Raw genomic sequence first — 111628 nt, forward strand, 5'->3', positions numbered from 1 at the left:
GTCGGCCAGCGCGAACACTTCGTCGAACAGCTTTTCTTTCGACAGCGCGCGGCCCGGACGTGCAATCAGTGCTTCGAGCACGGCGTGCTCGCGCGGCGTGAGTGCGAGCGCTTCGCCGCAAATGGTAAACATGCGCGACACGGTGTCGAAGCGCAGCCCCCCGCATTCGTGTACCAGTGCTTCGTTGCCGCTGCGGCGGCGCAGCAGCGCCTTGACACGGGCTTCGAGTTCGGCCAGCTCGAACGGCTTGGGCAGGTAATCGTCGGCGCCCAGGTTCAGGCCCTGCACGCGGTCTTCGAGGCCACCGCGCGCGGTCAGGATCAGCACCGGCGTGCCGCCCCGCGCGCCGCCGCGCGCACGCAGCCGGCGCAGCACGTCCAGGCCGTCCATCTTGGGCAGCGTCAGGTCCAGGATCACCAGGGCGTAGTCCTGGGTGTGGAGCAGGGCGTCGGCATCGGCGCCGGTGGCGGCGCATTCGACGGTGAGCTTGGCGTCGCGCAGGGCCTTGGATACCCAGTGGGACAGTTCGACATGGTCTTCAACGAGCAGGATTCTCATCGCGCCAGTGTAAACGCAAAGCGGCTTTTGGGAAAAGCGCCGCTGAAAGCGAACTGAAAGGCTGGCGCACATATAGTCGGCCCACAAGCAGCGACCCAGCTGCAGCAGATACCCATAACAACGTTCGGAGACACATGAAACAATCGGCCCTCGCGCTTGCCGTCCTGGCAGCGCTGTCCCTTTCCGCACCCGTCCTCGCCCAGAGCAACGTCCAGGTCTATGGCCTGATCGACGCTGGCGCGGAATTCGTCAACCATGCCGGCGAGGACGGCGGCAACGCAGTGCGCGTCATTTCGGGCGGCAAGAACACGTCGCGCTGGGGCTTTCGCGGCAGCGAAGACCTGGGCGGCGGCCTGAAAGCCGTCTTCAACCTCGAAGGCGGCATCCTGCTCGATACGGGCGCCAGCGACGGCGCGATCTTCAAGCGCCAGGCCTACGTGGGACTGGAGAATGACCTGGGCCGGATCGTCATCGGCCGCTCGTTTACCACCGTGTACGAACTGGTGATCAAGTTCGATCCGCTGGGCTTTGCGCCGAACTATTCGTGGGCGACGGGCGGCAGCGCCACCCGGCCATCGCGCTACGGCATGACGACCCAGTTCGATAACCTGATCAAGTACACGGGGCGCACCGGCGGCTTCACCTACGGCGCCACGGTCGGCCTGGGCGAACGGTCGGGCAGCTCGCGCGAAGGCCGCAAGCTGGCGCTGGGCGGCTCGTGGTTCGGCGATGGCCTGGGCGTGATGGCGTCGTGGGAGCGGATCGACGGCACGCCCATCGAAGGCGTGGCCACGAATGCGCTCGACGAGACGACGGCGTATCACGTGGCGGTCGACTACCGCAGCGGCCCGTGGCGCTACACGGCCGGCAAGCGTGGCTACAAGATGGCGCAGGGGCGTACCAACCTGGCCGACCTGCGCGGCGACACCTACTGGGGCGGCATCACGCGCACGATCGACGCGGTCACGCTGACGGGCGCGGTGTATCACATCAACACGAAGAACCTGCCTGCCAACCTGGACGCCGACCCGACGATGTTTGTCGCGCGCGCCATGCTGGCGCTGTCCAAGCGCACGGACCTGTACCTGTCGCTGGCGCACGCAAAGGCGGACAACGGCCAGCTGATCGGCCTGTCGCGCGACGATCCGGGCTTCGGGTCGACCCAGAGCGGCATCACCGTGGGCATGCAGCACCGCTTCTGATTCCACGCCTTACCGTGCGGCGGTATCATGGGCGCCATGAAAACCTCGCACGTTCTCCTGTTGACCATGCTGGCATTCGGCGGCCTGCCGCACGCCGGCGCCGCCGAATGCCTGATCCCGTCGAAACCCGGCGGCGGCATGGACCTCACCTGCAAGCTGGCGCAAAAAGCGCTGCACGATCAACCGGGCGCGCCTGAACTCACGCTCAGCTACCTGCCCGGGGGCGTCGGCGCCGTGGCCTGGCACTCGGTCGTTTCGCAGCGCCGCAGCGAAGCCAATACGCTCGTCACGTTTTCGGGCGGCTCGGTGCTGAATCTCGCGCTGGGCAAATTCGGCAAGGCCGACGTCGACGACGTGCGCTGGGTCGCGGCCTTCGGCGCCGACTACGGCATGGTCGCCGTGCGCGCCGATTCTCCCTACAAGACACTGTCCGACCTGCTGGGCGCGATCAAGCGCAATCCGAAGCAGGTCCTGATCGGCATGTCCGGCACGGTCGGCAGCCAGGACTGGATCAAGATGGCGCTGCTCGCGCGCATGGCGGGCGTGGACCCGCGCAAGCTGCGCTTTGTCGCCCTCGAAGGGGGCGGCGAGCAATTCATTGCGATGGGGGCAGGGCATGTGCAGGCGGTGTCGGGTGACACGTCCGAAGCACTGCTGGCAGCCAGAGCCGGCAATGTGCGCGTGCTGGCGGTGCTGTCTGAACAGCGTTTGCCGGGCGCGCTGGCCGGTGTGCGCACGGCGCGCGAGCAGGGCTATGACGTGGTCTGGCCAGTGATCCGCGGCGTCTGGATGGGGCCGGACGTGCGCGAGGCGGATTACCGGCGCTGGGTCAAGGCCTTCGATGGGGTCGAGAGCTCGCCTGCGTTCGCGGAGATGCGCACGCAGGCCGGGTTGTATCCTTTTGCGCTGACGGGCGATGCGCTCACGCGCTATGTCAAGCAGTCGGTGGATACGTATCACCGGCAGGCGAGGCAGTTCAAGTTGTTAAGGGAACCGTAGGATGGCGCTTGGCCCGCCTTGACCTGTTCACATATGCTGAATCATCTACTTGCAGCCTACCTGCTTATCATTTTCCCGGCTTGGAATTTCTGGCGCAGCTTGCGTCCCGAGCGTAGCAAGCCGCCGGGTTCACTACTGCGCCAGTACTGGACAATGAGCTTGCATTCGCTGGCCTTGCTGGGCGTCTTGTGGGCCGGTTCATCGCAGGCAGGGTACACGTTGGGCCAGCTCGGTTTTGACATGCCGCTGTCGAGCGCCGGCGCGTGGGGCCTTGCGTGTGCAGTCCTGCTGCTGTGCGGCTTGTGGGCAATTGGCAGCGTGATCGAACGCCGTAAAACACCGCAGGCGCGTGCGGAGGACGAGCGCAAGATGCTGGCGTCTTCGTCAATATGGCCGCGTAACCTGGCTGAAGCGTTCACATTCGCCGCGAGCATGCTGATCGTGACGGGCGGGTGGGAAGTGCTTTATCGCGGGTTCTTGCTGCTGGTGCTGACGCCTGTCATTGGCCTGCCATTGGCGATTGCCGCATCCGCGCTTGCCTACGGCATCGGGCATGGCTTTGAAAATCCGAAGCAACTTATTGGCTCGATCATCTCGGCGTTCTTTTTCACCATTGCGTACGCCTCGACACAGAGTCTGTGGTGGCTGATCCTCGTTCACGTATTCATACCCCTGAGTACGATTCCGGCAGTGATGCGTGCGCAGCGCCGTCCGCCCGCTCCACAGCCAGCGCCACAGCCCGTCATCACGTCTGTCACTGGCAGTTGAAGGGTCGCATCTGTCCCGCAGCCGGCGGTATTGACAGTACGTGACTTTTTCACAACGGCAACCTATCATACTGGCATGGGGGCCTCGTGCGGGCCAGCAGCGGACCGACCTTCAAGGATATCAATGCGTGCGGAACTGCCACCGGCAATTGTTGTAACTCCTGACGGCGAAGAGGTAAGTTCGCTCGATGTTCAGAAAGGAAACCACCACTGTTTGCGTGTGGAGACTGACTCTGGCAGCGGCGACATCGCGCTCAATTTCTCAACCCGTCGTGCAATGTACGATTTCGCTGTATCTCTCCTTCAGGAGGCCGTATACGGAACAAGTGGGCAGCAAGAGTTTTACCCACTCGGTATCGACGGGGACGGGATGGTCGTGAATGGTGTGAGGATGAGCGAAGACAGTGCCCGGCTATTTGTCTTCTACGGCAGTTCATCTGACGTCAGCGCGTCCTAGGCCTGCGATGGGTTGTCAGTCGTCCTCAAGACCAATTCGAGGGCACGTACTCCATATCGCATCAATCAATCGGATTGCTATCAGATCAACGTTATTTTGATCGTTTTTCTTTGACGGACGACGGCATGCGCAACACCCAGTACAGACCATGTGAGCCCACTTGTTTATGACTTTGCCACCTGTAATTCCGCCGTCGGTTGTTTGCGAAGACCCCGGCGTGTACCGGACGCTATTGGAATCCACCAAGGCAATTCCATGGCGAATAGACTGGGCGACGATGCGGTTTACCTACATTGGTCCGCAGATCGAAGAACTGCTGGGATGGAGCCAGGCAAGCTGGCTGACCGTGAACGATTGGGCCGAGCGCATCCATGAGGAAGATCGTCAGAAGACGGTCGAATTCTGTGTGGCGCAGTCACAAAAAGGCGTTGACCACGAGGCTGACTACCGCGCCATCACGCGCCAGGGTCACCATGTCCGGATTCGGGATGTGGTTCACGTCGTGCGTCGCCCTGACGGCAGTGTGGAGTCACTGGTCGGCTTCATGTTCGACATCTCGGCGCGAAAAGAGGCCGAAGACAAGATCGTTCAGTTGCAGCGCGAACTCGAGCTTCTGTCGTACCGCGACAGCCTCACGGGTGTTGCCAACAGACGCATGTTCGACACTGTCTACCCCGTGCAATGGGTCAAAGCGCGTGAAAGCGGTCACCCGCTGTCTCTCGTGATCATCGATATTGATCATTTCAAGCAGTACAACGATCACTATGGTCACGTCCAGGGTGACGAGTGCCTGCGACGCGTGGCCCAAGTGCTCAACGGAGCAGCATCCGATCCGGACGAGCTGTGTGCCCGGCTCGGTGGCGAGGAATTCGTCTTGCTGCTGCCTGGCACAGACCGGGGGGCGGCATGGAGCAAGGCTGAGCGCTGCCGTGAGCTGCTGGCGGCGCAAGAGATTTTGCACGCCTGCTCTGGCGTCGGCCGGCTCGTAACCGTGAGCATGGGCATCGGCACGATCGTTCCAGGTGCCCAGGATGACGCCAAGGTGTTCCTCGACCGGATTGATCGCCGTCTTTATCAGGCGAAGTCAGCAGGACGTGACCGGTTCTGCGACAACGAAGCATAGTGTCGACGCGATTGTTCGCCGGCTTCACGAAAGGCGCCGGTATTTAATGAAGCAGCCAGCAAATCGATTGTCCAAAAGCGCTTGGTGTGAGATTGCGTGATATTGCGCGTCCTCAGTCCAGATAAACTCTACATCTTATAACCCTGGGAATGGCGGCCTATGTCCGAAATGCAGTTTGCTAACAATTATCATGATCTGAGCAACTCGACAGGCGTCGATGCAGGGTTCCAGTTTGAATTCTCCTGCGAGCGCTGCAGTGACCGCTGGCGCACGCACTTCAAACCGTACCGCAGCGCCCAGGCTTCGGGCTGGCTACAAAAGGGGGCAAGCATGTTCGGTGGCCTGCTCGGCAATGCCGGCAGCGTGATCGATAGCATGGCCCAGGCGGGCTGGCATTCGGCACGCGACGAAGCCTTTACTGAGGCACTAGCCGCTGGCAAGACGCACTTCAACCGGTGCGGAAACTGTCACGACTATGTCTGCAATCAGTGCTTCGACAACGCGAACGGCCTTTGCTTCAACTGCGCACCCAATGTGAAGGTGAAGATCACGCAGGCACGCGCCCAGGGCGAGGTGTCGGCCGCGTCCGAAAAGGCAAACGCCGAGGGCCAGACGCGCGGTGGGCGCCTGGACGTCACGCAGAACATGCAGCTGGTGTGTACGCAATGCCGGGCCGAAACCCATGGCGCGAAGTTTTGCCCGGAGTGCGGCCACCGAACTGCCCAGCAGGTTGCTTGTCGCGCCTGCTCAACGACGCTGCAGCCAGGCACAAAGTTTTGTACCGAGTGCGGCGAGCGTCAAGCGTAAGTCTGTACCGGACCTGTCGACGCGGCCATGCTTCAGCGCCGCGCCGATCATCGCCATGAAGTCCTGGGTTTATCTCGCATTTACACCAGGCAACCACCTCCCCATGCCGTAGACTGCATCACACACATGCAACCAGGCAAAGCCGATGACCGCCATCACCACGTTCTTCAGCCATCAGCCGATGTTTGCGCTGTTCTTCACCATCGCTGCGGGCTACTTGCTGGGGGCGGTCAGCGTGAAAGGGTTGTCACTCGGTTCCGGCGCGGTACTGTTCGTCGGCCTGGCCGTCGGCGCGGCCGTGCCTGACCTGGTTTTGCCCGGCATGCTCGGCAATCTGGGTCTGCTGCTGTTCCTGTACGGCGTTGGCATTGCCTATGGCGCCCAGTTCTTTCGCGGCTTGACGACGCCTGATGGCATCAAGGCCAATCTGGCGGCGCTGCTGGCCGTCATCACGGCATTGGCGCTGGCGGTCGGCGTGGCGTGGCTGTTCCCCGTCTTTGCCTTGCCCGAAGCGCTCGGCGCCTTTGCCGGCGCCGGCACCAGCACGGCGGCGCTGCAGGCGGCGCTCGCCGTGTTCGGCACGTCGGCCGCGACCGGGTATTCGGTTGCGTACCCGGTCGGCGTGGCCGTGCCCATCCTGCTGCTCGGGCTGTACAACGCCGTATTCAAGCCTAAAACCGCCGCGCCAGCATCGTCCGCGCTGCATCTGGAAGAAATCGACGTGGCCGAATTTTCCGTGCTGGGCATGACCCTGCTTGAAGCCGCAGCGCGCTTGCCCGACGGTGTTGCCATCGTCGCGCTGCGGCGCGGTGAGCATAATCTGGTCGCCGACAGCGCCATGCGTATTGAACCGGGCGACCGCTTGCTCGTCGCGGGCAATGACCAGGGCGTGCTGCACGAAGTCGCCACGCGCTTTGGCCCGGCGCATCCGGGCGGCATGCTGCACGACAGGAGCGACCTCGACTATGACCGCTTCTTCATCTCCGCTGCCAGCATGGCCGGCTTGCCGCTGAGCGCGCTGGCGCTGCCGGCCGGACTCAATGCCCGCGTTTTGCACCTGCGGCGTGGCGATGCCGATCTGGTCTTGAACCCGGGGCGGCTGCTCGAAATGGGTGACCGCGTCGGCGTGCTCGCGCCGCGCAGCAGCTTTCCCGCGCTACGCAAGCTGTTCGGCGACTCGGTGCGCAGCACGGGGGAGGTGAGCTATATCGGGATTGGCGTCGGCGTGACGCTCGGGCTGGCGTTCGGCGCGATCGTCTGGCCGTTGCCGCTGATCGGGCAGTTCTCGTTCGGGTTTGCGGGGCTGCTGCTGGTGGCGCTGGTGCTTGGCTGGCGTCGTCGCAGCGGGATGTTCCAGTGGGCGATGCCGATCCCGGCCAACCTGGTCTTGCGCAATTTCGGCCTGACGCTGTTCCTGGCGGTCGTGGGCATTTCGTCGGGCGCGACGTTTGCCGCCGCGATTGCCAACGATGGTTTGCTGTACCTGCTGCTGGGCAGTGCGATTGCGGCCACGCTCGTCATCGTCACGATGGTCATTGCCTTGTTCGTGTTTCGCCTGCCATTCGACAGCGTCGTCGGCATCGTGGCCGGCACCACGGGTAATCCGGCCATCCTTGCATTCGCCAACCGGATCGCGCCGACGGACCGCCCCGATATCGGTTATGCGATGATTTTCCCGTCGATGACGGTGCTCAAGATCGTGCTCGTGCAAGTGATCGGGGTCGTGGGGCGGTGAACTTTTCATGTGTCCGCAATGCGCGCACCGTAAAATAGCGGTTTGATCGATCAAGCACGGATTATTTTTATGGAACCAGCAGAGCAGCGTTATCTCGTCCGCCAGGACAAACGGTCGGACGACGGCAAAAAGCCACCCGTCTTCGCGAAGGTCATGCGCAGCAAGGAAGGCAAGTTCGAGGGCGTCTCCTTCATCAAGAACAAGGAGAAAGCGACGATCATGACGATCGCGCAGGCGGACGAAGTCATCGCCTGGGCCACGACCAAGAAAGACAAAGCGGCCGAGTACGAGACCCGAATCATTTGCGTTGGCCAGTAAGCCACCCTGTTTGGCTATCCGGACGCACTACACGACCACATCATGCACAGTGAACCACCCGTTTCCCAGCGCCTGCGCGCGCTGGTCCGCTCAATGCCGCGCACTGGCATCACCCTCAGTGAACTGATCCGCAGCGTCGGCAACGACGGCCTGCTGATCCTGGTAGCGCTGCTCACGCTGGTGTTTCTGATCCCGATTTCGATTCCGGGCGTGAGCACCGTGTTCGGCGCCGCGATCCTGCTCATCAGCGTCAGCCGCCTGATCGGGCGCGACCTGTGGATTCCGTCGAAGCTCGAACACCGCGTCATTGGCACGCGCAAGCTGCGCCCGCTGCTGCGCAAGGCGCTCTCGTGGCTCAAGAAACTCGAGCGCGTCAGCAAGCCGAATCGTATCCAGTGGCTGGTCGCTGCCGGTGCGGTGGCCTTCTTCAACAACGCGGCCCTGATTCTGGGCGCCGTGCTGCTGATGATGCCGTTCGGCCTGATCCCATTCAGCAACACGTTCCCGGCCGTGGCGATCCTGTTTCTGGCCATCGGCCTGCTGCAGCGCGACGGTGTCTGCATCCTGCTGGGCCACATCAGCAATGTCGTGACGATCATCTATTTCGGCGTGCTGATTGGGGGTGGTGGCCTGGCCGTGCGTGAACTGGTCAACCGCTTCGTTGGCTGACGGTACTGTTGGCTTGTTGCAAGGTAGTTCTTTCTGATAAGCTGGCCCTCAGCCGCCCGTGCGCCGTCTGCCGGCTCCCAGGCGCGAATCAATCCCCCCGCACCCAGGCCCGCCAGCCTGGTGCCGGCACCCCGGAACGCCGAACATGAGTAATGACATGCCTATGCTGGATGCGTCGACGATGGTGCTGGTGCTCGCGCTGGGCAACCTGACCCTGTGCGCGCTGCTGACCTTTTTCAATCACGGGCCCGTGCGCGCTCCTGCGATGACGTTCTGGAGCCTGTCGAAACAGATCCAGGGCGGCGCCTGGCTGCTGCTGGCATTGGGTGACTCTGGCGTGGTGCCGGCCCCCATCTCGATTCCCGGTGGCTATGCGCTGCTGTTTGCCGGCGTGGCGATCGAGTCGGGTGCTTCGTGGGAAGCGGCGCGCCGGCCGGCCTGGCGCACCCCGACCCTGATCCTGGGCGGCGTGGCCGTCCTCTTGTTCTTCCTGTGCTACCTGATCGACGAAGAAGGCTTGCGCAGCGTGGCCGCATCGCTGTTGCTGGGCGCGTTCTACCTGTCGGGCGCGGTGGCGCTTGGCTGGCGCTGGCGTGATGCCAGCCTGCTGCAACGCTTCCTGTCGCTGGCCACGGGTGCGCTGGCGCTGGTGGTCGCGGCGCGCGGATTGTCGGTGCTGCTGCTGCCACGTGGCTGGGGCTGGCTTTCGAACGACCTGCTGAGCCAATTCTCCAGCGGCGCCCTGTACCTGCTCCTGCTTGGCAATGCCTTCGGCGTCTTGCTCTTGACCCGGGAACGCCTGCAGGACACGCTCGAGCGGCTCGAAACCATCGATCCGCTGACCGACGCGCCGAACCGGCGTGGTTTCTTCCAGCTGCTCGCGCCCTGGCTGGCGCTGGCGCGTCGGCCCGGCCTGCCGACGGCGCTGATCGTGTTCGACCTGGATGGCTTCAAGCGCATCAACGACAGCTACGGCCATCCGGCTGGCGACGTCGTGCTGCACCAGATGGTCGCGCTGTGCCGGCGCCAGCTGCGCGACAGCGACCAGCTTGGGCGTGTGGTGGGCGTCGAATTTGCCGTTCTACTGCCGCGCACCAGCCTCGATGAAGCCGTGATGGTGGCCGAGCGCATCCGCGCCGCGATCGACACGACGCCGGTCAAGAGCGAGCGGGCGATGATCAAGCTCACGGCCAGTTTTGGCGTGACGACGATCCGGCCCGAAGACAGCACGACGTCGCTGTTCCAGCGCGCTGACGAAGCCATGCAGCGCGCCAAGCAAGCGGGCCGCAACCGCGTGGCGCCGGCCAGCGAAGCGGTCGCCGATATTTAGCTAGCCGGCTCATGTAATGAGCCCGTCACGGTGGCCGCTTATGCTCATAAGCCATGCCGACCATCGATCAGGAATCACCCATCTATGCCGCTGTCGAGCTTGGCTCGGACAGTTTTCGCCTGCACATCGGCCGTTTCAACGATGGCGTGCTCGAGCTCGTCGCGACCATGTGCGAGAAGGTCGAGCTGTCGGCGTCCCTCGACGAAGACGGCATGCTCGACAGTGCGGCGCTGCGGCGTGCCCTGGCCTGCCTGGCGCAGTTCCGGGGCGCGCTGGACGCATGGAAGCCACACGCCGTGCGCGTCGTTGCCACCGCGGCCCTGCGCATGGCGCGCAATGCTTCCTTGTTCCTGCCGGCGGCCGGGCGCGCGCTCGGTCACCCGGTCGATATCATCGCGGGCGACGAAGCCGGGCGCCTGGTCTACCTGGGCGTGGCCAACACGCTGGGCGCAGCCGACCCTGCGCCGCGTCTCGTGCTCGACATTGGCAGCATCTCGACGGAGCTGGTGATCGGGGAGGGCGCCACGATCCGGCGCATCGAATCGTTCGCGCTCGGCGCGGTGCGCCAGAGCCTGACGTTCTTCGCGAATGGGCAGATTGACGCGGCGGGCTTTGACGCCGCTGTGCGCTCAAGCCGCAGCCGCTTCGCTGAAGCAGGCTTCGGCGCGCGCGGTTGGCATATGGCGTATGGCGCGTGTGGCACGGTGCGTGCGCTGGCTGGCCACGCGCACCGGGGCAGGAACGCGGGCGCACCGCTGACACGGGCCGATCTCGCAGGGTTGCGCGATGCCTTCATCGCCACCCGCCAGGACATGCATCTTGCCGGCGGGCTGGCGCTGCTGTGTGGCTTGATGGAGGAACTCGAGATTGCGGCAGTCACGCCGGTGGCCGCCGGCCTGCGCGTCGGCGCGCTGTGGGACCTGCGCCAGCGCGCCGGGGCCGCTGTGGGGCCGCTAGCGGATCCCCTGGGGATCGTTTAAAGGTTCCAGCGCCACCGGTGTCAGCACCAGCGGCGCGGCCGGCGTGCTGTCACGCAGCCAGCCGAACAGGATCGCCATCATCAATGGGCCGACGAACAGGCCGATGACGCCCAGCGTCGACACGCCGCCCAGCAGGCCGAACAGCACCGCCAGGAATGGCAGGTTCACGCGCTTGCCGATCAGTTTAGGGCGGATGAATTTATCGACCAGGAACAGCTCGACCGCACCCCAGGTGAACAGGCCCAGCGCCTCGGCCGAATTGCCCTGGCCGAACAGCAGCAGGGAGACCATCGTGAACGACAGCGGCGCGCCGCCCGGGATCAGCGCCAGGTAGCCGGTGATCACGCCCAGCAGCACCGGCGCTGGCGCGCCGGCGATCCAGTAGGCCACGCCCAGCACGATGCCTTCCAGGATCGCGATCGAGCCCAGGCCGAGCGCCGTGCCGCGCACCGACAGCGGCAGCACGCGGCGCAGTTTTGCGTACTGGACGGGCGCCAGGCGCTGGCCGGCGCCGTCGATGTAATGCATCACGGCCGCGCCGTGCAGGTACAGCACGAACAGCGTCAGGAGCGTCAGGAACAGGTACAGCGCATTGGCCAGGATGGTCGAGCCCCAGACCCGCGCCGTATCGGTCAGATGCGGCATGAAGTCGCCCAGGGTGGTGCGCACGAGGGCGTTCAGGCCGCCCGGCACGGCCAGGTGCTCGAGCCACCAGGTGACGGCCGGTTCGGCCACCAGCGGCAGGCCGGTCAGCCAGGCCGGTACCGGCACGCCGGTCTGGTTGAAGCTGATGAGCAGGCGCTGCAGGCTGGCCAGTTCGCTGCTGAGCGTGTGGAACAGCAGGACCGACGGGCCCACGAAGCTGACGATCAGCAGAATCAGCATGAAGGCGGCGCTGGCCAGCGGTGGCCAGCCGCGGCGCAGCATGCGCTGGTGCAGCGGCCACGTGATCACGGCCAGGAGGCCAGCCCACGCGATCGAGCCGAGGAAGTGCTGGAGCAGCAGGGCCAGCGCGGTGGCAAACAGCACCGGCAGGATCCATTGAGTCTTGGTGCGCATACTGGCCTGGGTCGGGTTCATAAATTACTGGGGTGCGCAGGGGCCAGCGAGACAAAGCTCGCGGCGCCGACAAGTTTACAGCAGAGTCGTCGCCTTGGCAGGATAATTCAGGTGTACCTCCTGCAAAAGAGGAGTTTGCCGAAGCTTTACTTCGGAAAAACAGAAACCTCGCTCTATGAAGCCCCTATTGTCACCCGGATTGGCGTCGGTTGCCGGCGGGGCGTCTTTACCCAGCGTGCATTCCTGTCCGACAGCATACTGCCAAATCGTTTATATTGTTTGCCTTCTCAACGACGGAGCGGCCCATGCCCCGCACACCTGCCGCCAAATCAGCATCCCGCGCCGCGCCTGCGGCCGCGAAACCCACCAGGGTCGCCAAGCCCGTGAAGGCTGTCGCCAAGCCCGCCAAGCCCGCCGCAAAAACCAGCGTGAAGGCGGTGGTCAAGTCGGCCGCCAAGGCGCTGGCCAGCAGCCCGGCCCGCAAACCTGCCGCACCACGCGCCGCCGCCAAGCCGCCGGTGGTGCCGATCGTCGAACGTGCGCCCGCGGTAGAAGCGCGCCCGGCACTGGTGCGCGACAGCTTCACGATGCCGGAAAACGAGTATGCAGTGCTGCTGGAAGTAAAACAGGCTTGCCTGCGCGCCGGTGTCGACGTCAAGAAGAGCGAACTGTTGCGCATTGGCGTGGCCCTGCTGGGCCAGCTCGACGTGGCAACCTTGCAAGGCGTGCTGGCGGCGCTGCCGCAGCTCAAGACCGGACGGCCACCGGCGCAGGCGTAACGGCCAGGGCATCGCGCGCCGTCAGTGCAGCGCCGCGGCGCTGCTGAGTTCCTTGAGCTCGCGGATCGGGATGTTCGATTTTTCGTGCATACGCAGCAGGATCGTCGCGCCGACATTGAGTTTGCGATGGCGGATCTTGCTGATGATCGGTGGTTGCACTTCCAGCACGCGGCACAGCTCCGCGTCATTCTTCAACTGCATGCGCTCGATCAGTGTGTCGAGCAGCATATTGGGCACAAAGCTCGACGGCTCCAGCTCGCGTGCGCGTTGCATCGCCTCGAGCAGTTCCTGTTTTTTCTGTCGTACGGTCATGTCGATTCTCCCTGATGAAAACATGATTCAAGACAGACCGCTGGTTCTGGATTCCTTGCCTGTTCTGATAACTGTTGGTGGCAGGTCGTTGCGATATTACTACGATTGCGTCGCGCACGCTTCGGCTCATTTAACTAAATTCGCCGTATTCGAGCGTTTCTTCTCGGAACTTACGCTAATTTCAGGCCTGAGTGGGTCAGCAGCAGGACCTTGTCGGCCATGGCGGCCGCGGCGTGGGAGTGGGTGACCATGATGGCGCCGGCGCCATGCGCGCGCGTTTCGTCACGCAACAGCTGCAGGATACTGCCGGCGGTTTCGGGATCGAGGTTGCCGGTTGGTTCATCGGCCAGCAGCAGGGCCGGGCGGTGCACCAGCGCGCGGGCAATCGCCACGCGCTGCATCTCGCCGCCCGACAGCTGGCGCGGGAAGTCGCCGCCGCGTCCGTGCAGCCCCACTGCGTCGAGCATCGCATCCGCGCGGTCGAGTGGCGCCTTGTTCAGCAGCAGGGGCAGGGCAACGTTCTGGCGCAGCGTCAGGTGCGGCAGCACGTGGAAAGCCTGGAAGATGAAACCCATGCGGGTACGGCGCAGGCGCGTGGCGGCGTCGTCGTCCAGGTTCGAGATCGGCGTACCATCGATGATCACGCGCCCGCCGTCGGGCGTGTCCAGGCCCGCAATCAGGTTCAGCAGCGTTGACTTGCCGACGCCCGATTCACCCATGATCGCGACGAATTCGCCGGCCTTGAACACGTGCGAGAGTTCGGCCAGCACGGTGCGGCCGCCATACGATTTGGTGAGCTGGTCGAGTTCGAGCATCGGGTAAGGTGTCCGCAAGTAGGGTTAGCGCGTCAGTATCAACGCATCAGGGCGCGGCGCAGCGCATAACTGGCTGCATCGACCAGCGCCACCAGCACCAGCATCGCGATCACGACCGTGGCGGCGCTGGGCATCTGGAACAGCGACAGGTGGTACTTGAGCATCTGGCCCAGGCCCCCGGCCCCGACCACGCCCAGTACTGCCGCCGCGCGGATATTGTTTTCCCAGCGGTACAGCGTGTACGACAGCATCTGTGGCAGCGCCTGGGGCAGCGTCGCGTACAAAAACGCTGCCAGCGGCCGCACGCCGTTCGTGCGCAGGCTTTGCTCGGCGTGCGGCTCGATGTTTTCCAGCGCATCGGCAAACAGGCGCCCCAGCACACCGGCCGTGTGCGCGGCCAGCGCCAGCGTGCCGGCCAGCGGTCCCAGCCCCGCCAGCACCAGCAGCACTGCCGCCCACACGAGTTCGGGAATCGAGCGCAGCACATTGAGCACCAGCCGCGTCACGGCGCGCGCCGCGCGGCCCATGCGCCCGGCGCCGGCCAGCGCCAGCGGCATGGCGACGAGCGCCGCCAGGATGGTGCCGATGGCCGACATGGCCAGGGTTTCCCAGAACGCGACGAGTGTCTTGGCCAGGAACGCCGGTGCGGTGTCGGGCGGCGCGAAGCCGGCAAGGAATTCGGATGCCGAATCGATCGCTTCGCGCGTGAAGAAGGCGCTCCATTGCAGCGGCAGCGAGGCAAAGCTGGCGACGATCAGCGCCAGCAGGCCGCCGAGGATGAGCCAGGTGCCAGCCTGGCGTGGCGGCGGGGCAGGGATCGCGGTGCGCGAGGAGTTATTCACCTTCATCCGATCCTCCGGCGCAGCAGTTTTGACACCAGGTCGGCGCCGGCCACCAGCAGCACGAACATGATGAGCATGGTCGCCACTTCGCCGCCGGCCATCATCTTGGTCGATTCATCGAGCCGCTGGCCCAGGCCGCCGGCGCCGACGAAGCCCATCACGGCCGAGCCGCGAATCGCGCATTCCCAGCGGTACACGGTGTACGACACGAGTTCGGCGCTGGCATCTGGCAGGGCGCCATACAGCAGGGCCGGCAGGCGAGCGCTGCCATTGGCCAGCAGGACATCGGTCGCATGCGCGTCGGACGATTCGAGAATTTCGGCATACACCTTGGCCAGCATGCCCGAATACGACAGCGCGATCGCCAGCACCCCGGCGGTGGGGCCCAGGCCGACGATGCGCACGAACAGCAGCGCCCATACCAGCTCGGGCACGGAGCGCAGCACCATCAGGATCCAGCGCAGGACCTGGCGCACGACGCCGGCGAGCGGACGGATGCGCCCCGTGCCCAGGCGCGAAATCGACAGGCGCTCGCTGATGACGAAGGTGGCGGGAATGGCGACGATCAGCGCCAGCGTCAGGCCGGCAGTGGCAATCGCCACGGTCTGCCAGGTTTCGCGCAGCACCATCGCCAGGAAAGCAGGATCGGTTTCGGGCGTCAGAAAATCGCGCAGGAAGCCGCCGGCCGCGCGCAGGCTTTGCGCGTCGAACAGCAGCCATGGTTTGAATTCGGCCGCGACCAGCAGCGGATACAGCAGCAGGATGAAGACGACGGCGCCCATCAGGCGCGCGCGCCAGGCCGGGTCGGGATGCAGCACGGTCTTGCTCGTCATGCCTAGAAACAGGCGCCGACGGCGATTTGGGCGGGCGTGTCGTGTGGCGGCGCCACGTGCGGCTCGACGTGTTCGTTGGCGTACAGGTCGGCGATCATGGTGTCGGTGACCTGCTCGCGCGGCGCGTCGAACACGATGCGCCCGTCGCGCAGGCCCACCAGGCGGCCGAACTGTTCACGCGCCAGATCCACCTGGTGCAGGCTGCACACCAGCGTGGCGTTGCGCTGGGCGGCTTCCTGGCGCAGCGTGGCCAGCGTGTGGCGGGCAAGGGCCGGGTCGAGCGCCGAGATCGGCTCGTCCACCAGCAGGGCTTCGGCATCGGACAGCAGCAGGCGCGCCAGGCCGCAGCGCTGGCGTTCGCCACCCGAGAGGCGGTCGACGCGCGCATACAGCTTGTCGCCCAGCGAGAAGCGCGACAGCGCGGCGTGCGCTGCATCGGGGTCTTGCGGGCGCATGAGCGACTTCAATGCCTGCCACAGCGTCCAGTGCGGCAAGCGCGCCGCCAGCACGGCCGTGACGACGCGCTGGCGCGCCGGCAGTGGCGGTGTCTGCGGCGCCAGGAACAGGCGCGCGCGCAGCCGGTGGCGCGCGGCATGCGGCAGGTGCCATGGTTCCTGGCCCAGGATTTCCAGCGTACCTTCGCTCGGTTGGTGCGCGCTGGCCAGCGTGGCGAGTAGCGTGGTCTTGCCGGCCCCGGACGGGCCGATCAGGGCAACCTGTTCACCGGCGCCGATCGTGAGGTCGAGCGCGTGCAGGGCAGCCGCGCGGCTGCCCGTCAGGTGGCGCACGGTCACGCCGCGCAGGCGAAAGGTCGCCATCGTGCGATTACTTCAGCAGACCGGCGTTTTTCGCCGCCGCTTCGATCGCGCCGTAGTTGGCGGTCTTGGTCGGCACGAAGCGGGTCGCGCGCTGCAGTTCGAGGATTTCCTTGCCCTGCGGGGTCGAATCGTCCAGCGCCAGGAAGGCGTCGGTGATTTTCTTTTTGAGGGCCGGGTCCATGTCGGTGCGCACGGTCCAGTTGTAGTCGAAGTAGCCAGGGGTCGTGTAGAACACGCGCACTTGTTTCGGATCGACCTTTTTCGCCTCGACCAGTTTTTCCCAGACCGAGATGTTCAGCGCGCCCGCATCGACCTTGCCGCCGGCAACAGCAGCCACGGTCGCGTCATGTGCGCCCGAGAAGGCGATGCGCTTGAGGTCAGTGTCCGGATTGATCTTGGCGCCCAGCAGGAACGAGCGCGGCATCAGGTGACCCGAGGTCGACGATTCCGAACCGAAGGCCAGCGTCTTGCCCTTCAGGTCTTCCAGCTTGTTGATGGTCGGCACGGTGGTGATGAAGACCGAGCGGAATTTTTCGTCTTCCACGCGCTGCACCAGCGGGGTGACCTGGCCCTTGCTGCGCACATTCGCCTGGACAAACGTAAAGCCGCCGAACCAGACCATGTCGATCTTGCGGTTGACCAGGCCTTCCACCGACGCGGCGTAGTCGGTCACCGGGGTGAATTCCACCTTCAGACCCGTGGCCTTGGCCAGGTAATCGCCCAGCGGCTTGAACTTGCGCTGCAGTTCGGTCGGCGATTCGTCGGGAATGGCCGAAACACGCAGCACGCCGTTGCTCTGCGCGTGGGCGGCGCCCGCGATCAGCATCGTGCCGGCAGCGGCGGCGCACAGGGTTTTGAGAACGTTGCGGCGGAAGGACAGGGTCATGGGGGCTCTTGTCTAAAAAGTAATGAAACGAGGCTGACCCGAGGGGCAGCACGCTTGGCGTGAGGCAGACTAGGCGAATCCGGGGAATCCGCTATGATAGCTAAAACAGCAATACACAGAGAAATAAACAAAGAACTACCAGAACTACGCGAAGCAAAACTCACAGGCCATCTCGCATGGTGCGTCGTGGCGGCACGAATGATAAACCCTATGCTGACATCCTGTACACCCGAAGACGTCGCGGCGCCCCGTCACAGCGCGCACGAAGCCGACGAACTGCACACCGGTCTGCAGGCGCCAGCCGCCTGGATCTCCCCCAAATACCTGTATGACGCACTTGGCTCGAAATTATTCGAAGCGATCTGCGAACTGCCAGAGTATTACCCAACGCGCACCGAAGCGTCGATCTTTGAGCGCTATGGCGCCGAAATCGCCCGTTCCGCAGGCACCGGCGCGACCCTGATCGATCTCGGCGCCGGTAACTGCGCCAAGGCAGCGGCGCTGTTCCCGCTGTTGCAGCCAGCGCAGTATGTGGCGATCGACATTTCCACCGACTTCGTGCACGACGCCCTGGCGCGCCTGCGCCAGCGGTTCCCGCAAATTGCGATGGAAGCGCTGGGGATGGATTTCTCGTCAAGCTTCGAATTGCCGCCGCAGGTCAATGCCGGCCGGCGCCTGTTCTTTTATCCGGGCTCGTCGATCGGCAACTTCACGCCGGACGAAGCGCAGGGTTTTCTGACGCGTCTGCGCGCGCAGTGCGGCAACGATGGCGGCGTGCTGATCGGCATCGACCTGGCCAAGGATGCCGCCACGCTCGACGCCGCCTACGATGACGCGCTGGGCGTTACCTCGGCCTTTAACCTGAACCTGCTGCGCCACGTGAACCGCCTGATTGACGCCGACTTCGACATCAAGGGCTGGCAGCACCGGGGCGCCTACAACGCGGCCATGGGCCGCATCGAGATGCATCTGGAGGCGCGCAGTGCGCAGACTGTGCACTGGCGCGGTGGCGAGCGCCGCTTCGCGGCCGGCGAGCGCATCCACACCGAGAACAGCTATAAATACCAGCAGGCCGACGCGATCGGACTGCTGGAGCGCTCCGGTTTCGAGGCCACGCACGTCTGGACCGATCCGCACAGCTGGTTTGCCGTCATTCACGCACAGGCGATCGCATCATGAACATGATGCGCGACGACAGCTTGCCACGCGCGTTTGCGCAGGTACGTACCCGTTCCCTGGAACTGGCCGAGGGTTTGTCCGACGAAGACTGCGTCGCGCAGTCGATGCCGGACGCGAGCCCGATGAAATGGCATCTGGCGCACACGACGTGGTTTTTTGAAACCTTTATCCTCGAACCGCGCGAAGCCAACTTTGCGCCGTTTCATCCGGCATTCAGGGTGTTCTTCAACTCGTATTACAACGGCGTGGGCAACAAGCATCCGCGCGCGCAGCGCGGGCTCTTGACGCGACCTGGCATGCGTGTCGTCAGGGACTACCGCGCGAATGTCGACCGCCGTATCGCCGATTTGCTGGCTGGCGGCATCGACGAGACGCTGGCCACGCTGATCGAACTGGGCCTGCAGCACGAACAGCAGCACCAGGAACTGATGCTCACCGACGTCAAGCATTTGCTGGCGCAGAATCCGCTGTACCCGGCGTATGCGACGGACGCCATGGCGCCGTCCTCACCGGCCGAGCCATTGGCCTGGCTCGATTTCGAAGGTGGCCTGGCCGAAGCTGGCTATGGCGGCAAGGGCTTTTGCTTCGACAACGAATTGCCGCGCCACCGCACCTATGTCGCGCCGTTTGCGCTGGCCTCGCGCCTGGTGACCAACGGCGAATTCCGCGCGTTCATCGAGGCCGGCGGTTACCGCGATCCGGCGTTGTGGCTGGCCGAAGGCTGGGACCGCGTCAACAGTGGCGAGATCACCCAGCCGCTGTACTGGGTGGAGCAAGCGGATGGCTGGTACGAATTCACGCTGCACGGCCTGCAACCGCTCGACCCCGAGCGGCCCGTCACGCACATCTCGATGTACGAGGCGGATGCCTTTGCCCGCTGGTCGGGAGCGCGCCTGCCGACCGAATTTGAATGGGAATTTGCGGCGCGCCAGGCCTGCCTGGGCAGCGGCCCGGCGCATCATCCGGATGCTGCCAGCGGCGCCGGCTTGCAACAGATGTTCGGCGCCTGCTGGCAATGGACCAGCAGCAGCTACGCCCCGTATCCCGGCTTCGCACCGGCCCCGGGCGCGATCGGTGAATACAACGGCAAGTTCATGATCAACCAGTATGTCTTGCGCGGCTCGTCCTGCGCCACGCCGGGCGGTCACGCACGGCCCAGCTACCGCAACTTCTTCCCGACAGGCGCGCGCTGGCAATTTTCCGGCATTCGCCTCGCCCGATGAGTCGTCGGCGTGACTGGACGGCGCGCCTGAAAGATCAGCGCGCCAATGTCTACATCCTGAATCATCCGCTCAAGTTCACGCTGCAAGTCCTGAAGGGGTTCCGCGCCAACCAGGGCTTGCTCCTGGCGGGCGCCGTGGCCTATTACGCGCTGCTGTCGATCGTGCCGTTTTTGATGCTGGTGATGGTGGTGCTGTCGCACTTCATCAACCCGGCCGAGTTGCTGGAAACGCTCAGCCGCTACCTGCAATTGCTGGTGCCGGGGCAGTCGGCGCCCATCGTGGCCGAGGTGGCGCACTTCCTGGACGACCGGCAACTCATCACCTGGGTACTGGCGGTGACGATGCTGTTCTTCAGTTCGCTTGCCTTCACGGTGCTGGAAAACGCGATGAGCGTGATCTTCGTGCACCGCGTGGCGATCCGGCGCCGGCATTACCTGGTGTCAGCCGTGCTGCCGTACTGCTACATCCTCGCGCTGGGCGTGGGCATCATGGTCGTCACGCTCGTGGCGGGCGCGCTGCAGGTCATGGGGCGCGAAAGCGTGTGGCTGTTCAACTATGAATGGTCGCTGAACGGCGTGTCCGGTGCGCTGCTGTATCTGCTGGGGCTGATCGGCGAGATTCTCGTGCTCACGTCGATCTACCTGGTGATGCCGGTGGGCCGGCTGTCGATCTGGCATGCCGCCATCGGTGGCGTGACGGCAGCGCTGCTGTGGGAAGCGGCGCGTCACATTCTGGTCTGGTATTTTTCGACGCTGTCGCAGGTGAACCTGGTGTATGGCTCGATGACGACTGCCATCGTCGTCATGTTTTCGCTCGAGATCGCAGCCACGCTGCTGCTCCTGGGCGCGCAGGTAATCGCGGAGTACGAGCGGGTCGGCCTGGTGCCCGACGATACGGCGCAAGACCCAATGACAACGGCGCCAGACGCAGCCCGGTAAGTTCCGGGTGCTCCTGGCGCCATTGGGGGCGCTACTGGCCAGCGACTAGCTTACTTGTCGTCCTTCTTGGTGATGAACACGCTGGCGATACAGCTACCGGCGATCAGCACAGCCACGACGGTCAGCGAAGCCTGCACTGGCACGTGGTACCACGGCATGATCAGCATCTTGACACCGATGAAGGTCAGGACCATTGCCAGGCCATACTTGAGCAGGTGGAAGCGGTCAGCCACGTCCACCAGCAGGAAGTACAGCGCACGCAAACCCAGGATTGCAAACATGTTCGACGTGAACACGATGAACGGATCGGTCGTGATCGCGAAGATGGCCGGGATCGAGTCGACCGCGAACACCAGGTCGGTCACTTCGATCAGGATCAGCACCAGGAACAGCGGGGTGACATAGCGCACGCCGTTGATCCGCACAAAGAACTTCTCGCCATGGTCGCCTTCGGACACTTTCAGGTGTTTGCGGGCAAACTTCAGGATCGGGTTGTTGACCACGTCTGGTTCTGCATCGACGGCTACCAGCATGCGGATACCCGTGAACAGCAGGAACGCGCCGAACAGGTACAGCACCCAGCTGAATTCACTCACGACCCACGCACCGGCGCTGATCATGATGGCGCGCATGATGATCGCACCGAGCACACCGTAGATCAGGACACGGCGCTGGTACTGCTGCGGCACCTGGAACGCGGTAAAGATCAGCAGGAACACGAACACGTTATCGACCGACAGCGCTTTCTCGATCAGGTAACCGGAGAAGAACTCCAGCGCTTTCTGGTCCGCGATTTCCGAGCCGACGCTGCCTTTCAGATACCACCAGAGGCCGGCATTGAACAGCAGGGCCATGCTGACCCAGACCAGCGACCAGATACCCGCTTCCTTGACGCTGACCTTGTGCGCCTTGTTACCGCCAAAGACGAACAGGTCGAGCGCCAGCATCACCAGCACGAAGCCGACGAAGCCAGCCCACATCATGGGGCTTGCAATGGTTTCCAGACCGTTCATGGGTTGCTCCCTTCATGGCGCAGCGAGTGCAGCCGGTTGTCCTGCGCCCGTGCGCAGGAATGGTGGACAGGATGTGTCATTGGTATGGCACCTATAGTTTGTGGTGAGGACTCGACTATAGGGGACCGTGAAGCATCGTACAAATCGAATATAATTTCATATAACATCGAATTTAACGATGTATTGAACAGTCCATGTTATTGGAGAGACCATGTCCGCGCTGAACTACAAGCACCTGCGTTACTTCTGGATGGTGGCCAAGACCGGCAGCATCGCCAAGGCCGCCTCGCAACTGAACCTGACGCCCCATTCGATCTCCGGGCAATTGTCCGAATTTGCCGATGTGTTGGGTGTGGCGCTGTTTCGCAAGTCCGGTCGCAGCCTCGAGCTGACCGACACGGGCCGCCGCATCGTCAGCTATGCCGAGACGATCTTCAGCACCGGCGATGAACTCCTCGAACTGGTGCGCGACAAAAGCTTTGCGACGATGTCGTTTCGGATTGGCTGCGCCGATTCGGTGTCGAAACTCATTGCCTGCCAGCTGGTGGAGCCGGCGTTGAAGCTGAAGGAGCCGGTGCGGCTGATCTGCCGCGAAGGGCGCCTTGACAGCCTGATCGGCGACCTCGCCGTGCACCGGCTCGACCTGGTCATTGCCGACCGGCCGATCCCCGGGCATTTCAGCGTGCGCGCCTATAACCACCTGCTGGGCCAGAGTCCGATGACGGCACTGTGCACGCAGGCGCTGGCGGCCACGTTCGACCAGCCGTTCCCGGCCTGCCTGCACAATGCGCCGATGTTATTGCCGGGCGAGGATTTCGCGATCCACCAGCGCCTGTTGCGCTGGCTGGAGCAGGCCGAGGTGCATCCGCACATCGTCGGCGAATTCGACGACAGCGCGATGATGAATGCCTTCGGCCAGTCAGGGGCAGGGGTGTTCTTCGTGCCGACGGTGATTGCGGCGCAGGTCAGCCAGCAATACCAGGTGGTGGCGCTGGGCCAGATCGATGGGGTGGTGGAGCAGGTGTATGCGATCACCACCGAGCGCCGGATGAGTCATCCGGCCACGGTGGCGATCAGTACGCTGGCGCGCGACAAGCTGTTCGTTTGATGCGCGCCATGGCTGTCGTTACGGCTTGACGCTGATGCCCGGCACGCCGGCAGCCATGTGGCCAATGATCGCCGCGTCGGCAAAGCCTTCACGCGCGAACAGCGCCAGCACCTCGTCGGCAGCTGCCGGGTCGCACGCCACCAGCAGGCCGCCCGAGGTCTGTGGATCGGTCAGCAGCGCGCGCTGCTCGGGCAGGATCGCCACGTCGAGCTGCACGTCCTTGCCATACGCTTCCCAGTTGCGCCCGGATGCACCCGTGAAATAGCCGTCCTGCGCCAGTTGCAGCACGCCCGGCAGCAGCGGAATGTTCGGCATGTCCAGCGTGGCATGCAGCTTTGCGCCCCGCGACAGTTCGAGCAGGTGACCCAGGAGGCCAAAGCCGGTGACGTCGGTCAGCGCGTGCACGCCCGGCATGTCGGCCAGCAGGCGCCCGGGCTTGTTCAGTTTGGTCGTGTTGGCGATCATCGCTGCATAGCCGTCAGCGCCCAGCTTGTCTTTCTTGAGCGCGGCCGACAGCACGCCCACGCCCAGCGGCTTGCCGAGGATGAGCACGTCGCCATCGCGGGCATCGGCATTGCGTTTGACTTTCGATGGATGCACGAGGCCCAGTACCACCAGGCCATAGATCGGCTCGACCGAATCGATCGTGTGGCCGCCCGCAATCGGAATGCCCGCTTCGGCGCAAATCGACTCGCCGCCGCGCAGGATCTGGCCGATCGTGTCGAGCGGCAGCTTGTTGATCGGCATGCCGACCAGCGCCAGCGCCATGATCGGCGTGCCGCCCATCGCATACACGTCCGAGATCGCATTGGTGGCGGCGATACGGCCGAAGTCGAACGGGTCGTCGACGATCGGCATGAAGAAATCGGTGGTGGCGATCAGGGCCTGTTCATCGTTGAGCTTGTAGACCGCGGCGTCGTCGGCCGTCTCGATGCCAACCATCAATTCCTTGGGCACGGGGAAGCCATGCGACGACTTCAGGATCTCGGCCAGCACGCCGGGCGCGATCTTGCAGCCGCAGCCGCCGCCGTGCGAGAACGAAGTGAGTTTGATGGGTTGGTCGCTGGTGCTCATGGGATGTCCGGTAATCGTTGATCGTCTTGGATTATCCACCATGTGGCGTGGACGTGCATGGCATACGGGCCAATACACCTGTGAGGCCCACGAAAAATACCTGTCGGCGTAGGGTGGGCGGGTTTCCCGCCCACGCGTTCAACACGTCTTGGCATACCGCCGAGCGACCATTCGCTTGAACGCGTGGACGGCATAGCCGTCCACCCTACGTCATGCCAAGTTGGTTCGAACGCGCGGACGGCGGGCATAAAAAAACGGCTGCCGAAGCAGCCGTTTCTTGATTCACGCAGGGTGATTACTCGCCGAACGAACGACGCACGCCGTCGGCCGAACGTGGGTGGGCACCCTTGTAGCCGCCTTCGCGACGGGCCGGCTGGCCTTCACGCGGGGCGCTGAAACGGTTGCCGTCACGTGGCGCGCTTGGTGCACGTGGTGCGGCGCCTGGTGCGCGGGCCGGGCCGGCTTCACGCGGGCCACGGTCAGCGTAACGGCTTTCCGACGGGGCGCCACGGGCGCCGCTCGGTGCGCGGTCGGCATAGCCTTCACGCGCGCCGGATGGCTTCGAGAAACCGCGCGATGCCGGCTTGGCCGACGGGCTGCGGCCGTCGCCTGGCTTCCAGCCGGCGCGGGCTGGTGCTGCAGCGCGCTTTGGCTCGAAACCTTCGACGACAGCGACCGGGATCGGCTGGCGCGTGAAGCGCTCGATGCGGCGCACGTTCATGCTTTCGGCGTGGTTCACCAGCGAGACGGCGACACCGTTACGGCCAGCGCGACCGGTACGGCCGATGCGGTGGACGTAGTCTTCCGGGAACTTCGGCAGGTCGTAGTTGACGACGTGGGTGATGCTTGGCACGTCGATGCCGCGCGCGGCGACGTCGGTTGCGACCAGCACCTTGATGCTGCCACGACGCATGCTGTCCAGCGTGCGGTTACGCGCGCCTTGGTGCATGTCGCCATGCAGTGCGGCAGCAGCGAAACCGGCGATGTTCAGGCGGTCGGCGATCGTATCGGCGTCACGCTTGGTGGCGGTGAAGACCACGGCCTGGTCCATCGATTCGTCGCGCAGCAGGTGGTCCAGCAGGCGATTCTTGTGCGACAGGTCGTCGACGAAGTGAACGCGCTGCGAGATGTTCTCGTGGCGGTTGGTCGCGCTGGCGATCTGGATCGTCATCGGATCGGTCGTGATGCGACGCGCCATGTTGCCGACGACGCCATCCAGCGTGGCCGAGAACAGCATGGTTTGACGGGCCGATGGGGTCGCGGCAACGATTTTCTCGATGTCGTCGATGAAACCCATGTCCAGCATGCGGTCAGCTTCGTCAAGCACGAGGATTTCGAGCTGCGAGAAGTCGATCTTGCCCGATTCCATGTGGTCGATCAGGCGGCCTGGGGTGGCAACCAGAATTTCAGGATTTTTGGCCAGCAGTTGCATCTGTTTCGGGTACGGCATGCCGCCCAGGATCGAGACGCAGCGCAGGCGGCGCATGTGCGCCGTGTACTGTTCGGTGGCAGCCGAGACTTGCAGGGCCAGTTCGCGGGTCGGGGTCAGCACCAGCATTTTTGGCTGGGCAGCCTTGAAACGGACGCGCTCGCCTTTGGCGCGGGCAGCCTGGGCTTCTTGCGCAGCGGTCTTGCTGGCTGGCGTTTCTTCAGCGTTGGCCAGCTTGTTCAGTGCTGGCAGCATGAAGGCGGCAGTCTTGCCCGAACCGGTTTGCGACGAGACCAGCAGGTCGCGGCCGGCGATGGCGGCAGGAATGGCTTGCGCCTGGACTGGCGTAGGGGTGGTGTAACCGGTATCGGCAACAGCCTGGACGAGGGACGCGTGGAGGCCTAGGGCTTCAAAACTCATGTGATCTGTACTTTCGGAATAAATCAAATACGCTCGCACGGATGGCGCGAACGAAAAAATGCAACGCGAACCAACAAACGAAATGACTCAGAATGAAAGAAATTTCGGCACAAAAGCTTTGCGCCGGGACGGTGTCTGAAAGCGACACACAGGGCGGGAGGGCTTTAGAAAGGCGCTCTAATGAGCTGCCTGGGGTTTGCGGTGCTGCTTGGATGACTGCCTTGCTGCTGCCGCATCTGGATGTTTTCAGAAACGGGCGCGATGTCGCAGTGCACAAACCGAACTATACAGGTTTTTCGGCCTTCGTGCACGGACCCTTTGAAAATCGTATAACTGGCTGCGTGCGAAACAGCGGCCAGCACCCCCGTGGCGGGGATGCTGGCCAAGGATCAGCGCTGCTTGCGCTTGGACGACGTATTGCGGGAAATGCGCTTGCTGTCCTTGCTCACGCCAGCCTTGGTCTTGAACCGGCTGGTGGTGCGCTTGACGATGCCACGGTCGGCTTCGAACGCGACGACGGCGTTGTCGATGATGTTCTCGGCAATGTCGCCATGGCTCGAGGTCGAGATTTTCGGCACCAGGATCGTCGAGCCCACTTTCAGGAGCGACTGCGCCGGGATGTTGTTGGCCTGGCGGATGACTTCTGGTGTGGTGCCGAACTTCGAGGCCAGCGAAGCGATGCTCACGCGCGCACCGGTGATCTTGTGCGTGGTCCAGGTGGACAGCGCCTGGCCCCATTGCGCGAGGTTCAGGTGGAATTTCTCGGCGTTTTCTTTCGGCAGCAGGATCTGGGTCTGGGCGCCGCCGATGATGACCGGTTTCTTGAACTGCGGATTGAGCGCCTTGAATTCGTCGAGCGACATCTCGGCCAGCTGGGCGGCAACTGCCAGATCGATGTCACTGGTCTTGTCGACCGTGGTGAAATACGGCTGGTTGTCGATGGCTGGCAGCACGACGCCATAGTTGCCCGGATTGGCGATCACGTTCTTGACCGCCTGCAGCTTTGGCACGTAGTTGCGCGTTTCTGCTGGCATCAGGTCGGCCAGACTTTCGAAATCGGTCGGCTTGCCTTCGGCCTGGTTTTTCTTGATGGCGCGCTGCACATTGCCTTCGCCCCAGTTATACGCAGCCAGGGCCAGCGGCCAGTCGCCGAACATCGTGTACAGGCGCTGCAGGTAGTTCAGCGCTGCATCGGTGGACGCCACAACGCCGCGCCGCTCATCCTTGAACATGTTCTGCTTGAGGTCGAAATCCTTGCCCGTGCCCGGCACGAACTGCCACAGGCCGGCAGCGTTCGCGCTCGACATGGCTTGCGGGTTGAAAGCCGATTCGATCACCGGCAGCAGTGCCAGCTCGGTCGGCATGCCGCGCTTTTCGAGCTCGGACACCACGTGGTAGAGGTAAGGGGAGGCGCGGCCGGAGATGCGTGACAGCGTGGCGGGGTGATTGGCGTAGGCCTGGGTATGACGGGTGACGAGCGCGTTGTTCAGATCGGGAATCGCGTAGCCGCTGCGGATGCGGCCCCAGACGTCGGTTTCGCGGTATTCATCGAGTTTGGTCTGGACTTGCGAGGGTGCTGCGGTGGTGCGGCTGCCGATTGCGGCAGACTGGACTGTGGGCAGCGAGGCTGCGTCCATGGCGAAACTGAGGGGTGACGCGGCCAGGAAGGCCAATGCAGCCAGTGCGAAGGTAGGACGTTTCGTGTTGTGCATAGCTTTCCAGTGTTGCGTTCAGGAACGAACGGACCGAGGACAAGGAGGCATAGTACGTAGGGATTGTCGAGCGCGTCAAGATGTATGACGCCTTCGTTACAATAAAAATGCCCTCTAGAATCGCGTACGTTGACATCATGAACACAGAAGATGCCATCAGGATCATCGAAATTAATGAACCGCTGGTATTTTTGGTCAGCAGCACCAAGATTTGGCGGCGTTATCCACTGCGCATACGACCGCATCGGGCCAACCTTACCCCCGGGGCGGGGTCGATCTATGAGCACACGCAAAGAGTGCGTACAATCCGGCTTTTGCAGTCTGCATTGCTATTGAAAGTCTTCTATGAGCACTCCCAACCTCAACGCCGACGATGACGCCATCATCGGCGCGACCCGCAACTGGCTCGAACGCGCGGTAATCGGCCTGAATCTGTGCCCGTTTGCCAAGGCCGTGTACGTCAAGGAGCAGGTGCGCTATGTCGTTGCCACCGCGACCACGCCCGAGCAATTGCTTGAAACGTTAATGGACGAGCTGCAGCACCTGTCCGACACCGATGCCGCCAGGATCGACACCACGCTGATCATTCACCCGTTCGTGCTGGGCGATTTCGAGGATTACAACGAGTTTTTGGACGTGGCCGATGCCGCGCTCGAGGACATGCAGCTGGATGGCGAGCTGCAGGTCGCCAGCTTCCATCCCTTATATCAGTTTGCCGACACCGACATCAACGATATCTCGAATTACACGAACCGCGCGCCATACCCGATCCTGCACTTGCTGCGCGAAGAGAGCATCGAGCGCGCGGTGGCAGCCTTCCCGCAGGCGGAAGACATCTTCGAAAAGAATATCGAGACGATGGAACAGCTTGGACACGACGGTTGGGACAAGCTCCATGTCGGACCAGCGTGAAGCGGGCGGGGCCAGCCCTGCATCAGTAACACCGGTAACACCCGGAACCCCGGCCGGCCGGCCGGACACGCCGTGCGTGGCGGTATGCTCGACCACCTTCGACGAAGTCTGCCGCGGCTGCGGCCGCACTGTGGCCGAGGTCGCCCACTGGGTGTCGATGAGCGCCGACGCCAAGGAGCTCGTCTGGCAGCGCATCCTGGCGCAGGGTTACCCGCGCCGGAACAAGTAACCGCGGCCTGCCGCTTATTTAATAGCTGCCGATAAAGTCGCGCTTGCCGATCGGCACGCCGTTGTGGCGCAGGATCGCGTACGCGGTCGTCACGTGGAAGCAGAACTGCGGCATCGCGAAGTGGGTCAGGTAGACCGCGCCGGTGTCGAAGTGGCGTGCGCGTTCGCCGCTGCCATGGGTGATCGGGCGGGTTGCGCCGGCGTCGATGTCCGCTTGCTCCAGGCTGTCCAGGAAACCGACGGTACGCGTGATGCGCTGCTGCAGTTCGGTGAAGGTGCGCTCGCCGTCTTCATAGCGCGGCGATTCGATGCCGGCCAGGCGCGCCCCGGCGCCTTTGGCGAAATCCGTGGCGAGCTGGATCTGGCGCGCCAGCGGGAACATGTCGGGAAACAGCCGGGCCTGTAGCAGGGCATCCGGTTCGATGCGCCGCTCCAGCGCATGGGCCTCGGCTTTTTCGAGCACGCCGGCCAGGGCGTCGAGCAATTGGCGAAACACCGGCACCGAAGCGGCGTACAGGGAATGACTCATCAGATTCTCCTCGATTGGAAACGCGTTCATGACAATCCATCATAGCAAGTCTGGTCGCGCGTTGCCGACGGTTGGTTATGCGCCGTTAGCTAGTGACGCTTAGCAAGCGACGGCGCATAATCGCGTTTTTTACACCAAATCAGTAAAACCAGCGCCAGCGGCGCCAACGCCATGTCCACATCGTCATCCGCCACTCCCACCATCCTGTCGCGCCTGGGCAGCCTGTATGGCCGCTCGCTGTACCGCGCCTTGTTGCTGGTGGTGTTCGTCGGGCTGGCGGGGCCGGCGGCCGTGGGCAGTTATCTTCTGATCGGGGTGCAGGAGCGCGCTGCGGTTGCCGCGGCGCTCGACGACTCCCTGCAGCGCAATGCAGAGATCCTCGCGCTCGGCGTGCAGGAGCCGCTCTGGAACCTGGACCCCGACACGGCGCGGCCGCTGCTCGATGCGATGCTGCGCGATCCGGCCGTCGTCATGGTTGAGCTGCATGGTCCGCAGGGCGAGGTCGTGCTGCGGGTGCGCTCGCCCACGCGTCCCCTTGGCCGTGTGCTCAGCGCCGAACGGCCGGTCGTGGTGCGTGGCGAGACGATCGGCACCGTGCGTCTCGAGATGGACGACTACCGCAGCCAGCAGGAGCTGCGCCGCAAGCAGCGCAACTACGCGCTGGTGGTCGTGGGGCAGGTTGCCGTTTCGCTGCTGCTGATCGCGCTGCTGCTGCGGCGCCGGCTGCTCTCGCCGCTGCGCCGCCTGATGGGTTTTTCCGACCGGCTGGCGCGCGCCGACTTCGATACGCCGCTGGCACTGTCAGCGGCCGACGAGCTGGGGCGTCTGGGCCGGCAGATGGAGCACATGCGCCTGGCCATTCGCGATCTGTTCGCCGATATCGCGCGGCGTGAAGAGCAATTTCGCAGCATCGTGAATCAGGTCCCCGGCGCCGTGTTTCGCGTGCGCGCCGGCGGGGCCATCGAATTCGTGAGTGATGCGATCGAAGACATCACCGGCCACTCGGCAGAGCATCTGATGCGCGCCACGACCGACGACTGGAGCGATATCGTGCATCCGGAAGACCGGCGCAGGTACAGCCACACGGTGCGCCACGCCGCGCGTGTTGGCGATGCGTATCAGCTGGAATACCGGATCATCGATGCCCACGGCGTGGAGCGCTGGGTGCAGGAAAGCGGCCAGCCGCAGGGATTATCGGGCGTGGCCGCGCTGGACGGCGCAGTGCGGATCGATGGCATCATCTCGGATATCAGCGAGCGCAAGCACAACGAGATGCGCATCGAAGCGCTGCTCACCGAGCAGGGCGCGATCCTCGACAACGTGATGTTCGGCGTGCTGTTCGTGCGCCAGCGCCGCATCGTCTCGAGCAACCGGCGGGGCGAAACGCTGTTCGGCTATGACGAGGGCCAGATGGTCGGCCAGTCGACCGAGATTCTGTACCCCACGCGGGAGGATTACGAGCAGACCGCCATGACGCAATACCCGCTGCTGGCGCGGCGCATGGACCTGGGCGAGGAGCACCAGCTGCGCCATCGCGACGGCAGCCTGTTCTGGTGCCTGGTGAGCGGTTCGGCGCTCGACCCGGCGTACCCGGACGAAGGCAGCATCTGGGTGTTCGCCGACATCACCGAGCGCAAGCTGGCCGAAGAAAAGCTGCGCCTGTCGGCCACGGTGCTCGAGCACATCGCCGATGGCGTGATGGTGCTGGACGTGTCGGGCCGGATCGTCGCCGTCAACCCGGCCTTCACCTGCATCACCGGCTACAGCGAAGAAGAGGCGGTGGGGCGCGAGTCGAGCATGATGCGTGGGCGGCTCCAGGACGACGCCTTCTATCACAAGCTGTGGCGCGAGCTGGACGAGACGGGCTTCTGGCGGGGCGAGATCTGGGACACGCGCCGCGATGGCGAAGCGTATCTGGAGTCACTGACCGTCACCGCAGTGCGGGGCGACGCCGGCGCGATCACGCATTATGTGTCGGTCTTCAGCGACATCACGCGCGCGCGCGAATCGCAGAACCAGCTCGATCACCTGGCGCACCACGATCCCCTGACCGCGCTGCCTAACCGCCTGCTGTACCACGACCGCCTGCGCCACGCGATGACGCGCGCGCAGCGTGACGGCCAGCAGCTCGCGGTGCTGTTCATCGACCTCGATCGCTTCAAGAACGTCAACGACACGCTGGGGCACCACGTCGGCGACGAACTGCTCAAGCAGGCCGCCAGCGCGCTGGCCCGCTGTCTGCGCGAAGGCGACACGCTGGCGCGCCTGGGCGGCGACGAATTCATCGTGCTGCTCGAGGATATCGGCGGCGTCGCCGGCGCGACCCGCGTGGCGGCCAAGCTGATTGCGATGTTCGAGCAGCCGTTCATGGTGTCCGGCTACGAGCTGTTTGTCACCGGCAGCGTGGGCATCAGCCTGTATCCGCAGGACGCGCAGGACATGCACATGTTGATCCGCAATGCTGACGTGGCAATGTACCAGGCCAAGGCGCGCGGGCGCAACGGCTACCAGTTCTATGCGGCGTCGATGAGTGGCGACGGCGTCGAGCGCCTGCGCATGGAAGGCCTGCTGCGCCGCGCGATCGACAAGAACGAGATCTATCTGGCGTATCAGCCGCAGGTCGAGATGGACACCGGCCGCCTGACGGGCGTCGAAGCGCTGGTGCGCTGGCACAGTGCCGAGTTGGGCCAGATCGGCCCGTGTCAATTCATCCCGCTGGCCGAAGACACCGGCTTTATCGGCCAGCTTGGCCAGTGGGTGCTGCAGGAAGCGTGCCGTCAGATGGTGGCGTGGGAAGCGCAGGGTTTGACCATGCCGAAGATCGCCGTGAACCTGTCGGTGCGCCAGTTCGAGCGCGGCGGCATGGCGGCGATCGTCACCGAGGTGCTGGAATCGACTGGCCTCGCGCCGCATCGCCTGCAGCTGGAAGTGACCGAGTCGATCATCATGAATACGGGCGACGCGCTGCAATACGTGAAGGACCTGCATGCGATCGGCGTGGGGCTGGCGATCGACGACTTCGGCACCGGCTATTCTTCGCTGGCGTACCTGAAGCAGTTACCGGTGCACACGCTCAAGATCGACCGCAGCTTCATCAAGGATATCTCGCAGGGACCGGACGACGAGGCCATCGCGGTTGCCATCATCCAGCTTGGCAAGAGCATGAACCTGTCGGTGATTGCTGAAGGTGTCGAGCGCGCGGATCAGGCGGCGTTCTTGCTGCGCCATGGGTGCAATCTGGCGCAGGGGTATTTGTATGGGAAGCCGGTGGCGGCGGGTGAGATTCTGGCGCGCTGGGGCGGGCAGGTTTAGTTGGCGCCGCCCAGCAGCAGCCGCAGATTGCAGTCGCGCTGCCATTCGCGGCGCTCATCGCTCGATTGCGCCAGGCGCGCCAGTTCGGCCGGCGCGATCTCGGCCTGGGCCTGGATCAGGCGATCGGCCACGCCGCCATCGGGCACCATCGTGCCGAAGAACGCCACGGTGTCGCCGCGCTGCAGCAGCAGCGTCGGGAAGTTGTCGACATCAAGGTCGCCGACCAGGGCGGCCTGGTCTTCGATGTCGATCCAGATGAAGTGCTTGTCCGGGTGGCGCGCGGCCAAGTTCTCGAACGTGGCGCGGTAGGTCGCGCAGGTGCCGCACCAGGCGGCGCACAGGCAGGCGACCGTCCAGGCGTCGTCATGGACGGCGGCGACGGCGGCGTCGAGGGTCGAAGAATCGAGGGTCAGGCTATGCATGGAGCGCATTTTACTCCGTGTTGCGCCGCAATGTGGCGGGGAAGGCCGAGCGGCATGGATGGCGCCCGGCCAAGCGGTTAAAATACGGGATGCCTACCATTCTTGCCATTGAAACCTCGGCCGAGCTGGCGTCTTGCGCGCTCCTGGTTAACGACGCCGTTATTGCCCGCGCTACGGCCGGCGTGCGCAGCCACTCGCAATCGATCCTGCCGATGGTGCAGGAACTGCTGCGCGAAGCCGGCATTGCGCTGGCGGACTGCGACGCCATTGCCTTCGGTGCCGGTCCCGGCTCGTTTACGGGTGTGCGCACGGCCTGCGGCGTCGCGCAGGGATTGGCGTACGGCGCCAATCTGCCCGTGCTGCCGATGGTGACGCTGGCCGCGATGGCTGAAAGCTGCCGGGCGCGCTGCGGCGCGACCGAGGTGCTGGCGGTGCTCGACGCGCGCATGGGCGAAGTCTATTGGGCGCAGTATCGCTTCGATGGCGCATGGCGTGAGGTGGTGGTGCCCACGCTGAGCGCGCCGCAGGCCGTGGCGCCGCTGGCGGTGGCTGGTCTGCAGGCGTGTGGCAACGGCTTCGAGGCGTACGCCGATGCCTTCGTCGGGCAGGCATTTGCGGTCGGCGCCATGGCGGACATCGTGCCACATGCGCGTGAGATGGCGCCCCTTGCCGTTGACGCACTGGCGGCCGGGCAGGGTGTGCCGGCAGCGCAGGCGCAGCCGATTTACCTGCGCAACAAGATCGCGTTCACCACGGCCGAGCGCCTGGTGATCAATGCCGCCAAGGCCGCCGCATGAGCGACCTGCAAGAGCTTGGCCTGCAACTGGCGCCGATGACGGCGGCCGACGTGGGCGAGGTGTGCGCGCTGGAGGCGAGCGTGTTTCCGTTTCCCTGGAGCCGCGGGAACTTCATCGACTCGCTCAACAGCGGCTACGATTGCTGGACCGTGCGCGATGATGCGGGCCAGCTGGCCGGCTACTACCTGTTGATGTATGCGCTCGACGAAGCGCACCTGCTCGACGTCGCGGTGGCGGCAAATCGCCAGCGCCAGGGACTGGGCCGGCGCTTGCTGGATGTGCTCGCGGCGCGCGCACGTACCCAGGGCATGACGTCGATCCTGCTCGAGGTGCGGCCGTCGAACGAGCGCGCTCTGGACGTGTACCGGCGCCATGGCTATGTCCATATCGGGCGCCGCAAGGGCTACTATCCGGCCGGCGCCGCGGGCCGTGAAGATGCCATCGTGATGAGGCTGGATTTATGAAGACCGTGAGTGGGCGCGATGCGCTGTTCCTGAACGAGATGGGGATCGGGCCGTTGTGGCAGTTGCGGGCGGCGGCTGCGCCGTCGACGGATGCTGCTGGTGACGATGTTGTCGACAGCGATGCTGGTGCCGCAGTCGATGCTGCGCCGGCGGTGGTGCCGGCGTCTGCTTCTGTTGCTCCTGCTGTTGCTGCACCTGCTTCTACACCGGTGCCGGTGCCCGATCCTGCGCCCGTCGCGCGCGGGATGACGCCGCTGTCGGCACCGCCGTATCGCAATCCGCCGCCTGTCGCCACTGACGCTGCGTGGGACGACGGCAGTGACGCCGCGCCGGCCGCGCCCGACGTGTCGACGCTCGACTGGGCGGGCTTGCGCCAGGCGATTGCCGGTTGCAAGGACTGCGCATGCGGGGAAGGGCGCAAGCCCGTGTATGGCGACGGACCGCGCCAGGCGCGCTGGCTGATCGCCGCCGGCACGCCGAGCGCGCTCGACGAGCAGGCTGGCCAACCGCTGACGGGCGATCCGGGCAAGCTGCTGGGCAATATGCTGCATGCGGTCGGCCTGTCGCGCGAGCGCGATGCCTATGTCACGCCGCTGGTGAAGTGTCGCCCGGTGAACGCCAGGGGCGGCGAGCGCGCACCGACGCCTGAGGAAATCACGGCGTGCCGGCCGTTCCTGGAACGCGAGCTGGCGCTGACGGGGGCAACAACGGTGCTGACGATGGGCCAGGTCGCCGCCAACGGCCTGCTGGGCCGCGCGCTGAACGAGCCGCTGGCCGGCGTACGTGGTCAGGTGCATGCGCTGGGCGAAGTGCCGCTGGTCGCCACGCTGCATCCGGGCGAATTGCTGCTGCGCGGCGCCGACAAGGCACTGGCCTGGGCCGACCTGTGCCGGGCGCGTTCGCTTGAACCCCGCACCTAGTTACCAGGCCGCGTTCCACGCGCGCTGGCGGCACTTGACGCTGCCACCCGTGCGCGCACTGGCCTGGCTGCTCGACTCGCCCGATCTGCTCGATGGCGCTGCACCGGCATGGGCCGGACGTGTGGCCACGCTGGGGCCCGTCACGGACGAGGTCGCCACGTGGCTGGCGCAATTGGACGCCGACCCATCGGCCCTGAACGCTGCGCTCGGCGAGAAACCGTACACGCGACTGGGGCTGTATGCCGAAAAGCTGATGGCGTTCTACTTCGCGCAGCAGGGGCGGCTGATTGCCCACGGCCTGCAAATCCGCGCCAACCGCAACGACACGGTCGGCGAATTCGATTTCCTGCTCGAAAATGGCCCGGATGCGCTGGAGCACATCGAGTTCGCAACCAAGTTCTATCTGCAGGGCGAAGGCGGTGCAGGGGGCCTCGACACATTGGTCGGCCCCAACCTGGCCGACACGCTGGGCCTGAAGATGCGCAAGATTTTCGAACGCCAGCTCGCGCTCGGCCAGCACCCGGCCGCGCAAGCGCAACTGCCACGCCCCGTCAACAAAGCGGGCGCCCTGGTCAAAGGCTGGCTGTTCTACCCCGCCGGCAGCTGGCCAGCAATGCAAGGCATCACGCAAGGCCATTGCCGCGGCTTCTGGTGCGCACTGAGCGAGCTGGACAATCTGCCCGACGACACCTACGTCATCCTGCCAAAACTCGAATGGCTGGCGCCACTGCGCACCGCTGTACCGACTTGGCCAATGACCCGCGCACAACTGGCAGCCGAACTGACCGACCGCTTCGCCACCTCAAACACCCCAGCGCTGATCGCGCGCGTCCGCCCACAAGACAACGCACTGGAAGAAGTCGACCGCGGCTTCATCGTCCCCAACGACTGGCGCACCCGCGCCCAAACCACCTACCCCTCACCACAATGAGGGTCAGAGTCGATTTATTGAGCAATTTCCCGAATTGCCCAATAAATAGCCCCCGACCCTGCCTCGAACCCCGCCGATGAGTCCGCCAAACAAAGTAGGGTCAGAGTAGATTTATTGGGCAATTCCCCAAAGTTGTCAAACAATTCGACTCTGACCCTAATTATTTTTTTGCTTGCTGGACTCGTTTAGTTTGACTGCCAGCATCAAATTCAGCCGATGACTGAACCGGTTCGGAAAACGCTGACAAAGACGTATTGCGCGGCAAGTTCAGGCCTGCCAAACAATGAGGGTCAGAGTCGAATTATTGAGCAATTTCTCGCGAATGCGGAGAAAGTGGGGACAGAGTGCCTGTCGTGAGCTATTGCCTGCTGGGCATGCCGAGCCGGGGAAGCTTCAGAGAAAGAGGTCAGGCGAAACGTTGTCAAACAATTCGACACTGACCCTAGTTTTAGTGTTTGCCTTCGCCGATCAGGCCGAGGGAGTCGTGTTCGCGCTGGTTCAGCAGGTGGCGGCGTTGGATCAGCAGCATGATGCCGGCGACGGACAGGCCGAAGATGACGATGATGATGTTCAGGTCGAGGTTCAGTGTGATCATCACGGCGTAGGCGGCGAGCATCGTCAGGATCGACAGGTTCTCGTTGAAGTTCTGCACCGCGATCGAGTGGCCGGCGCTCATCAGCACGTGGCCGCGGTGCTGCAGCAGTGCGTTCATCGGGACCACGAAGAAGCCCGACAGGAAGCCGATGAAGGCCAGCAGCGGGTAGGCCAGCGTGACCGATTTCACGAACACCATGCTCGTCACTACCAGACCCATGATGATGCCCATCGGGATCACGGTGAGCGACTTGCGCAGCGGGATCATGCGGGCAGCCATCGCGGCGCCCAGTGCGACGCCGATCGCGACCACGCCGATCAGGTTCGTCGCCTGGTCCAGCGGCAGGCCAAGCGATGCTTCGGCCCACTTGAGCACGATAAATTGCAGCGTTGCCCCGGCGCCCCAGAACAAGGTCGTCACCGCCAGCGAAATCTGGCCCAGCTTGTCACGCCACAGTGTGGCCGAGCAATTGGCGAAGTCGGTGATGAGCTTGATCGGATTGCGTTCCTGGTGCTCGTAGCGCGCGCCGGTGTCCGGGATGCGCAGATTGAAGATGGCGGCCAGGATATAGATTGCGACGACGACGGCCATTGCGGCCTCGGCCGGTGTATCGATGCCCAGGCGCGGCAGCAGGTCGAACGAGAGCAAGAAGCCTGAGCCGCGCGGACTCACCAGCGTGCCGCCCAGCACCGTGCCGAGAATGATCGACATCACCGTCAGGCCTTCGATCCAGCCATTGGCCGGCACCAGTTTTTCCGGTGGCAGCAGTTCGGTCAGGATGCCGTATTTGGCGGGCGAATACACGGCCGCGCCGAAGCCGACGACGGCGTATGAAATCAGTGGGTGCACCGTGAAGAACATCAGCGCGCAGCCGAACACCTTGATGATGTTCGCGATGAACATCACGCGGCCTTTGTTGAGCGCATCGGCGAAGGCGCCGACGAAGGCGGCCAGCAATACATAGAACAGGACGAACGACAGCTTCAGCAGCGGAGTGAGCGATGCCGGGGCGTCCATTGCGACGAGCAGGCTGATCGCGACAAACAGGAGCGCGTTATCTGCCAGCGACGAGAAAAACTGCGCCGCCATGATGGTATAAAAACCACGGTTCATTCTAAAATTCTAAAGTTCGGTCCGGGTTGCTTTATACCATGAATGGCTGGCGTGGCGAAGCCAATACGATGCACCGTGACTGCCCCGGCAACGCCCCCGGGCCTGCTCCGGTAGAATAGCCACTCCAACTTTTCGTACCGGTTTCATCCCGATCGCCGACCATGCCGCGCCCACTCTTTGCCACCATTCACCCGGACTCGATGCAGCACAATCTGTCGCAGGCCCGCACCTGCGCGCCTATGGCGAAGATCTGGGCGGTCGTCAAAGCCGATGCTTACGGCCACGGCCTCGAACGCGCGATGCATGGCTTTGCCACGGCCGATGGCCTGGCGCTGATCGAGCTTGAAAACGCCATCCGTCTGCGCGAACTTGGCTGGATCAAGCCGATCCTGTTATTAGAGGGATTCTTCGAAGCGGCCGACGTGCCCCTGCTGGCCGAACACAATATCGTCACGGCCGTGCACTCGGTCGAACAGATCAAGTTGCTCGAATATACCCAGCTCTACCGCCCGATCGATGTCTACCTGAAAATGAACACCGGCATGAACCGCCTGGGCCTGCGCCCGGACGAGTACGCGGCCGCCTACAAACGGCTGCGCGCGATCCCTGACGTGCGCAACATCACGCACATGACCCACTTCGCCAATGCTGACGAACTCGAGCATCCGCTCTTGACCATCGCCGAGCAGGTGCGCCGCTTCCAGATCGGCGCCGGCGACCTGCCAGGCGAGCGCAGCCTGTCCAATTCGGGCGGCGTGCTGCATCAGGCTGAGCTTGCTGAACACTTGTCCAACGACTGGGTCCGCCCCGGCATCATGCTGTACGGCGGCACGCCGGGCGGGCGCAGCGCGGGCGATTTCGGCCTGCGCCCGACCATGACGCTGCGTTCGGAAATCATCGGCATCCAGCACATCGAGCGCGGCGACACGGTCGGCTATGGCAGCCGTTTCGTGGCCGAAGGCCCGATGACGATCGGCGTCGTCGCCTGCGGCTACGCCGATGGCTACCCGCGCAGTGCGCCGCATGGCACGCCGGTGATCGTCGATGGCGTGCGCACCGGGCTGATCGGCCGCGTCTCGATGGACATGATGACAGTCGACCTCTCGCCGGTGCCCAATGCGCGCATCGGCAGCAAGGTCACGCTGTGGGGCGATGGTCTGCCGATCGACGACGTGGCGCACGCCGCCGGCACGATCGGCTACGAATTGATGTGCGCCGTCGCGCCGCGCGTGCGCATTGCCGAAGGCCGCCTGGGCACCGATGGATAACCGATAGAGAACATGGCAAAAGCAAAAACCAATTACACCTGCTCCGAATGCGGCGCGATCGCCACCCGCTGGATGGGCCAGTGCGCCGACTGCAAGGCCTGGAACACGATGGTCGAAACCGTCGTCGAGGCGCCCGGCGTGAACCGCATGTCGCAAACCCCGCACCGCGCACTGGCGCAGACCGCGCCGGTGCTGTCGCTGGCCGATATCGAGGCGATCGACGTGCCGCGCTTTGGCACCGGCATCGAGGAATTCGACCGCGTGCTGGGCGGCGGCCTGGTGGCCGGCGGCGTCGTGCTGATTGGCGGCGACCCGGGCATCGGCAAGTCCACGCTGCTGCTGCAGGCGCTGGCCAGCCTGTCGAAAACGCGCTCCACGTTATATGTCAGCGGTGAGGAATCCGGCGCCCAGATCGCGCTGCGTGCGCGCCGGCTCGCGGTCGACGCGCAAGACCTCAAATTGCAGGCCGAAATCCAGCTCGAGAAAATTCTCGGCACGATCGCCGACCTGAAGCCCGAAGTGGCCGTGATCGACTCGATCCAGACCGTCTATTCCGACGCCCTGACATCGGCCCCCGGCTCGGTGGCCCAGGTGCGCGAATGCGCGGCCCAGCTGACGCGCGTGGCCAAGCAGACCGGCGTGACGATCATTCTGGTCGGTCACGTGACGAAAGAGGGCGCGCTGGCCGGCCCGCGCGTGCTTGAACACATCGTCGACACGGTGCTGTATTTCGAGGGTGATACGCAGTCGAGCTTCCGCCTGGTGCGGGCGATCAAGAACCGCTTCGGCGCCGTCAACGAGCTGGGCGTGTTCGCGATGACCGAAAAGGGCCTGAAAGGCGTATCGAATCCGTCCGCACTGTTCCTGTCGCAGCACGACACGCCCGTGCCGGGCTCCTGCGTCATGGTCACGCAGGAGGGCACGCGTCCGCTGCTGGTCGAGATTCAGGCGCTGGTCGACACGAGCCACCTGCCCAATGCGCGCCGGTTATCGGTCGGCCTCGAGCAGAACCGCCTGGCGATGCTGCTGGCGGTGCTGCACCGCCATGCCGGTATTGCCGCGTTCGACCAGGACGTGTTCATCAACGCCGTCGGCGGCGTAAAGATCACCGAACCGGCGGCCGACCTGGCCGTGCTGCTCGCGATTAATTCATCGATGCGCAGCAAACCCTTGCCGCGCGGGCTCGTGGTGTTTGGTGAAGTGGGTCTGGCCGGCGAAATCCGGCCGGCGCCGCGTGGCCAGGAGCGCCTGCGCGAAGCGGCCAAGCTGGGCTTTTCGATTGCCGTGATTCCGAAAGCGAATGCGCCGAAGCAGAAAATCGAGGGCATGACGATCATCGCCGTCGAACGCATCGAAGAAGCGTTCAACAAACTGCGCGAACTCGACTAGGCGCGCAGTCAACCGGCCAACCGGCACGGCCAACAATGCCGTGCCGGAACCCGTGGATGTTCTTATAATAGTGTCTCTTATCAGGCATCATGGGAAACACGTGTTACAAGAGCAGAGGCAGTCCCCGCGCAAAGTATTGCGTACCAAAGTCTTGCTGGCCATCGACGGCCGGGCGCCATTCACCGGCAAGAGCGTCGATGTCAGCACCAATGGCATCAGTGTCAACATTCCCGACCCGGTGCCGGTCGGGCTCGCCAGCCAGCTGCGTTTCGACCTGATGATCGACGGCCGCTTCACGACGATCGACGCCCATGCCAAAGCGCTGCACTGCATTTTCAGCGGCGGTGAGTACAAAGTAGGGTTCAAGTTCCAGAGCCTCGACCTGGCGGCCGTGACGGCGCTGGCGCGCTTTCTGCGCTGACAGTAATGCTGACATCGATGCACCATGCGACAAGCGGCGAGCGCCCTGGGGCCTCACCGCTTGCTGTCTGACCCGCTGAGCAGGTTTGTCGCTATTCGTGATAGCGGTCTTCGAGTTGCCTGGAACTTCCACGTACTTCCTGGTAGATCTCGAACGCGACCAGTGCAGCCAGCCCGCCCAGAATCCCCATGACCATCATGTCCAGCATACAATCATCAACGCCGTTGGGCATCCCCTCCATGTGACAACGACACTTCAGGTTAGCAGCTGACGCGGTATTTACAAGGCTGGCGACGCGCGAAAAATATCGGTGACCGCCCAGCCGCGCGCCGCGTCCCCACCGGCAATGCCATGCTTGCGGCCGTGTCATGTTCGTGTCACATTTCAGAATATGTCATGAACTTGTCATATTCGCCCGCTAGACTGCGCTTCATCGTCAGCGGGATCGTCCCGTCGTTCTATTTTCAGAGGATCAGATATGCGCATGAAGCATCTCTTCGTTTCGATCGCCGTTGCCGCTTCGGCATTCACCGCAACCGCCCAGGCCGCCAACATCACCGGCGCAGGCGCGACGTTCCCTTATCCGATCTACGCCAAATGGGCCGAGCTGTACAAGGCAGCATCGGGCAATGGCCTGAATTACCAGTCGGTCGGTTCCGGCGCCGGCATCAAGCAGATCAAGGCCAAGACCGTCGACTTCGGCGCGTCCGACATGCCGCTGGCAGCTGCTGAACTCAATGCCGCTGGCCTGTTCCAGTTCCCGGCCGTGATGGGCGGCGTCGTGCCGATCGTCAACCTGGCGGGCATCGCTCCTGGCCAGATGAAACTGAGCGGCGCCGTCATCGCCGACATCTACATGGGCAAGATCGTCAAGTGGAACGCGCCGCAGATCGCCGCGCTGAACCCGGGCGTCAAACTGCCGGACGCCGACATCACCGTCGTGCGCCGCGCTGACAGCTCGGGCACCTCGTTCCTGTGGACCGATTTCCTGTCAAAGTCGAGCCCGGAATGGAAGACGAAAGTCGGCGCCGGCACCACCGTCAAGTGGGCAGTGGGCGTGGGCGGCAAGGGCAACGAAGGCGTCGCCGCCAACGTGCAGCGCATCAAGGGCGGTATCGGCTACGTCGAGTGGGCCTATGCCAAGAAGAACAAGATGTCGCACACCCAGCTCCAGAACAAGGATGGCGTGTTCCTGCAGCCAAGCGACGACGCCTTCAAGGCCGCTGCTGCTGGCGCCAACTGGTCGGGCACCCCTGGCTTCGCGGTCATCCTGACCGACCAGCCAGGCAAGGACAGCTGGCCAGTCACGGGCGCGTCGTACATCCTCGTGCACAAGGCCCAGGACGCGGCCAAGGGCAAGGAAGTGCTGAAGTTCTTCGACTGGTCGTACAAGAACGGCGCGGCCTCGGCTGCTGAACTCGACTACGTGCCAATGCCTGCGCCAGTCATCAAGCTCGTGCAGGACGCCTGGCGCACCAATCTGAAAGACACCACCGGCAAGGCGCTCTGGTAATCCACTAGTTTTCATCATCGAAGGACCGGCTTGACCGGTCCTTCTGCATGCCAGCAATATTGACAAAACGATATTGATTACGAGTCTTATAGCGAGTCTTCCACACATATGAGCGCCCACCCATCCTTGTCCGCGCAGGACCTGCCTGAACAGGCAGCAGCCGAAGACGCCCGTCGTTACGCCGCCTTGCGCACGACGATGCGCAACCAGCGCATCCAGGACTTCTTCTTCCACAAAATCACGCTGCTGTTTGCTGCCACGGTCCTGGCGGTGCTGATCGGGATCATCATCTCGCTGGCCATCGGCGCGGCGCCGGCGTTCTCGCAGTTTGGCCCGGGCTTCATCACCCGCGTCGAGTGGGATCCGGTGAACGACGAGTTCGGCGCCATGATCGCCATCTGGGGCACGCTGGCCACCTCGATCATCGCGCTGGCCGTGGCCTTTCCGATCAGCTTCGGCATCGCGCTGTTCCTGACCGAGATCTGCCCGGCCTGGCTGCGTCGCCCGCTGGGCACCGCTGTCGAGCTGCTCGCCGGCGTGCCGTCGATCATCTACGGTATGTGGGGCCTGTTCGTGTTCGCGCCGATGTTCGCCGACCACGTGCAGCCGCTGCTGAAAGAAACCATCGGCCAGTTGCCGGTCATCGGCGTCATCTTCCAGGGTCCGACGATGGGCATCGGCATCATGACCGCCGGCCTGATCCTGGCGATCATGATCATCCCGTTCATCGCCTCGGTGATGCGCGACGTGTTCGAGATCGTGCCGACCGTGTTGAAGGAATCGGCGTATGGCCTCGGCTGCACCCGCTGGGAAGTGGTGCGCAAGGTCGTGCTGCCATACACCCGCAACGGTGTGGTGGGCGGCGTCATGCTGGGCCTGGGCCGCGCACTCGGCGAGACGATGGCCGTGACGTTCGTGATCGGTAACGCGCACTCGCTGTCGGCGTCGCTGTTCTCGCCGGGTAACTCGATTTCGTCGACGCTCGCCAACGAATTTGCCGAAGCGGCCAGCACGCTGCATTCGTCGTCGCTGTTTGCGCTGGCACTGATCCTGTTTGGCATCACGTTCATCGTGCTGTCGGCAGCCAAGATCATGCTGCTCGGTATGTCCCGTAACGAAGGTACGAAATAAGATGAACACTGCTACCAAGAACCCGGTGTATCGCCGTCGCCTGCTGGCGCACCGCATCGGCATCACGCTGTCGGTGTGCGCGATGGGCATCGGCCTGGCCTTCCTGGCCTGGATTCTGTTCACGCTGCTGTACAACGGCCTGGGCGGCCTGTCGGCCACGCTGTTCACGGCGGACACGCCGGCCCCGGGCACGCCTGGGGGCGGCTTGCGCAATGCGATTCTGGGCAGCGTGATGATGGTCGGCCTGTCGACGCTCATCAGCACGCCGGTCGGCATCCTGGCCGGCATCTATCTGGCTGAATACGGCGAGAACAACAAGTTCGCGCAAGTCACGCGTTTCGTGACCGACATCATGCTGTCGGCCCCGTCGATCGTGATCGGCCTGTTCGTGTATGCCATCTACGTTGCCAAGGTCCAGCACTTCTCGGGCTACGCCGGTACGATCGCGCTGTCGCTGATCGCGATTCCGGTCGTCGTGCGCACCACCGACAATATGCTGCGCCTGGTACCGCCCAGCCTGCTCGAAGCGGCGTATGCGCTGGGCGCGCCGCACTGGAAAGTGGCCCTGACCGTGCGCCTGCGCGCCGTGAAGGCCGGCGTCGTTACCGGCGTGCTGCTGGCCGTGGCTCGCGTTACGGGTGAAACCGCGCCGCTGCTGTTCACTGCGCTGAACAACCAGTTCTACAGCCACGACATGAATGCGCCGCTGGCGAACCTGCCGGTGGTGATCTACACCTACGCCATGAGCCCGTATGACGACTGGCGCTCGCTGGCCTGGGCCGGTGCATTGCTGGTGACCACGACCGTGTTGTTGCTGAACATCCTGTCGCGTACGCTGTTCAGCCAAAAAACCCCGAATTAATTCACTCTGATAAACGATAAAGTGATGAACCAAGCCATGCTCAATACGACTCCGACCCCGGCTGCGGCCAAAGCCAAGACGATCGAAATCGAAGGCCTGAACTTCTTTTACGGTAAAACGCAGAGTCTGAAGAATGTCAGCCTCGACATCCACGCCAAGCAGGTCACGGCCTTCATCGGCCCGTCGGGCTGCGGCAAGTCGACACTGCTGCGCACCCTGAACCGCATGTACGACCTGTACCCGGGCCAACGCGCCGAAGGCAAGATCATGTACCGCGGCGGCAATATCCTCGACGCAGGCGTCGACGTGAACATGCTGCGCGCCAAGGTTGGCATGGTGTTCCAGAAACCGACCCCGTTCCCGATGTCGATCTACGACAACATCGCGTTCGGCGTGCGCCTGTACGAAAATCTGTCGAAAGGCGAGATGGACGAGCGCGTCGAGTGGGCCCTGAAAAAGGCGGCGCTGTGGGAAGAAGCCAAGGACAAGCTGTCCAAGAGCGGCCTGTCGCTGTCGGGCGGCCAGCAGCAGCGTCTATGCATCGCGCGCGGTGTGGCAGTCAAGCCTGATGTCTTGTTGCTCGATGAGCCGACCTCGGCGCTGGACCCGATCTCGACCGCCAAGATCGAAGAACTGATCAGCGAACTGAAGCAGGATTACACGATCACGATCGTGACCCACAATATGCAGCAGGCCGCGCGCTGCTCCGACTACACCGCCTATATGTACCTGGGCGAGCTGGTCGAATTCGGCGAGACGGACCAGATCTTCATGAAGCCGGCGCGCAAGGAAACGCAGGATTACATTACCGGCCGCTTCGGCTGATCGAGCTGGCTGACCTTTTTCGGCCGTCCTTGCGGACGGCTTCACAAGAATATTGACGGAGAGTTTGTATGACAGGCGAGCATTCATCCAAGCAGTACGACCAGGAACTCGAAGGGATCCGTTCCCAGGTCTTGCTGATGGGCGGCATGGTGGAAACCCAGTTCGAAGAAGCGCTGGAATGCTTCCGCATCGGCGACATCGCGCGCGCCGAGCGCGTGATGGCCGAAGACCAGGCCGTCAACCAGCTTGAAGTCGCGCTGGACGACGCCTGCAGCCACCTGATCGTGAAACGCCAGCCGACCGCGAACGACCTGCGCACCGTGATGGCCACCATCAAGGTGATCACCGACCTCGAGCGCATTGGCGACGAAGCGACCAAGGTTGCGCGCACGGCGAAAAGCCTGCACGAGCGGGGCGCGACGGGCTTTGCCCATTTCGACATGATCCGCACGATCGCCAAGGCGACGTCCGAACTGCTGCACGATTCGCTCGACGCGTTCGCGCGCCTGGACGGCAAGCAGGCCTTGCAGATCATCGCGGGCGACGAAGTGGTCGACCACGAGTTCCGCGTGATTCTGCGCACGATGGTCACGTTCATGATGGAAGACCCGCGCACGATTTCGTCGGCGCTCGACACGCTGTGGGTGGCCAAAGCCATCGAGCGCATCGGCGACCATGCCAAGAACATCGCCGAATACGTGATCTACGTGGTCGAAGGCCGCGACATCCGCCACAGCAAGCCGACGCTCGGTGAGCCGCCGGTACTGTGAGCATGGCTGACACCACCTCCGTCCTCGTGGTCGAGGATGAGCCGGCGATCGTCGAACTGGTGACCTATTCGCTGCGCGAAGCAGGCTGGGAAATCCGCACCGCCGATACGGCGGCCGGCGCCTGGGACAGCATCAGCCGGGGCAAGCCCGACCTGCTGCTGCTGGACTGGATGCTGCCCGACCAGAGCGGCCTGCGTTTGCTGTCGCGCCTGCGCGCCGACCGTGACTTCCAGGAACTGCCGGTGATCATGCTGACGGCCAAGAGCATGGAAGAAGACAAGCTGGCGGGCCTGAACAGCGGCGCCGACGACTACATTACCAAGCCGTTCTCGCCACGCGAGCTGCTGGCCCGTTCGCGCGCGCTGCTGCGCCGCAAGAGCCCGCACCTGGCCGAAGCACCGCTGCGCGCTGGCAGCGTGACGCTCGATCCGAACAGCTGTACCGTGACGGTCGAGAACCAGCAGATCGACATCGGCAATGCCGAATACAAGCTGCTCAAGTACCTGCTGGCGCACCGCGAGCGCGTGTTTTCGCGCGCCCAGTTGCTCGACAAGGTGTGGGGCGACCATGCCGTGATCGAAGAGCGCACGGTTGACGTGCACGTGCTGCGGCTGCGCAAGGCGCTGAAATCGGCTGATGGCCTGATCCGCACGGTGCGCAGTGTCGGCTACATGCTGTCCGAAAAATAGTCTGTGTCGAAGGACGCGATGAATCCCAAGTTGCTGTTCTGGGTCCCGGCGCTGTTGCGCCTGGGGCTGTTGTTTGCCTTTGCGGGCCTCGTCTGGTGGTGGATGGGGCTGGTGGCCGGGCTGTCGCTGGCGCTGGCTGCCGCCGTCACGGCCATCATCGTCCAGCTGTCGTACCTGCAGAAGCTGGGCGAATGGCTGGAGCATCCGCAAGAGACGCGCCTGCCGGACGGCTGGGGCGCGTGGACGGAAGCGTTTGCGCGCCTGTACCACCTGCGGCGCGACGACAAGAAGCACCAGGCTGAGCTGACCGAATGGCTGGCCCGCTTCCGCCAGGCGATGCACCTGCTGCCGGAAGGCGTGGCGATCATGGACGACGTGCTGTTCCTGGAATGGTGCAACCCGGCGCTCGAGCGCCATCTGGGTCTGACGATGGAGCGTGACAAGGGCTTGCGCGTGACCAATCTGGTGCGCCATCCCGACTTCATCGACTACATCATCCTGGGCCGCTACGAGCAGCCACTGACGCTGGCGTTCCGGGGCCGCAAGATCGAGTGCCGCATCATCCCGTTCGAGAACCGGCGCCAGATCCTGGTCACGCACGACGCGACCGACACCGAGCGGATCGAAGCGATGCGGCGCGACTTTATTGCCAACGCCTCGCACGAGCTGAGGACGCCGCTGACGGTGATCGTGGGCTTCCTCGAAATAGCGATGGCCGACCCGGGCCTGGACGTCACCACGCGCACGGCGCACCTGACCTTGATGACGGAACAGGCGCAGCGGATGCAGCGGCTGATCCAGGACATGCTGACCCTGTCGCGGCTGGAATCGGACGAATTCCCGCTCAAGCGCGAGCGGGTGGATATCAAGCTTCTGGTCGAATCGATCGCCGCCGAAGCGCGCGCATTGTCGGGCGGCCGGCACACGATCGAGGTGGCAGTCGACGGCCCGGACGTGATGGGCAGCATGGAAGAGCTGCGCAGCGCCTTCGCCAACTTGGCGTCGAACGCCGTGCGCTACTCGCCCAACGGCGGCACGATCCGCCTGGCCTGGTCACGCGGTCCCGACGCGCTGGCGTTTGCCGTGACCGACTGCGGCATCGGCATCGACCCGGAACATATCCCGCGCCTGACCGAGCGTTTCTACCGCGTGGACAAGAGCCGCTCGCGCGAAACGCAGGGCACGGGCCTCGGCCTGGCCATCGTCAAGCACGTGCTGCTGCGCCACGGGGGCAAGCTGACGATCACCTCCCAACCCGGCAAAGGCAGCACCTTCGCCGCCACGCTCCCCAACACATCCCTGCCAGCGTAACATCCGACCCCAAAAGCAATTGCCCTACAATTGGGGTCAGAGTCGAATTGTTTGACAACTTTGTGACATGCCGGGAAGATTCTTCCGGTTCACCACAAACTGCACGGAAACGTTTGTTTGGGACAATGAGGGTCAGAGTCGAATTAATGAGCAACTTCGAAAGTTGTCAAACAATTCGACTCTGACCCTCATTGTTTTTTCGGCGTTTAAGCGCTAAGAACTATTGATTTCGACTGTAACGATGGTCATAAGCAAACAAAGGCGCCGCTCAATTTACTGAGCGACTTTTTTCGGCGATTTTGACGTCTGAAACATGAGGGTCAGAGTCGAATTAATGAGCAACTTCGAAAGTTGTCAAACAATTCGACTCTGACCCTAATTGTCTTTTGGGCAAGCTGAGGCTAGGAAATTGAGGTTCGGTAAAACGTCGTGGTGCGAGTGGGAAATTGGCCAATAATTCTACTCTGACCCTAATTGTTCCGGATGTTAGGGTAGCAGGAGGAGGGCGGTGGTCAGGGCGGCTGCCGGGATGCCGATCCAGGCGCCTTGGGCGACTTTGCGGGGGGCGTATTGGAGCATGGCGGCCACCGTCCAGGCGGCGACTGACAGGATGCCGCACCACAGCACCGGGCCGACGTGCCAGCCGCGGGCAGCGATGCAGGCGGCGAAGGAGAGTGCCAGGCCCAGCCAGGCCAGTGTGCGCATGCGCATTCTCAGCGCAGGCGCTGGCGCCTTGCCGCGGCCGTGCAGGTCGGCGTAGTGGCGGTCCATCACGATGCCTTTGGCGGCGAATGCACTGAAGGCGAGGGAAACGCTGCTGAGGAATAGCATGCTCATACGGGCTCCATGGTCGAAGTTGTTCCGGCGCTAGCCGCCGGCTGCTTTGAAGCTGCTTTCTGTTTGGCCTTGTGACCCAGCCACCAGGCGGCCCAGCCCAGCAACGCGCCCAGCACCAGGACGACGATGTCGAACGCCGCCACCGGTCGCAAGCCCGGCCCGCCGAACAGCGACACGCCCAGGTGCGAATTGGTCGTGAACACGTTCAGCAGCGGGATGCCCGCCAGCAGCACCGCGCCCACCGTTAGCTGGAAACGCCACATTGCCCGCGTCGGCCGGATCTGCGCGAGGAGGGCGGCGGCGCCCCAGGCGATGAAGAACCAGTTGGCTTCGGCGCTGGCGCGTTGGGCCATGTCCACCGGCAGCAGGCGGTTGGCCCAGAAGAAGGCGGCGAACGCGATTGGCAGGCCGGCAATGGCGCCGATGTTCAGTGCGTCGACCAGGCGCACGCCGAAGCCGACGCGTCCGCCGTTGGCCACGATCTTGGCGTACGACTGGCGTTCGCGCACCCCCCACAGCAGCGCGCCGGTGGCGACCATCGCGCTGCCGGCCAGGCCGCACACGAAGAACAGTGCGCGCAGCAGCGGATCGGCAAAGTGCGCCACATGCATGCCGTAGATCGCGGCGCGCGTGGCGAGCGCCGTGCTCACCGGCGGGGTTTCAGACAGCAAAGCGCCACTGACGCCATCGAACGTCATCGCCGGCTCGAGATTCGACAACTGCTGCCCCGAAGGCCGATACAGTTCCACGCGCGCGGCCGCATCGTTTGGATGGCTGATCGCCACGCGTGACGGCGTCACGTTCCACGCCCGCTCTGCCTGTTGCAGCATCGGCGTGATATCGGCCAGCGGCGCGGCGATGTCCGCCGGCTTGCCGCGCTCAAAGTTGCCAAACACGTCGCTGAACATCGTGTTCTGCTCGTCGCCGTACAGCGCCTTGGTGGGCGCGGGCATATAGATGAACATCAGCGTCACGATGCCCGTGTAGGTGATCATCAAATGAAACGGCAGCGCCAGCACGGCCGTCGCGTTGTGCGCGTCCAGCCACGAGCGCTGGCCTTTCTTCGGCCGGAACGTGAAGAAGTCCTTGAAGATGCGTTTGTGCGTGATCACGCCGCTGATGATCGCCACCAGCATGAACATCGCGCCAATGCCGACAATCCAGCGGCCCCAGATCGCCGGCATGTAGTGCAGGTCGAAGTGCAGGCGGTACAGGAAGTCGCCGCCACGGGTGTCGCGCGGTTTGGCGGTCGCAAGGCCCGTCGATGGGTCCAGCGTGACATTCTGGTCGCGCAGCGCATTGCGGCGCTCTGCGCGCGTCATGTCTTTTTTCGGCGGATTCTGCCAGGCGGCCTGGATCAGCGGATTGCGCTCGTCGGGCAGGTCGATCGTCCAGCGCGTCGCGTTCGGCGCGCGTTCCTGCAGCACGCGCAAGGCCAGTTGCGCCGACTGCGCCGGGGAGAGCGTGGCCGGCGCCGCGGCTGCCGCGTGCAGCTCGGGCTTCATCCAGAACGTGATCTCGTGCCGGTAATATGCCGCCGTGCCGCCCATGAACACCAGCAGCAGCAGCCAGCACACGAGCAGGCCAGCCCACGTATGCACCCACGCCATCGATTGCCGCAAGCCGTCCTTCATGCCGTTCCTCCGACCAGCCACAACACCATCCCCAGCACCGCGCATGTCCCGGTCACGCCAACGCAGGCGCGCAGCGCGCTACGCGTGGCAAACACCCACAGGATCACGCAGGGATAGATGACGAACGCCAGCAGCGTGGCGATGGTCACGGCATCGGCGCGCGGCAGCGGCAGCGCCAGCGCAATCAGTGCGCCGGCAAGCGCTGCGAGCACATAGCCGCCGCCGATCGCGGCCACCGCGCGGGCGGTGACGCCGCCACGGTAGCGCCAGGTGATCGTGGTCATGAGCCCGGGCCTTTCTTCAGACGACGGATGGCGGCACTGGATACACGGTGAGCCGGATCAGTGTTCGGCGCTTGGCGCCATGACCGGGCCAGCCGCAACGGCCGCGATGCCCTTTGGCTGCACGACGCTCAGCGACGTGGTGTAGCTGGACGTTGCGTATTGCAGGCCGGCGCGCTCGCCTGCCGTCTTGTCGGTGTGCTCGGTCTCGAGCACATACAGGCCTTTCCATGGCATGTCGAACTTGACGACGCCGCTGTCATCCGACTCTGCTTCTTTCGCCCAGCCGCTCTGGACGATCGCATTGACCTTTGCTTTTGGCAACGGCTGGCCCTTGTAGAACACCTTGAATTCGCCGGCCTTGCCGGTCGGCACCAGGTCGAGCGTCAGTTTTGGCTGCTGCGCAGCGAAGCTGGTGGCCATGCGCGCGGCCGGCACCCAGATGTGGTTCAGCTTCTTGCCGGCCTCAACCGTTTCCCAGCTCGGGTAGGCATTGTCCTGAGCGACGATCGCGTCACCCGCCGCTGGCGTGGCGCCGCTGACCAGATAGCCCTTGGCGGTCTTGTCCAGCTTGAGCGTGCGTTCGCCCTTGGCGCCCAGCAGCGTCGCGCTCGGGGCGCCGAACTTGTCGAGCAGGCCCGGCGTGGTTTCACGCTGGTTCAGGGCAAACTCGCCAAATTGCAGCTTGACCGCCTTGCCGTCCTGCTCGAACCAGATTTGGTGGGCCTGTGCAGCAGGCGCTGCGACCAGCATGGCGACGAGGGAGGAGAGCAAAATTTTGGTCATGGTGAGCGCTTTGTGGTTGTTGATCGGATCAGACGGGCAGTAATGCGACAGGAATTATAATGCGAATCATTCTCATTTCAAAACATTTTTGCAACTGCGCCGAGCGGACCGAATAACCGCTCGCGGTCGCGCCCGCCAAGGCATGCCATCAAGAACGCGCCGATGTACAATCGTGCCTCGTTCTTATCGGCCCCCTCTATGCTCTCTCGACGTACTTCCCTCGTGGCCTGCGCCGCACTGTTGCTGGCCGCCTGCGGCAGCACCCCGACCCCGGCTCCCGTCACTCCCGTTGCCGCCCCCAAGGCGGCGCCATTGCCTCCCAAGAAAATCCGTATCGGCCTGGCCCTCGGTGGCGGCGCTGCGCGTGGCTTCGCCCACATCGGCGTCATCAAGGCGCTCGAAGCCCAGGGCATTTACCCGGAAATCGTCGTCGGCACCAGCGCCGGCTCGGTCGTCGGCGCCCTGTATGCGTCGGGCGTGAACGGCTTTGCGCTGCAAAAGACGGCCATGACCATGGACGAAGCCACCATCTCGGACTGGGCGCTGCCGCTGTTCAGCAAATCCACGGGCCTGCTGAAAGGCGAGGCACTGCAGAGCTATGTGAACAAGGCCGTCAACAACGTGCCCATTGAAAAGCTGAAGCTGCGCTTCGGCGCTGTGGCGACCGACCTGAAAACGGGCCAGCCGATCCTGTTCAGCCGCGGCAATACGGGCATGGCCGTGCGCGCGTCATCCAGCGTGCCGAGCGTGTTCCAGCCCGTCGTCATCGGCAACAAGAGCTATGTCGATGGCGGCCTGGTCGCGCCGGTGCCGGTGCGCTACGTGCGCGACATGGGCGCCGATTTCATTATCGCGGTCAATATCTCGAGCGCGACCGAGGGCGCGGCCACGGCCAGCTCGCTCGACGTGCTGATGCAGACTTTCTCGATCATGGGCCAGCGCCTGAATCACTTCGAGCTCAAGGATGCCGACGTCGTCATCACGCCCGCGCTGGGCAATATGGGCTCGAGCGATTTCGGTGGCCGCAACCTGGCCATCCTGGCGGGCGAGCAGGCCGCCGCCGCCGTCATGCCGCAAATCAAGGCCAAACTGAAATTCAAACAGCAAGTTCCCTGAGAAAGCCCACGATGAACACCAAACCTTACCTGACCCTGGCGGACGCCAAACAGATCGGCGCTGCCGCCGAAGCCGAAGCCCTCGCCAACGGCTGGGCCGTGTCGATCGCCATCGTCGACGATGGCGGCCACCTGCTGTGGCAGCAACGCCTGGACGGCGCGCCGCCGATCTCGTCCCACATCGCCCCCAGCAAGGCCAACACGGCCGCGCTCGGCCGCCGCGAGTCGAAGGTGTATGAAGACGTGATCAATGGCGGCCGCATGTCGTTCCTCAGTGCACCGAAGCTCGAAGGCATGCTCGAGGGCGGCGTGCCCGTCATCGTCGATGGCCACGTGATCGGCGCCGTCGGTGTCTCGGGCGTGAAATCGAACGAGGATGTACAAATCGCCAAAGCCGGTATCGCCGCCCTGGGCGCGGCGTAAATGGCGGGTGCGGGCGCGTGATTTTTGCACCATCAGCGCCCGTATTTGCTGCAACGCCGCATTGCCGAATGCCGTGGTACGCGCTATAATTCGGAAGTTTATCTAATTCAAACTTCGCCGTAGCGCATACCCACCAACCCTCATTCAACATGACCTCCAACACCCGGCGCAAGCAGTGCAGCGGGGTTTGCTGGATGTCGGTCTGACGTGGCGCAGCTACGGCAACTTTTACGGGAGTTGCCCTTGCCGCCATTCTTTTCCGGCCCCTCTGTTCCGGCCATTCTGGCCCTTGCTGACGGGACCATCTTCAAAGGTTATTCCATCGGCGCCGTCGGTCACACGACCGGCGAAGTGGTGTTCAACACCGCCATGACCGGCTACCAGGAAATCCTTACCGACCCGAGCTATTCGCGTCAGATCGTCACGCTGACCTACCCGCACATCGGTAACTATGGCGTCAACACGACCGACGTGGAAGCATCGAAAGTGCACGCCGCGGGCCTCATCATTCGCGACCTGCCGCTCCTGGCCTCCAACTTCCGCTCGACGCAGTCGCTCGGCGACTACCTGAAGGCCGAGAACGTTGTCGCGATTGCCGGCATCGACACCCGCAAGCTGACCCGCATCCTGCGCGAGAAGGGCGCCCAGGCCGGCGCGATCCTCACCGCTGCGCAAGGCGCTGAGCCATCGACCGCGCAAGCGCTCGAACTGGCGCGCTCGTTCCCGGGCCTGGCCGGCATGGACCTGGCCAAGGTCGTCTCGGTGAAGAACGCCTACGAATTCACCGAAACCGAATGGAAGCTGGGCGAAGGCTTCGGCAAGCAGACCAATCCCCAGTACCACGTGGTCGCTTTCGACTACGGCGTCAAGCGCAACATCCTGCGCATGCTGGCCGAGCGTGGTTGCAAGGTCACCGTGCTGCCGGCGCAGTCCACCGCCGCTGACGCGCTGGCGCTGAACCCGGACGGTATCTTCCTGGCCAATGGCCCGGGCGACCCCGAGCCATGCGACTACGCCATCGCCGCTTCGCGCGAGCTGATTGAAAAAGGCATCCCGACCTTCGGCATCTGCCTCGGTCACCAGATCATGGCGCTGGCTTCCGGCGCCAAGACCATGAAGATGAAGTTCGGCCACCACGGCGCCAACCACCCGGTGCAGGATCTCGATTCCAAGAAGGTGTTGATCACGTCGCAGAACCACGGCTTTGCGGTCGATCCGACCACCTTGCCGGCCAACTGCCGCGTCACGCACGTGTCGCTGTTCGACGGCTCGCTGCAGGGTTTCGAGCGTACCGACAAACCCGCGTTCTGCTTCCAGGGTCACCCGGAAGCCTCGCCTGGGCCGACCGACGTCGCCTACCTGTTTGACCGCTTCATCGGCCTGATGCAAGCAGCGGAGAAAAAATAATATGCCAAAACGTAGTGACATTAAAAGCATCCTGATCATCGGCGCTGGCCCGATCGTCATCGGCCAGGCCGTCGAATTCGACTACTCCGGCGCGCAAGCCTGCAAGGCCCTGCGCGAAGAGGGTTACAAGGTCATCCTGGTGAACTCGAACCCGGCCACGATCATGACCGACCCGGAAACGGCGGACGTGACCTACATCGAGCCGATCACCTGGAAGGTTGTCGAGCGCATTATCGAAAAAGAGCGTCCGGACGCGATCCTGCCGACGATGGGCGGCCAGACCGCGCTCAATTGCGCGCTCGACCTGCACCGCCACGGCGTGCTCGAAAAATACAATGTCGAGCTGATCGGCGCGACGCCGGAAGCGATCGACAAGGCTGAAGACCGCCTGAAGTTCAAGAACGCGATGACCAAGATCGGCCTGGGTTCGGCGCGTTCGGGCGTGGCGCACACGATGGAAGAATCGTGGGTCGTCCAGCGCGAGATGGGCTTCCCGACCATCATCCGTCCATCGTTCACGATGGGTGGCAGCGGCGGCGGCATCGCCTACAACGAAGAAGAATTCGAAGCGATCTGCAAGCGCGGCCTGGAAGCCTCACCAACCTCGGAGCTGCTCATCGAAGAGTCGCTCTTGGGCTGGAAAGAGTACGAGATGGAGGTCGTGCGTGACAAGAACGACAACTGCATCATCATCTGCTCGATCGAGAACCTCGATCCGATGGGCGTGCACACGGGCGACTCGATCACCGTCGCACCGGCGCAGACCCTGACCGACAAGGAATACCAGATCCTGCGCAACGCGTCGATCGACGTGCTGCGTGAAATCGGCGTCGACACGGGCGGCTCGAACGTACAGTTCGCGATCAACCCGAAAGACGGCCGCATGATCGTCATCGAGATGAACCCGCGCGTCTCGCGTTCGTCGGCACTGGCCTCGAAAGCCACCGGTTTCCCGATCGCCAAGGTCGCAGCCAAGCTGGCCGTCGGCTACACGCTCGACGAGCTGCGCAACGACATCACGGGCGGCGCCACGCCGGCCTCGTTCGAACCGTCGATCGACTACGTCGTCGTCAAGATCCCGCGCTTCACGTTCGAGAAATTCCCGACCGCTGACAAGCACCTGACCACGCAGATGAAATCGGTGGGTGAAGTGATGGCCATGGGCCGCACCTTCCAGGAATCGTTCCAGAAAGCGCTGCGCGGCCTCGAAGTGGGCGTCGATGGCCTGAACGAAAAAACGCGCGATCGCGAAAAGATCGAAGAAGAGCTGGGCGAGCCTGGTCCGGACCGCATCTGGTATGTGGGCGACGCGTTTGCCCAGGGCTTCACGCTCGAGGAAGTGCACAACCTGACCAAGATCGATCCGTGGTTCCTCGTGCAGATCAAGGAAATCGTCGACATCGAGCTGTGGCTCGAGACGCAGACGCTCGAAGGTCTGGACAAGCCGCTGCTGTACAAGCTCAAGCAAAAAGGTTTTGCTGACCGTCGCCTCGCGTTCCTGCTGAAAGTGAAGCCGGAAGAAGTGCGCGCGCGCCGTCACGCGCTGAATATCCGTCCGGTCTACAAGCGCGTCGACACCTGCGCGGCCGAGTTCTCGACGGACACCGCGTACATGTACTCGACGTACGACGAAGAGTGCGAGTCGAACCCGACCGACAAGAAAAAGATCATGGTACTGGGCGGCGGTCCGAACCGCATCGGCCAGGGCATCGAGTTCGATTACTGCTGCGTCCACGCGGCCCTCGCGATGCGCGAAGACGGCTACGAGACCATCATGGTCAACTGCAACCCAGAGACCGTCTCGACCGACTACGACACGTCCGACCGCTTGTACTTCGAGTCGCTGACACTCGAAGACGTGCTGGAAATCGTCGAGCTGGAAAAGCCGGTCGGCGTGATCGTGCAATACGGCGGCCAGACCCCGTTGAAGCTGGCACTCGACCTGGAAGCCAACGGCGTGCCGATCATCGGCACCTCGCCGGACATGATCGACGCCGCCGAAGACCGCGAGCGCTTCCAGCAGCTGCTGCAAGAGCTGGGCCTGCGCCAGCCGCCAAACCGTACCGCCCGCACCGAGGCCGACGCTTTGACGCTGGCCGAAGAAATCGGGTACCCGCTGGTCGTGCGTCCATCGTACGTGCTGGGTGGCCGCGCGATGGAAATCGTCCACGAGCAGCGTGACCTCGAGCGCTACATGCGCGAAGCGGTCAAGGTCTCGCACGATTCGCCGGTGCTGCTCGACCGCTTCCTGAACGACGCCATCGAAGTCGACGTCGACTGCATCTCGGACGGCGAAGCCACCTTCATCGGCGGCGTGATGGAACACATCGAACAGGCTGGCGTGCACTCGGGCGACTCGGCCTGCTCGCTGCCACCGTACTCGCTGACGCAAGCGACGATCGATGAGCTCAAGCGCCAGACCTCGCTGATGGCCAAGGCCCTGAACGTGGTCGGCCTGATGAACGTGCAGTTCGCGATCCAGCAGAAGGAAGAAAACGGCCAGACCGTCGATACCGTGTTCGTGCTGGAAGTGAATCCGCGTGCGTCGCGCACCGTGCCGTTCGTGTCGAAAGCCACCGGCCTGCAGCTGGCGAAGATCGCCGCGCGCTGCATGGTTGGCCAGACGCTGGCGCAGCAGGGCATCACGAAGGAAGTGATCCCGCCATTCTTCAGCGTGAAGGAAGTCGTGTTCCCGTTCGTGAAATTCCCGGGCGTCGACACCATCCTGGGCCCCGAGATGAAATCGACCGGCGAAGTGATGGGCGTGGGCATGACCTTCGGCGAAGCCTTCGTCAAGTCGCAGCTGGCCGCCGGCATCAAGCTGCCGCGTTCGGGCACCGTGTTCCTGTCGGTGAAATCGTCCGACAAGCCGCGCGCAACGAGCGTGGCGCGTGACCTGGTGGCGCTGGGCTTCGACCTGGTCGCCACCAAGGGTACGGCCGCCGTGATTGCCGCCGCCGGGATTCCGGTGCGCGCCGTGAACAAGGTGCTGGAAGGCCGTCCGCACGTCGTCGACATGATCAAGAACCGCGAAATCGTCATGGTCGTCAACACGGTCGAAGAAAAGCGCAGCGCCATTGTCGACTCGCGTGCGATCCGTACGTCGGCGCTGGCCGCCCACGTGGTGACCTACACGACGATCGCCGGCGCCGAAGCGGCCATCGAAGGCATGCCGCATATCGACGAACTGCGTGTGTATGATTTACAAGGTCTGCATAAAACCTTAAACTAAGCAGACGCAGTACCCGTCACACTGGAAGTCCAGTCAACCACAGAGCTCGCGCGGCCTTGGCGCCGCGTGCCTCTGTGGTTTTCGCTTTCTTGTCGCGTTGGTACTATCCGCCTCGGCGGACCCGTCAAACAAACCAAGCAGAGAACCATGACCACACCACTGACCAAATTCGGCGCAGAACTCCTGAAAGAAGAGCTGCACCAGCTCAAGACGAAGGAACGCCGCAGCGTGATCGACGCGATCGCCGAAGCGCGTTCGCATGGCGACCTGTCCGAGAATGCCGAATACGACGCCGCCAAGGAACGCCAGGCGTTCGTCGAAGGCCGCATCGCAGAGCTGGAAAGCAAGCTGAGCACCTCGCAGGTGATCGACCCGACCACGCTCGACGCCGAAGGCCGCGTGGTGTTCGCCGCCACCGTCGACCTGGAAGACCTCGATTCGAGCCAGAAGGTCACGTACCAGATCGTCGGCATGGACGAGGCCGACCTCAAGATGAACAAGGTTTCGATCACGTCGCCGATCGCGCGCGCGCTGATCGGCAAATACGCCGGCGACGTCGTTGAAGTGCAGGCGCCGTCCGGCCCGCGCGAATACGAAATCCTGGAAGTGCGCTACATCTGATGGACAGCGGCGCGCAGGGGCTCGCAGCAGGTCAGGTGCCGGGCCGGGCAGGGCGCTTGCCGGCGGCACGCCTGCTGGTGGCGGCGCTGTGGACCGGCAGCCTGTGGGCGCTGGGCTATATCGCGGCGCCAGCGGCGTTCAAGGTGCTGGGAAGCGGCCAGGCCGGCGATCTGGTTGCCGTGCTGCTCACGCGTCAGGCGTGGCTGTCGATCGGCTGCGCGGTCGTGCTGGCGCTGTTGCTGTGGCGCTCGACCGATCTTGCCGCGCCGCGCCGGCGCTTTCTGGGCTGGCTCGTGATCGCGATGCTGGCGTGCGCGCTGGTGATCTTCGTGGGCTTGCAGCCCGGGATGGCGCATTTGCGCGTGCTGGCCGGTGAGGCTGGGGTGCGTGCGTCGCCGTACTGGACGCAGTTTGCCGTCATGCATGGCGTGTCGCAGGTGTTTCACATGATCCAGAGCGTGCTGGGGGCGTGGTTGCTCGTCAAGCTGCGGTGATTTTTAACGCTGGCTTCTGTTTCGGTGCGGCGGCTTGCTGTCTTTGATTGAACGCGTGGACGGCGGAGCCGTCCACCCTACGCTCATAAAAAAACCGGGTTGCCCCGGTTTTTTTTACTTGTTCAGCGAGCTCTTCTTGGAGCTGGTCTGACGCGGCTTGGCGCGCTTGATGTTGCCGCCTGCCGTGACGCGCTCGTTACCCTTGAGCATGACCTTGGTGACGCTCGGCTTCTTGGTGCCGCTGGCGCTGGCCTTGACGATCGTGACTTCGCGCATGCCCGGGCCGGCCTTGCTGCTGCGTTCTTTGGCCGTCTCGACCTTCGGACGGTACAGCACCAGCAGTTTGCCGATGTGCTGGACCTGGGCCGCGTCGAGGTCGGCGCTGATCTTGTCGTACATGGCAACGCGCGCTTCGCGGTCGTCACCGAACACGCGCACCTTGATCAGGCCGTGCGAGTCGAGGCTGTTGGCGACTTCCTTCATCACGGATTCGGTCAGGCCGTCGGCGCCGATCATGACAACAGGATTGAGCCCGTGGGCTTCTGCGCGCAGAGCACTGCGCTCGGCCGGAGTGAGTTTAAGCATAATAAATTTTTGATGGACCTATAAAAGCAGTATTCTACGCGAATGGCCAAGAACAAATTAAACAAAAACTGGTTACACGACCATATTAACGATCCCTATGTCAAACTCGCGCAAAAAGAGGGCTACCGCGCCCGTGCCGCCTACAAACTGAAAGAAATCGACGAGGCCGAGAAACTCATCAAGTCGGGCAATGTTGTGGTTGACCTTGGCTGCACGCCAGGTAGCTGGGCCCAGTACACGCGGCGCAAGCTGGCCGGCAAGGACGGCGGCGGCATCCACGGCACCATCATTGGCCTGGATATTTTGCCAATGGAACCGGTCGCCGATGTTCAATATATCCAGGGCGACTTCCGCGAAGAAGAGGTGCTGACGCAGCTCGACGTCGTGCTGGCCGATCGCAAGGTCGACGTGGTGCTGTCGGACATGGCGCCGAACCTGTCGGGTATCGGCCATGCCGACGCCGCCCGCATGGAACATCTGATCGATCTGGCGATCGAATTCTCGCAGGCGCATCTGAAGCCGGGCGGCGCGCTCCTGGTGAAGTGTTTCAAGGACATGGGTTTTACCCAGATCCTGGAGAAATTCCGGCTTGAGTTTACGACCGTGAAGCAAATCAAACCGAAGGCCAGCCGCGATAAATCGTCCGAGATTTTCCTGCTGGGCAGAGGTCTGAAAAATCCAAGCGTGTAATTGGCGTGTGGCGACAGATCGCCCCTTGAAATTCAGCCGCGCGGCCACCACATCTGCCGCGTGATCCCTTGTATTGCGACTGCGTTTCGGGCAGTCGGCGATGTCGGGAATGAATAAGACAGTCATTCGATGGTATTTCGACACTAAGGCCGGAGTTGCGTGGCAGCGTTGGCCTATTGCGGGTAAAATCAGAATACTGAAATCGGTAGAGATGCGTACGCATCGGAGGAGTGCTCGTGAATAATATGTTTTCCAAATCCGCCATCTGGGTGGTCGTCGCGCTGCTGTTGTTCATGCTGTTCAAGCAGTTTGACACCCACAGCGTCGCTGGCGGCAGCAAGACCATCGCTTATTCCGAGTTGCTCGATGAAGTGAAGTCGCGCCGCATCAAGGAAGTCCTGATCGAGGGCACCAACATCACCGCCACGCGCGCTGATGACACCAAGGTGCGCGCGACCGCCACCGGTCTCGACCGCGGCCTGATCGGCGACCTGCGCGAATACGGCGTGCGCTTCGACGTCAAGCCACCAGAAGAGCCTTCGTTCCTGCAACAGGTCTTCATCTCGTGGTTCCCGATGCTTCTCTTGATCGGCGTGTGGGTGTTCTTCATGCGTCAGATGCAGGGTGGCGGCAAGGGCGGCGCGTTCTCCTTCGGCAAGTCGAAGGCCCGCATGCTCGACGAAACCAACAACACCGTGACGTTCTCGGACGTCGCCGGTTGCGATGAAGCGAAAGAAGAAGTCTCCGAAATCGTCGACTTCCTGCGCGATCCAACCAAGTTCCAGAAGCTGGGCGGCCGTATCCCGCGCGGCGTGCTGATGGTCGGTCCTCCGGGTACCGGTAAGACACTGCTGGCCCGCGCCATCGCTGGCGAAGCCAAAGTGCCGTTCTTCTCGATCTCGGGTTCCGACTTCGTCGAGATGTTCGTGGGCGTTGGTGCAAGCCGTGTCCGTGACATGTTCGAGAATGCCAAGAAGCATTCGCCGTGCATCATTTTCATCGATGAGATCGACGCAGTCGGTCGTCACCGCGGCGCCGGCATGGGCGGCGGCAACGACGAGCGCGAACAGACGCTGAACCAGCTGCTGGTCGAGATGGATGGCTTTGAAGCGCAATCGGGCGTGATCGTCATCGCTGCCACCAACCGCGCCGATGTGCTGGACAAAGCGCTGCTGCGTCCGGGCCGTTTCGACCGTCAGGTGATGGTGGGCCTGCCGGATATCCGCGGCCGCGAACAGATCCTGAACGTGCACATGCGCAAAGTGCCAATCGGCACCGACGTCAAGTCCGACATCCTGGCCCGCGGTACGCCTGGATTCTCGGGCGCCGATCTGGCCAATCTGGTCAATGAAGCCGCGCTGTTCGCAGCCCGCCGCAGCAAGCGCCTGGTCGAGATGATCGATTTCGAAGATGCAAAAGACAAGATCTTCATGGGTCCAGAGCGCAAGTCGATGGTCATCCGTGAAGAAGAGCGCCGTAACACGGCCTACCACGAGTCGGGCCACGCGGTGATCGCCAAGCTGTTGCCAAAGGCCGATCCAGTGCATAAGGTCACGATCATGCCGCGCGGTTATGCGCTGGGCCTGACCTGGCAGCTGCCTGAGCACGATGCCCTGTCTGGCTACAAAGACAAGATGCTCGAGGAAATCTCGATTCTGTTCGGTGGCCGTATCGCCGAAGAGATCTTCGTCGGTCAGATGTCCACCGGCGCATCGAATGACTTTTCGCGTGCGACCAAGCTGGCGCGCTCGATGGTGACCCGCTTCGGCATGTCCGACAGCATGGGCGTGATGGTCTACGAAGACAGCGAGAACGAAGGCTTCTTCGGCGGCGCTACCAAAACCATTTCGGAAGCGACCCAGCAAAAGGTCGACGCCGAAATCCGTGCGATTCTCGACACGCAGTACGCCCTGGCGCGTCGCCTGCTGGAAGAGAACCGCGACAAGGTCGAAATGATGACGAAGGCGCTGCTCGACTGGGAAACCATCGATGCCGACCAGATCAACGACATCATGGCCGGCCAGGAGCCACGCAAGCCAACGACGGTGCTGACCAAGCGCACGCCGCCAGGCGACAGCGGCCCTGGCGGTGTGGCACCAAACGCCACCGCACCAGCCTGACGCTCGCGCTACCCCATGAAGGCACCCGCAAGGGTGCCTTTTTTCATGATGGCGCGCTTGCTGCTTTGACTTACTGAGCAGCCTGCGGCGCCCGTACTACTGACACCATGAACAAGACACTGCAATGCGGCCAGTTCAGCTTCGCGCTCGATGGCGCCGCGTCCCTCGAGCCTGTCGTAATGGGCATCCTGAACATCACGCCGGATTCGTTTTCCGACGGCGGTCGCTACCAGGGCCTGGAATTCGCGCTGACGCACGCCGAGGCGATGATCCGCGATGGCGCGACGATGATTGACATCGGCGGCGAGTCGACCCGCCCTGGCTCCCCTGGCGTCCCCCTCGATGAAGAATTGCGCCGGGTAATGCCGACGCTGTACGCGCTGCGCACGCTGGACGTCGCCTTATCGGTCGACACCACCAAGCCTGAAGTGATGCGCGAGGCGCTGATCGCCGGCGCCGACATGATCAACGACGTCAACGGTTTTCGCACACCGGGCGCGCTGGAAGCGGTGCAGGACAGCGACTGCGGCCTGTGCGTGATGCACATGCAAGCCACGCCAGCCACCATGCAGCAGGCGCCCCGGTATGATGACGTCGTGGGTGACGTGATTGCGTTCCTGAACGCACGCGTCGACGCGATGACGGCGGCCGGCATCGAGCGCAGCCGCATCTGCGTCGACCCGGGCTTCGGCTTTGGCAAGACGGTCGAGCACAACTACGCGTTGCTGCGCGGCCTGGGCCGCATCCGGGATGAACTTGGCTTGCCCGTGCTGGCCGGCATGTCACGCAAGTCGATGATCGGCGCCGTCACTGGCCGTCCGGTCGAGCAGCGCACTGCCGGTAGTGTCGGCGCGGCATTGGCTGCGGTAGCGCAGGGCGCTAGAATCGTGCGTGTGCATGATGTTGCGGAGACGGTCGATGCGCTGAAGGTATGGCACGCGGCCATGCATCCATAAAAATTCGTTTTAATAAGAGAAAAGAGAACTAGATGGCACGGAAATATTTCGGCACCGATGGCATTCGCGGCCTCGTGGGCGCAGCACCGATCACCCCTGATTTCGTCATGCGCCTTGGCTACGCTGCCGGCACCGTGCTGGCAAAGGGCAAAAAATCGAGCAGCGGCCGCCCCGTCGTCCTGATCGGCAAGGACACCCGCATCTCGGGCTATATGCTCGAGGCCGCGCTGGAGTCGGGCTTCTCGGCTGCCGGCGTCGACGTCATGCTGGCCGGCCCGATGCCGACCCCAGCCATCGCTTACCTGACGCGTGCACTGCGCCTGCAGGCCGGCGTCGTGATCTCGGCCTCGCACAACCCGTTCCAGGACAATGGCATCAAGTTCTTCTCTGGCCACGGCACCAAGCTGCCGGACGCAGTGGAACTGGAAATCGAAGATGCGATCGACCAGCCGATGGGCTGCGTGTCGTCGGACAAGCTCGGCCGCGTATCGCGCCTGCGCGACGCCCAGGGCCGCTACATCGAGTTCTGCAAGAGCACGTTCCCGAACGAGCTCGACCTGCGCGGCCTGAAGATCGTCGTCGACAGCGCCCACGGCGCCGCCTACAACATCGCTCCGCACGTGTTCCATGAACTGGGCGCAGAAGTCATTTCCATTGGCGCCCAGCCGGACGGCTTCAACATCAACGCCGGCTTCGGCGCCACCGCGCCGCAAGCGCTGTCCGAAGCCGTCGTGGCCAACAAGGCCGACCTGGGCATCGCGCTCGACGGCGACGCTGATCGCCTGATCATGGTCGACGCCACCGGCCGCGTCTATAACGGCGATGAGCTGTTATACGTGATGGTGCGCGACCGCATGAGCACCGGCCCCGTGGCTGGCGCCGTGGGCACCCTGATGACGAATATGGCGCTCGAAGTGGCGTTCAAGGAAATGGGCATCGGCTTTGCGCGCGCCAAGGTCGGCGACCGCTACGTGCTCGAAGTCATGAGAGAGCGTGGCTGGCTGTTCGGCGGCGAAGGTTCGGGCCACCTGCTGGCACTGGACAAGCACACCACCGGCGACGGCATCGTCTCGGCCCTGCAAGTGCTGTCCGCGCTGGTGCGCGGCAACAAGTCGCTGGCCGAATGCTGCAACGAACTCACGTTGTTCCCGCAAACCCTGATCAACAAGAAAGTCGCACCAGGCTTCGACTGGACCGCCGATGCGGCGATGGTCGCCGAGAAGGAAGCGGTCGAGCGCGAGCTGGGCGACAACGGCCGCGTGCTGATCCGCGCATCGGGCACCGAGCCATTGATCCGCGTGATGGTCGAGGCGAAAGAGGCGGAACTTGCTGACAGCCTGGCGCACCGGATTGCGGCCAAGTTGTCGGCATAAATAGTGCGAGCGGTGCGCTGGAATTGAGCCCCACAAGGGCTGGCGCTTCGCGAATGATTGGCATATAATGTTGCCCACGGCGGAGTGTAGCGCAGCCCGGTAGCGCACCTGGTTTGGGACCAGGGGGTCCAAGGTTCGAATCCTTGTACTCCGACCAGCAAGATTCATCAGAACAGGCCGTCATCGACGGCCTGTTTTGTTTTCCGGTCTCATCGTTTTGCACCGCCCTTAGCTCAGTCGGATAGAGCAACAGCCTTCTAAGCTGTGGGTCGGGGGTTCGATTCCCTCAGGGCGGGCCAACATCTTCAGTTCAATCAAGTACTTGGCTATTTTTCAGGGGCCTACTTTCGGGCATCGCGCTGTTTGATCAGCCTCGCGCTATTCTTCATCAATATTCTTCAACCTTGCACGTAAAAAAAGCCAGGTCGATATATTGACTGGTGTGACAACCTTCGCTGTCTCAGCCGTGTCCGTAAGCTCAGTTGACCATTTGATGATGTCTCACTTGCCAGTGCAGGCTTACGTCTTGTTTAGGTTAGCGCGAATGTCACCAACTTCATATCGGCGCCGCGTGTGGGCGGCGTGAGTTGATTTTACTTCGCTGTAGTTCTCAAAGGAAATTTATGATAATATCAAAATATTATCAGGAGAATTGAAATTGCCACCTGCAGTCAACGCTAAGCACATCCTCGGACTAGATATATTGCGATTCGTAGCAGCCTGTTTGGTGGTCGCTTTCCACTATTGTTTTCTGATGGGCATCAATCCAGGAGGTCTGGTTGGAAATGCGAGCAGGGGAGTCGTAAAATTCCCTGAACTCTACGAATCGACTAATTCGGCTGGGTCGGTGTCCAGATTTTTTTTGTCATTTCAGGATTTGTGATCGCATTTTCGGGTGAGAAATCCAATGCATTCTCTTTCCTTCGGAGCCGGATTGTTCGACTTGGGCCTGCCGTGTGGATCTGCGCGCCCATTACCTTGCTGGCAACGATACTAGTTGGATTCCGCCAACATGAAGATATGTATCGTGCATTCAGACACAGCATGGCATTCTTGCCTTGGGCTCCTTGGATTGATGGCTCTTATTGGACGCTTGGCATTGAGATTTCGTTTTATGCGGCAGTACTTTTTCTCATTAAATTTTTCAAGTTTGAAAATATCAAGATTTTGGCAATAGTGATCGGCGTTGTCAGTTCAATGTTCTGGGCACTTCATGCCTTGACCGGAATTGAACAGATGCATTCTTTTGGCCCTGAACTGAAGTGGGTGCTGGAAGATAGGTTGCCTAAATTGCTGTTGATAAATCATGGTATGTTCTTCGCTCTTGGTGTATTCCTCTGGTCCGAACTGATAAAAAAGCATGATGTTAAAAACATTTTTTGGATCATTTTGTTTTGTATGTCAGGATGCGCCCAAATTGTTGCAGAATCTAATATTGTGAACCATGAGTTTAATACTCACTACTCTGCAGCGATACCCTGCGCTGTTTGGCTAGCGTCGATCGCGATTATCGTTCTTTCTGTGCGTGCAAATGCAAGGTTGCACAGGCTGTCAGGCGTTACGGTTAAAGCAATCCAGATCGCGGGCATGATGACCTATCCGTTATATTTGCTCCATCAAATAGTAGGCGGCACAATGATGGGGTGGATGGTGCTGAATGGCGCTGATCGATGGGTTGCGCTTGCAACTGTTAGCATTGTAATTTTTGTCTTCACTGGATTAATAGCCACTCGTGCAGAGCCTTGGCTTCAGGGCTGGACTAAGTACCTGATCAACTTCATCCATGATCGCTACAATTCGATGAGAATGCGATTGGTTAAGTAGCAAGGACGATCTGCTGCGAGCGTGGTATGTATTGTCCAAGAGAAGTGACTAATAAAACGGAGGGCTCTCCCGGAAGGCGACTCGGGAGTATGCCCATATTCTGTATTTGAAGACTGCTGGCCGTGTGGATGCGCTGCGTACTAGCAATTGCTGCCAACCGATAGCAATGCATCTGTACACAAAGTTGAGTCCGCTGAGAGATTGCGATAGTTGCAAACGGCAGTTATGGAGCATCAGGAGCTAGGTATGAGCCACCGGTTCAATTATCCTGCAGTAGATTAATCCTTTGTCCTTCGTCCCCGTCACGTCACAATGAACTCATACCCAGCCTGCAACGATCCGACGACCTGCGCCTGGTTTTCCGCGCTTTCGCTAAATTGCACGACCAGGTCGGCCTTGGTAATCGCATCGCGCTCCAGCGCGCCGAGCCAGTGCGCGAAGCCGGCGGCGTCCGGCGCGCGGTCCAGCACGTTCGCGTAGAGCGCCGTAACGAGCGCGGCGTCCGTGGGCGCGGCGCCGTACTGGCTCTTGAATTCGGGCGAGTCGACAAACGCCTGCGCCACTGACCGCAATGACTGGCCCTGACCCATTTGCCCGATCCAGTAACCTAGCCCGCCCGCGTCGGGCGTGCGATCGAATGCGGCCTGGTACAGGCGGTAAGCCTCGGCAGGAAAGCCCTGCGTTTCATACGAGATGAAGGCGCCATCGTCGAACGACAGGCGCTCGACGCTGCGCAGGATATCGGTGCCGTCGTAGCCGACCAGATCGGTCACGGTAACCGCGCCATCGCGCAGGCTGACGGTGTATTCGTTGCGTCGGCCTTCCAGCACGAAGGTATCGATGCCGGCGCCGCCATCGACGATGTCATTCGTGCGCGTGCCGTACAAGGTGTCGTGCGCGTCCGTGCCGATGATTCGGGTGGTCGTGGGGAACCGGCTCTCGTACACGTTCACGCTGGCATAGGTGTCGTAATAATCCTGATCCCATGAGGCGTCGATGTAGTACCAGCCGGTATAGGGCGCCGTAAACGCTGCGTAGTCGTAGCCGTAAGCGCCGCTGCCGTCGTCGGCGGCAATCGCATTGCCGGCGTCGTCGTAAATGCGCAGCTGGAAGGGATCGTAGTAGCTGCCGCTTTGCACCGTGTAACCCATGCCGGCGGTGGCGTGGAACACGAAGATATCGTCCTCGCCCGCATACGGATCGGTCGTGCTGTAGCGCGCGGTGCGGCCGTAGAACTGGCCGAGTTCGGGATCCCGCACGGGATCGAGGTCGAGGCGCCAGGCCCAGTTCATTTCTGACCGGGTCAGGTCATCCAGAAAATCCAGCGTGGGGTAGGCGGACATGGCAGGCCTCGGGCATTGGGATGTCCGATTATAGGCTGGGCCATATCCGCCAATCCGCCGACATGGTTACGCTTTGTAAGCGTGCTGCGCTGCGGTCATCACGCTGCGGCCGGGAACGGCTCGGTGCCGTCCCCCCAGGCCGCCAGCGCGCGGCGCAGCAGGCGACGCTCGCGGTGATCGATCATCTGGTCGGCCCGCACGATCTCCAGCATGCCCTTGAGCATCAGCGCGCGCAGCGCCGGATCCTGCACTTCGTCCAGCAGCGCGTCGATCGTCGCCGGTTCGATTTCGACCATGCCGGCAGCGTGGTTCGTGCTGTGCGCCAGCAGATCCTGGGTCAGCTCGCCGGCGGCATCGTCGAACGTGTCCTCGCTCACGCCCAGTACCTCGAGTACACCGCTGCGGTGCAGCGTCTTGAGCTCCTGGGGCGCCAGGCGGCCGTCGGCGATCATCGCCAGGGCCAGCAGGCGGCTCATGGCCTTGGGACTGTCGGTTGGGTAATTTCTCATTGCTTCCTCGCTTCATGTGAACTGAGTCACCAATATACGATTGCGCAATGCTAAAGTAAAATCGAATAATCTTTAGCAATTCTCAATATTTTTGGTGGTAACGGCGAATGAACTACAAGCACCTGCAGTACTTTCATGCAGTCGCCAGCGCCGGCAGCGTCGTGCGCGCGGCCGAGCAGTTGCACGTCTCGGCGCAAGCGATCAGCACGCAATTGCAGCTGCTGGAAGACCAGTTTGGCGAGGAACTCCTGCGCAAGAAGGGACGCGGGCTGGTGCTGACCGAAGCTGGCAAGACCGTCCTGCGCTATACGGACCAGATCTTCAGCCTCGGCAATGAACTGGAGCAGGCGGTGCGGCGTGGCCTGTTCACCGAGACCGAGACACTGCGGGTGGGCCTGTGCGACGTGATCGCCAAAACGATGGCCTTCCGGCTACTGCAACCTGCCCATGATGCCGGGCTCGCCATGCACCTGGTTTGTCGCGAAGGGCGATTTGGCGATCTGATGGAAGACCTCAGCGCGCACCGCCTCGACCTGCTGATCTCGGACCAGGGTTTGCCGCCCGGCGGCGCCGTGCGCGGCCACAGTCATCTGCTTGGATCGAGCACTGTGACGGTCGTGGCGCACCCGGACGTGTCCCAGCGCTGGGCAGGCGACTTTCCGCAGCGCCTGAAAGGCGCGCCATTTTTGATGCCGGGGCAGGGCGCGGCGCTGCACAGCCAGCTGATGGCGTGGCTCGAGGCGCAGGGCCTGCGCCCGATCGTCGTTGGCGAATTCGACGACGGGGCGCTGCTCGGGGCATTTGCCGGCGCGGGTGCAGGCTTCATGGCGGCCCCGACCGTGCTCGTGGACTCACTATGCGCGCAATACGGGCTGGTGCCGGTGGGTGTGATCGACGCGATTGTCGAGCAGGTCTACGCCGTGACCGTCGAGCGCCGGGTCCACCATCCGGCACTACGGCGCATCCTGGAACGGGCGCCGCAGGTGTTTGCCTGACAGCCGGCGGCGCTTGTCAGATGCGGTCGCTTTCCTTGCGCACGACACGGCCGATCACGATGCATTCGTCGCCCTGGCATGGCTTGCGGTGGTAGGTGCGTTGGTCCGGGTTGTCGGAGGTGAGCCACCACTGGGCTGCCTCGCGCGCCAGGCGCTTGACGACGGCTTCGCCCTCATAATTGAATGCGAACACGGCGCCGGCGACCGGCTTGGTGTCGAGCGTGTTGATGACAACGATGTCGCCGGCGTACAGCGACGGTTCCATGCTTTCGCCCTTGACATAGATCGCGATCAGATGCGAGGGACTGTACTGGTTGCGTTCCAGCCAGGTGCGGCGCATGCCGAGCGTGCCGCCATCGCGTGCTTCCGGTTCGGCCCGGTACCCGGTGATACCGGCTGACAGGCGCAGCTTAACCATTGGAATGGGCACGAAAGCATCGTCGTCGCCTTCGGCCACCACGCGAAGCAGGTTGGGCAAGCTGGGCAGTCCAGGCAGAACGGGCAGGGCGCCACCGTCATGTGCCGGGCCACCGCCCAGCGGTGCCAGGATCTCTGCCGGAAGGCGGCAGCCGGTCACCCTGGAGATCGCCAGCAACTGCTTCAGGTTGGGGCTGTGTTTTTCATTTTCCCAGTGCGAGATATTGGCCTTGGTATGGCCACGGTCGGTACCGAGTTCGAGCGCAAGACGAGCGCCCAGCGCCGTGCCAGACAAGCCGGCCGCAGTGCGCGCTTCTTTCACCCAGTTAGCAATCATTGTTTGTAGGTCCATATGCGTATGGTAAAGGAAATCTATACATTGAAGTATAGCTTTTCTTTACTGCTGTGGTATAGTTTTCCTATACTTTCATCCATCGCATTGATGTGGCGCAGGGTAGGCATGGGCTTGCCGGTGCAGGTAACGCCGCAAGCACAGGGGAGACACGATGATTATTGAAACATTGCAGCGTCTGATGGACGCCAACCTGGCCGGACTGGCCACCGACTTGACGCTGACAGATCTCGGCGCGCTGATCGGCATGTTCAGCGCCTTGCTGAGCACCATCGGCAACTTGCTCTATACATGGCGCAAGGACCGGCGCGAGCAGCGTGACAGCGATGCGACATGTGCCCGGCGCCAGAAGGAGCCTTGAGTACCGTGCTGGTTGGCGTCCTTCGCCCGGTCCGGCGACCAGCCCGGCGCGGTAGAATAGCAATCCGCAAGCACATCGATCCCGGAGCAGTTCGCACATGGTTTTTCTCACCGTCCCCTACGCCGAAAAGGACGCCGCCAAGGCGCTCGGCGCCCGCTGGAATCCCAGCCGCCGCCGCTGGTATGTGGCCGATGGTGTCGCCACCGAGCCGTTTGCCAAGTGGATCGATGCTGCATCGGCTTCTGCATCGACTTCCCCCTCTGCCTCGGCTGGCGGTGCGGCCAAGCCTGGCGCCAAGGCGGGCGCCGGTCGGGTGGACAGCTATCAGGGCAAGACGGTGGTTGGCGTGAATTACGTGGCGCTTGATCACGATTGCAATCCATTCGAGGAATGCCCGAGCTGCAGTCAGACACTGGAAGGCACGCCGTGGTGGCAGGCACGCACCAGCCTGGCGGCGCTGGTAGGTGGCATGCCGGGCACGTCGAATAGCCGGACGCCCGGCAAGGCGGCATGATCGCCATACGGCCGCGTTAACGCTAAGATGCAAGCCTGACAATACCTCCTAACGACGCCATGCATCCTGCGACCGCCAGCACGCGCCAGGCCGGCCACGCCCGCAGCAACCGGCGCCTGGTTGGCGGTATTGCCATTTCGGTGCTGTTGCATGCCTCGCTATTGTCGCTGCAGTTCGGCGTGCCGGGCGGCGATGCCGGCGGTGGGGGACCGCTGAGCGTTGTGCTCGCGCCAGCGGCGCTTCCTCTGCCCGCACTTGTACCTGAGCCGGCGCCAACCGTCGCTGCTGTACCGACGCCAACGGTTGCAACGCCTGTTCAGCCGCCGCCTGCGCCGCCCGTCGCCGCTGTCCCGCCAGCGCCGGCTCCGGCGCCTGCGCGCGGCTTGCGGCTGGTCGATCTGCCGCCCCCACCGTCGCCGCCGTCGCCCCAGCCCGTCAAGCAGATTGCAGCGGCGCCGAAGCCACGCCCGCGTCGGCCAGCGACAGTTGCGCCCAAGCGTGTTCTGCGCGACGTGGCGACGCCCGTGATTGCCATGGAAGCCAACCCGGAATCCGAGTTCGCTGTCGCGGTGCCATTACCCGAGGTTGACGCGGGTCCGCCGCCAACGGTTGTCGAGCTGCTTGAGGCGCCCGAAGAGGTGGCTGCCAGCGACATACCCATCCCCGCTGAACCTGTCGTGGATGCCGAGGCGGAGCGCGCAGCGCGTGAGCAGGCGCTGCAGCAAGAGCTTGCCTTGCAGCGAGAGCAGGAGCAGGCGCGGCTGGCACAGGCACAGGCACAGGCACAGGCACAGGCACAGGCACAGGTGGATGCGCAACGCAACGCCGCCGAGGCAAGCAGGCTCGCCGAGCAGCAGCAGCAACAGCAAGTGCAGCAGCAAGCGCTGCGCGATCAGGAAGCGCTGGTGCAGCGTGAACAACAGGCCGCCGCAGCGCGCGATCTGGCTGCACAGCGCGCGGCGCAGGAAGCGGCGACGCAGGAAGCCCTGGCACAGGCCCGGTTACAGGCACGCCAGCGCGCCGACGATGCCGCGCAGCGCGTGGTGCAGGAAGCGGCTGAGCGGCAACGCAGCGAGGAACTGGGACAGCGCAGGCTGATCGAGGAGCGCGCACGCGAGCTAGCGGCCGAACGCCAGCGCAACGAGGACATCGCACAGCGCAGGTTGGCCGAGGAACTGGCGCGCCAACAAGCGGCCGAACGCCAGCGCGTCGAGGACCTGGCGCAGCGCAGGCTCGCCGAGGAGCGCGCACGCCAGCAAGCGGCCGAGCAGGCGCGTGTGGACGCCGAGCGGCTGGCACGGGGCGCTGCCGAAGAAGCGGCCCGTCAGGCGGCGCAGCGCGTGCAGGCGCAAGCTTCCGGACCGGCTGCGGGGGCAGGCGCAGGACCAGCCGCTGCCGGCGGCACCGCGCGCACGGACGGCGCTGGCGTGGGCACCGGCAGCGGGGCAGGCATGCAAGCTGGGCCGGGCGTCATGGCTGGCTTGCCCGGCAATCGCGCACGCGAGTTGCTGCGCGGGGTCACGATCCCGAATGTGGACGCCTCCGGCTTGCCGCGCGACCGGCCAGCCGGCAACCGCCGCGTGGTGGCCGACGGCGGCGAGCGCGATGCGCCGCTGCGCTTGTACGTCGACAGCGTGCGTCAGAAACTCGAGCGCAACGCGGTGCTCGGCGGCGCGCGCCTGTCGCTGCGCGACGTTCGCATCGATCCCCTGGTGAGCGTCTCGCTGCGCAGCGACGGCAGTATCGACGAGATCACGATCGTGCGTTCAAGCGGCCGCGTCGATATGGACGATGCCGTGCGCCGCTTCGTGCGCCTGAACGCCCGCTACGCCGCGTTTCCGCCGAACGTCGCCGCGAACTTTGACGTGATCGAGATCCGCCGTATCTGGCGCTTTGCCGAGGGACTCAAGCTCGTCGAAGAGATGCGGTGACGCCATCCGGTCGATCGTCGTTGCGTCACCCCTGCAGCTCGACCGATTCCACGACCCGCGCTTGCAGCGGCCCCGTCGCGTGCAGCAGACACTGGACGGCATGACGGACATTTGCCGCCGCCAGGTGCGGTCCGATCGGTAAGCTCAGCAGGAACGCTGCCATCGCATCAGCGACGGGGCACGACGCACCGGCTGCCAGCCGGGCGTAGGCAGGTTGCCGGTGGACCGGCACCGGGTAGTGCACGGCAGTCGGGACGCCGGCATGCTCCAGGATGGCGCGCACCTGCTCGCGTTGCTCGACCAGCACCGCATACCCCGCACAGGCGCTGGTGCGGTCGGACCGGCAGCCAATGACACGCAAATGCGGCTGCAGCATCTCGTCGTACGCAGCCGCGATGCGGCGGCGCTGCCTGATATCCCAATCGAACCGCTCCAGCCTGGCCAGCACGATCGCGCATTGGAGCGTTTCCATGCACGCGTCGTGGCCAACACGGAGATGCGCATGGCGCCGCGCCTGACGGTGCACGCGGATGTTGCGCATCGCGCCCGCGAGCGCATCGTCGTTCGTGAACAGGGCGCCGCCATCGCCATAGCATCCGAGTGGGTTGGTCGGGAAAAAGCTCGTGCAGCCGATCGTGGACAGATTGCCGCTCTGGCGCCCGCGGTAGGTGGCGCCGAAACTCTGTGCGCCGTCTTCGATCACGGCCAGCCCGTGGCGGGCGGCGACGCCGTTGATGGCGTCCATGTCGGGAGGCTGGCCGTACAGCGAGACCGGGATGACCGCGCGCGTGGCCGGCGTGATCGCTCCTTCGATCAGCTGCGGATCGAGCGTACAGGTGGCGCGCTCGATGTCGGCAAACACGGGCCTGGCGCCGACCAGCACGATTGCTTTGGCCGCCGCACTGGCGGCAAACGGCGTGGTGATGACGTCGTCACCTGGCCCGACGCCAAGCGCCATCAGGGCGATCGCCAGTGCCGTGGTACCAGAGGACGCAGTGATGCAATGGCGCGCGCCCGTATAGTCGGCCAGGCGTTGCTCGAGTTCGGCGACTTCAGGCCCCATGATGGTCTGGCCGTGGTCGAGAACGGCCTGGATGCGGCTGTTGATCAGGCTGCGCGACGTCTCGTCCTGCGATCGCGGGTCGATGGATTGCATGCTTTGTCCCTGGTCTCAAGCCTGCACGACGTTGGGCGAGCGGGTCGGGAACACACCGCGCGTATCCACGATCAGGCTGGCGTTCTGGCGCACGAGTTCATAGTCGAAGGCGCTGTGGCCAGTGGCCAGCAGCACGACGTCATAGGACGCGAGCGATGCTGGTGTGAGTTCAACGCTGGACAGGTCGAAGTGATGCTCGCGCATGCGCGGAAAGACCGGCACATGGGGGTCGGAATACTCGACCACGGCGCCACGCGCGCGCAGCAGTTCCATCAGCGCCACCGAGGGTGACTCGCGCATGTCTTCGACGTCTTTCTTGTACGCGATACCCAGCACCAGGATGCGGCTGCCCATGACGGCGCGGCTGCGGCTGTTCAGCGCGTCGGCCACCTTGGCGATTACCCACGCCGGCATGTCGCTGTTGATCTCGCCGGCCAGCTCGATGAAGCGGGTGTGCAGCCCGAACTGGCGCGCCTTCCAGGTGAGATAGAACGGGTCGATCGGAATGCAGTGCCCGCCCAGGCCCGGACCAGGATAATAGGCGGTGAAGCCGAATGGCTTGGTGGCGGCGGCCCGGATGACTTCGTGGATGTCGATGTCCATGCGGTCGGCGATGATTTTCATCTCGTTGACCAACCCGATATTGACAGCGCGGTGAATGTTTTCCAGCAGTTTGGTCAGCTCGGCCGCGCGGGTCGAGCTGACCGGGACAACGGTGTCGATCGCCTGCCGGTACAGGGCCAGGCCGGCTTCCAGGCAGGCGTCGGTGGAGCCGCCGCAAATCTTGGGGATGGTGCGGGTGTTGAAGTCGGGGTTGCCGGGGTCTTCGCGTTCGGGCGAGAACACGAGGAACACATCGTGGCCGACGCGCAGGCCGCGCGCTTCCAGGCGGGGCCGCAGTTCTTCTTCGGTGGTGCCGGGATAGGTGGTGCTTTCGAGGGACAGCAACTGCCCGGGGCGCATATGGGGCAGTAGCGACTCGACGGTGCCGATCACGTACGACAGATCGGGCTCGCGGTAGGCGGTCAGGGGCGTGGGGACGCAGATGATCAGGGCATCGGCTTCGACGACGCGCGAAAAGTCGCTGCTGGCGACCAGCCCGGCGGCGCGCGCCGCAGCGATTGTCTGCCCCTTGATGTGGGCGATATAGCTCTCGCCCCGGTTGAGCTGGTCGACCTTGGCGGCGTCGATGTCGATCCCCAGTACGTGAAAGCCTTCGGCTGCATAGCGCAGCGCGAGTGGCAGCCCGACGTAGCCAAGGCCAATGATGCCGATCACGGCGTGGCGCTCACGCAGCCGGGTCAACAGCTGCTCCAGGTGAACTGATTTGATCTCGTCTCGCATGGTTTCCTCGACAGTGACAGTGGCAACAACAGGTAAATCAAAACCGGCAATTTCTCAGGCTGATCGTGCAGCAGCGTGTTATTGCCGCTGTACTGCCTGGGATATCAAAGGCGTGACTGACTTTGAATCAACTGAATAACAGCACGGCAAAAAGCGAATAAAAAGAATGCGAAAATAAATAACCCGATCGAAAAGAAAAAATGATGTTTGAAAATAAGCGAGGCGTCTGCGTTGAACGTCGTTGCCAGTTTTAATGTGACACCACGCTATAGGCAGAGGAGCCGTCAGGCCGCATTGCACTCCAAGAAATTGATTCGAGAAAATGCCAGAAAAAAAGCGCCGCGATTGCGCCGATATACGGATCGAATTACCACGAATTTGATGACCCGTTATTTGCGAATTGATTATCCGACCCCGGCTGCATGACGGAATTGAGATCACTCAACAGCGCTCAGGGATAGTAGCGATGGAGCGTTATTTAAACGGTTTGATGAAAATAGAAATAGAATCAGGGAATTAAATTTCTAATTCCCTATTTCTTGAATGAAGATTCAAACGGAAGGGGACAACGTTCCCGGCCCGGCAAGCCGGGAACGCAAAGCAATGTATTAGGCGCCGGGCCGGCCAGGCCGCGGCTGCGGCGCCATTGGCGGCACCGTGATCGTCTCGTTCAGGCGCAGGAACTTGAAGCCGGCCAGCATCTGGCCGGGCTTGCCGGCGCGCGCATTGTCCGCTTCGCGTCCTGCCACCCGCGCCATGTACGACGCGAACGTTTCTTCGCGCACCTTCGGCGCCGACGAATGCAGGAAATGCCGCTCGCCGTTCGGACCCAGCACCACCAGGCCCACGTGCGACGCCCAGTATTCACCATTGCGGGTCGAGATCACGTTGACGAAGTCGCCTTCCTGCAACTGATCGAGAATGGCGGCCACGCCGTCTTTCGGCACGTAGGTCTGGCGGCTCGTTTCAACGGGGATGTCGCGCACCGTGTTGTGGCGCGTGCGCAGGAAGCGCGCGCGGTCGACCCGCATGTCGTAGCCAGGGCCGTTCGGGCCGGCCAGGTCGGCGCTGATATCGGTGACCAGCCAGCGGTTGGCCACGTTCCAGTCCAGCTCGGTGTAATGGTTGCGCGTGGCCACGCCGATCACGCCGTCGCGGTAGCGGATCCGCTGCAGCATCCAGAAGAATTCTTCCCACGATTGCGACAGCGCCATCGCATACGTGTGTTCCGCAAAGACGACGCAATCGCTCTGTTCGAGACTGTACATCGGCAAGCTGTCGTGGATCTCGAACGGGAACTCGCCCAGCAGGTTCAGCGAATACGGCTGGCCGATGTTCTGGCGGCCGATCGCGGCGATGCGCTTGCGCAGGTCGGGCTGCGCGCTCTGCATGTGCGGAATGTACTGGCCGGTCTCGAACGGCGTCATCTTGTAGATCGGCTTGTCCAGCAGAGCCGCCAGCGGCGTGGGTGGCGGTGGCGCGCCCGGGATCGGCGGCGTGGCGGCAGGGGGGCTGGCGCAGCCGGTCAGGACGGCGCTGGCAAGAAGCAGGCAGGCAAGGCGCATGGCGGTCATCTCGGAAGAAGGGAAAGTGTCACGCTAATCCGGCGTGTGCGCTGGGGATAATGAATTCTGCGTAGGTGCCCATAACCTGAGCGACCCGGCGGAAACATGCATTCCTCCCAGTTATACGAAAGCGAACACAAGTGATTATTCATCATGGCAATTCATCATCAATACTCGCCACAAGCATTTAAAAATTTGCCTTACTTTACCAAGAATCGCACCCTTCCCAGGAGAGAGATGATGTTCAAGCAGAAGCCGCTTGCTGCGGCCGTATCGATGGCCGTCTGGAGCCTTGCCACGTTGCCAGTGCTGGCGCAGGCGCAAGCGCAGGACCAGGAGACCCCAGCCGCCGTGCCGATGCAGACCGTGGAAGTGACGGGCATCCGCGCCTCGCTGGCCCGGTCGCTGGCGGTCAAGCGCGATGCGTCGGCCAACGTCGAGGTGATCACCGCCGAAGACGTTGGCAAGATGCCGGACAAGAACCTGGCCGATTCGCTGCAGCGCCTGGCCGGCGTGGCGGTGCGCACCGACTATGACGAGGCCGAGAAAGTCTCGATGCGCGGCACCAACCCGGACATGTCGCTGATCATCTTCAATGGCCACGCCGTCAGCAGCGCCGACTGGTACGTGGCCGACCAGGGCTCGAGCTCGCGCTCGACCAGCCTGTCGCTGATGCCATCGCACGTGCTGCAGCAGGCAGTCGTCTACAAGACGTCCCAGGCCAATATCGTCGATGGCGGCCTGGCGGGCACCATCAATGTCTCCACGCGTAAGCCCTTGTCGGCCAAGGAAAATCTGTCGGGCGTGATCAGCGTCGGCGCCAGCTACGCCGACCTGCCAGGCCGCTACGCGCCGGACATGAACGGCTCGGTCAACTGGAAGAACGAGGCCGGCACCTTCGGCGTGCTGGCCGCGCTGTTTGCCGAAAAGCGCTACGTGCGGCGCGATTCGGTCTCGCGGTTCGCCTACGGCACCAACAGCGGCTGGGACGTGATCAACACCAGCACGATGAAAGGCATCACCGATGCATCGCTTGCCGGCACCGGCTACACGGCAGCAGACCTGAACGGTGTGCGTCTGCCGGGCTCGATGAGCTCGGAGTTCGTCGAATCGGTGCGTGACCGCAAGGGCGGCATGCTGTCGCTGCAGTTCAAGCCGAACCGCGACCTCGACGTGACGCTCACGGGCTTTCATTCATCGATGGATGCCGACAACCACGGCCGCCTGACATCGAGCGCCATCTACTCCATGCTGCTCGGGAAGAACGCACCGCTGGGCAGCACCGTCGCCGCTGCCGCCAACACGAATTCGAACGGCCAGCAGGTATTTGCGCAGATCCGCAATCCGGTCATCGTCAACGAAACCACCGTCTACGGCAACCAGCTCAAGGTACTCAAGGCCGCCGACATCGTGTTCCCGAACGGGACCACGCCCCAGTACGTCGGCAACTCGGAAGGCTTCTACCGCGACGGCGCCAAGGCCGAGAGCTCATTCCTCGACCTGGACGCCAAGTACCGCGTCAATGATGACCTCACGATCAAGACGCTGCTCTCGAGTACGCGCGGGGTGGGCACGACCGAACTCGATCAGGGCCTGACGCTGGCCCGCTACGGCACCGGTATCTCTTACGCGCTCGGCAGCCTGCATGACGCGCCGTTCGTTCAGTACCAGAACGCCGGCGGCAACCAGCCCGGCCTGAACGCGGACGGCAGCGGCTACACCATCGTCGACCGCGCCGCCTCGGGCGTGCGCACCGTCGACAAGGAATGGAGCGCGCAATTCGACGCCGAATACCGCGTCGACCGCGGCATCTTCCAGTCGCTGGAAAGTGGCGTGCGCTTCTCGGATCACAAGCGCACCAGCGCGCGCCGCGGCCCGGCGTTCCGCAATGGCATCACGCTCGATCCGGTCACGGGCCGCGTCACGTCCAATACGCCGACGCCAACCACCGGCTGGCAAGCGTTCCCGGGCGACTTCGGCAATGGCCTGGATGGCCCGGCCGGCTGGGACAACACCGGCTTCACCTACACGCCGGAAGCGATCAAGGACTATATCGCGGGCAATACCAAGGTCACGAGCGACGCGTTCGAGCGCCGCGTGAGTTCCGAGATCGACATGCAGGAACGCCAGAGCGCCGCCTACCTGATGGCCAACCTGGAACGCGATCGCTGGTCGGGTAATGTTGGCGTGCGCTTTTCGCGCACTGAAGTAAAAGCCAATATCGCCACGCCGATTCCCGTTGGCGCCTGCCAGCGCGTCGCACCGGGCCAGGCGCCCGTGACCTGCGCCGCGTATCCGGGCGCGATCACCGATGCCGGCGACGCGACCCCGTTCTACGATGGCACGCCGTTCAATCCACTGGCCGGCGTCATTTACTACAAGACGCCAACCAAGCGCACCTTCGACAACTGGCTGCCAAGCCTGAACGTGCGTTACGACATGGGTAACGACATGCTGGCGCGCTTTGGCGTGAGCCGCACGATCGGGCGCCAGAACTACAACCTGCTGGGCAGCGGCTTCGGCACGCCGGGTTGCGACGCCAATGGCTGCCGCGTGACGGGCCCGAATCCGGACCTCGAACCGCAAACGGCCGACAACGTCGACCTGTCGTGGTCGTGGTACTTCGCACCGCGCTCGATCGTCGCGCTGAGCGTGTTCCATTCGTCGATCGACGGCTATCCGAAGACGGGCGCCGTGGGCAGCACCACGATCGACCTGCAGGATCCGCGCGACCAGACCGTCAAGTCCTTCTTCATCAACACAGCGTCGCAACAGGGCGCCAAGATCAACGGCATCGAGCTGCAGTACGAGCAGCCGTTCGGGCAGACCAACTTCGGCTTCACGTCGAACATCAGCCGCGCCAAGACGAAGGTCGACGATGGCCGGCCGATGGTGGGCGCCTCTGAATGGACGGGCAACCTGGGTCTGTACTATGAAGACCGCAAGCTGTCGGCGCGTCTGGTTGCAAACTACCGCGGCGAGTACGTCAACAGCACGACGGCGCCGGCGCCAACGGCCAACAGCCAGGGCCTGACCGTCATCAACGGCGTGGCGATGCCAACCGCGCCAACGTATGCCGATGCGGTGACGACGCTGGCGCTGTCGGCCAACTACTACTTCACCGACAACCTGGAGCTCGCGTTCAGCGCGACCAACCTGACCAACGCCAAACGCGCGCAATATCGCTACAGCGAAGAAGAGCAGCAAAAGCTCGATGTCAGCGGTCGTCAGTATTATCTGAACCTGCGCTACAAGTTCTGACCGGGGGACGGTGCGCAAACGGGGGCTGCGGCCATGATGGCGTGAGAGGTAGGGTGGACGGGTTCCCCGTCCACGCGTTCAACGTGATCTCGCCGACTACTGAACGCGTGGACGGCATAGCCGTCCACCCTACGGCTCGGTTCGTCTCAGACGCGTTCAACGAGCTCAGCCGTATTGACGCCTAAAGTGTGCGGCATCTAACGGTGAATCCTGGGCGCAGCCGTTAAGATGCTCCTGTCTGAGTGAGGAACGCGCGAAGTAATTCGCAGCCATCCGACACCTCAACAGGTTAGCCGGTCGCCTCGAGGATCGGCACCAATTTCATGACCGGTGCGGGCCTTGTGCCTGCACCGGGCAGCAAGGAAGCGGAGGTTGCCATGTACGATGTCAAGCATCCAGCCAAGCACCTGGTGCGCGAATATCTCGCGCGCCGCTCGCGCGATCCGAAGCCGCCACCGGCGCCAGAAGAAATCCGGCGCCAGCTTGGCTGGGCGACGTTGATCCCGGCGGCGCTCAAGATCGCCCCGACCCGCAACTAGCCTGCGCACACGTTTTCGCGTCGACGTCCTGTCAAGGACGCGGCGCATAGTTCAACCAAGGAGACCGTTATGACCAAGAGAATCGGAAGCAAGCACATCGCCCAACATCGCGGCAAGGCAGAACGCATCGAGATCAAGCGTACCAACATCGCACGTGAAGCCGTACGCCAGGCCGAAGCACGCGCCAAGTACCGCAACGTGCCAAAAGGCCTGATCAAGCGCCAGGAAGCCGCCAGCGCTGCCTGATAGCACCTGCGCTGCACGCCGAGCCCGCCTTTACGGCGGGTTTTTTTCGCCTGTATGTTTGTCACGGGCGTCCATTCGCCGTTCGCCGGTATGAATTCGCCATTCGCCGAAAACTACTTTCCCCACCGTGCCCACCCTTGTTATCGTGATCCCCATTCGATCACAAGGAGGTCCGCACCATGCAATCCGAAGAATCCTACCGCTGGCGCAAGCAAATAGTCTGGGGCTTGCTGCTCATCGTCGTCGGCGCCGTCGTGCTGCTCGATCGCCTGTACTACATCAACGCCGAAGACTACTGGCACTACGCGCCGCTGCTGCTGGTCGCCGTCGGTATCAGCCAGACCATTGGCTACCCGAGTCCCAAGGAATTCGGCAACGGCTTGTGGACGGTGTTTACCGGCCTGTGGCTGTTTGCGGTGCTCGAAAATGCCTTCGGCCTGACGTTCCGTAACAGCTGGCCGCTGTTCATCCTGATGTGGGGCATCAAGCTGGTGCTCGATCCGTTCATCGCCCGCCGTTTCCTGAATAACCAGAAGGTGAGCCGCCATGAAAAATGATCGCCTGCCAAGGGGCGTGACGGGGCAGGTCGTGCTTGGCGTGCTGGTCATCGGCATGGGCCTCCTGTTCCTGCTCGATAACCTCGGCCTGATCGACATGCACCGCGCGGTCTCGTTCTGGCCAATGCTGTTCGTGATCGTCGGCACGGTCAAGCTGTGCGACACGCGCAGCCAGGGTGGCACGCTGCTCGGCGCGGCGCTGGTCGGCGTGGGCATCCTGATGATGCTCGACCGGCTCGACATCATCGACTTCAGCGTGCGTACCTTGTGGCCGCTGATCCTGATTGGCCTGGGCGGTTTTCTCGTTGCCAAGGCGCTGCGCAGCCGCGGCCTGCCGGGCAGCGTCGCCGGCAGCCCGGGCGCCGGGATGCTCGATGATACGGGCAGCGGCGAAACCGTCGACATCACGGCGATCCTGGGCGGCTACGAGCGCCGTGTGGCCACGCAGGATTTTCGCGGCGGTGAAATCACGGCGGTCATGGGCGGGTGCGAACTCGATATGCGCAGCGCCTCGATCCGGGGCGAGGCGGTGATCAACGTGTTCGCGTTCTGGGGCGGCGTGACCATCAAGTGTCCGCCCGACTGGACCGTGATCCTGCTTGGCACGCCGATCCTGGGCGGCTTCGAAGAAAAGACCATCGCGCCGCCCGATGGCAGCAAGCGCCTCGTCATTCGCGGCTACGCCATCATGGGCGGTGTGGAAATCCGCAACTGATGGGCCGCATGTTCTGGGCGGGGCGCAGCGCCGCGCTGTACCTGGCGGCCTGGCTGATGCTGGGGCTGATGCTTGCGGGCCTGCTGAACGCGGCCACCGGCGCAGGGATCGTGGCCAGCCTGCTGTTCGCGCTGCCGCTGATGCTGGTGTATGCGAGCGTGTGCGGCTTTTCGAGCTACTACCTGTGCCGCGCCTATCCGCTGGCGAGCAAGTCGCTGCGCTCGGTGCTGGTCGTGTTCTTTGTCACGGCCGCCAGCGCGGCCTTGCTGTGGTGTGCCGCGGCGGTGGCGTGGGCGGCATTGTGGCGCTGGCTGGCGCCGTCGATGGGCGGTGTGCAGCTCTCGCCACCCGTCGCCGCGGTCATGTTCGGCGTCGGCGTGCTGCTGTACGGGATGACGGCGTGCGCGCATTATCTGGCGCTGGAGTTCGAGCGCGCGCGCCGGCTGGAAACGCGCGAGCTCGAACTGAAACTGCTGGCGCAGGACGCCGAACTGCGCATGCTGCGCACGCAGATCGACCCGCACTTTCTGTTCAACAGCCTCAATTCGATCAGCGCGCTCACCAGCATCGATGCCGACGCCGCGCGCGACATGACCTTGCAACTGGCCGGCTTCTTTCGCCACACGCTGGGACTCGAGGCGCACCGCAAGGTTCTGCTGTCGGACGAAGTCGAATTGACGCAGCGCTTTCTGGCGATCGAGCAGGTGCGTTTCGGCCCGCGCCTGGCGTTCGCGTGCGAGATGGCGGATGATGCGGCGCGCTGTCTGCTGCCGCCGATGATCCTGCAGCCGCTGGTGGAGAACGCGGTCAAGCACGGTATCGGCCAGCTGCCGCAGGGCGGCGTCGTGCGCGTGCACGCGGTGCGCGCCGGCTCGCAACTGAAGCTGCGGGTCGAGAACGACGTCGATCCGGATGGCGGGGCGCCCGGCAAGGGCGGCGGCGTGGGCCTGGCGAACGTGCGCCAGCGCCTGCACGCCGTGTACGGCTTCGACGCGAGCGTGCACGCGACACGCGACGGCGCAAGGTTTCGGGTGGACCTGATCCTGCCCGCAGACATGGGAGACTGACAGCATGCGGGTTCTGATCGTGGACGATGAACACCTGGCGCGCGCCGTGCTGCGCGAATACCTGACGACGCATGCGGACGTCGAGATCGTCGGCGAATGCGCCAACGGCTTCGAGGCAGTCAAGGCAATTGCGGAGCTCGACCCTCAACTGGTGTTCCTCGACATCCAGATGCCCAAGCTCGACGGCTTCGAGGTGGTCGAACTGGCCGGCAGCAAGCCGCATTACATTTTCGCGACCGCCTACGACCAGTTCGCGCTGCGCGCGTTCGAGGTGCATGCGATCGACTACCTGCTCAAGCCGTTTTCGTGCGCGCGCTTAGGCGAAGCGCTGGCGCAGGCGCGCCTGCGCACGCCCCAGCCGGCGCAGATCGAAGCCGTGGTCAAGGAAGCAGCGGCGCGCCATACGCCGCTCGAGCGCATCCTGATCCGCGACGGCGCCCGCGTGCACGTGGTGCCAACGGCGAGCGTGGATTACATCGAGGCGCAGGACGATTATGTGGCCGTCTGCGCGGACGGCAGGCAGTACCTCAAGCTTGGCAGCCTGGCCGAACTCGAGGCGCAGCTCGATCCTGCCGTCTTCGTGCGCATCCACCGTTCGCACATCGTCAACCTGGGCGCGATCGCGCGCATCGAACCGGTCAGCAAGGACAATCACTGCGCCGTGCTGAAAAGCGGCGTCAAGCTGCCTATCAGCCGCAGCGGCTATCAGCGCATCCGCGAGCTGCTGGCGTAGACCTTCAGCGCGAGTTGTGCGCGCCGAGCTCCCACCAGGCCGGCATCAGCGCGCGGATGCCCGGCTGGGCGAAGCGGTCGTCGATCAGCCACACCACGCCGCGATCCTGCTCGGTGCGGATCACGCGACCGGCTGCCTGCACCACTTTCTGGATGCCGGGGTACAGGTAGGTGTAGTCGTAGCCGGCGCCAAACAGCGTCTGCATTCGCTCGCGCAGCTGCTCGTTGACGGGGTTCACCTGCGGCAGGCCGAGCGTGGCGACAAACGCGCCGATCAGGCGCTCGCCCGGCAGGTCAACCCCTTCGCCGAACGCGCCGCCCAGCACCGCAAAGCCCACGCCCGCGCCACCGATGGCGAAGCGGTCGATGAAGCCCTGGCGCGCGGTCTCGCTCATGCGGCGTTCCTGGCGCCAGGCCGTCACGCCCGGGTCCAGCTTCGCCAGCGCGCCGGCCACCTGGTCCATGTAGTCGAAGCTGCTGAAGAACGCTAGGTAGTTGCCAGGACGTTCGTGGAACTGGCGGGCAATCAGTTCGGCGATCGGCTGCACCGACGCGGCGCGCGCCTGGTAGCGGGTCGAAATACCTTTGGCGACATGCACGTCGAGCTGGCTGGCCGTGAACGGCGAATCCACTTCGACCCAGGCCGTGTCGGCCGGTAGCCCGAGCGTATCGGTGCAGTATTGCCAGGTGCCGAGCGTGCCGGAGAACAGCGTGCTCGAATGCGACGCGGCAAAGCGCGGGCCGAGGAATGGCGCCGGCACCACGTTGCGGATGCAGATGGTCGAATCGCGCAAGGTCGGGCGGTCGGCGTCGCGCGACAGGTCCACCAGCGAGTGCGGCCCGAACGACTCGGCCAGGCGCGCAAATTGCAGCGCATCGAAATGAAAGCGCTGCAGGTCAGGGTCGAGCGGACCGGGGAAGGCGGCCAGGTGTTCGTTGATGGTGCTGGAGGCGTCCTGCAGCGCGTCGACCAGTTTCGTCGGCATCGACTCGAGCAACTGGTACGGTGCAGGCGCGCCCTTGTCGACATTGGTCCAGGCGCGCCCGACACGCTCGAGCGCTTTCTTGACCGCCGGTGGCGCGACGGCGCGCGCAGCGCGCAGCAGCTCGCGGTCGATCTCGGCGCTGTACATCGAGCGCGCTCGGTTGACCAGGTTGTGCGCTTCGTCGACCAGCACGCTGGCCTTCCAGCCGTTGGCCTGGGCCAGTGCGTACAGCATCGCGCCGCCGTCGAAATAATAGTTGTAGTCGCCGACGATCATGTCGACCCAGCGTGTCATCTCGCTGCCCAGGTAGTACGGGCAGACGTCGTGTTCGAGGGCGACCGTGCGCAGCGCTTCGCGGTCGAGCACCAGCACGTCGGCCGCAGCGGCGCGCGCGGCCGGCAGGCGGTCGTAGAAGCCGCGCGCCAGTGGGCACGCCTCGCCATGGCACGCTTTATCCGGATGCTCGCAGGCCTTGTCGCGCGCGGTCAGTTCCAGCACGCGCAGTGGCGTCGCAGCTTCCGTTCCCTTCGCGCCGCACAGTTTGGCCGCGCCATCGAGCGCCAGGCGCCGGCCCGGCGTCTTCGCGGCCAGGAAGAACACCTTGTCGATGCCTTGCTGCGGCATGGCTTTGAGCGTCGGGAACAGGCTGCCGACTGTCTTGCCGATGCCGGTTGGCGCTTGCGCGAGCAGGCAGCGCCCGCTGGTGTTGGCGCGGTAGATGCTCTCGGCCAGGTGGCGCTGGCCGGGCCGGAAGTCGGCATGCGGAAAGCGCAACTGCGTCAGCGCATCGTTGCGCGCGGCGCGGTGCGCGCTCTCCTGTGCAGCCCAGCTCGAAAAGCGTTCGCACAGGCCTGCAAAATGGGTCTGCAGCCAGGCGCTGTCGCGCTGCTCGCGCAGCACCGTTTCGACGCCGCTGCCGATGTCGTAATAGACGAGGGCCAGGTTGACCGCGTCCAGGCCGCGCTCCTGGCACAGCAGGTGGCCATACACGCGCACCTGTGCCCAGTGCAGATGGCGGTGGTTGTCGGGGATGGACTCGGGGCGGCCGCGGTGGGTTTTGATCTCTTCGATCAGGTTTTCGTTTTCGTCGTAGCCGTCGGCGCGGCCGCGTACGCGTAAACCGTTCCATTCGCCGGACAGCGGCAGCTCGGCGCGGTAGCCATCGCCACGGCGCGCGGCGACGACGGCGTGGCCGGCGATGCCTTCCTGGGCGCTGGGCGAGGGCGTGAAACGCAGGTCGAGGTCACCGGCCTTGGCGGTGAACTCGCACAGAGCGCGCACGGCGATCGTGTAAGCGGGTTGCGTGGTACCGGTCAAATCAGGCCGCCATCTCGGGCGCCAGATCCCAGACCAGGTAGCAGACGGCCACCGGCATCGCATGCGCGGCGCAGTACTCGATCCAGCGCTGCTGGTTGTCCTGCAGGCGGTCGCCCGGGCCTTTCACTTCGATCATCGTGTAGCGGTTTTCGAGGGGGAAGAACTGGATCAGGTCGGGAAAGCCCGTGCGGTTTTCACGCACATCGGCCAGGATCCGCTCGCACCACTTGCGCAGGTGCGCGGCCGGGATGCAGTCAAGGGCCAGTTCGACCAGCTCGAGGCTGATGCCGTCCCAGTGCACGAAGGGCGATTGCAGGCCGGCCTTGTCGCGGTAGGTCGCGCGGATGGTGTCGCGGTAGGCGCCGGAATCGAGTTCATCGAAGCAGGCGGAAAATTCGGCCAGACGGCGCGCGTGGAAGTCGGCGCTGTACAGGTCGGCCGGCCCGCGGTGGAACGGGTGGAAGAAGGCGCCGGGAATGGCGGCAAAGATGGCGCGCCAGCACAGCAGGCCAAACAGCGTGTTGGCCAGCGCGTTTTCGACATAGAACACGGGCGCGCCGTCTTGCGCCAGATGGTCGCGCACCGCGCCCTCGACCCAGCGCTCGCCGTTCGGTGGCGTCAGGCACAGGTCGATGCGCTGCACCTCGGTTTTCGGCAGCCGGCCCAGGCGTGCGTGGCCCAGGCGGCGCGCCAGGCGCGGCGCGATGCGCGCCAGGTGCTGGCGCTCGGCGTCGTTCTCGGGGGTGGCCTGGGCCTCGGTCAGCAGGGCCCAGGCATCGTCGAAGCGCTCGTGTTTTTCGAGCACGCGGATCGCGCGGCCACGCGCGCCGGGGTAGCGGCAGCGTGCGTAGGCGGCAAAGGCGCCATCCCAGTCCTTTTGCTTTTCGTAGTGCTGGCCGATCTGGAACACGAGCTTTTCGCGCCGGCTGGCCAGCCAGTCGTTGTCGAACGCATGTTCGGGCAGGTCGCGCACGACATCCTCGACCGCTTCACCGGCAGCGAAGCGCTCGCGGCATGCGTGCAGCAGGATGTAGTGGTCGATGTCGGCGCGCTGGCGAAAACCACGCGAGGCCGGCGAAATGTCGACCTGCTCGTAGCGGAACAGACCCAGGTCGGACAGCACGAAGTCGGTCCAGCCCTGGCGCAGGTTGCCGAAAAAGACCAGGCGCAGGCGATCGCACAGGGGCTTGACGTGAATGCGCCAGGCGACGTCGGGGCAGTCGCCATACCAGCCCGAGAAGCGGCGAGGGTCGGCGCAGTCGGCCCGCAAGGCCTCGAGCAGGTCGCCCTTGCGCGCGCTTTTCTGGCGCAGGTGCGGGAAGGCCTCGGCGACTTCGGGCTTGGAGAGCAGGTCGAACAGTTCGTCGAGCGAGAGCTCGGGATCGGCTTCGATCCAGCCGGTGCCCAGCAGGTGGCCGGCAGCCTCGACCGGGCAGCCGATCTCGGCATAGCGGAGTTTACTGGCGCGAAACAGCGTGCCTTTTCGCATGACCATGCGCACGAACAGCGCGCGCGCCGCGTGCGGCAGGGCAGGGAAGGCTGCGAGGAACGCGTGCTCCTGCGCGTCGAGCAGGTCGGCATAGCGTTCACCGATCCAGTCGAGAACGCGCTGAAAGTTGTCCAGATAATAAAACTCGTTTTCCAACAACCTGATCATGACCGCCCGCGTTACTGTTCTTATGTACAGTATAAGCCCGGGTGGACAGGGAATCCAGCAGTTTCGGCGCGATCGTCCGGCGCAGTGCTAGCGCGTTGGCCGTGGACGACAGGCGTCACCGGCGCAGCGATCCGGGTTCATCTCGGGGTCGGGCAGGGCATGGCCATTGGCGTGATAGATGACGGCCGAGATCAGGGCGACATCGCTGTCGGGCGGTTCGGTCGCCCGCACCGGTCCGGCATGTTTCGCTGGCCGCGCCGCCTGGCGCGGCACGGTTGCGTGCGCCTGGAACGGGGCCGGCGCTGCGTCCAGGGTCTTGGCCGTGCCGCGCTCGGGCGCAGCAGCCGTGCGCGTGGGCTTGACGGGTCCTCGCGCCCCTTCTGCTGGCCGCAACAGGCGCAGCGGCGGCACCGGCGGTGGCAGACCATGCAGGCCATGCGCTGTGCTGACTGCGGGTGCTGGCGTTGTCACTGGGGCTGACACGGGCGTTGCCACTGGCGCCAGCGCCGGCGCAGCGTCGACGATCACGGCCGCCGCCGGCGGCGCAGCAGGTTCGTCGGCCACGATTGCGCGCGCCGCCATCCCGGCGTGCGCGGGCTCGACCCGGTGCGGGCCGTCCTGCCCCGCCGCCAGCCAGGCCAGGGCGCCCGTCAACCCCAGCGCGACCAGCACGGCGCCGCCATACCAGGCCAGCCGCACGCCCACGCCGCCGGACGTGGCGCGGCGCGCCGGCTCGCGTTCGAGCCTGGCGAGGATGCTGTCTTCGTTGCCGCCGCGCCGCGTCGACGACATCAGATCGGGCCGCAGATGCGGTTGCGTGGGGTTCGCTTGATGTTCGTCTGATGAACGCACGGCAGCACTCCTAAGATGGGGTTTTTCCAGTTCCGATTAGAAACAATCCTGGAGGTACCGATGCTGATCTTTATCGCGCTTCTGTACGTTTGTGGCGCATCCGGCCTGATCTGGCTGGCCGTGTTCCCGACAGGTCGCGCATTGGCAACACGCGGCATCGGCCGCCTGCGCGCGCTGGTGCGGCATGCCGGCGCCTGGGGGAACGCGGGCGGGCGGGCGCTGGGCGCCGCGCGCGATGCGGCCGCGCTCACGCTGCGCGAGCGTCTGCTGCGCTTCCTGCGCCGGCATCGGGTGGTGTTCGCCATTGTCGCGCCGGTGATCCTGATTCCATCGCTGCTGGCGCTGGCACTGAGCAATCCCGCCATGCTGCCCGTGTACCAGGGCAGCGCCGCCATGCCGGATGAACAGGTGGCGGCCCTGCTGGCCGGCGAACAACTGGCGCCGCCGGTGGCGCTGCCGCCCGATGTGTTTACGACCGCCGAAGTCGAGCTGATACGGCCGATGCTGGTGGGCGCGAGCCGCAACTGGGGCTTGCTGCACCCCGACTTCAGCGCGCGCCTGTTATTGGCCTTCAAGATCATGAAGGAGCAGCACGGCTACGAGATGGCGCTGCTCGAAGGCTACCGCAGCCCGGCGCGCCAGGATGCGCTGGCCGCCAGCGGCAGCAACGTCACCAATGCGCGTGCGTTCCAGAGCTGGCACCAGTACGGCCTGGCGGGCGACTGCGCATTTTTGCGCGACGGCAAGCTGGTGATTTCCGAAAAAGATCCGTGGGCGATGCGCGGCTATCAGGCCTACGGCCAGGTGGCCGAATCGCTCGGCCTGACCTGGGGCGGGCGGTGGAAGATGATGGATTTTGGCCACACCGAGCTGCGCCTGCGCGGGGTGATGCGGCGCTGAGCCGGCGTTGCACCAAGTCCACCGTGTTGCGCCCGCTCAAGCGGCGGCAGCCATGCGCGTGCGAGCATTTCCTGTGAGACTCTTTTTTCAACGGACCTGGGCCCCGCCATGGCGCGATTCTGGAACTTCCTGACCAGCAGCCGCATGCTGATCCTGATCGGCGTGGTTGCCGTTGCGGCGCTGCTGGTGCTTGGCGCCGTGGCGCTGGACATCGCCATCGTCTGGGCCGCCATCGTCGGCCTGGCCTTGCTTGGCTTATGGGGTGCCGGCTGGATGATCCGGCGCGCCTGGCGCGCGCGCGAAGGCGCCCGGCTGGCGTCGGCCATGGCCGAGGGCGAGGGCGGTGGTCACGCCACGGACGATGGGATGGACGACAACGGCAAGGGCGACGTCGCCGTGCTGCGCAAGAATCTGTTAGACGCGGTCAGCACCATCAAGACGTCCAAGCTGGGCCTGACGCGCGGCGCGGCGGCGCTGTACGAACTGCCGTGGTATATGGTCATCGGCAACCCGGCTGCGGGCAAGAGCAGCGCCATCGTGCGCTCGGGGCTGACGTTTCCGATCCCCGGCAACAAGGCAGTGCAGGGCGTGGGCGGCACCCGCAATTGCGACTGGTTCTTCACCACCGACGGCATCCTGCTCGATACGGCCGGGCGCTACTCGGTGCAGGAAGACGACCGTGACGAGTGGTTCGGCTTCCTCGACCTGCTGCGCCGCCATCGCCACCGTGCGCCGGTCAACGGCATCCTGATCGCCGTGAGCGTGGCCGAACTGATGGCTGGCCCGGCCACGGCATCGCATGAACTGGCCAAGAACCTGCGCACCCGCATGCAGGAGCTGACCGAGCGCCTGGGCGTGCATCCGCCTGTGTATGTCGTGTTCACGAAGGTCGATCTGGTGGCAGGCTTCGTGGACTTTTTCCATGGCAGCGAACAGGCCGAGCGCGAGCGCATCTGGGGCGCCACGCTGCGCTACAACCGCCGCAGCGCGCCGCAGGACGTGCTGGCCTTTTTCGACGATGAGTTCGAGGCGCTCGTCGATGGCCTGAAAGAGATGAGCCTGGCCGGCATGGGCGCCAACCGCAGCACCCTGATGCGCCCCGGCGTGTTCACGTTCCCCCTCGAATTCGCGGCGATCAGAACGCCGCTGCGCGCCTTTCTGGCCACGCTGTTCGACGAAAACACCTACCAGTTCAAGCCCGTGTTTCGCGGCTTTTACTTCACCAGCGCGCTGCAGGAAGGCAGCGTGCAAGACCTGTCGAGCCAGCGCGTGGCCAGCCGCTTCGACCTGGCGCTCGGCAATCGTGAAGGCGCGGTGGCCGAGCCGGCAGCCGGGCAGTCGGGCTACTTTCTGCTGGACCTGTTTCGCAAGGTGATCTTCGCCGACCGCGACCTGGTCAGGCGCTACACGCATCCGGCAGCGGCGCGCTGGAAGCTGGGTGTGTTTTTCGCGGCCACGATCCTGCTGGGCTGCGCGATGGGCGGCTGGTCCTGGGCCTACATGGGCAACCGCCAGCTGGTGGCCAATGTGCAGGCCGACCTCGACAAGGTGACCAGGCTGCAGGCCGGCCGCATCGACCTGCAGTCGCGGCTCGAAGCGCTCGACATCCTGCAGGACCGCATCGAGCTGCTCGATGGCTACAGCCAGGACAAGCCGTGGGCGCTGGGCTTCGGCCTGTACCAGGGCGGGCAGCTGTCGCGCAAGCTGCGCGACGAATACTTCGCCGGCGTGCGCGCGGTGATGGTCGAACCGGTGACGGGCGCGCTCGAGACCATGCTGACGGAAGTGAACAACAATGCGGCCAGCCTCGATCCGGCGCGCCAGGCCGCCACGCCGGCGGCCCGGCCCGGCCAGCCGTACCAGGACGCGTCGCCCACCAGCGTCGGCGACGCCTACAACGCGCTCAAGACCTACCTGATGCTGGGCGATAAAGCCCACGCCGAGCCGGGGCACCTGAATGACCAGCTCACGCGCTACTGGCGCGGCTGGCTGGAAGCGCACCGCGGCGCGATGCCGCGCGAGCAGATGATCCGCAGCGCCGAACGCCTGCTCAGCTTCCACCTGGCCAACATCAATGACCCGGCCTGGCCGCAGATGACGCTCAAGCTGGGCCTGCTCGACACTACCCGCGAGCATCTGCGCCGCGTGGTGCGCGGCACGCCGGCGCGCGAGCGCGTGTACGCCGATATCCGCACGCGCGCCGCCACGCGCTTCCCGGCGGTGACGGTGGCGCGCATCGTCGGCGAACAGGATAGCGCCCTGGTCGCCGGCAGCCATGCGGTCAGCGGCGCGTTCACGCGCGCGGCGTGGGACAAGTTCGTGCTGGGCGCGATCCGCGAAGCCTCGAACCGCGAACTCAATACCATCGACTGGGTGCTCAAGACCACGGCGCGTGACGACCTGACGCTCGAGGGCAGCCCGGAGCAAATCCAGAAGGCGCTGATCGACCTGTACAAGGCCGACTATGCACGCGAATGGGTCAAGTTTGTGCAGGGCGTGGCGATCACGGACCTGCGCGGCTTCGACGCCAGCGTGCAGGCGATGAATCGCCTGGGCGACCCGCAGACGTCGCCCATCGCCAGGCTGCTGCGCACGATCCACGAAGAGACTGCCTGGGACAATCCGGGCGGGTTGCGCCAGCCCGCGAGCAAGACCGAACGCGGCGTCACCGAGTGGATCAAGCAGAAGATCCTGCGCCGGGCGCCGTCCGACGCACGCACGCTGGCCGATGCCATCGACCCGGCCGAATTGACCGGCGGGCCGCAAAACGCGGGCCCGATCGGCCGCGAATTTGCCGGGGTGGCGCGCCTGGTCGGCGCCAGGGAGAAGGAGGCATCGCTGATGACGGGTTACCTCGATGCGCTGTCGCGCCTGCGTACGCGCCTGAATACGCTGAAGAACCAGGGCGACCCGGGGCCGGGCGCCAAGCAGTTCATGCAGCAGACACTCGAAGGGACGGGCTCGGAACTGGCCGAGGCGCTGCGCTACGTCGACGAGCAGATGCTCACCGGGATGAGCGAGAGCCAGAAAAGCGCGCTGCGGCCGCTGCTCGTGCGGCCGCTGACGCAGACCTTTGCGATGATCGTGCTGCCGTCCGAGGCCGAGATCAACAAGACCTGGCAGGCGCAGGTCGTCGAGCCGTTCACGCGCACGCTGGCAGCCAAGTATCCGTTCGCGCAAGGCGCAAGCATCGAGGCCACGCCGGGCGAGATCGGCCAGGTGTTCGGGCCCGACGGCGCGGTGGCCAAATTCGTGGGCACGGCCATGGGCCCGCTGGTGGTGCGGCGCGGCGACGTGCTGGCCGCGCGCACCTGGGCCGACATCGGCATCTCGCTCGCGCCGCAGGCGGTGGCGGCGTTCCCGGCCTGGATCGCGCCGCTGTCGAACAATGGCGTGGCGGCCGGCACGGCGGCGCAGACCGTGTTCCAGGTGCTGCCGCTCACGGCGCCCGGCACGCTTGAATACACGCTCGAGATCGATGGCCAGCAACTCCGTTACCGCAACACCCCGGCCAGCTGGAGCAATATGGTGCATCCGGGGCCGCAGGGCGTATCGGGTGCGCGCGTCTCGGCCGTGACGTTCGATGGCCGCACCGTGGAACTGTTCAACCAGCCCGGCCAGTTCGGCCTGCAGCGCCTGTTCGAGTCGGCGCAGCGCACGAAGAAGGACGGCGGCGTGTTCGAGCTGCGCTGGAGCAGCAACAATGTGACGGTGGCGGTTGACCTGAAGATCGTCAGTAGCCCGCAGGCGGGCGGGGGCGGGGGCGGGGGCGGGCAGGCGCAGGGCCAGGGTTTTCGTGGCATGCGTCTGCCGCCGGCGATCGTTGGCCGCTTCGATGCGGCGACGCCCGCACTGGCCAGTACGGGAGGCCAGTGATGCGCCCCGACCGGATCGGTTACTTCGGCAAGCTGCCGGCGCGCGCCGACTTCGTCAAGCTGGCGCACGAACCGGCCACGATCGGGATGCTCGACGCCTGGCTGGCGCAGGTGATGACGCTGCTGCCGTCCGATGCGCGCTGGCGCGTACACTACGACGCCATGGCGCCGGTGAGCTTCGCCCTCGTCGGCCCGGCGCGCCACCACGCGGTGGCCGGGCATCTCCTGGCCAGCCGCGACCAGTCGGGGCGGCGCTTTCCGTTTCTGGCCACGCGCACGCTGACGGTGGCCGACCCGGCCGCGTTCGTGGCGCATTGTCCCGTCGCTTTTGCCCCGCTGTGGACGTTTTTGCAGGAGATCTGCCCGAACGTGCTGGCAGCTGCCGATCCCACGGCGTCGTTGCAGGCGATCGCCGACAGCGCGATCGGCCTGGGGGATGTGGGCGCCTGCACGGCCCGGATCGACGCCGGCACGGTGGGTTCGCTCGACGCGCTGCTGGACGACTGCAGTGTCGCGCGACTGGTGCTGGCGCTTGGTCTCCTGCTGCAGCCCGTGATGCGCAGCCCACCCCGCACGCTTGACAAGAGTCTCGTGCTGCCGCTGCCGGCCGACCCGGCGGCGCGCTACCCAGTGGCGGCGTTCTGGCTCGGATTGATCGCGCCATTCCTGCGGCGCGCCGGGTTCGACCTGGCGCTGTTCATCACGCACCAGGATGGGCGCCCGGTGCTGGTGGTGGGCTTTTGCGCCGCGCTGGCCGACACGCTGCGCGCGATGATCGATCCGCTGGTGGGCGCCGACCTGCAGGTGCGCCTGCAGCACACGGCCTGGATCGACGAGCAGTTGCAGCTCGAGCCCGACGTGCGCGCGCTGGCCAGCCAGCTGGCCCAGCCCGACCTGCCGCTGGCGCTGGCGCGCACGCTGTTCATGACAACCTTCATCGGAGCCTGACGTGATACTTCGCACACTGATCGTCATGCTGTGCCTGACGGGCCTGCAGCAGGGCGCAGCCAAGGCCCAGACCCAGGCCCAGACCCAGACCGACGCACCGGTGCTGGTGACCGGCACCGTGGCCGACGAGGCAACCAGGGCGGCGCTGCTGGAACGCCTGCGCGGCGTCTACGGCGCCGCGCGCGTGGTCGACCAGCTGTCGGTCGGCACCGTGTCGACGCCCGCCAACTGGAACACGTATGTCGGCCGGCTGATCGGCCCCAATCTGCGCCTGGTGAAAGGCGGCCAGCTGCACATCGACGGCAACAGCGTCAGCCTGCGCGGCGACGTGGCCAGCGAGGAGCAGCGCCAGAAGATCGCGGGCGATATCGCGGCGAGCCTGAATCCGACCTATACGGTCAACAACGGCTTGCGGGTGCAGGTGTCGCAGCAGGTGGTACTCGATACGGCGCTGGCCGACCGCATCATCGAATTCGAATCGGGCAAGGCGACACTGACGCCCACCGGCATCGCCGTGCTGGACGGGATGACGGTCGCGCTGCGCAAGATCAAGGGCGTCAAGGTCGGCGTCATCGGCCACACCGACAACGCCGGTTCGCGCGCCGGCAACCTGTCACTGAGCCAGGCGCGGGCCGAAGCGGTCAAGGCGTATGTGGTGGCCCAGGGCATTGCGGCCGACTCGATCGCGGTATCGGGCGAGGGGCCCGACCGGCCGGTGGCGGACAACCGCACGCCGGAAGGGAAGGCGCGCAACCGGCGCATCGAGTTCAAGGTGATCCAGTAAAGCGCCCCGGCCTCTCGGCCGGGGCCATCAACGGTACAGGTCAACGCTTCACGGCAATGTGATCGTCACGTTCGCCGCTTTCGGCGGCAGCGTCACCAGATCGTTGTAATGCGCCAGCGCATAGCCGGTGTCGTTGCCCAGCACGGTCCGGAAGCCCACGTATGCACCCAGTCCGGCCACCGTAAACACTGCCCCCAGCACCCACAGCGACAGATCGCTGCGCACGCGGTTGACCACCTGGTCCGGCCGCTCGGCATGCGGCGCGAAGCCCCGCGTGCGGCCGCGCATGCGGGCGATCTCGTCGCCCAGGCGGGCTACCAGATAGTCGAGCTTGTCCTTGCCGTCGAGCGCATAACGGCCCTGAAACCCCAGCAGCAGGCACATATGGAAAACCTCGAGCGCCTCGACCTGCTGCGCCCCGCGTGCGCGCAGGTCCTCGAGCCGGTGGAAGAAATGCTCGCCCGCGAGCTGGTCGCCGAACACCCGCAGTTGCAGGGGCCGGGTCTCCCACGCGTCGCGCACGTCGAAGGTCGAGCGCAGGATGATTTCGTCGACCGCCGAGCAAAATGCGTACTTGGCGGCCAGGATGTCGTCGGACGCGATCCCGAGCGCCTTGGCATTGCGGTCGACGTCCATCAGAAAGCTCGTCATGTTGTCGGCAAACGCGACCTTGTCCTGCGGCCCGCACCCGGTCTTGAGCAGGAACAGCGCGTAGAACCCTTCGTACATGATGTCGCTGAGGCGTTGCGTGCGGATGGCGCGCTCGCCCGTTTCGCCTTTGGGCGCGGCGCGGCGCTCGATGAACGCGCTCATGCCGACACCGCGATCAGTTCGAGGCGCAGTTCGCGCAGCCCGTTGGGGACGTACACCGACATCGCCTGCGACTTGAGCATGGCCTCGTACAGCGCCCCGCGCATGTCGAGGACGAAGTAGACCATGTCGGGCCGCACGGGAATCGCGCTGGGCACCTGCGGCGCGTGCAGCAGCCTGACGCCTGGCAGCGCGGACAGTACGCAGCGGTCGACGTCTTCGGGCGCGCCGACCTTGAATTGCAGCGGCACGGTTTCGACCAGGCGCAGCGCCGGCAGGTCGGCGGCCACGGCAAGGTACAGCGTGGTCTGCGGGGTGATGCGGCCCGAATCGAGCGCGCCGTGGTAGTACGACGGGCGGTCGTGGTGCAGCGCGATGGTGAAGTAGCGCGACGAGATCACGGTGTCGAGGAGGTCGCGGATGATGCCGTCGAGGCGCGCGAACGGTGGCCCCGGATCGGCGTGGACATACGCGGGCAGGTCGTCCAGCCGGTAGCTGCGCGAATAGGTCATCAGGCCGCCGGCCAGGTGCAGCAGCGCGCCGTACAGGCGCTCGGGATGCAGCTCGCGGTGGTGCAGGTAATGGGCCAGCGCCGCATAGCCGGCGCTGGCCGTGTGCAGCAGCCAGAACGCCGACACGTCGCCGCCGCGGATCTCGACCACGTTGCGGCTCGGTTCGCGCAGGTCGCCATACAGCGCGGTCACCTTGGCCAGCAGCTTTTCCATCAGCCGCGCCAGCGCCCCGTGCAGGCCCAGGCCCGGGCCGGCCACCGCATCGATCGACAGGCTCGGTGGAATGAAGCCGGGATCGGGCTCGAAGCCGCCGGTGGCCACGCGGCGCAGGCGCAGCAGCGGAAAGCTCTCGTAGGCTTCGAGCGCGTCGCTGTCGGCCACCAGCCGCAGCGTTTTGCGCAGATACGTGACCGGGGCTTCGGCGGCGCTGCTGTACAGGTCATGCGTATCGCGCTCATGGCGCGAAAAGCGCAGCGTGTCTTCCGGCTCGTGCACGCCGTCGCCGACGCCGGCGCTGTTCTCGCAGTTCTCGCCATGCGCGCGCAGCGCCGGCAGGGCGGCGTGGTACGTGACGGTCTGCAGATCGGGCGGCAGGTCGGCCAGACGCACCTGGGGCGGCAGGATGTCGCCATCCGGCGCCCGGTACACCTCGCCCTCGGGAAACAGCAGCGACAGCGCCTCCAGGCGCAGCACGTCATTCCTGAGCGCGTCCAGGTCGATCGTCATCCGGCGCACGCCCCAGCAATAGGGATGCAGCGCGCCTGCGGTCTGGTTCAGGCGCGCATCGTGGTAGCGCTCCTGCTGCTGGAAATGCTGGGGCCGCAGGAACAATCCTTCGTCCCATAAGACCTTGGATGGCATGCTCACGGCGGCCTCGCTTGTGTCCGAAAATGTTTAGCTTGCAGGAAATTTTTCGACGTTTATTGACAGCGCACAGACCCCAGCGCGCTTGCGCCACTGACGGCGCCACCGGCCACACTCATCGCACAGGCATGCAGACCGATGTTGACGCCGTCACGCTCGGCGTCTGCGCTGCTGACCGTCGTGCGCCAATGGCCGGCCGCAGGGTTATGGAACAGCGCCACGATGCCGACGTGGCCGGCTTCGCGCGCCACCTTCTCGGTCACTTCGTAGTGCTGCCCCGGCACCAGCATGATTTCGCGGACATCGAGCAGGTCGGCGCCGAGCCGCTCGCGTTCCTGTTGTGGGTCGAGGAAGGCGGCGTAGGGCGCTTCTTCGAACGCGTCCTTCTGGCGCAGCTTGTAGAGGCGCACCGCGAGCGCCAGCGGCTGGCCGCGCTCGTTGACGTTCAGACGTGTAGCTGCGTGCAGCCGCAGCGGCACGTTACGGGGCGGCTGTTGCGATTCGGGCAGTCCGGCCGCTTTGCGCAGGCCCACGGCGCCCAACGCCGCACTGGCGAATGAACCGTGCGGGGCGTTGCCGCAGCCGGCCAGCGCGGCGGTGAACGTGAAGGCCAGCATCAACAGTGCGCAGCGGTGGGTTGGGGTCATCCGGCTCTCCTGTGCATTTTCTTGAACGCCAGCGTTGGATTGAATCCGTTTCCCGCCCGCATACGCTGCGCGAGCGCAAGGCGTCGCCCGTTCGCGCACCGATCCCACACCTGCTTGCTGAATCCGCTTGCCGTTGACCGTGCGCAACTTCGTGGACCTGCCGATGCGAATAATGGTGGCTTGTTTACCCACCGGAGCCGAACATGATTCGCCAACGACTGTTACCCATGCTGATCGGCGTTGCCGTCCTGGCCGGGTGCGCCACCGACGGGACCGGCACGAGCGCGGACGCGCCGCGCGCCGCCGTGTCCGGGAACCTCTACGTGCAGGCCGATGCGGCGCTGGCGGCGCGCCAGCCCGAAAAAGCGATCGCTTTGCTCAAATCGGCCAGCGTGGCCCATCCCGTCGACAAGAAACCGTGGGTGCGCATGGCCCAGATCCGGTTCGACGCCAGCCAGTATGGCGAGGCAATCAGCCATGCCCAGGAAGCCCTCGCGCGCGACCCCAACGACACGCTGGCCTACAGCATTCTGGCCGTCAGCGGCCTGCGCGTGGCCAGCAAGGCGCTGGCCGACCTGACCCGCAAGAACAATCTGCAGGGGTCGGTGCGCAGCGAGGCGCAGGACCTGGCCAGGCTGCTGCGCACCAGTCTGGGCGAAGAAGTGCTGGTCAGTACGCGACCGGCCGCACGCGCCCCGGTGCGCAAGCCGTCCACCCAGACGGCGGCGGCGCCGTCGCGGCCTGCACCTGCGCCTGCGGGCGGCAGCCCGTTCGACGTCCTGAAATAACGCGGCATTTCTCACCAGTGGCCGGCCATGCCGGCCATCCCATTTCCCCACTGGAGTCGACATGGCCAAGAACGAAAGCGTACAAAAACGGTTGCAGAAAGTGCGCCCGCCGCGCGTGCAGATGACGTATGACGTCGAGATCGGCGACGCAACCGAAAACAAGGAGCTGCCGTTCGTGGTTGGCGTGGTGGGTGATTTCGGGACCGATCCGCAGGTCGACAAGAAACGCCTGAAGGACCGCACGTTCGTCAATGTCGATGCATCCAATTTCGATGAAGTGCTCGGGGGCGTGGCGCCGGTGGCGAGCTTCAAGGTGGACAACCACCTGTCGCCGGAAGGCGGCGAATTCGGCGTGCAACTGCAGTTTCGCGAGATGGCCGATTTTCGGCCCGAATCCGTGGTGCGCCAGGTGGCGCCGCTGGCCAGGCTGCTCGAGGCGCGCACCAAGCTGGCCGATTTGCGCAACAAGCTGGCCGGGAACGACAAGCTCGAAGACATCCTGACCGACGTGCTGGGCAACACCGAAAAGCTCGACAGCCTGCGCAAGCAGCAGGGCGACACCGGCAAGGAGGGTTGAGATGGCCGCAGTCCTCGAATCAACGGGCGCACAGCCGGGCGCCCCCGAACTGGATGCGTCGCTGCTCGACCAGATCGTCGAACAGAGCCGCGTGGCCACGTCCAGCAGCGAGCATGTGCGGGCGCGCGACCTGATCTCGGAGCTGGTCAGCCAGGTCATGCAGGGCACGATGGTGATGTCGTCGAACCTGTCGGCCACGATCGACGCCCGGCTGGCGGAGCTCGATCGCATGATCTCCGACCAGTTATCCAGCGTGATGCACGCGCCCGAATTCCAGAAGCTCGAGCGCAGCTGGACGGGCCTGCAATACCTGGTCAAGAACAGCACGACGGGCGCGAACCTGCAGATCCGCATGCTCAACGCGTCCAAGCGCGAGCTGGTGAAAGACTTCCAGTCGGCGATGGAATTCGACCAGAGCACGATGTTCAAGAAAATCTACGAAGAAGAATTCGGCACCTTCGGCGGCGCGCCGTACGGCACGCTGATCGGCGACTTCGAGATCACGCGCCAGCCCGAAGACATCTATTTTCTCGAACAGATGTCGCACGTGGCTGCCGCCAGCCATGCGCCGTTCATCACGTCCTCCAGTCCCGAACTGTTCGGCGTCGAAAGCTTCGGCGACCTGGGCAAGCCGCGCGACCTGGCCAAGGTGTTTGACACCGCCGAATACGCCAAGTGGAAGGCATTCCGGGAGTCGGAAGACGCGCGCTACGTCGGCCTGACGCTGCCGCGCTTTCTGGGCAGGCTGCCGTACCACCCGGCCGATGGCATGACGACCGAAGGCTTCAATTACGTCGAAGATGTCGACGGCAGCGACCATTCCCGCTACCTGTGGTGCAACGCGGCGTATGCGTTCGGCGCGCGCCTGACGCGCGCGTTCGAGGATTACGGCTGGTGCGCGGCGATCCGCGGCGTCGAGGGCGGGGGGCTGGTCGAGAACCTGCCGACCCACACGTTCAAGACCGACGAGGGCGAGGTGGCGCTCAAGTGCCCGACCGAAGTGGCGATCACCGACCGGCGCGAGAAGGAAATGTCGGACCTGGGCTTCATCTCGCTCGTGCACTGCAAGAACACGTCGTACGCCGCTTTTTTTGGGGCGCAGTCGGCGCAGAAGGCGCGCAAGTACAACAACGAGGCGGCCAATGCGAATGCGGTGCTGTCGTCGCAACTTCAATACATCTTTGCTGTGTCGCGTATAGCGCATTACATGAAATCCATGATGCGCGACAAGATCGGCAGCTTCGCGGCAGCGTCCAATGTCGAGGATTACCTGAACCGCTGGCTCACGCAATACGTCCTGCTCGACGATAACGCAAGCCAGGACCAGAAAGCGCAGTTCCCGCTGCGCGAAGCCAGCGTGCAGGTATCCGAGGTGCCGGGCCGACCCGGCGTGTACCGCGCCGTGTCCTTCCTGCGACCGCATTTCCAGCTCGACGAGCTGTCCGTTTCGCTCCGTTTGGTCGCGGAGTTGCCGCAATCGACCAAGAACTGACTGCTGTAACTAACCTGTTATTCAACCGACGTTTCAATCACACTTGGAGTAGAACATGGCAATTGACGTGTACCTGCAGATCGACGGGATCAAAGGCGAGTCGCAGGATGACCGGCACAAGGACTGGATCGAGTGCACCTCGGTGAACTGGGGCGTGAGCCAGCCCCGGTCGGCCACGGCATCCACCGGCGGCGGTCACACCGCCGAGCGCTGCGAGCACCAGGAAATCGCGCTGACCAAGCTCGCCGACCTGGCTTCGCCCATCCTGTTGCAAACCTGCTCGGCAGGCAAAACCATCCCCAAGGCCAAGCTGGAATTCATGCGCGCCGATGGCCAGGGCGAGCGCATCAAGTACTTCGAGATCGAGCTTGAAAACGTGCTGATCGGCGGTGTCCAGCCAAGCGTTGCCGAAGGCAGCATCATCCACGAAGCAGTGGGCCTGAAGTTCTCGAAGATCAAGTGGAAATACACCCAGCAAAAGGTGACCGGCGGCGCCGGCGGCAACACCTCGGGCGGCTGGGACCTGGCAGCCAACAAGATCGTCTGAGCGGCGCCCGCCGCTTGCCACGCGGCGGCCACGCGCCGCCGCGTGTTCGTTGTGATTACCCCCCTCGGAGACACCATGAAAGGCTGCACGCCTGGCCTGCTCGACCGCCTGATGGACGAGCGCCGCGATCTTGCGCCCGGGGCCCCCGGCATCGAACGGGTCAAGGACAGCATCGCGCGCGACCTCGAAGCCTTGCTCAATACCCGCCTCGCGCTCGATCCCGCCCATCTGGCCGGCTACCCGCACGCGCGCGCGTCGCTGCTCAATTACGGCCTGATCGACTTCGCCGGCTTTTGCCTGACCAGCAGCCTCGATCGCGACGCCGTCTGCGCCAGCATCGAAGAAGCGCTCGCCTCGCATGAGCCGCGCCTGTCCGACGTGCGCGCCGTGTTTGCGCCGAATGCGGGCGACGTCAATCGGCTGCAGTTTGTCATTCACGCACGCCTGGCGCTGGGCGGCCAGGACGAGACGATCAACTTCAACGCCGTGCTGCAACCGTCGTCGCTGCACTACGACGTCAGCCGTACCGTCCGGCCTGCCAGGGCCGCGACCCCACCCGACCAGGAGGCACGATGGACATCAACCTCAAGACGCTGATCTCGAAGCTCAACGACACGACCCGCGCAGCGGCCACGCGCGCTGCCAGCATCTGCGTCGGGCTGGGCCAGTACGAAGTCGACGTCGAGCACCTGTTTCTTGGCCTGATCGAGCAGCCGGGCAGCGACCTGGCCGCGATCGCGCGCCACTGCGATATCAGCCTCACCGGCCTCGAAGCGGACCTGCGCCGCGAAGTGTCGCGCTTTGCCACCGGCAGCGCGCGCACGCCCGTGTTTTCACGCCATCTGCCGCTGCTGTTCGAGCACGCCTGGCTGATCGCGTCGCTCGGCACGGGCGGGGCCCTCGAATCCGCAGCAGCCATCTGATACTGGCGCTGTTGACCGAGCCATCGCTGGCGCAACTGGCACAGCGTGCGTCGCCGCTGTTTGCCCGTTTTCCGCTCGATCGCCTGAAGCACGATCTCGAGCGCCTGACGCGTGGCTCGGTAGAGCAACCGGACCTGGTAGCGGAAAGCAGCGAGCCAGGGCCGGACGCCGCGTCCGAGCTGGCGCAGTCTACGGGCCGCGCCACGCCGGCCCTCGATCAGTACACGACCTGCCTGACGGCGCGTGCGCGCGACGGCAAGGTCGACCCGGTCATCGGGCGCGACATGGAAATTCGCCAGGCGATCGACATCCTGATGCGGCGGCGCCAGAACAACCCGATCCTGACGGGCGAGGCGGGCGTTGGCAAAACGGCCGTCGTCGAGGGCCTGGCGCTGCGCATTGCGCTGGGCGACGTGCCGGACGTGCTGGAGGGCGCCGAGATCCACACGCTCGACATGGGCTTGCTGCAGGCCGGCGCCAGCGTGAAGGGGGAGTTCGAAAACCGCCTCAAGAATGTCATCCACGAGATCAAGCAGAGCCCCCACGCGATCATCCTGTTCATCGACGAAGCGCACACGATGATCGGCGCCGGCGGCGCGGCCGGCCAGAACGATGCGGCCAACCTGCTCAAGCCCGCGCTGGCGCGGGGCGAACTGCGCACGATCGCCGCGACGACCTGGGGCGAATACAAAAAATACTTCGAAAAGGATGCGGCGCTCGCACGACGCTTCCAGGTGATCAAGGTCGAGGAACCCGACGAAGACACGGCGGCGGCGATGCTGCGCGCGATGGCGCCGCTGATGGAGCAGCACTTCGGCGTGCGCATCTACGACGAGGCCATCACCGAGGCAGTGCGCCTGTCGCACCGCTACATCAGCGGGCGCCAGTTGCCGGACAAGGCCATCAGCGTGCTGGACACGGCCTGCGCCAGGGTGGCGCTGGGCCAGAGCGCCACGCCGGCGCTGCTGGAAGATTGCGGGCGCCGCATCGAGCGCGTCGACGCCCGCATGGGTTCCCTGCGCCGCGACACGAGCGCCGGCGAAGATCACGCTTCCGCGCTGGCGTCGCTAGGCGAAGAGCGCGCCAGTGCAGCGGCCGAGCAGGTCGCGCTGCAAAGTCGTTGGACCGACGAGCAGGTGCTGGCGGGCCAGATCGGCACGCTCCGCACGGAACTCGAAGCCGCGGGACCAAACGCAGCGGGGGACGGCAGCGCGCAACTGCGCGCGCTCGGCGAGCGCCTGCGTGGCCTGCAGGGCGACGCGCCGCTGGTGCCGGTACAGGTCGACGGGCACACGGTCGCCGCCATCGTCGCCGCCTGGACCGGCATCCCACTCGGGCGCATGGTCAAGGATGAAATCCGCACCGTCGTCAATCTTCAGGCGATGCTCGACGAGCGCATCCTGGGCCAGCGCCACGCGAGCAGCGTCGTGGCCCAGCGCGTGCGCACGGCGCGTGCCAATCTCGACGATCCGAACAAGCCCAAGGGCGTGTTTTTGTTTGTCGGCACTTCGGGCGTGGGCAAGACCGAAACGGCGCTGGCGCTGGCCGACATCCTGTACGGCGGCGAGCGCAAGCTCATCACGATCAATATGAGCGAATACCAGGAAGCGCACAGCGTCTCGGGCCTGAAAGGCTCGCCGCCCGGTTATGTCGGCTATGGCGAGGGCGGCGTGCTGACCGAAGCGGTGCGGCGCAATCCGTACAGCGTCGTGCTGCTCGACGAGGCCGAGAAAGCGCACCCCGACGTGCTCGAACTGTTCTACCAGGTCTTCGACAAGGGCGTGATGGACGATGCCGAAGGCCGCGTCATCGACTTTCGCAACACGATCATCATCCTGACGTCGAACGTCGGCGCCAGCCAACTGATGGCCGCCTGCCTGAACAAGCCGGTGGCCGACCTGCCCACGCCCGGCGCGCTGGCCGAGCTGCTGCGCCCAAGCCTGATGAAGCATTTCAAGCCGGCCTTCCTGGGCCGCTTGAGCGTGGTGCCGTTCTATCCGATCGGCGACGAGGTGATGGCCAATATCATCCGCCTGAAGCTTGCCCGCATCGGTGCGCGCGTGCTCGAGAACCACAAGGCCAGCTTCGAATACGACGACGCCCTGGTAGCGGCAGTGCTCAGCCGCTGCACCGAAGTCGATTCCGGTGCGCGCAATATCGACAACATCCTGGGCGGCACGCTGCTGCCCGAGATCGCCGACAACGTGCTGGCGCGGATGATGGAAGGCGGCGCCATCGCCCGCGTGAAGGTCGGCGCCACCCGCGCCGGCAAGTTCAAATACCTGATCGAACCGGTCCAGGCTTGATTGCAGGTTTGACCCCAAGGAGACACCATGCTCGCTATCGACCTGTTGCTCACACCAATCACGCCGGACAATCCGTGCGGCGCCGACCTGGCCTTCGCGCCCGAAGTCGACGAGATCGCCCGCGCGCGCCTGGCCGACGATCCGTCGCTGGAGCAGGGCGCCTGGGTCACGGCGCTCAAGGAAGCCGACTGGAAGTTCGTCGGCAAACGCTGCGCCGCCCTGCTCGAAACACGCAGCAAGGACTTGCAACTGGCCGTCTGGCTGGCCGAGGCAAGCACCCGGACCGGCGGCATGCGCGGCCTGGCCGATGGCCTGGGCCTGGTGGCCGCACTGTGCGCGCGCTACTGGGACGGCGTGCACCCGCAGGCCGACGAAGACGGCGTCGAGCGGCGCATCGGCATCCTGGCCTGGCTGGCCAGCCGCATGGCGCCACTGGCCAAGGGTGTCGCGCTGGACGAGAGCGGCGCGCTGACTCTGCAGGCATGGGAAGTGGCGCGCGCACGGGGGCCGGACGCGGTGGCCGAACTCGAGGCGCTGCGTGCACGCAGCAAGCCGGCGTTCGTGCAGGCGCTGCTGGTTGACTGCGAAGCGGGCGTCGCGGCGCTGAGCGAACTGGAACGCGTCGTCGACGCGCAACTGGGCAACGATGGCCCAAGCTACAGCATGGCGCGCACGGCGCTGCGTGACGTCATCGACCTGATCTCACCAATGGTGCCGGTAGCGGTGACAAGCGCTGCGTCATCCACGGCAGGGCAGGGCGGCGCCATCGCCGTGGCGCGGCCAGCGCACATCGACGGACCGGTCGGGCACCGCGACCAGGCGCTGGCGCAGCTGCGCCAGGTCGCCGATTTCTTCCGCCGCACGGAGCCGCACAGCCCGGTCGCGTATCTGGCGGAAAAGGCGGCGCGCTGGGGCGAACAGCCATTGCACGCCTGGCTGCGTTCGGTAATCAAGGATGAGGTGTCGCTGGCGCGGCTGGAAGACTTGCTGGGGATCGACGACCCGGCGGATCAGGCGGCGAAACACCCGGCGCCCTGAGGGGCCGGGTTGATGAAGGACGACTTTACTCGGGTTTGTCCTGCTTGCCGCCGCCCGGCGTGACGATGGTGCTGGCACGTTCGAACTGCGCTTCGACCGTCTGCACCGCCTGGCGCGTGGCAGCCGTTACCTGCTCGTAACCCTTGAAGGCATTGTCGATCGCCGCCTTCATGATCTGGACCGCGTTCTCGGACCCTGGCTTGACGTTCTGCGTGACGTCATAGATCAGCGCCGACAGCGTGTTCTTCGCTTCGACGGCGTGCGCATCGGCCGCGCCGCGGAACTCGTTGTGCATGTCGTCGATGATGGCCTTCAACTGCGTCGTGTACTCGGCTGCGTTGGTCACGCCAGCGGCTGGCTGCATGCGCGCCGCGAGCGACTCGTACGCGGCCTTCGGATTGCCGGCCTGGGCGATGTCACGGCTCGCCTGCATCGTGCTGTCCATCGTGCTCTTGATGGCGTTCATGTTCAGGGCGACGACCTGCTCGACGCCCTTGACGGTCTTGCCGGCCAGCGCATTGAAGGTCTGCATCTGCAGGTCGAACAGGGTTTTCGTGGCGTTGGCAAACTGTTCCGGGCTGGTAAACATGGGGTGTCTCCTCAGTGGGTAAGCTGTTTTTGAAAGCTGAACAATGACAGACGAACGACGTCTGCCGGATTCATTATTTAACAACGATGGGTTTTTCGCAACGCGCGTCACGATAGGGACCGGTCGCCTTGACCCAGCCTTCACCCAGCGGCGTTGGCGAACAGGCCAGGGCGCCCGTAAGCTTGCTGCGCCATTGGTAATACGGCGCCGGCGCAGCCAGGCTGGAAGAGAGAACGACAACCAGCGCCGTCCCGAGGACGGCAGAGCGAAGAATCTGCATGCCGCCCATGCTCGACCGTTACGGCGCGCAAGTCAAGCATGCACTTGTCCTTCCCACTGTGGGAAGGTGTAAGCTGGTGCATGAACGACGACCGGAGTGCACCATGCAAGCGACCCCATCCAGTATGAACATCGGCGACGCCGCCCGCGCGTCGGGCGTCACGGCCAAGATGATCCGTCATTACGAATCGATCGGCCTGGTGCCGGCGCCACGCCGTACCGGCGCCGGCTATCGCCTCTACAGCGAGCGCGAGGTGCGCGTGCTGCAATTCATCCATCGTGGGCGGGCACTGGGCTTTTCGCTGGACCAGATCAGGAACCTGCTGGCGCTGTGGGAAGACAAGGGCCGGGCCAGTGCCGACGTGCGCGCACTGGCGCAGACGCATATCGAAGAACTGGATCGCAAGATCGCGGAGATGGCGGCGATGCGCCGTACCCTCGTGAGTCTGGCGGCATCCTGCCATGGCGATGCGCGCTCGGCCTGCCCGATTCTTGACGATCTGGCGACGCACTGAACTCGCGTCAGAAAACAGCGGGTACAACGCAAAACGCCGTAACCCTGTTTCGAAGGCTACGGCGTTTTGCGGGACACAGGGTCCACAAACTCACTACATTTTTTGGTGCCCACGGAGGGACTCGAACCCCCACACCTTGCGGCACATGGACCTGAACCATGCGCGTCTACCAATTCCGCCACGTGGGCACTGCAACTGCTGACAACGATACTGCTGACTACTAACTACGAGATAGACTTTTGGTGCCCACGGAGGGACTCGAACCCCCACACCTTGCGGCACATGGACCTGAACCATGCGCGTCTACCAATTCCGCCACGTGGGCACTGGGACTACTCAACAACGATACTGCTTGCTACCTTGCTGCTATTTAAAACCTTTGGTGCCCACGGAGGGACTCGAACCCCCACACCTTGCGGCACATGGACCTGAACCATGCGCGTCTACCAATTCCGCCACGTGGGCACTGCAACTACACGAACTTTACAACCGATGAACTTTTTGGTGCCCACGGAGGGACTCGAACCCCCACACCTCGCGGCACATGGACCTGAACCATGCGCGTCTACCAATTCCGCCACGTGGGCACTGCAAGAACATCTCTGCTACAATAGCAGGGTTTGTCATTTTCCGCCAGATCAACTATTCGTGAAACATCTCTGACCGGCACATCAAACATCCTCTGCTACCACTGCTTTTCATCGCCCCGGCGTTGTCGCCGTTGCTGAAGAGAGCGAGATTATAGCGGATCATTTTCAATAGTCAAAGACCCAAGGTGAAGTTCTCGACAAGGACTCACGTGCAAGTACCCCGCGCAGGCTCTCCGCGCATGCATCCCGTGACGGGCGCAGGTCGTTGGCGCACATCATGTTAGGCGAATCGGATAGACCTCCGTTACACTACGCCTGTCATGGTGTCAATTAACCACGCTGCCGCCCTTATGTGATGTGCGGCGCTCTACTGGCCAAAGAAAAAAGAATCGATTTGAAGCAACCTACTCATACCATTCCAAGCCGCGAGGAAATCCTCGCTGTCTTCCGCGACGCCGCTGAATCGCTCGATGCAGCCGCCCTGGCACATGCCCTTGATGTTCAGCCCGCAGCGCAGGAAGTCCTCGGCCGCCGCCTGAACGCCATGGAGCGTGACGGCCAGATCCGTTCCGACCGCAGCGGCACCTATATGCTGGCTGATCATTCCGCCTTCGTGGCCGGTAAAGTCAGCGCGCATCGCGACGGTTTTGGCTTCGTGATTCCCGATGAACCGGGTCCCGACCTGTTCCTGTCCGACCGTGAAATGCAGAAAGTTCTGCACGGCGATCGCGTCATGGCGCGCGTGACGGGCATGGACCGCCGAGGCCGTCCGGAAGGCTCGATCGTCGAAGTCGTCCAGCGCGCGAACACGCACATCATCGGGCGCCTGCTCAATGAAGAGGGCGCGTGGATCGTCTCGCCTGAAGACCAGCGCATCGCCCAGGACGTGATCGTCACCGGCCCGACCGGCAATGCCCGTGCAGGGCAGATCGTCAGTGTCGAACTGCTGGAGCAGCCAGGCCGCTTCCAGAAGCCAACTGGCCGTATCGTCGAAGTGCTCGGTGAGCTCGATGACCCGGGCATGGAAATCGAAATCGCCGTGCGCAAGTTCGGCGTGCCGCACATTTTCTCGCCGGCCGCGCTCAAGCAGGCCGGGCGCCTGCCGAACGAAGTCGTCGATGCCGACCTGGCCAACCGCGTGGATCTGCGCGACGTGCCACTCGTGACGATCGACGGCGAAGACGCACGCGACTTCGACGATGCCGTCTATTGCGAACCTGTGACCATCAAGGGCGTGAACAGTTTCCGCCTGCTGGTCGCGATCGCCGACGTCAGCCATTACGTCAAGCCGAACGACTCGCTCGACGCTGACGCGATCGAACGCTCAACGTCGGTCTACTTCCCGCGCCGCGTGATCCCAATGCTGCCCGAGAAGCTGTCGAACGGCCTGTGCTCGCTGAACCCGACGGTCGACCGCTGCACGCTGGTGTGCGACATGGTGGTCTCGCAGGATGGCGAAGTCACTGCGTACCAGTTCTATCCGGCCGTGATGCACTCGGCTGCGCGCATGACCTATAACGAAGTGGCCGACATCCTGGCTGACGAGAACGGCGAGCAAGCCAAGAAGCGTCCAGGCATCGTGCCGCATCTGCAACACCTGAACCAGGTGTTCCGCGCGCTGCTCAAGGCACGCCAGGAGCGCGGTGCGATCGACTTCGAAACCACCGAAACCTATATCGTCTGCAATGCGCTGGGCAAGATCGAAAAGATCATCCCGCGCACCCGCAACGACGCGCACCGCCTGATCGAAGAGTGCATGCTGTCGGCCAACGTGTGCGCCGCTGATTTCCTGCTGCGCCACAAGCATCCGGGCACGTTCCGTATTCACGCGACGCCGACCGAGGAAAAGCTGAACCAGCTGCGCACCTTCCTCAAGCAGGTGGGCCTGAACCTGGCCGGCGGCAACAAGCCGAGCGCGCGCGACTACGCCGCCGTGATGCAGCAGATCAAGGAGCGGCCGGATGCGCAACTGCTGCAGACGATGATGCTGCGCTCGATGCAGCAGGCCGTCTACAGCCCGGACAATGTCGGCCACTTCGGCCTGGCGTTCGAAGCCTACGCGCACTTCACCAGCCCGATCCGCCGCTATCCCGATCTGCTGACGCACCGCGCGATCAAGGCGATCCTGCTCGGCAAGAAGTACGAGCCGAAGGGTATCGACCTGGCCAAGCTGAACACGACGCAGTCCAACTCGGCCCGCAAGCAGGCCGCGAAAGACAAGGCCGACGGCAAGGCGCCGAAGAACGAAAAAGACCTGACCATCTGGGACGCCCTGGGCGTGCACTGCTCGGCCAACGAACGCCGCGCCGACGAAGCGTCGCGCGACGTCGAGAACTGGCTCAAGTGCTTCTTCATGCAGGACAAGATCGGCGAAGAGTACACCGGCACCATCGCCGGCGTGACCACCTTCGGCATCTTCGTGCAGCTCGATGAGCTGTTCGTCGAAGGCCTGGTGCACGTCACCGAGCTGGGCGCCGATTACTTCCAGTACGACGAAGCGCGCCATGTGCTGCGTGGCGAGCGTACCGGCCAAAGCTATGGCCTGACCGACAAGGTCACCGTCAAGGTGGCACGCGTCGATCTGGAATCGCGCAAGATCGACCTGACGCTGGCGTCCGCGCCTGGCGCCGAGTCGTCGGGTGATGATGCTGGTCGCGAGCGCAATCAGGGCGGCCGCAACAAGGAACAGCGCAGCAACGAGCCACGCACCAACGATGGTCGTCAGAATAATGGCGGCAATGGTGGTGGCGGCAACAACGGCAATCACAACGGTGGTAACGGTAGCAACAACGGCGGTAACGGCAATAACAACGGCGGGAACGGCAAGCGTTCGCGCGGTGGTCGTTCGCGTGGTCCGAAGCCAGGCAACAACGGCGGCAATAACGACCAGGGTCGTCCACAGCAGTCGCCACTCGAGATTGCACGTCCGCTTGGTCAGGATGGCATCGAGCCGCAACAGGCGAAGCCGAAATCGCGCAAAGCCCGTCAGAAGGCCAAGGCAGCCGAGCGCGCTGCGGCAGCAGCAGCAGCGCCAATGACGACAGCGACGCCGCAGGCACCAGTGCAGGCAGCGAAGCCGGCACCAGCGCCAGTGCAGGCGCAGAAGCCAGCGCCGGCACCGGTTGCAGCACCAGCACCAGCACCAGCACCAGCACCGGTTGCAGCAGCACCAGCACCGGTCGCGCAGCCAAAGCCTGCCGAAGCAGCCGCTGCCCCAGCGCCAGCGCGCAAGCTGCGTGCAACCAAGGCCGTCGTCAACGACGTGGTCGAGGCTGCACCAACCCCTGCGCCAGCGCCGGTTGCCGAAGCCAAGCCTGTGAAAGCCGCAGCCAAAAAAGCGGCTGTAAAAGCGCCTGCTGTTGCTGCACCAGCTGCACCAGCTGCAGCTGCACCAGTCGTGGCAGCGCCAGCGGTCAAGGCGCCAGCCAAAAAGGCTGCTGTCAAGACGGCTGCCGTGAAAGCGCCAGTCGAGGCAGCACCAGTCGACGTGCCGGCCAAAGCAGCAGCGGTCAAGGCACCAGCGAAAAAGGCAGCAGCCAAGTCAGTCGCAGTCAAGGCGCCGGCCGAGACCGTTGCTGCGAAAGCACCGGCCAAGGCAGCGGCAGTCAAGGCCCCGGCCAACGCAGCAGCGGTCAAAGCGCCAGCCAAGGCAGCAGCTACCAAGGCCCCGGCCGAGGCAGTCGCTGCCAAAGCACCAGCCAAAAAGGCGGCAGCTGCACCACGCAAGGCTGCAGCCAAGGTTGTCGCTGAGCCGGCAGCGCCGAAGGCAGTCAAGGCGCCGGCCAAAGCCGCCACCAAGCCCGCAGTGAAAACTGCAGCAAAGACCGCAGCCAAAACCAGCAAAAAGTAAGTCCCTGAAAGTATTCGAAAAGTAGCAAATGAAAAATAAAATGATTTTCGGCTTCCACGCCGTGACCTCGCGACTGCGTCACGAGTCGCAGTCAGTGGAAGAAATCTTCGTCGATGCCGAGCGCAACGACGGCCGCATGAAGGACCTGATCGCCAACGCCAAGGCGGCCGGCGTGCGCGTGATGCCGGTCGAGGCCGCGCGCCTCGACAAGAT

At 64.1% G+C, this 111628-nt stretch carries 103 protein-coding genes, 6 tRNA genes and 1 pseudogene (2 of these 110 cut by a window edge); 72 read left to right on the forward strand and 38 right to left on the reverse strand.

Annotated elements, in window-relative coordinates; translation table 11 throughout:
- Positions 1-558, reverse strand: the 5' portion of a protein-coding gene (locus tag ACZ0AJ_RS05685; protein ID WP_183550982.1) for a response regulator. 132 nt of this gene lie to the left of the window's left edge; 558 of the gene's 690 nt are visible here — the first part of the coding sequence; its start codon is at positions 556-558; its stop codon lies beyond the left edge, outside the window.
- Between the two features lie 134 nt (positions 559-692).
- Between ACZ0AJ_RS05685 and ACZ0AJ_RS05690 the strand changes: the two genes are divergently transcribed.
- The 11 genes from ACZ0AJ_RS05690 to ACZ0AJ_RS05740 all read left to right on the forward strand — a co-directional run bounded on the left by ACZ0AJ_RS05690 (position 693) and on the right by ACZ0AJ_RS05740 (position 10945).
- Positions 693-1760 (forward strand): porin, encoded by a 1068-nt coding sequence (locus ACZ0AJ_RS05690; RefSeq protein ID WP_499454166.1) that lies wholly within the window; start codon positions 693-695, stop codon positions 1758-1760.
- Positions 1761-1787: 27 nt separating this feature from the next.
- Positions 1788-2759 carry a tripartite tricarboxylate transporter substrate binding protein gene (locus ACZ0AJ_RS05695; RefSeq protein WP_499453066.1) on the forward strand — a complete coding sequence of 324 codons (972 nt, stop codon included), beginning with the start codon at positions 1788-1790 and terminating at the stop codon, positions 2757-2759.
- 33 nt (positions 2760-2792) lie between these two features.
- Positions 2793-3527 (forward strand): CPBP family intramembrane glutamic endopeptidase, encoded by a 735-nt coding sequence (locus tag ACZ0AJ_RS05700; protein WP_499454168.1) that lies wholly within the window; start codon positions 2793-2795, stop codon positions 3525-3527.
- A gap of 123 nt (positions 3528-3650) precedes the next feature.
- A complete protein-coding gene (locus ACZ0AJ_RS05705) occupies positions 3651-3983 on the forward strand; it encodes a hypothetical protein (RefSeq protein WP_499454170.1) in 333 nt (110 codons plus the stop codon).
- Between the two features lie 166 nt (positions 3984-4149).
- Complete coding sequence (locus ACZ0AJ_RS05710; RefSeq protein WP_499454172.1) at positions 4150-5106, forward strand: GGDEF domain-containing protein; 957 nt, start codon at positions 4150-4152, stop codon at positions 5104-5106.
- Between the two features lie 159 nt (positions 5107-5265).
- Complete coding sequence (locus tag ACZ0AJ_RS05715; protein WP_332529999.1) at positions 5266-5913, forward strand: double zinc ribbon domain-containing protein; 648 nt, start codon at positions 5266-5268, stop codon at positions 5911-5913.
- Positions 5914-6058: 145 nt separating this feature from the next.
- A complete protein-coding gene (locus ACZ0AJ_RS05720; RefSeq protein ID WP_499453068.1) occupies positions 6059-7648 on the forward strand; it encodes an aspartate-alanine antiporter-like transporter in 1590 nt (529 codons plus the stop codon).
- A 69-nt stretch (positions 7649-7717) separates the two neighbouring features.
- Entirely contained in the window at positions 7718-7966 is a 249-nt protein-coding gene (locus tag ACZ0AJ_RS05725; protein WP_183551000.1) for a hypothetical protein, read from the forward strand.
- Between the two features lie 42 nt (positions 7967-8008).
- Positions 8009-8635 carry an exopolysaccharide biosynthesis protein gene (locus ACZ0AJ_RS05730; protein WP_183551003.1) on the forward strand — a complete coding sequence of 209 codons (627 nt, stop codon included), beginning with the start codon at positions 8009-8011 and terminating at the stop codon, positions 8633-8635.
- Positions 8636-8792: 157 nt separating this feature from the next.
- Complete coding sequence (locus ACZ0AJ_RS05735; RefSeq protein WP_499454175.1) at positions 8793-9965, forward strand: GGDEF domain-containing protein; 1173 nt, start codon at positions 8793-8795, stop codon at positions 9963-9965.
- Between the two features lie 53 nt (positions 9966-10018).
- Complete coding sequence (locus tag ACZ0AJ_RS05740) at positions 10019-10945, forward strand: Ppx/GppA phosphatase family protein (RefSeq protein ID WP_499453070.1); 927 nt, start codon at positions 10019-10021, stop codon at positions 10943-10945.
- Here ACZ0AJ_RS05740 and ACZ0AJ_RS05745 read toward each other — a convergent pair.
- Complete coding sequence (locus ACZ0AJ_RS05745) at positions 10919-12004, reverse strand: AI-2E family transporter (RefSeq protein WP_229424579.1); 1086 nt, start codon at positions 12002-12004, stop codon at positions 10919-10921. The genes ACZ0AJ_RS05740 and ACZ0AJ_RS05745 overlap by 27 nt on opposite strands.
- Positions 12005-12309: 305 nt before the next feature.
- Between ACZ0AJ_RS05745 and ACZ0AJ_RS05750 the strand changes: the two genes are divergently transcribed.
- Entirely contained in the window at positions 12310-12783 is a 474-nt protein-coding gene (locus ACZ0AJ_RS05750) for a hypothetical protein (protein WP_499453072.1), read from the forward strand.
- Between the two features lie 21 nt (positions 12784-12804).
- On the opposite strand, the gene ACZ0AJ_RS05755 is transcribed toward ACZ0AJ_RS05750, so the two are convergent.
- The 6 genes from ACZ0AJ_RS05755 to ACZ0AJ_RS05780 form a co-directional block, all read right to left on the reverse strand.
- Entirely contained in the window at positions 12805-13095 is a 291-nt protein-coding gene (locus ACZ0AJ_RS05755) for a hypothetical protein (RefSeq protein WP_258837553.1), read from the reverse strand.
- Between the two features lie 170 nt (positions 13096-13265).
- Positions 13266-13910, reverse strand: coding sequence for an ABC transporter ATP-binding protein (locus ACZ0AJ_RS05760; RefSeq protein WP_499454179.1), 645 nt, complete (start codon positions 13908-13910; stop codon positions 13266-13268).
- Positions 13911-13948: 38 nt separating this feature from the next.
- On the reverse strand, positions 13949-14758 hold the full coding sequence (phnE, locus tag ACZ0AJ_RS05765; RefSeq protein ID WP_499453073.1) for a phosphonate ABC transporter, permease protein PhnE: 810 nt from the start codon (positions 14756-14758) through the stop codon (positions 13949-13951).
- Complete coding sequence (locus ACZ0AJ_RS05770) at positions 14755-15585, reverse strand: PhnE/PtxC family ABC transporter permease (RefSeq protein WP_499453074.1); 831 nt, start codon at positions 15583-15585, stop codon at positions 14755-14757. Before ACZ0AJ_RS05770 ends, phnE begins: the two co-directional genes overlap by 4 nt.
- Before the next feature lie 2 nt (positions 15586-15587).
- The gene (locus tag ACZ0AJ_RS05775) at positions 15588-16403 is read right to left on the reverse strand and encodes a phosphonate ABC transporter ATP-binding protein (protein ID WP_499453075.1); all 816 of its coding nucleotides are present in this window, start codon (positions 16401-16403) and stop codon (positions 15588-15590) included.
- Between the two features lie 7 nt (positions 16404-16410).
- Positions 16411-17289 carry a putative selenate ABC transporter substrate-binding protein gene (locus tag ACZ0AJ_RS05780; protein ID WP_499453076.1) on the reverse strand — a complete coding sequence of 293 codons (879 nt, stop codon included), beginning with the start codon at positions 17287-17289 and terminating at the stop codon, positions 16411-16413.
- Positions 17290-17499: 210 nt separating this feature from the next.
- Here ACZ0AJ_RS05780 and egtD point away from each other — a divergent pair, with 210 nt between their 5' ends.
- From egtD to ACZ0AJ_RS05795, 3 genes are read left to right on the forward strand one after another with little or no spacing between them, the layout of a single operon-like run.
- Positions 17500-18468: an L-histidine N(alpha)-methyltransferase gene (gene egtD / locus ACZ0AJ_RS05785; RefSeq protein WP_499453078.1), complete on the forward strand. Its 969-nt coding sequence runs from the start codon at positions 17500-17502 to the stop codon at positions 18466-18468.
- On the forward strand, positions 18465-19691 hold the full coding sequence (egtB, locus tag ACZ0AJ_RS05790) for an ergothioneine biosynthesis protein EgtB (protein WP_499453080.1): 1227 nt from the start codon (positions 18465-18467) through the stop codon (positions 19689-19691). The genes egtD and egtB overlap by 4 nt, the downstream gene beginning before the upstream one ends.
- Entirely contained in the window at positions 19688-20629 is a 942-nt protein-coding gene (locus ACZ0AJ_RS05795) for a YihY/virulence factor BrkB family protein (RefSeq protein ID WP_499454183.1), read from the forward strand. The genes egtB and ACZ0AJ_RS05795 overlap by 4 nt, the downstream gene beginning before the upstream one ends.
- A gap of 50 nt (positions 20630-20679) precedes the next feature.
- Here the strand turns inward: ACZ0AJ_RS05795 and ACZ0AJ_RS05800 are convergent, their stop codons facing one another.
- Positions 20680-21642 carry a TerC family protein gene (locus ACZ0AJ_RS05800; protein ID WP_499453084.1) on the reverse strand — a complete coding sequence of 321 codons (963 nt, stop codon included), beginning with the start codon at positions 21640-21642 and terminating at the stop codon, positions 20680-20682.
- 211 nt (positions 21643-21853) lie between these two features.
- Between ACZ0AJ_RS05800 and nhaR the strand changes: the two genes are divergently transcribed.
- Positions 21854-22750 carry a transcriptional activator NhaR gene (nhaR, locus tag ACZ0AJ_RS05805; protein WP_499454185.1) on the forward strand — a complete coding sequence of 299 codons (897 nt, stop codon included), beginning with the start codon at positions 21854-21856 and terminating at the stop codon, positions 22748-22750.
- 18 nt (positions 22751-22768) lie between these two features.
- Here nhaR and selD read toward each other — a convergent pair whose 3' ends face one another.
- The 3 genes from selD to ACZ0AJ_RS05820 all read right to left on the reverse strand — a co-directional run bounded on the left by selD (position 22769) and on the right by ACZ0AJ_RS05820 (position 27385).
- On the reverse strand, positions 22769-23824 hold the full coding sequence (selD, locus tag ACZ0AJ_RS05810; protein WP_499454187.1) for a selenide, water dikinase SelD: 1056 nt from the start codon (positions 23822-23824) through the stop codon (positions 22769-22771).
- 295 nt (positions 23825-24119) lie between these two features.
- Positions 24120-25673, reverse strand: coding sequence for a DEAD/DEAH box helicase (locus ACZ0AJ_RS05815; protein WP_499453088.1), 1554 nt, complete (start codon positions 25671-25673; stop codon positions 24120-24122).
- 389 nt (positions 25674-26062) lie between these two features.
- Positions 26063-27385, reverse strand: a complete 1323-nt coding sequence (locus tag ACZ0AJ_RS05820; RefSeq protein WP_499453090.1) for a transglycosylase SLT domain-containing protein — start codon at positions 27383-27385, stop codon at positions 26063-26065.
- A 345-nt stretch (positions 27386-27730) separates the two neighbouring features.
- On the opposite strand from ACZ0AJ_RS05820, the gene ACZ0AJ_RS05825 reads away from it, so the two are divergent.
- On the forward strand, positions 27731-28297 hold the full coding sequence (locus ACZ0AJ_RS05825) for a DUF1415 domain-containing protein (protein WP_499453092.1): 567 nt from the start codon (positions 27731-27733) through the stop codon (positions 28295-28297).
- Positions 28281-28526, forward strand: a complete 246-nt coding sequence (locus ACZ0AJ_RS05830; RefSeq protein ID WP_499453094.1) for a DUF1289 domain-containing protein — start codon at positions 28281-28283, stop codon at positions 28524-28526. The genes ACZ0AJ_RS05825 and ACZ0AJ_RS05830 overlap by 17 nt, the downstream gene beginning before the upstream one ends.
- 18 nt (positions 28527-28544) lie before the next feature.
- Here the strand turns inward: ACZ0AJ_RS05830 and ACZ0AJ_RS05835 are convergent, their stop codons facing one another.
- The gene (locus tag ACZ0AJ_RS05835; RefSeq protein ID WP_183551053.1) at positions 28545-29054 is read right to left on the reverse strand and encodes a DUF1993 domain-containing protein; all 510 of its coding nucleotides are present in this window, start codon (positions 29052-29054) and stop codon (positions 28545-28547) included.
- Positions 29055-29225: 171 nt separating this feature from the next.
- Here ACZ0AJ_RS05835 and ACZ0AJ_RS05840 point away from each other — a divergent pair, with 171 nt between their 5' ends.
- Positions 29226-32366 carry an EAL domain-containing protein gene (locus tag ACZ0AJ_RS05840; protein WP_499454190.1) on the forward strand — a complete coding sequence of 1047 codons (3141 nt, stop codon included), beginning with the start codon at positions 29226-29228 and terminating at the stop codon, positions 32364-32366.
- Here the strand turns inward: ACZ0AJ_RS05840 and ACZ0AJ_RS05845 are convergent.
- Positions 32363-32788 (reverse strand): thioredoxin family protein, encoded by a 426-nt coding sequence (locus ACZ0AJ_RS05845; protein ID WP_499456736.1) that lies wholly within the window; start codon positions 32786-32788, stop codon positions 32363-32365. The genes ACZ0AJ_RS05840 and ACZ0AJ_RS05845 overlap by 4 nt on opposite strands.
- A gap of 89 nt (positions 32789-32877) precedes the next feature.
- Between ACZ0AJ_RS05845 and tsaB the strand changes: the two genes are divergently transcribed.
- From tsaB to ACZ0AJ_RS05865, 4 genes are read left to right on the forward strand one after another with little or no spacing between them, the layout of a single operon-like run.
- On the forward strand, positions 32878-33585 hold the full coding sequence (tsaB, locus tag ACZ0AJ_RS05850; protein ID WP_499453096.1) for a tRNA (adenosine(37)-N6)-threonylcarbamoyltransferase complex dimerization subunit type 1 TsaB: 708 nt from the start codon (positions 32878-32880) through the stop codon (positions 33583-33585).
- Entirely contained in the window at positions 33582-34049 is a 468-nt protein-coding gene (rimI, locus tag ACZ0AJ_RS05855) for a ribosomal protein S18-alanine N-acetyltransferase (RefSeq protein ID WP_499453098.1), read from the forward strand. Before tsaB ends, rimI begins: the two co-directional genes overlap by 4 nt.
- Positions 34046-34969, forward strand: coding sequence for a uracil-DNA glycosylase (locus ACZ0AJ_RS05860; RefSeq protein WP_499453100.1), 924 nt, complete (start codon positions 34046-34048; stop codon positions 34967-34969). The genes rimI and ACZ0AJ_RS05860 overlap by 4 nt, the downstream gene beginning before the upstream one ends.
- Positions 34953-35900, forward strand: coding sequence for a DUF1853 family protein (locus tag ACZ0AJ_RS05865; protein ID WP_499453102.1), 948 nt, complete (start codon positions 34953-34955; stop codon positions 35898-35900). Before ACZ0AJ_RS05860 ends, ACZ0AJ_RS05865 begins: the two co-directional genes overlap by 17 nt.
- Before the next feature lie 448 nt (positions 35901-36348).
- On the opposite strand, the gene lplT is transcribed toward ACZ0AJ_RS05865, so the two are convergent.
- Positions 36349-37608 (reverse strand): lysophospholipid transporter LplT, encoded by a 1260-nt coding sequence (gene lplT, locus ACZ0AJ_RS05870; RefSeq protein ID WP_183551072.1) that lies wholly within the window; start codon positions 37606-37608, stop codon positions 36349-36351.
- Between the two features lie 161 nt (positions 37609-37769).
- Between lplT and alr the strand changes: the two genes are divergently transcribed.
- The 10 genes from alr to phoR all read left to right on the forward strand — a co-directional run bounded on the left by alr (position 37770) and on the right by phoR (position 47787).
- Complete coding sequence (alr, locus tag ACZ0AJ_RS05875) at positions 37770-38876, forward strand: alanine racemase (protein ID WP_499453104.1); 1107 nt, start codon at positions 37770-37772, stop codon at positions 38874-38876.
- A 12-nt stretch (positions 38877-38888) separates the two neighbouring features.
- Positions 38889-40265, forward strand: a complete 1377-nt coding sequence (radA, locus tag ACZ0AJ_RS05880) for a DNA repair protein RadA (RefSeq protein WP_183551078.1) — start codon at positions 38889-38891, stop codon at positions 40263-40265.
- A 100-nt stretch (positions 40266-40365) separates the two neighbouring features.
- The gene (locus ACZ0AJ_RS05885; protein ID WP_499453106.1) at positions 40366-40686 is read left to right on the forward strand and encodes a PilZ domain-containing protein; all 321 of its coding nucleotides are present in this window, start codon (positions 40366-40368) and stop codon (positions 40684-40686) included.
- Positions 40687-41164: 478 nt separating this feature from the next.
- Positions 41165-42199 (forward strand): phosphate ABC transporter substrate-binding protein PstS, encoded by a 1035-nt coding sequence (gene pstS / locus ACZ0AJ_RS05890; RefSeq protein ID WP_183551084.1) that lies wholly within the window; start codon positions 41165-41167, stop codon positions 42197-42199.
- A 108-nt stretch (positions 42200-42307) separates the two neighbouring features.
- Positions 42308-43330, forward strand: a complete 1023-nt coding sequence (pstC, locus tag ACZ0AJ_RS05895) for a phosphate ABC transporter permease subunit PstC (RefSeq protein ID WP_183551087.1) — start codon at positions 42308-42310, stop codon at positions 43328-43330.
- A gap of 1 nt (position 43331) precedes the next feature.
- Positions 43332-44192 (forward strand): phosphate ABC transporter permease PstA, encoded by an 861-nt coding sequence (gene pstA, locus ACZ0AJ_RS05900; RefSeq protein WP_183551089.1) that lies wholly within the window; start codon positions 43332-43334, stop codon positions 44190-44192.
- A 36-nt stretch (positions 44193-44228) separates the two neighbouring features.
- Entirely contained in the window at positions 44229-45017 is a 789-nt protein-coding gene (gene pstB, locus ACZ0AJ_RS05905; protein ID WP_258837575.1) for a phosphate ABC transporter ATP-binding protein PstB, read from the forward strand.
- 68 nt (positions 45018-45085) lie between these two features.
- Entirely contained in the window at positions 45086-45787 is a 702-nt protein-coding gene (gene phoU / locus ACZ0AJ_RS05910) for a phosphate signaling complex protein PhoU (RefSeq protein WP_183551093.1), read from the forward strand.
- Positions 45788-45789: 2 nt separating this feature from the next.
- Positions 45790-46476, forward strand: coding sequence for a response regulator (locus ACZ0AJ_RS05915; RefSeq protein ID WP_183551095.1), 687 nt, complete (start codon positions 45790-45792; stop codon positions 46474-46476).
- An 18-nt stretch (positions 46477-46494) separates the two neighbouring features.
- Positions 46495-47787 carry a phosphate regulon sensor histidine kinase PhoR gene (gene phoR, locus ACZ0AJ_RS05920; RefSeq protein WP_183551097.1) on the forward strand — a complete coding sequence of 431 codons (1293 nt, stop codon included), beginning with the start codon at positions 46495-46497 and terminating at the stop codon, positions 47785-47787.
- Positions 47788-48273: 486 nt separating this feature from the next.
- Here the strand turns inward: phoR and ACZ0AJ_RS05925 are convergent, their stop codons facing one another.
- Genes ACZ0AJ_RS05925 through ACZ0AJ_RS05940 form a run of 4 tightly spaced genes read right to left on the reverse strand, consistent with a single transcriptional unit; the run spans position 48274 to position 51325 of the window.
- Positions 48274-48624: a DUF3325 domain-containing protein gene (locus tag ACZ0AJ_RS05925; RefSeq protein WP_499453110.1), complete on the reverse strand. Its 351-nt coding sequence runs from the start codon at positions 48622-48624 to the stop codon at positions 48274-48276.
- Positions 48621-50258 (reverse strand): PepSY-associated TM helix domain-containing protein, encoded by a 1638-nt coding sequence (locus ACZ0AJ_RS05930; RefSeq protein WP_499453112.1) that lies wholly within the window; start codon positions 50256-50258, stop codon positions 48621-48623. The genes ACZ0AJ_RS05925 and ACZ0AJ_RS05930 overlap by 4 nt, the downstream gene beginning before the upstream one ends.
- Complete coding sequence (locus ACZ0AJ_RS05935) at positions 50255-50542, reverse strand: DUF3649 domain-containing protein (protein ID WP_499453114.1); 288 nt, start codon at positions 50540-50542, stop codon at positions 50255-50257. Before ACZ0AJ_RS05935 ends, ACZ0AJ_RS05930 begins: the two co-directional genes overlap by 4 nt.
- Positions 50543-50599: 57 nt before the next feature.
- Entirely contained in the window at positions 50600-51325 is a 726-nt protein-coding gene (locus tag ACZ0AJ_RS05940; RefSeq protein ID WP_499453116.1) for a DUF4198 domain-containing protein, read from the reverse strand.
- 198 nt (positions 51326-51523) lie between these two features.
- Between ACZ0AJ_RS05940 and ACZ0AJ_RS05945 the strand changes: the two genes are divergently transcribed.
- From ACZ0AJ_RS05945 to ACZ0AJ_RS05970, 6 genes are all read left to right on the forward strand, one after another.
- Complete coding sequence (locus ACZ0AJ_RS05945) at positions 51524-52441, forward strand: patatin-like phospholipase family protein (RefSeq protein WP_499453118.1); 918 nt, start codon at positions 51524-51526, stop codon at positions 52439-52441.
- A gap of 11 nt (positions 52442-52452) precedes the next feature.
- Positions 52453-52863 (forward strand): GlcG/HbpS family heme-binding protein, encoded by a 411-nt coding sequence (locus ACZ0AJ_RS05950; protein ID WP_332530038.1) that lies wholly within the window; start codon positions 52453-52455, stop codon positions 52861-52863.
- 243 nt (positions 52864-53106) lie between these two features.
- On the forward strand, positions 53107-54270 hold the full coding sequence (gene carA, locus ACZ0AJ_RS05955; RefSeq protein WP_258837584.1) for a glutamine-hydrolyzing carbamoyl-phosphate synthase small subunit: 1164 nt from the start codon (positions 53107-53109) through the stop codon (positions 54268-54270).
- A 1-nt stretch (position 54271) separates the two neighbouring features.
- The gene (gene carB / locus ACZ0AJ_RS05960; protein ID WP_499453121.1) at positions 54272-57502 is read left to right on the forward strand and encodes a carbamoyl-phosphate synthase large subunit; all 3231 of its coding nucleotides are present in this window, start codon (positions 54272-54274) and stop codon (positions 57500-57502) included.
- 147 nt (positions 57503-57649) lie between these two features.
- Positions 57650-58123: a transcription elongation factor GreA gene (greA, locus tag ACZ0AJ_RS05965; RefSeq protein WP_183551119.1), complete on the forward strand. Its 474-nt coding sequence runs from the start codon at positions 57650-57652 to the stop codon at positions 58121-58123.
- Positions 58123-58617, forward strand: a complete 495-nt coding sequence (locus ACZ0AJ_RS05970) for a DUF4149 domain-containing protein (protein ID WP_499453123.1) — start codon at positions 58123-58125, stop codon at positions 58615-58617. The genes greA and ACZ0AJ_RS05970 overlap by 1 nt, the downstream gene beginning before the upstream one ends.
- A 114-nt stretch (positions 58618-58731) precedes the next feature.
- Here the strand turns inward: ACZ0AJ_RS05970 and yhbY are convergent, their stop codons facing one another.
- On the reverse strand, positions 58732-59202 hold the full coding sequence (gene yhbY, locus ACZ0AJ_RS05975) for a ribosome assembly RNA-binding protein YhbY (RefSeq protein WP_183551125.1): 471 nt from the start codon (positions 59200-59202) through the stop codon (positions 58732-58734).
- 42 nt (positions 59203-59244) lie between these two features.
- Here yhbY and ACZ0AJ_RS05980 point away from each other — a divergent pair, with 42 nt between their 5' ends.
- The 7 genes from ACZ0AJ_RS05980 (at position 59245) to ACZ0AJ_RS06010 (ending at position 66165) form a co-directional block, all read left to right on the forward strand.
- Positions 59245-59892: an RlmE family RNA methyltransferase gene (locus ACZ0AJ_RS05980; RefSeq protein WP_183551130.1), complete on the forward strand. Its 648-nt coding sequence runs from the start codon at positions 59245-59247 to the stop codon at positions 59890-59892.
- 236 nt (positions 59893-60128) lie between these two features.
- A complete protein-coding gene (ftsH, locus tag ACZ0AJ_RS05985; RefSeq protein WP_258837589.1) occupies positions 60129-62012 on the forward strand; it encodes an ATP-dependent zinc metalloprotease FtsH in 1884 nt (627 codons plus the stop codon).
- A gap of 107 nt (positions 62013-62119) precedes the next feature.
- Positions 62120-62968, forward strand: a complete 849-nt coding sequence (folP, locus tag ACZ0AJ_RS05990) for a dihydropteroate synthase (protein ID WP_499453125.1) — start codon at positions 62120-62122, stop codon at positions 62966-62968.
- Between the two features lie 32 nt (positions 62969-63000).
- Positions 63001-64341 (forward strand): phosphoglucosamine mutase, encoded by a 1341-nt coding sequence (gene glmM / locus ACZ0AJ_RS05995; protein ID WP_499454200.1) that lies wholly within the window; start codon positions 63001-63003, stop codon positions 64339-64341.
- A gap of 80 nt (positions 64342-64421) precedes the next feature.
- A tRNA-Pro gene (locus ACZ0AJ_RS06000) sits at positions 64422-64498 on the forward strand.
- A gap of 65 nt (positions 64499-64563) precedes the next feature.
- Positions 64564-64640: transfer RNA gene (locus ACZ0AJ_RS06005), tRNA-Arg, on the forward strand.
- A gap of 556 nt (positions 64641-65196) precedes the next feature.
- Positions 65197-66165 (forward strand): acyltransferase family protein, encoded by a 969-nt coding sequence (locus ACZ0AJ_RS06010; RefSeq protein WP_499456737.1) that lies wholly within the window; start codon positions 65197-65199, stop codon positions 66163-66165.
- A gap of 302 nt (positions 66166-66467) precedes the next feature.
- Here the strand turns inward: ACZ0AJ_RS06010 and ACZ0AJ_RS06015 are convergent, their stop codons facing one another.
- Positions 66468-67508 (reverse strand): DUF4214 domain-containing protein, encoded by a 1041-nt coding sequence (locus ACZ0AJ_RS06015; RefSeq protein WP_499453126.1) that lies wholly within the window; start codon positions 67506-67508, stop codon positions 66468-66470.
- Between the two features lie 98 nt (positions 67509-67606).
- Entirely contained in the window at positions 67607-68017 is a 411-nt protein-coding gene (locus ACZ0AJ_RS06020; protein WP_499453128.1) for a tellurite resistance TerB family protein, read from the reverse strand.
- Between the two features lie 107 nt (positions 68018-68124).
- On the opposite strand from ACZ0AJ_RS06020, the gene ACZ0AJ_RS06025 reads away from it, so the two are divergent.
- Positions 68125-69012 carry a LysR family transcriptional regulator gene (locus ACZ0AJ_RS06025; protein WP_499453130.1) on the forward strand — a complete coding sequence of 296 codons (888 nt, stop codon included), beginning with the start codon at positions 68125-68127 and terminating at the stop codon, positions 69010-69012.
- 16 nt (positions 69013-69028) lie between these two features.
- Here ACZ0AJ_RS06025 and ACZ0AJ_RS06030 read toward each other — a convergent pair whose 3' ends face one another.
- Positions 69029-69766, reverse strand: a complete 738-nt coding sequence (locus ACZ0AJ_RS06030; RefSeq protein WP_499453132.1) for a S24 family peptidase — start codon at positions 69764-69766, stop codon at positions 69029-69031.
- 169 nt (positions 69767-69935) lie between these two features.
- Here ACZ0AJ_RS06030 and ACZ0AJ_RS06035 point away from each other — a divergent pair, with 169 nt between their 5' ends.
- The 3 genes from ACZ0AJ_RS06035 to ACZ0AJ_RS06045 all read left to right on the forward strand — a co-directional run bounded on the left by ACZ0AJ_RS06035 (position 69936) and on the right by ACZ0AJ_RS06045 (position 72587).
- Positions 69936-70142 (forward strand): holin, encoded by a 207-nt coding sequence (locus tag ACZ0AJ_RS06035; protein WP_499453134.1) that lies wholly within the window; start codon positions 69936-69938, stop codon positions 70140-70142.
- Between the two features lie 97 nt (positions 70143-70239).
- Positions 70240-70656 carry a DUF5710 domain-containing protein gene (locus ACZ0AJ_RS06040; protein WP_499453135.1) on the forward strand — a complete coding sequence of 139 codons (417 nt, stop codon included), beginning with the start codon at positions 70240-70242 and terminating at the stop codon, positions 70654-70656.
- Positions 70657-70715: 59 nt separating this feature from the next.
- Entirely contained in the window at positions 70716-72587 is a 1872-nt protein-coding gene (locus tag ACZ0AJ_RS06045; RefSeq protein WP_499454203.1) for an energy transducer TonB, read from the forward strand.
- 25 nt (positions 72588-72612) lie between these two features.
- Here ACZ0AJ_RS06045 and ACZ0AJ_RS06050 read toward each other — a convergent pair whose 3' ends face one another.
- The 3 genes from ACZ0AJ_RS06050 to ACZ0AJ_RS06060 form a co-directional block, all read right to left on the reverse strand.
- Positions 72613-73743: a DegT/DnrJ/EryC1/StrS family aminotransferase gene (locus tag ACZ0AJ_RS06050; protein ID WP_499453138.1), complete on the reverse strand. Its 1131-nt coding sequence runs from the start codon at positions 73741-73743 to the stop codon at positions 72613-72615.
- 15 nt (positions 73744-73758) lie between these two features.
- Positions 73759-75087 carry a nucleotide sugar dehydrogenase gene (locus ACZ0AJ_RS06055; protein WP_499454205.1) on the reverse strand — a complete coding sequence of 443 codons (1329 nt, stop codon included), beginning with the start codon at positions 75085-75087 and terminating at the stop codon, positions 73759-73761.
- Positions 75088-75695: 608 nt separating this feature from the next.
- Positions 75696-76652, reverse strand: coding sequence for an N-acetylmuramoyl-L-alanine amidase-like domain-containing protein (locus ACZ0AJ_RS06060; protein ID WP_499454207.1), 957 nt, complete (start codon positions 76650-76652; stop codon positions 75696-75698).
- A 237-nt stretch (positions 76653-76889) separates the two neighbouring features.
- Here ACZ0AJ_RS06060 and ACZ0AJ_RS06065 point away from each other — a divergent pair, with 237 nt between their 5' ends.
- The 7 genes from ACZ0AJ_RS06065 (at position 76890) to ACZ0AJ_RS06095 (ending at position 83770) form a co-directional block, all read left to right on the forward strand.
- Positions 76890-79913 carry a TonB-dependent receptor gene (locus ACZ0AJ_RS06065; protein ID WP_499454209.1) on the forward strand — a complete coding sequence of 1008 codons (3024 nt, stop codon included), beginning with the start codon at positions 76890-76892 and terminating at the stop codon, positions 79911-79913.
- A 377-nt stretch (positions 79914-80290) separates the two neighbouring features.
- Positions 80291-80452, forward strand: coding sequence for a hypothetical protein (locus ACZ0AJ_RS06070; RefSeq protein ID WP_332530056.1), 162 nt, complete (start codon positions 80291-80293; stop codon positions 80450-80452).
- Between the two features lie 69 nt (positions 80453-80521).
- The gene (locus ACZ0AJ_RS06075; RefSeq protein ID WP_258837666.1) at positions 80522-80698 is read left to right on the forward strand and encodes a hypothetical protein; all 177 of its coding nucleotides are present in this window, start codon (positions 80522-80524) and stop codon (positions 80696-80698) included.
- A gap of 179 nt (positions 80699-80877) precedes the next feature.
- A complete protein-coding gene (locus ACZ0AJ_RS06080) occupies positions 80878-81255 on the forward strand; it encodes a LiaI-LiaF-like domain-containing protein (RefSeq protein WP_343027230.1) in 378 nt (125 codons plus the stop codon).
- Positions 81245-81970 (forward strand): LiaI-LiaF-like domain-containing protein, encoded by a 726-nt coding sequence (locus tag ACZ0AJ_RS06085; RefSeq protein WP_499453153.1) that lies wholly within the window; start codon positions 81245-81247, stop codon positions 81968-81970. Before ACZ0AJ_RS06080 ends, ACZ0AJ_RS06085 begins: the two co-directional genes overlap by 11 nt.
- Positions 81970-83037: a sensor histidine kinase gene (locus ACZ0AJ_RS06090; RefSeq protein WP_499453155.1), complete on the forward strand. Its 1068-nt coding sequence runs from the start codon at positions 81970-81972 to the stop codon at positions 83035-83037. The genes ACZ0AJ_RS06085 and ACZ0AJ_RS06090 overlap by 1 nt, the downstream gene beginning before the upstream one ends.
- Positions 83038-83041: 4 nt before the next feature.
- Entirely contained in the window at positions 83042-83770 is a 729-nt protein-coding gene (locus ACZ0AJ_RS06095; RefSeq protein ID WP_499454212.1) for a LytR/AlgR family response regulator transcription factor, read from the forward strand.
- A gap of 4 nt (positions 83771-83774) precedes the next feature.
- On the opposite strand, the gene ACZ0AJ_RS06100 is transcribed toward ACZ0AJ_RS06095, so the two are convergent.
- The 3 genes from ACZ0AJ_RS06100 to ACZ0AJ_RS06110 form a co-directional block, all read right to left on the reverse strand.
- Positions 83775-86135 carry an ATP-dependent DNA helicase gene (locus ACZ0AJ_RS06100; RefSeq protein WP_499454213.1) on the reverse strand — a complete coding sequence of 787 codons (2361 nt, stop codon included), beginning with the start codon at positions 86133-86135 and terminating at the stop codon, positions 83775-83777.
- Positions 86074-87729, reverse strand: coding sequence for a VRR-NUC domain-containing protein (locus ACZ0AJ_RS06105; protein WP_499453162.1), 1656 nt, complete (start codon positions 87727-87729; stop codon positions 86074-86076). The genes ACZ0AJ_RS06100 and ACZ0AJ_RS06105 overlap by 62 nt, the downstream gene beginning before the upstream one ends.
- 87 nt (positions 87730-87816) lie before the next feature.
- Positions 87817-88581, reverse strand: a complete 765-nt coding sequence (locus tag ACZ0AJ_RS06110; protein ID WP_499453164.1) for a hypothetical protein — start codon at positions 88579-88581, stop codon at positions 87817-87819.
- Between the two features lie 60 nt (positions 88582-88641).
- Here ACZ0AJ_RS06110 and ACZ0AJ_RS06115 point away from each other — a divergent pair, with 60 nt between their 5' ends.
- The 4 genes from ACZ0AJ_RS06115 (at position 88642) to ACZ0AJ_RS06130 (ending at position 95088) form a co-directional block, all read left to right on the forward strand.
- The gene (locus tag ACZ0AJ_RS06115; RefSeq protein ID WP_499453166.1) at positions 88642-89481 is read left to right on the forward strand and encodes a M15 family metallopeptidase; all 840 of its coding nucleotides are present in this window, start codon (positions 88642-88644) and stop codon (positions 89479-89481) included.
- Between the two features lie 108 nt (positions 89482-89589).
- Positions 89590-93357 (forward strand): type VI secretion system membrane subunit TssM, encoded by a 3768-nt coding sequence (gene tssM / locus ACZ0AJ_RS06120; RefSeq protein WP_499454216.1) that lies wholly within the window; start codon positions 89590-89592, stop codon positions 93355-93357.
- The gene (gene tagF / locus ACZ0AJ_RS06125; protein ID WP_499454217.1) at positions 93357-94304 is read left to right on the forward strand and encodes a type VI secretion system-associated protein TagF; all 948 of its coding nucleotides are present in this window, start codon (positions 93357-93359) and stop codon (positions 94302-94304) included. The genes tssM and tagF overlap by 1 nt, the downstream gene beginning before the upstream one ends.
- A gap of 1 nt (position 94305) precedes the next feature.
- The gene (locus ACZ0AJ_RS06130; RefSeq protein ID WP_499454219.1) at positions 94306-95088 is read left to right on the forward strand and encodes an OmpA family protein; all 783 of its coding nucleotides are present in this window, start codon (positions 94306-94308) and stop codon (positions 95086-95088) included.
- A gap of 48 nt (positions 95089-95136) precedes the next feature.
- Here ACZ0AJ_RS06130 and icmH read toward each other — a convergent pair whose 3' ends face one another.
- Genes icmH through tssJ form a run of 3 tightly spaced genes read right to left on the reverse strand, consistent with a single transcriptional unit; the run spans position 95137 to position 97921 of the window.
- Positions 95137-95901, reverse strand: a complete 765-nt coding sequence (gene icmH, locus ACZ0AJ_RS06135) for a type IVB secretion system protein IcmH/DotU (protein WP_499454221.1) — start codon at positions 95899-95901, stop codon at positions 95137-95139.
- A complete protein-coding gene (gene tssK, locus ACZ0AJ_RS06140; protein WP_499453178.1) occupies positions 95898-97277 on the reverse strand; it encodes a type VI secretion system baseplate subunit TssK in 1380 nt (459 codons plus the stop codon). The genes icmH and tssK overlap by 4 nt, the downstream gene beginning before the upstream one ends.
- Positions 97278-97330: 53 nt before the next feature.
- The gene (gene tssJ / locus ACZ0AJ_RS06145; RefSeq protein ID WP_499453180.1) at positions 97331-97921 is read right to left on the reverse strand and encodes a type VI secretion system lipoprotein TssJ; all 591 of its coding nucleotides are present in this window, start codon (positions 97919-97921) and stop codon (positions 97331-97333) included.
- 203 nt (positions 97922-98124) lie between these two features.
- On the opposite strand from tssJ, the gene ACZ0AJ_RS06150 reads away from it, so the two are divergent.
- The 8 genes from ACZ0AJ_RS06150 (at position 98125) to tssA (ending at position 105592) form a co-directional block, all read left to right on the forward strand.
- Entirely contained in the window at positions 98125-98709 is a 585-nt protein-coding gene (locus ACZ0AJ_RS06150) for a tetratricopeptide repeat protein (RefSeq protein ID WP_499454224.1), read from the forward strand.
- Between the two features lie 61 nt (positions 98710-98770).
- On the forward strand, positions 98771-99286 hold the full coding sequence (gene tssB, locus ACZ0AJ_RS06155; protein WP_499453183.1) for a type VI secretion system contractile sheath small subunit: 516 nt from the start codon (positions 98771-98773) through the stop codon (positions 99284-99286).
- 1 nt (position 99287) lies between these two features.
- Positions 99288-100778 carry a type VI secretion system contractile sheath large subunit gene (gene tssC, locus ACZ0AJ_RS06160; protein WP_258837683.1) on the forward strand — a complete coding sequence of 497 codons (1491 nt, stop codon included), beginning with the start codon at positions 99288-99290 and terminating at the stop codon, positions 100776-100778.
- Positions 100779-100833: 55 nt separating this feature from the next.
- Positions 100834-101325 (forward strand): Hcp family type VI secretion system effector, encoded by a 492-nt coding sequence (locus tag ACZ0AJ_RS06165; protein ID WP_183551309.1) that lies wholly within the window; start codon positions 100834-100836, stop codon positions 101323-101325.
- Between the two features lie 75 nt (positions 101326-101400).
- A complete protein-coding gene (gene tssE, locus ACZ0AJ_RS06170) occupies positions 101401-101922 on the forward strand; it encodes a type VI secretion system baseplate subunit TssE (RefSeq protein ID WP_499454227.1) in 522 nt (173 codons plus the stop codon).
- On the forward strand, positions 101898-102248 hold the full coding sequence (locus tag ACZ0AJ_RS06175; RefSeq protein ID WP_499454229.1) for a Clp protease N-terminal domain-containing protein: 351 nt from the start codon (positions 101898-101900) through the stop codon (positions 102246-102248). The genes tssE and ACZ0AJ_RS06175 overlap by 25 nt, the downstream gene beginning before the upstream one ends.
- Positions 102249-102259: 11 nt before the next feature.
- Positions 102260-104554 carry a type VI secretion system ATPase TssH gene (gene tssH, locus ACZ0AJ_RS06180; protein WP_499454231.1) on the forward strand — a complete coding sequence of 765 codons (2295 nt, stop codon included), beginning with the start codon at positions 102260-102262 and terminating at the stop codon, positions 104552-104554.
- Between the two features lie 27 nt (positions 104555-104581).
- Positions 104582-105592, forward strand: coding sequence for a type VI secretion system protein TssA (gene tssA, locus ACZ0AJ_RS06185; protein ID WP_499453188.1), 1011 nt, complete (start codon positions 104582-104584; stop codon positions 105590-105592).
- A gap of 25 nt (positions 105593-105617) precedes the next feature.
- On the opposite strand, the gene phaP is transcribed toward tssA, so the two are convergent.
- Positions 105618-106181, reverse strand: a complete 564-nt coding sequence (gene phaP, locus ACZ0AJ_RS06190; RefSeq protein WP_499453190.1) for a TIGR01841 family phasin — start codon at positions 106179-106181, stop codon at positions 105618-105620.
- Between the two features lie 73 nt (positions 106182-106254).
- Positions 106255-106461, reverse strand: coding sequence for a hypothetical protein (locus ACZ0AJ_RS06195; RefSeq protein WP_499454233.1), 207 nt, complete (start codon positions 106459-106461; stop codon positions 106255-106257).
- A 124-nt stretch (positions 106462-106585) separates the two neighbouring features.
- Here ACZ0AJ_RS06195 and cueR point away from each other — a divergent pair, with 124 nt between their 5' ends.
- Positions 106586-106975 (forward strand): Cu(I)-responsive transcriptional regulator, encoded by a 390-nt coding sequence (gene cueR, locus ACZ0AJ_RS06200; protein ID WP_499456738.1) that lies wholly within the window; start codon positions 106586-106588, stop codon positions 106973-106975.
- A gap of 103 nt (positions 106976-107078) precedes the next feature.
- On the opposite strand, the gene ACZ0AJ_RS06205 is transcribed toward cueR, so the two are convergent.
- From ACZ0AJ_RS06205 to ACZ0AJ_RS06220, 4 genes are all read right to left on the reverse strand, one after another.
- Positions 107079-107163, reverse strand: a tRNA-Leu gene (locus ACZ0AJ_RS06205).
- Positions 107164-107215: 52 nt separating this feature from the next.
- Positions 107216-107300 (reverse strand) — tRNA-Leu (locus tag ACZ0AJ_RS06210).
- 55 nt (positions 107301-107355) lie between these two features.
- Positions 107356-107440, reverse strand: a tRNA-Leu gene (locus tag ACZ0AJ_RS06215).
- A gap of 37 nt (positions 107441-107477) precedes the next feature.
- Positions 107478-107562, reverse strand: a tRNA-Leu gene (locus ACZ0AJ_RS06220).
- A gap of 397 nt (positions 107563-107959) precedes the next feature.
- On the opposite strand from ACZ0AJ_RS06220, the pseudogene rnr reads away from it, so the two are divergent.
- Positions 107960-110233: pseudogene (gene rnr / locus ACZ0AJ_RS06225) on the forward strand (ribonuclease R); the annotation flags it as partial.
- Between the two features lie 1210 nt (positions 110234-111443).
- Positions 111444-111628: the 5' portion of a 23S rRNA (guanosine(2251)-2'-O)-methyltransferase RlmB gene (gene rlmB, locus ACZ0AJ_RS06230; protein WP_183551326.1), read on the forward strand. 559 nt of this gene lie beyond the right edge of the window; the window shows 185 of its 744 coding nt (coding positions 1-185); the start codon lies at positions 111444-111446; its stop codon lies beyond the right edge, outside the window.

The organism is Telluria sp. AC161 (assembly GCF_979258535.1).

Coding starts and splice junctions, on each gene's coding strand:
- ACZ0AJ_RS05690 (WP_499454166.1), top strand. CDS start 693: ATGAAACAATCGGCCCTCGCGCTTGCCGTCCTGGCAGCGCTGTCCCTT.
- ACZ0AJ_RS05695 (WP_499453066.1), top strand. CDS start 1,788: ATGGGCGCCATGAAAACCTCGCACGTTCTCCTGTTGACCATGCTGGCA.
- ACZ0AJ_RS05700 (WP_499454168.1), top strand. CDS start 2,793: ATGCTGAATCATCTACTTGCAGCCTACCTGCTTATCATTTTCCCGGCT.
- ACZ0AJ_RS05705 (WP_499454170.1), top strand. CDS start 3,651: ATGCGTGCGGAACTGCCACCGGCAATTGTTGTAACTCCTGACGGCGAA.
- ACZ0AJ_RS05710 (WP_499454172.1), top strand. CDS start 4,150: ATGACTTTGCCACCTGTAATTCCGCCGTCGGTTGTTTGCGAAGACCCC.
- ACZ0AJ_RS05715 (WP_332529999.1), top strand. CDS start 5,266: ATGTCCGAAATGCAGTTTGCTAACAATTATCATGATCTGAGCAACTCG.
- ACZ0AJ_RS05720 (WP_499453068.1), top strand. CDS start 6,059: ATGACCGCCATCACCACGTTCTTCAGCCATCAGCCGATGTTTGCGCTG.
- ACZ0AJ_RS05725 (WP_183551000.1), top strand. CDS start 7,718: ATGGAACCAGCAGAGCAGCGTTATCTCGTCCGCCAGGACAAACGGTCG.
- ACZ0AJ_RS05730 (WP_183551003.1), top strand. CDS start 8,009: ATGCACAGTGAACCACCCGTTTCCCAGCGCCTGCGCGCGCTGGTCCGC.
- ACZ0AJ_RS05735 (WP_499454175.1), top strand. CDS start 8,793: ATGCCTATGCTGGATGCGTCGACGATGGTGCTGGTGCTCGCGCTGGGC.
- ACZ0AJ_RS05740 (WP_499453070.1), top strand. CDS start 10,019: ATGCCGACCATCGATCAGGAATCACCCATCTATGCCGCTGTCGAGCTT.
- ACZ0AJ_RS05745 (WP_229424579.1), bottom strand. CDS start 12,004: ATGCGCACCAAGACTCAATGGATCCTGCCGGTGCTGTTTGCCACCGCG.
- ACZ0AJ_RS05750 (WP_499453072.1), top strand. CDS start 12,310: ATGCCCCGCACACCTGCCGCCAAATCAGCATCCCGCGCCGCGCCTGCG.
- ACZ0AJ_RS05755 (WP_258837553.1), bottom strand. CDS start 13,095: ATGACCGTACGACAGAAAAAACAGGAACTGCTCGAGGCGATGCAACGC.
- ACZ0AJ_RS05760 (WP_499454179.1), bottom strand. CDS start 13,910: ATGCTCGAACTCGACCAGCTCACCAAATCGTATGGCGGCCGCACCGTG.
- phnE (WP_499453073.1), bottom strand. CDS start 14,758: ATGAAGGTGAATAACTCCTCGCGCACCGCGATCCCTGCCCCGCCGCCA.
- ACZ0AJ_RS05770 (WP_499453074.1), bottom strand. CDS start 15,585: ATGACGAGCAAGACCGTGCTGCATCCCGACCCGGCCTGGCGCGCGCGC.
- ACZ0AJ_RS05775 (WP_499453075.1), bottom strand. CDS start 16,403: ATGGCGACCTTTCGCCTGCGCGGCGTGACCGTGCGCCACCTGACGGGC.
- ACZ0AJ_RS05780 (WP_499453076.1), bottom strand. CDS start 17,289: ATGACCCTGTCCTTCCGCCGCAACGTTCTCAAAACCCTGTGCGCCGCC.
- egtD (WP_499453078.1), top strand. CDS start 17,500: ATGCTGACATCCTGTACACCCGAAGACGTCGCGGCGCCCCGTCACAGC.
- egtB (WP_499453080.1), top strand. CDS start 18,465: ATGAACATGATGCGCGACGACAGCTTGCCACGCGCGTTTGCGCAGGTA.
- ACZ0AJ_RS05795 (WP_499454183.1), top strand. CDS start 19,688: ATGAGTCGTCGGCGTGACTGGACGGCGCGCCTGAAAGATCAGCGCGCC.
- ACZ0AJ_RS05800 (WP_499453084.1), bottom strand. CDS start 21,642: ATGAACGGTCTGGAAACCATTGCAAGCCCCATGATGTGGGCTGGCTTC.
- nhaR (WP_499454185.1), top strand. CDS start 21,854: ATGTCCGCGCTGAACTACAAGCACCTGCGTTACTTCTGGATGGTGGCC.
- selD (WP_499454187.1), bottom strand. CDS start 23,824: ATGAGCACCAGCGACCAACCCATCAAACTCACTTCGTTCTCGCACGGC.
- ACZ0AJ_RS05815 (WP_499453088.1), bottom strand. CDS start 25,673: ATGAGTTTTGAAGCCCTAGGCCTCCACGCGTCCCTCGTCCAGGCTGTT.
- ACZ0AJ_RS05820 (WP_499453090.1), bottom strand. CDS start 27,385: ATGCACAACACGAAACGTCCTACCTTCGCACTGGCTGCATTGGCCTTC.
- ACZ0AJ_RS05825 (WP_499453092.1), top strand. CDS start 27,731: ATGAGCACTCCCAACCTCAACGCCGACGATGACGCCATCATCGGCGCG.
- ACZ0AJ_RS05830 (WP_499453094.1), top strand. CDS start 28,281: ATGTCGGACCAGCGTGAAGCGGGCGGGGCCAGCCCTGCATCAGTAACA.
- ACZ0AJ_RS05835 (WP_183551053.1), bottom strand. CDS start 29,054: ATGAGTCATTCCCTGTACGCCGCTTCGGTGCCGGTGTTTCGCCAATTG.
- ACZ0AJ_RS05840 (WP_499454190.1), top strand. CDS start 29,226: ATGTCCACATCGTCATCCGCCACTCCCACCATCCTGTCGCGCCTGGGC.
- ACZ0AJ_RS05845 (WP_499456736.1), bottom strand. CDS start 32,788: ATGCATAGCCTGACCCTCGATTCTTCGACCCTCGACGCCGCCGTCGCC.
- tsaB (WP_499453096.1), top strand. CDS start 32,878: ATGCCTACCATTCTTGCCATTGAAACCTCGGCCGAGCTGGCGTCTTGC.
- rimI (WP_499453098.1), top strand. CDS start 33,582: ATGAGCGACCTGCAAGAGCTTGGCCTGCAACTGGCGCCGATGACGGCG.
- ACZ0AJ_RS05860 (WP_499453100.1), top strand. CDS start 34,046: ATGAAGACCGTGAGTGGGCGCGATGCGCTGTTCCTGAACGAGATGGGG.
- lplT (WP_183551072.1), bottom strand. CDS start 37,608: ATGAACCGTGGTTTTTATACCATCATGGCGGCGCAGTTTTTCTCGTCG.
- alr (WP_499453104.1), top strand. CDS start 37,770: ATGCCGCGCCCACTCTTTGCCACCATTCACCCGGACTCGATGCAGCAC.
- radA (WP_183551078.1), top strand. CDS start 38,889: ATGGCAAAAGCAAAAACCAATTACACCTGCTCCGAATGCGGCGCGATC.
- pstS (WP_183551084.1), top strand. CDS start 41,165: ATGCGCATGAAGCATCTCTTCGTTTCGATCGCCGTTGCCGCTTCGGCA.
- pstC (WP_183551087.1), top strand. CDS start 42,308: ATGAGCGCCCACCCATCCTTGTCCGCGCAGGACCTGCCTGAACAGGCA.
- pstA (WP_183551089.1), top strand. CDS start 43,332: ATGAACACTGCTACCAAGAACCCGGTGTATCGCCGTCGCCTGCTGGCG.
- pstB (WP_258837575.1), top strand. CDS start 44,229: ATGCTCAATACGACTCCGACCCCGGCTGCGGCCAAAGCCAAGACGATC.
- phoU (WP_183551093.1), top strand. CDS start 45,086: ATGACAGGCGAGCATTCATCCAAGCAGTACGACCAGGAACTCGAAGGG.
- ACZ0AJ_RS05915 (WP_183551095.1), top strand. CDS start 45,790: ATGGCTGACACCACCTCCGTCCTCGTGGTCGAGGATGAGCCGGCGATC.
- phoR (WP_183551097.1), top strand. CDS start 46,495: ATGAATCCCAAGTTGCTGTTCTGGGTCCCGGCGCTGTTGCGCCTGGGG.
- ACZ0AJ_RS05925 (WP_499453110.1), bottom strand. CDS start 48,624: ATGAGCATGCTATTCCTCAGCAGCGTTTCCCTCGCCTTCAGTGCATTC.
- ACZ0AJ_RS05930 (WP_499453112.1), bottom strand. CDS start 50,258: ATGAAGGACGGCTTGCGGCAATCGATGGCGTGGGTGCATACGTGGGCT.
- ACZ0AJ_RS05935 (WP_499453114.1), bottom strand. CDS start 50,542: ATGACCACGATCACCTGGCGCTACCGTGGCGGCGTCACCGCCCGCGCG.
- ACZ0AJ_RS05940 (WP_499453116.1), bottom strand. CDS start 51,325: ATGACCAAAATTTTGCTCTCCTCCCTCGTCGCCATGCTGGTCGCAGCG.
- ACZ0AJ_RS05945 (WP_499453118.1), top strand. CDS start 51,524: ATGCTCTCTCGACGTACTTCCCTCGTGGCCTGCGCCGCACTGTTGCTG.
- ACZ0AJ_RS05950 (WP_332530038.1), top strand. CDS start 52,453: ATGAACACCAAACCTTACCTGACCCTGGCGGACGCCAAACAGATCGGC.
- carB (WP_499453121.1), top strand. CDS start 54,272: ATGCCAAAACGTAGTGACATTAAAAGCATCCTGATCATCGGCGCTGGC.
- greA (WP_183551119.1), top strand. CDS start 57,650: ATGACCACACCACTGACCAAATTCGGCGCAGAACTCCTGAAAGAAGAG.
- ACZ0AJ_RS05970 (WP_499453123.1), top strand. CDS start 58,123: ATGGACAGCGGCGCGCAGGGGCTCGCAGCAGGTCAGGTGCCGGGCCGG.
- yhbY (WP_183551125.1), bottom strand. CDS start 59,202: ATGCTTAAACTCACTCCGGCCGAGCGCAGTGCTCTGCGCGCAGAAGCC.
- ACZ0AJ_RS05980 (WP_183551130.1), top strand. CDS start 59,245: ATGGCCAAGAACAAATTAAACAAAAACTGGTTACACGACCATATTAAC.
- folP (WP_499453125.1), top strand. CDS start 62,120: ATGAACAAGACACTGCAATGCGGCCAGTTCAGCTTCGCGCTCGATGGC.
- glmM (WP_499454200.1), top strand. CDS start 63,001: ATGGCACGGAAATATTTCGGCACCGATGGCATTCGCGGCCTCGTGGGC.
- ACZ0AJ_RS06015 (WP_499453126.1), bottom strand. CDS start 67,508: ATGTCCGCCTACCCCACGCTGGATTTTCTGGATGACCTGACCCGGTCA.
- ACZ0AJ_RS06020 (WP_499453128.1), bottom strand. CDS start 68,017: ATGAGAAATTACCCAACCGACAGTCCCAAGGCCATGAGCCGCCTGCTG.
- ACZ0AJ_RS06025 (WP_499453130.1), top strand. CDS start 68,125: ATGAACTACAAGCACCTGCAGTACTTTCATGCAGTCGCCAGCGCCGGC.
- ACZ0AJ_RS06030 (WP_499453132.1), bottom strand. CDS start 69,766: ATGATTGCTAACTGGGTGAAAGAAGCGCGCACTGCGGCCGGCTTGTCT.
- ACZ0AJ_RS06035 (WP_499453134.1), top strand. CDS start 69,936: ATGATTATTGAAACATTGCAGCGTCTGATGGACGCCAACCTGGCCGGA.
- ACZ0AJ_RS06040 (WP_499453135.1), top strand. CDS start 70,240: ATGGTTTTTCTCACCGTCCCCTACGCCGAAAAGGACGCCGCCAAGGCG.
- ACZ0AJ_RS06045 (WP_499454203.1), top strand. CDS start 70,716: ATGCATCCTGCGACCGCCAGCACGCGCCAGGCCGGCCACGCCCGCAGC.
- ACZ0AJ_RS06050 (WP_499453138.1), bottom strand. CDS start 73,743: ATGCAATCCATCGACCCGCGATCGCAGGACGAGACGTCGCGCAGCCTG.
- ACZ0AJ_RS06055 (WP_499454205.1), bottom strand. CDS start 75,087: ATGCGAGACGAGATCAAATCAGTTCACCTGGAGCAGCTGTTGACCCGG.
- ACZ0AJ_RS06060 (WP_499454207.1), bottom strand. CDS start 76,652: ATGCGCCTTGCCTGCCTGCTTCTTGCCAGCGCCGTCCTGACCGGCTGC.
- ACZ0AJ_RS06065 (WP_499454209.1), top strand. CDS start 76,890: ATGATGTTCAAGCAGAAGCCGCTTGCTGCGGCCGTATCGATGGCCGTC.
- ACZ0AJ_RS06070 (WP_332530056.1), top strand. CDS start 80,291: ATGTACGATGTCAAGCATCCAGCCAAGCACCTGGTGCGCGAATATCTC.
- ACZ0AJ_RS06075 (WP_258837666.1), top strand. CDS start 80,522: ATGACCAAGAGAATCGGAAGCAAGCACATCGCCCAACATCGCGGCAAG.
- ACZ0AJ_RS06080 (WP_343027230.1), top strand. CDS start 80,878: ATGCAATCCGAAGAATCCTACCGCTGGCGCAAGCAAATAGTCTGGGGC.
- ACZ0AJ_RS06085 (WP_499453153.1), top strand. CDS start 81,245: ATGAAAAATGATCGCCTGCCAAGGGGCGTGACGGGGCAGGTCGTGCTT.
- ACZ0AJ_RS06090 (WP_499453155.1), top strand. CDS start 81,970: ATGGGCCGCATGTTCTGGGCGGGGCGCAGCGCCGCGCTGTACCTGGCG.
- ACZ0AJ_RS06095 (WP_499454212.1), top strand. CDS start 83,042: ATGCGGGTTCTGATCGTGGACGATGAACACCTGGCGCGCGCCGTGCTG.
- ACZ0AJ_RS06100 (WP_499454213.1), bottom strand. CDS start 86,135: ATGCGATGCCGGTGGCCGTCTGCTACCTGGTCTGGGATCTGGCGCCCG.
- ACZ0AJ_RS06105 (WP_499453162.1), bottom strand. CDS start 87,729: ATGATCAGGTTGTTGGAAAACGAGTTTTATTATCTGGACAACTTTCAG.
- ACZ0AJ_RS06115 (WP_499453166.1), top strand. CDS start 88,642: ATGCTGATCTTTATCGCGCTTCTGTACGTTTGTGGCGCATCCGGCCTG.
- tssM (WP_499454216.1), top strand. CDS start 89,590: ATGGCGCGATTCTGGAACTTCCTGACCAGCAGCCGCATGCTGATCCTG.
- tagF (WP_499454217.1), top strand. CDS start 93,357: ATGCGCCCCGACCGGATCGGTTACTTCGGCAAGCTGCCGGCGCGCGCC.
- icmH (WP_499454221.1), bottom strand. CDS start 95,901: ATGAGCGCGTTCATCGAGCGCCGCGCCGCGCCCAAAGGCGAAACGGGC.
- tssJ (WP_499453180.1), bottom strand. CDS start 97,921: ATGACCCCAACCCACCGCTGCGCACTGTTGATGCTGGCCTTCACGTTC.
- ACZ0AJ_RS06150 (WP_499454224.1), top strand. CDS start 98,125: ATGATTCGCCAACGACTGTTACCCATGCTGATCGGCGTTGCCGTCCTG.
- tssB (WP_499453183.1), top strand. CDS start 98,771: ATGGCCAAGAACGAAAGCGTACAAAAACGGTTGCAGAAAGTGCGCCCG.
- tssC (WP_258837683.1), top strand. CDS start 99,288: ATGGCCGCAGTCCTCGAATCAACGGGCGCACAGCCGGGCGCCCCCGAA.
- ACZ0AJ_RS06165 (WP_183551309.1), top strand. CDS start 100,834: ATGGCAATTGACGTGTACCTGCAGATCGACGGGATCAAAGGCGAGTCG.
- tssE (WP_499454227.1), top strand. CDS start 101,401: ATGAAAGGCTGCACGCCTGGCCTGCTCGACCGCCTGATGGACGAGCGC.
- ACZ0AJ_RS06175 (WP_499454229.1), top strand. CDS start 101,898: ATGGACATCAACCTCAAGACGCTGATCTCGAAGCTCAACGACACGACC.
- tssA (WP_499453188.1), top strand. CDS start 104,582: ATGCTCGCTATCGACCTGTTGCTCACACCAATCACGCCGGACAATCCG.
- phaP (WP_499453190.1), bottom strand. CDS start 106,181: ATGTTTACCAGCCCGGAACAGTTTGCCAACGCCACGAAAACCCTGTTC.
- ACZ0AJ_RS06195 (WP_499454233.1), bottom strand. CDS start 106,461: ATGCAGATTCTTCGCTCTGCCGTCCTCGGGACGGCGCTGGTTGTCGTT.
- cueR (WP_499456738.1), top strand. CDS start 106,586: ATGAACATCGGCGACGCCGCCCGCGCGTCGGGCGTCACGGCCAAGATG.